This window comes from Microbacterium sp. (assembly GCF_031179285.1).
In the GTDB taxonomy this organism is placed as follows: Bacteria; Actinomycetota; Actinomycetes; order Actinomycetales; family Microbacteriaceae; genus Microbacterium.
Genome location: NZ_JAPSHY010000007.1, coordinates 56340 through 156587 on the forward strand (window position 1 = coordinate 56340; position 100248 = coordinate 156587).

At 68.1% G+C, this 100248-nt stretch carries 96 protein-coding genes, 4 tRNA genes and 1 pseudogene (1 of these 101 cut by a window edge); 25 read left to right on the top strand and 76 right to left on the bottom strand.

Annotated features, from left to right (window positions below):
* The 34 genes and pseudogenes from lgt to aroC all read right to left on the bottom strand — a co-directional run.
* On the bottom strand, positions 1 to 671 hold the 5' portion of the coding sequence (gene lgt / locus RIN18_RS06240; RefSeq protein ID WP_309103091.1) for a prolipoprotein diacylglyceryl transferase. The gene continues 355 nt to the left of window position 1, outside the view; only the first 671 of its 1026 coding nucleotides appear in the window; it begins with the start codon at positions 669 to 671; its stop codon lies off the left edge, out of view.
* 10 nt (positions 672 to 681) lie between these two features.
* Positions 682 to 1485, bottom strand: coding sequence for a tryptophan synthase subunit alpha (gene trpA / locus RIN18_RS06245; protein ID WP_309103092.1), 804 nt, complete (start codon positions 1483 to 1485; stop codon positions 682 to 684).
* Positions 1482 to 2744, bottom strand: coding sequence for a tryptophan synthase subunit beta (gene trpB, locus RIN18_RS06250; protein WP_309103093.1), 1263 nt, complete (start codon positions 2742 to 2744; stop codon positions 1482 to 1484). The genes trpA and trpB overlap by 4 nt, the downstream gene beginning before the upstream one ends.
* Positions 2741 to 3517: an indole-3-glycerol phosphate synthase TrpC gene (gene trpC / locus RIN18_RS06255; RefSeq protein WP_309103094.1), complete on the bottom strand. Its 777-nt coding sequence runs from the start codon at positions 3515 to 3517 to the stop codon at positions 2741 to 2743. Before trpC ends, trpB begins: the two co-directional genes overlap by 4 nt.
* Complete coding sequence (locus RIN18_RS06260; protein WP_309103095.1) at positions 3517 to 3747, bottom strand: HGxxPAAW family protein; 231 nt, start codon at positions 3745 to 3747, stop codon at positions 3517 to 3519. Before RIN18_RS06260 ends, trpC begins: the two co-directional genes overlap by 1 nt.
* A 48-nt stretch (positions 3748 to 3795) precedes the next feature.
* Positions 3796 to 4392: a Trp biosynthesis-associated membrane protein gene (locus RIN18_RS06265; RefSeq protein ID WP_309103096.1), complete on the bottom strand. Its 597-nt coding sequence runs from the start codon at positions 4390 to 4392 to the stop codon at positions 3796 to 3798.
* A complete protein-coding gene (gene hisI, locus RIN18_RS06270) occupies positions 4389 to 4748 on the bottom strand; it encodes a phosphoribosyl-AMP cyclohydrolase (protein WP_309103097.1) in 360 nt (119 codons plus the stop codon). Before hisI ends, RIN18_RS06265 begins: the two co-directional genes overlap by 4 nt.
* On the bottom strand, positions 4745 to 5506 hold the full coding sequence (hisF, locus tag RIN18_RS06275) for an imidazole glycerol phosphate synthase subunit HisF (RefSeq protein ID WP_309103098.1): 762 nt from the start codon (positions 5504 to 5506) through the stop codon (positions 4745 to 4747). Before hisF ends, hisI begins: the two co-directional genes overlap by 4 nt.
* A complete protein-coding gene (gene hisG / locus RIN18_RS06280) occupies positions 5506 to 6345 on the bottom strand; it encodes an ATP phosphoribosyltransferase (RefSeq protein WP_309103099.1) in 840 nt (279 codons plus the stop codon). The genes hisF and hisG overlap by 1 nt, the downstream gene beginning before the upstream one ends.
* A 40-nt stretch (positions 6346 to 6385) precedes the next feature.
* Positions 6386 to 6649 carry a phosphoribosyl-ATP diphosphatase gene (locus RIN18_RS06285; RefSeq protein ID WP_309103100.1) on the bottom strand — a complete coding sequence of 88 codons (264 nt, stop codon included), beginning with the start codon at positions 6647 to 6649 and terminating at the stop codon, positions 6386 to 6388.
* On the bottom strand, positions 6646 to 7326 hold the full coding sequence (rpe, locus tag RIN18_RS06290; RefSeq protein ID WP_309103101.1) for a ribulose-phosphate 3-epimerase: 681 nt from the start codon (positions 7324 to 7326) through the stop codon (positions 6646 to 6648). The genes RIN18_RS06285 and rpe overlap by 4 nt, the downstream gene beginning before the upstream one ends.
* A gap of 4 nt (positions 7327 to 7330) precedes the next feature.
* Entirely contained in the window at positions 7331 to 8719 is a 1389-nt protein-coding gene (locus RIN18_RS06295; protein WP_309103186.1) for a transcription antitermination factor NusB, read from the bottom strand.
* A gap of 77 nt (positions 8720 to 8796) precedes the next feature.
* Positions 8797 to 9717 (bottom strand): methionyl-tRNA formyltransferase, encoded by a 921-nt coding sequence (gene fmt, locus RIN18_RS06300; RefSeq protein ID WP_309103102.1) that lies wholly within the window; start codon positions 9715 to 9717, stop codon positions 8797 to 8799.
* 18 nt (positions 9718 to 9735) lie between these two features.
* Positions 9736 to 11694 (bottom strand): primosomal protein N', encoded by a 1959-nt coding sequence (locus tag RIN18_RS06305; protein WP_309103103.1) that lies wholly within the window; start codon positions 11692 to 11694, stop codon positions 9736 to 9738.
* A 16-nt stretch (positions 11695 to 11710) separates the two neighbouring features.
* Positions 11711 to 12904, bottom strand: coding sequence for a methionine adenosyltransferase (gene metK, locus RIN18_RS06310; protein WP_309103104.1), 1194 nt, complete (start codon positions 12902 to 12904; stop codon positions 11711 to 11713).
* A 91-nt stretch (positions 12905 to 12995) separates the two neighbouring features.
* Positions 12996 to 13253: a DNA-directed RNA polymerase subunit omega gene (gene rpoZ, locus RIN18_RS06315; RefSeq protein ID WP_042536631.1), complete on the bottom strand. Its 258-nt coding sequence runs from the start codon at positions 13251 to 13253 to the stop codon at positions 12996 to 12998.
* Between the two features lie 65 nt (positions 13254 to 13318).
* Positions 13319 to 14227: a guanylate kinase gene (gene gmk, locus RIN18_RS06320; RefSeq protein WP_309103105.1), complete on the bottom strand. Its 909-nt coding sequence runs from the start codon at positions 14225 to 14227 to the stop codon at positions 13319 to 13321.
* On the bottom strand, positions 14220 to 15062 hold the full coding sequence (gene pyrF, locus RIN18_RS06325; protein WP_309103106.1) for an orotidine-5'-phosphate decarboxylase: 843 nt from the start codon (positions 15060 to 15062) through the stop codon (positions 14220 to 14222). The genes gmk and pyrF overlap by 8 nt, the downstream gene beginning before the upstream one ends.
* Complete coding sequence (gene carB / locus RIN18_RS06330) at positions 15059 to 18346, bottom strand: carbamoyl-phosphate synthase large subunit (RefSeq protein WP_309103107.1); 3288 nt, start codon at positions 18344 to 18346, stop codon at positions 15059 to 15061. The genes pyrF and carB overlap by 4 nt, the downstream gene beginning before the upstream one ends.
* A complete protein-coding gene (gene carA / locus RIN18_RS06335) occupies positions 18346 to 19488 on the bottom strand; it encodes a glutamine-hydrolyzing carbamoyl-phosphate synthase small subunit (protein ID WP_309103108.1) in 1143 nt (380 codons plus the stop codon). The genes carB and carA overlap by 1 nt, the downstream gene beginning before the upstream one ends.
* Entirely contained in the window at positions 19485 to 19997 is a 513-nt protein-coding gene (locus RIN18_RS06340; RefSeq protein WP_309103109.1) for a hypothetical protein, read from the bottom strand. Before RIN18_RS06340 ends, carA begins: the two co-directional genes overlap by 4 nt.
* Complete coding sequence (locus RIN18_RS06345) at positions 19994 to 21298, bottom strand: dihydroorotase (RefSeq protein ID WP_309103110.1); 1305 nt, start codon at positions 21296 to 21298, stop codon at positions 19994 to 19996. Before RIN18_RS06345 ends, RIN18_RS06340 begins: the two co-directional genes overlap by 4 nt.
* On the bottom strand, positions 21295 to 22260 hold the full coding sequence (locus RIN18_RS06350; RefSeq protein ID WP_309103111.1) for an aspartate carbamoyltransferase catalytic subunit: 966 nt from the start codon (positions 22258 to 22260) through the stop codon (positions 21295 to 21297). Before RIN18_RS06350 ends, RIN18_RS06345 begins: the two co-directional genes overlap by 4 nt.
* Positions 22257 to 22787, bottom strand: a complete 531-nt coding sequence (pyrR, locus tag RIN18_RS06355) for a bifunctional pyr operon transcriptional regulator/uracil phosphoribosyltransferase PyrR (protein WP_309103112.1) — start codon at positions 22785 to 22787, stop codon at positions 22257 to 22259. Before pyrR ends, RIN18_RS06350 begins: the two co-directional genes overlap by 4 nt.
* 92 nt (positions 22788 to 22879) lie before the next feature.
* Entirely contained in the window at positions 22880 to 24457 is a 1578-nt protein-coding gene (locus RIN18_RS06360) for a Rieske 2Fe-2S domain-containing protein (RefSeq protein ID WP_309103113.1), read from the bottom strand.
* Between the two features lie 60 nt (positions 24458 to 24517).
* On the bottom strand, positions 24518 to 25444 hold the full coding sequence (locus RIN18_RS06365) for a phosphotransferase (protein WP_309103114.1): 927 nt from the start codon (positions 25442 to 25444) through the stop codon (positions 24518 to 24520).
* Between the two features lie 49 nt (positions 25445 to 25493).
* Positions 25494 to 28463 (bottom strand): SNF2-related protein, encoded by a 2970-nt coding sequence (locus RIN18_RS06370; RefSeq protein ID WP_309103115.1) that lies wholly within the window; start codon positions 28461 to 28463, stop codon positions 25494 to 25496.
* A 48-nt stretch (positions 28464 to 28511) separates the two neighbouring features.
* Positions 28512 to 28922 carry a transcription antitermination factor NusB gene (gene nusB / locus RIN18_RS06375; RefSeq protein WP_309103116.1) on the bottom strand — a complete coding sequence of 137 codons (411 nt, stop codon included), beginning with the start codon at positions 28920 to 28922 and terminating at the stop codon, positions 28512 to 28514.
* Between the two features lie 3 nt (positions 28923 to 28925).
* Positions 28926 to 29486 (bottom strand): elongation factor P, encoded by a 561-nt coding sequence (gene efp / locus RIN18_RS06380; RefSeq protein WP_309103117.1) that lies wholly within the window; start codon positions 29484 to 29486, stop codon positions 28926 to 28928.
* 67 nt (positions 29487 to 29553) lie between these two features.
* Entirely contained in the window at positions 29554 to 30015 is a 462-nt protein-coding gene (gene aroQ, locus RIN18_RS06385; RefSeq protein ID WP_309103187.1) for a type II 3-dehydroquinate dehydratase, read from the bottom strand.
* Positions 30016 to 30036: 21 nt separating this feature from the next.
* Positions 30037 to 30495: pseudogene (locus RIN18_RS06390) on the bottom strand (GNAT family N-acetyltransferase); the annotation flags it as partial.
* Positions 30492 to 31580, bottom strand: coding sequence for a 3-dehydroquinate synthase (gene aroB / locus RIN18_RS06395; RefSeq protein ID WP_309103118.1), 1089 nt, complete (start codon positions 31578 to 31580; stop codon positions 30492 to 30494). The pseudogene RIN18_RS06390 and the gene aroB, both read right to left, overlap by 4 nt.
* Positions 31577 to 32092: a shikimate kinase gene (locus RIN18_RS06400; RefSeq protein WP_309103119.1), complete on the bottom strand. Its 516-nt coding sequence runs from the start codon at positions 32090 to 32092 to the stop codon at positions 31577 to 31579. The genes aroB and RIN18_RS06400 overlap by 4 nt, the downstream gene beginning before the upstream one ends.
* On the bottom strand, positions 32079 to 33308 hold the full coding sequence (gene aroC, locus RIN18_RS06405; RefSeq protein ID WP_309103120.1) for a chorismate synthase: 1230 nt from the start codon (positions 33306 to 33308) through the stop codon (positions 32079 to 32081). Before aroC ends, RIN18_RS06400 begins: the two co-directional genes overlap by 14 nt.
* A 186-nt stretch (positions 33309 to 33494) precedes the next feature.
* Here aroC and RIN18_RS06410 point away from each other — a divergent pair, with 186 nt between their 5' ends.
* Positions 33495 to 34304: an SDR family oxidoreductase gene (locus tag RIN18_RS06410; RefSeq protein ID WP_309103121.1), complete on the top strand. Its 810-nt coding sequence runs from the start codon at positions 33495 to 33497 to the stop codon at positions 34302 to 34304.
* 13 nt (positions 34305 to 34317) lie between these two features.
* Here RIN18_RS06410 and RIN18_RS06415 read toward each other — a convergent pair whose 3' ends face one another.
* From RIN18_RS06415 to RIN18_RS06445, 7 genes are all read right to left on the bottom strand, one after another.
* Positions 34318 to 35142, bottom strand: a complete 825-nt coding sequence (locus tag RIN18_RS06415) for a shikimate dehydrogenase (RefSeq protein ID WP_309103122.1) — start codon at positions 35140 to 35142, stop codon at positions 34318 to 34320.
* A gap of 3 nt (positions 35143 to 35145) precedes the next feature.
* Positions 35146 to 36519, bottom strand: coding sequence for an endolytic transglycosylase MltG (gene mltG / locus RIN18_RS06420; protein ID WP_309103123.1), 1374 nt, complete (start codon positions 36517 to 36519; stop codon positions 35146 to 35148).
* Position 36520: 1 nt separating this feature from the next.
* Positions 36521 to 36994 carry a Holliday junction resolvase RuvX gene (ruvX, locus tag RIN18_RS06425; protein ID WP_309103124.1) on the bottom strand — a complete coding sequence of 158 codons (474 nt, stop codon included), beginning with the start codon at positions 36992 to 36994 and terminating at the stop codon, positions 36521 to 36523.
* Positions 36991 to 39651 carry an alanine--tRNA ligase gene (gene alaS, locus RIN18_RS06430; protein WP_309103125.1) on the bottom strand — a complete coding sequence of 887 codons (2661 nt, stop codon included), beginning with the start codon at positions 39649 to 39651 and terminating at the stop codon, positions 36991 to 36993. Before alaS ends, ruvX begins: the two co-directional genes overlap by 4 nt.
* 67 nt (positions 39652 to 39718) lie before the next feature.
* The gene (locus RIN18_RS06435; protein WP_309103126.1) at positions 39719 to 39907 is read right to left on the bottom strand and encodes a hypothetical protein; all 189 of its coding nucleotides are present in this window, start codon (positions 39905 to 39907) and stop codon (positions 39719 to 39721) included.
* Positions 39908 to 40026: 119 nt separating this feature from the next.
* Positions 40027 to 40656, bottom strand: coding sequence for a 30S ribosomal protein S4 (gene rpsD, locus RIN18_RS06440; protein WP_309103127.1), 630 nt, complete (start codon positions 40654 to 40656; stop codon positions 40027 to 40029).
* A gap of 182 nt (positions 40657 to 40838) precedes the next feature.
* The gene (locus RIN18_RS06445; RefSeq protein WP_309103128.1) at positions 40839 to 42206 is read right to left on the bottom strand and encodes a replication-associated recombination protein A; all 1368 of its coding nucleotides are present in this window, start codon (positions 42204 to 42206) and stop codon (positions 40839 to 40841) included.
* A gap of 86 nt (positions 42207 to 42292) precedes the next feature.
* Between RIN18_RS06445 and RIN18_RS06450 the strand changes: the two genes are divergently transcribed.
* A complete protein-coding gene (locus tag RIN18_RS06450) occupies positions 42293 to 42598 on the top strand; it encodes a hypothetical protein (protein ID WP_309103129.1) in 306 nt (101 codons plus the stop codon).
* A 142-nt stretch (positions 42599 to 42740) separates the two neighbouring features.
* Positions 42741 to 43649 carry a formate/nitrite transporter family protein gene (locus tag RIN18_RS06455; RefSeq protein ID WP_309103130.1) on the top strand — a complete coding sequence of 303 codons (909 nt, stop codon included), beginning with the start codon at positions 42741 to 42743 and terminating at the stop codon, positions 43647 to 43649.
* A gap of 101 nt (positions 43650 to 43750) precedes the next feature.
* Here the strand turns inward: RIN18_RS06455 and RIN18_RS06460 are convergent, their stop codons facing one another.
* The 4 genes from RIN18_RS06460 to nirB are packed head-to-tail and all read right to left on the bottom strand — an operon-like array spanning position 43751 to position 49048.
* Entirely contained in the window at positions 43751 to 44884 is a 1134-nt protein-coding gene (locus RIN18_RS06460; protein WP_309103131.1) for a uroporphyrinogen-III synthase, read from the bottom strand.
* Positions 44881 to 46113 (bottom strand): uroporphyrinogen-III C-methyltransferase, encoded by a 1233-nt coding sequence (cobA, locus tag RIN18_RS06465; protein WP_309103132.1) that lies wholly within the window; start codon positions 46111 to 46113, stop codon positions 44881 to 44883. The genes RIN18_RS06460 and cobA overlap by 4 nt, the downstream gene beginning before the upstream one ends.
* Positions 46110 to 46463, bottom strand: a complete 354-nt coding sequence (gene nirD, locus RIN18_RS06470; RefSeq protein ID WP_309103133.1) for a nitrite reductase small subunit NirD — start codon at positions 46461 to 46463, stop codon at positions 46110 to 46112. The genes cobA and nirD overlap by 4 nt, the downstream gene beginning before the upstream one ends.
* Positions 46464 to 46471: 8 nt before the next feature.
* Positions 46472 to 49048 (bottom strand): nitrite reductase large subunit NirB, encoded by a 2577-nt coding sequence (gene nirB, locus RIN18_RS06475; protein ID WP_309103134.1) that lies wholly within the window; start codon positions 49046 to 49048, stop codon positions 46472 to 46474.
* A gap of 213 nt (positions 49049 to 49261) precedes the next feature.
* Here nirB and RIN18_RS06480 point away from each other — a divergent pair, with 213 nt between their 5' ends.
* Positions 49262 to 50626, top strand: a complete 1365-nt coding sequence (locus RIN18_RS06480) for a DUF349 domain-containing protein (RefSeq protein WP_309103135.1) — start codon at positions 49262 to 49264, stop codon at positions 50624 to 50626.
* 64 nt (positions 50627 to 50690) lie between these two features.
* Positions 50691 to 51239, top strand: coding sequence for an SAM-dependent methyltransferase (locus RIN18_RS06485; protein ID WP_309103136.1), 549 nt, complete (start codon positions 50691 to 50693; stop codon positions 51237 to 51239).
* Here RIN18_RS06485 and RIN18_RS06490 read toward each other — a convergent pair.
* The 9 genes from RIN18_RS06490 to RIN18_RS06530 form a co-directional block, all read right to left on the bottom strand.
* Complete coding sequence (locus RIN18_RS06490) at positions 51234 to 53483, bottom strand: bifunctional (p)ppGpp synthetase/guanosine-3',5'-bis(diphosphate) 3'-pyrophosphohydrolase (RefSeq protein ID WP_309103137.1); 2250 nt, start codon at positions 53481 to 53483, stop codon at positions 51234 to 51236. The genes RIN18_RS06485 and RIN18_RS06490 overlap by 6 nt on opposite strands.
* A gap of 70 nt (positions 53484 to 53553) precedes the next feature.
* Positions 53554 to 54543, bottom strand: coding sequence for a protein translocase subunit SecF (gene secF / locus RIN18_RS06495; protein ID WP_309103138.1), 990 nt, complete (start codon positions 54541 to 54543; stop codon positions 53554 to 53556).
* A complete protein-coding gene (gene secD / locus RIN18_RS06500; RefSeq protein ID WP_309103139.1) occupies positions 54543 to 56273 on the bottom strand; it encodes a protein translocase subunit SecD in 1731 nt (576 codons plus the stop codon). Before secD ends, secF begins: the two co-directional genes overlap by 1 nt.
* 55 nt (positions 56274 to 56328) lie before the next feature.
* Positions 56329 to 56766 carry a preprotein translocase subunit YajC gene (gene yajC / locus RIN18_RS06505; RefSeq protein ID WP_309103140.1) on the bottom strand — a complete coding sequence of 146 codons (438 nt, stop codon included), beginning with the start codon at positions 56764 to 56766 and terminating at the stop codon, positions 56329 to 56331.
* Positions 56767 to 56839: 73 nt separating this feature from the next.
* Entirely contained in the window at positions 56840 to 57868 is a 1029-nt protein-coding gene (ruvB, locus tag RIN18_RS06510) for a Holliday junction branch migration DNA helicase RuvB (RefSeq protein WP_309103141.1), read from the bottom strand.
* Positions 57861 to 58481 carry a Holliday junction branch migration protein RuvA gene (gene ruvA / locus RIN18_RS06515; RefSeq protein WP_309103142.1) on the bottom strand — a complete coding sequence of 207 codons (621 nt, stop codon included), beginning with the start codon at positions 58479 to 58481 and terminating at the stop codon, positions 57861 to 57863. Before ruvA ends, ruvB begins: the two co-directional genes overlap by 8 nt.
* 9 nt (positions 58482 to 58490) lie before the next feature.
* The gene (ruvC, locus tag RIN18_RS06520; RefSeq protein WP_309103143.1) at positions 58491 to 59075 is read right to left on the bottom strand and encodes a crossover junction endodeoxyribonuclease RuvC; all 585 of its coding nucleotides are present in this window, start codon (positions 59073 to 59075) and stop codon (positions 58491 to 58493) included.
* Between the two features lie 9 nt (positions 59076 to 59084).
* Positions 59085 to 59888 carry a class I SAM-dependent methyltransferase gene (locus RIN18_RS06525; RefSeq protein WP_309103144.1) on the bottom strand — a complete coding sequence of 268 codons (804 nt, stop codon included), beginning with the start codon at positions 59886 to 59888 and terminating at the stop codon, positions 59085 to 59087.
* A 28-nt stretch (positions 59889 to 59916) separates the two neighbouring features.
* Entirely contained in the window at positions 59917 to 60678 is a 762-nt protein-coding gene (locus RIN18_RS06530; protein ID WP_309103145.1) for a YebC/PmpR family DNA-binding transcriptional regulator, read from the bottom strand.
* 122 nt (positions 60679 to 60800) lie between these two features.
* Between RIN18_RS06530 and RIN18_RS06535 the strand changes: the two genes are divergently transcribed.
* Entirely contained in the window at positions 60801 to 62165 is a 1365-nt protein-coding gene (locus RIN18_RS06535; RefSeq protein ID WP_309103146.1) for an aminotransferase class V-fold PLP-dependent enzyme, read from the top strand.
* A gap of 121 nt (positions 62166 to 62286) precedes the next feature.
* Positions 62287 to 63156 (top strand): phosphotransferase, encoded by an 870-nt coding sequence (locus RIN18_RS06540; RefSeq protein ID WP_309103147.1) that lies wholly within the window; start codon positions 62287 to 62289, stop codon positions 63154 to 63156.
* Here the strand turns inward: RIN18_RS06540 and RIN18_RS06545 are convergent.
* From RIN18_RS06545 to pdxS, 4 genes are all read right to left on the bottom strand, one after another.
* A complete protein-coding gene (locus tag RIN18_RS06545) occupies positions 63153 to 63380 on the bottom strand; it encodes a hypothetical protein (RefSeq protein WP_309103148.1) in 228 nt (75 codons plus the stop codon). The genes RIN18_RS06540 and RIN18_RS06545 overlap by 4 nt on opposite strands.
* A 71-nt stretch (positions 63381 to 63451) precedes the next feature.
* The gene (locus RIN18_RS06550; RefSeq protein WP_309103149.1) at positions 63452 to 64024 is read right to left on the bottom strand and encodes a hypothetical protein; all 573 of its coding nucleotides are present in this window, start codon (positions 64022 to 64024) and stop codon (positions 63452 to 63454) included.
* A 40-nt stretch (positions 64025 to 64064) separates the two neighbouring features.
* Positions 64065 to 64670 (bottom strand): pyridoxal 5'-phosphate synthase glutaminase subunit PdxT, encoded by a 606-nt coding sequence (gene pdxT, locus RIN18_RS06555; RefSeq protein ID WP_309103150.1) that lies wholly within the window; start codon positions 64668 to 64670, stop codon positions 64065 to 64067.
* The gene (gene pdxS / locus RIN18_RS06560; RefSeq protein WP_309103151.1) at positions 64660 to 65562 is read right to left on the bottom strand and encodes a pyridoxal 5'-phosphate synthase lyase subunit PdxS; all 903 of its coding nucleotides are present in this window, start codon (positions 65560 to 65562) and stop codon (positions 64660 to 64662) included. The genes pdxT and pdxS overlap by 11 nt, the downstream gene beginning before the upstream one ends.
* Positions 65563 to 65680: 118 nt before the next feature.
* Between pdxS and RIN18_RS06565 the strand changes: the two genes are divergently transcribed.
* Positions 65681 to 66988, top strand: coding sequence for an aminotransferase class I/II-fold pyridoxal phosphate-dependent enzyme (locus tag RIN18_RS06565; RefSeq protein ID WP_309103188.1), 1308 nt, complete (start codon positions 65681 to 65683; stop codon positions 66986 to 66988).
* A gap of 28 nt (positions 66989 to 67016) precedes the next feature.
* Positions 67017 to 67868, top strand: coding sequence for a pyridoxal kinase PdxY (gene pdxY / locus RIN18_RS06570; protein WP_309103152.1), 852 nt, complete (start codon positions 67017 to 67019; stop codon positions 67866 to 67868).
* A gap of 36 nt (positions 67869 to 67904) precedes the next feature.
* Here the strand turns inward: pdxY and RIN18_RS06575 are convergent, their stop codons facing one another.
* From RIN18_RS06575 to RIN18_RS06590, 4 genes are all read right to left on the bottom strand, one after another.
* Positions 67905 to 68453 carry an HIT domain-containing protein gene (locus RIN18_RS06575; RefSeq protein WP_309103153.1) on the bottom strand — a complete coding sequence of 183 codons (549 nt, stop codon included), beginning with the start codon at positions 68451 to 68453 and terminating at the stop codon, positions 67905 to 67907.
* Positions 68450 to 70375 (bottom strand): threonine--tRNA ligase, encoded by a 1926-nt coding sequence (gene thrS, locus RIN18_RS06580; RefSeq protein ID WP_309103189.1) that lies wholly within the window; start codon positions 70373 to 70375, stop codon positions 68450 to 68452. Before thrS ends, RIN18_RS06575 begins: the two co-directional genes overlap by 4 nt.
* Positions 70376 to 70513: 138 nt before the next feature.
* The gene (locus tag RIN18_RS06585) at positions 70514 to 71596 is read right to left on the bottom strand and encodes an FUSC family protein (protein ID WP_309103154.1); all 1083 of its coding nucleotides are present in this window, start codon (positions 71594 to 71596) and stop codon (positions 70514 to 70516) included.
* 45 nt (positions 71597 to 71641) lie between these two features.
* Entirely contained in the window at positions 71642 to 71806 is a 165-nt protein-coding gene (locus RIN18_RS06590; RefSeq protein ID WP_309103155.1) for a hypothetical protein, read from the bottom strand.
* A 114-nt stretch (positions 71807 to 71920) separates the two neighbouring features.
* Between RIN18_RS06590 and RIN18_RS06595 the strand changes: the two genes are divergently transcribed.
* Positions 71921 to 72337, top strand: a complete 417-nt coding sequence (locus tag RIN18_RS06595) for a hypothetical protein (protein ID WP_309103156.1) — start codon at positions 71921 to 71923, stop codon at positions 72335 to 72337.
* A gap of 37 nt (positions 72338 to 72374) precedes the next feature.
* On the top strand, positions 72375 to 73724 hold the full coding sequence (locus RIN18_RS06600) for a deoxyribodipyrimidine photo-lyase (protein ID WP_309103157.1): 1350 nt from the start codon (positions 72375 to 72377) through the stop codon (positions 73722 to 73724).
* A gap of 46 nt (positions 73725 to 73770) precedes the next feature.
* Here the strand turns inward: RIN18_RS06600 and RIN18_RS06605 are convergent.
* The 3 genes from RIN18_RS06605 to RIN18_RS06615 form a co-directional block, all read right to left on the bottom strand.
* A tRNA-Val gene (locus tag RIN18_RS06605) sits at positions 73771 to 73842 on the bottom strand.
* Between the two features lie 27 nt (positions 73843 to 73869).
* Positions 73870 to 73940: transfer RNA gene (locus RIN18_RS06610), tRNA-Cys, on the bottom strand.
* A gap of 53 nt (positions 73941 to 73993) precedes the next feature.
* Positions 73994 to 74065, bottom strand: a tRNA-Gly gene (locus RIN18_RS06615).
* A gap of 149 nt (positions 74066 to 74214) precedes the next feature.
* Between RIN18_RS06615 and RIN18_RS06620 the strand changes: the two genes are divergently transcribed.
* A tRNA-Val gene (locus RIN18_RS06620) sits at positions 74215 to 74290 on the top strand.
* Here RIN18_RS06620 and RIN18_RS06625 read toward each other — a convergent pair.
* Complete coding sequence (locus RIN18_RS06625; protein WP_309103158.1) at positions 74291 to 74713, bottom strand: DUF3224 domain-containing protein; 423 nt, start codon at positions 74711 to 74713, stop codon at positions 74291 to 74293.
* A gap of 11 nt (positions 74714 to 74724) precedes the next feature.
* Positions 74725 to 75276: an isochorismatase family protein gene (locus RIN18_RS06630; RefSeq protein ID WP_309103159.1), complete on the bottom strand. Its 552-nt coding sequence runs from the start codon at positions 75274 to 75276 to the stop codon at positions 74725 to 74727.
* Positions 75277 to 75384: 108 nt separating this feature from the next.
* On the opposite strand from RIN18_RS06630, the gene RIN18_RS06635 reads away from it, so the two are divergent.
* Genes RIN18_RS06635 through RIN18_RS06645 form a run of 3 tightly spaced genes read left to right on the top strand, consistent with a single transcriptional unit; the run spans position 75385 to position 77363 of the window.
* Positions 75385 to 75810, top strand: coding sequence for a GIY-YIG nuclease family protein (locus RIN18_RS06635; RefSeq protein WP_309103160.1), 426 nt, complete (start codon positions 75385 to 75387; stop codon positions 75808 to 75810).
* Between the two features lie 39 nt (positions 75811 to 75849).
* Positions 75850 to 76716 carry an alpha/beta hydrolase gene (locus RIN18_RS06640; protein WP_309103161.1) on the top strand — a complete coding sequence of 289 codons (867 nt, stop codon included), beginning with the start codon at positions 75850 to 75852 and terminating at the stop codon, positions 76714 to 76716.
* Complete coding sequence (locus RIN18_RS06645) at positions 76713 to 77363, top strand: Pr6Pr family membrane protein (protein ID WP_309103162.1); 651 nt, start codon at positions 76713 to 76715, stop codon at positions 77361 to 77363. The genes RIN18_RS06640 and RIN18_RS06645 overlap by 4 nt, the downstream gene beginning before the upstream one ends.
* Here RIN18_RS06645 and RIN18_RS06650 read toward each other — a convergent pair.
* Entirely contained in the window at positions 77358 to 78815 is a 1458-nt protein-coding gene (locus RIN18_RS06650; RefSeq protein WP_309103163.1) for a phosphotransferase, read from the bottom strand. The genes RIN18_RS06645 and RIN18_RS06650 overlap by 6 nt on opposite strands.
* Positions 78812 to 80578 (bottom strand): maltose alpha-D-glucosyltransferase, encoded by a 1767-nt coding sequence (gene treS / locus RIN18_RS06655; RefSeq protein ID WP_309103164.1) that lies wholly within the window; start codon positions 80576 to 80578, stop codon positions 78812 to 78814. The genes RIN18_RS06650 and treS overlap by 4 nt, the downstream gene beginning before the upstream one ends.
* 239 nt (positions 80579 to 80817) lie before the next feature.
* On the opposite strand from treS, the gene RIN18_RS06660 reads away from it, so the two are divergent.
* Entirely contained in the window at positions 80818 to 81024 is a 207-nt protein-coding gene (locus tag RIN18_RS06660) for a hypothetical protein (RefSeq protein ID WP_309103165.1), read from the top strand.
* A 60-nt stretch (positions 81025 to 81084) separates the two neighbouring features.
* Here RIN18_RS06660 and RIN18_RS06665 read toward each other — a convergent pair whose 3' ends face one another.
* Positions 81085 to 81483: an SPW repeat protein gene (locus RIN18_RS06665; RefSeq protein WP_309103166.1), complete on the bottom strand. Its 399-nt coding sequence runs from the start codon at positions 81481 to 81483 to the stop codon at positions 81085 to 81087.
* Positions 81484 to 81737: 254 nt separating this feature from the next.
* Here RIN18_RS06665 and RIN18_RS06670 point away from each other — a divergent pair, with 254 nt between their 5' ends.
* On the top strand, positions 81738 to 82883 hold the full coding sequence (locus RIN18_RS06670) for a DUF1611 domain-containing protein (RefSeq protein ID WP_309103167.1): 1146 nt from the start codon (positions 81738 to 81740) through the stop codon (positions 82881 to 82883).
* Positions 82884 to 82891: 8 nt separating this feature from the next.
* On the opposite strand, the gene RIN18_RS06675 is transcribed toward RIN18_RS06670, so the two are convergent.
* The 3 genes from RIN18_RS06675 to zapE form a co-directional block, all read right to left on the bottom strand.
* Positions 82892 to 83458 (bottom strand): type II toxin-antitoxin system PemK/MazF family toxin, encoded by a 567-nt coding sequence (locus tag RIN18_RS06675; RefSeq protein WP_309103168.1) that lies wholly within the window; start codon positions 83456 to 83458, stop codon positions 82892 to 82894.
* Positions 83459 to 83478: 20 nt separating this feature from the next.
* Positions 83479 to 84717, bottom strand: a complete 1239-nt coding sequence (locus RIN18_RS06680) for an ammonium transporter (RefSeq protein WP_309103169.1) — start codon at positions 84715 to 84717, stop codon at positions 83479 to 83481.
* A gap of 114 nt (positions 84718 to 84831) precedes the next feature.
* Complete coding sequence (gene zapE / locus RIN18_RS06685; protein WP_309103170.1) at positions 84832 to 85887, bottom strand: cell division protein ZapE; 1056 nt, start codon at positions 85885 to 85887, stop codon at positions 84832 to 84834.
* 128 nt (positions 85888 to 86015) lie between these two features.
* Here zapE and RIN18_RS06690 point away from each other — a divergent pair, with 128 nt between their 5' ends.
* Positions 86016 to 86909, top strand: coding sequence for a sulfurtransferase (locus tag RIN18_RS06690; RefSeq protein ID WP_309103171.1), 894 nt, complete (start codon positions 86016 to 86018; stop codon positions 86907 to 86909).
* A 19-nt stretch (positions 86910 to 86928) separates the two neighbouring features.
* A complete protein-coding gene (locus RIN18_RS06695; protein WP_309103172.1) occupies positions 86929 to 87360 on the top strand; it encodes a SufE family protein in 432 nt (143 codons plus the stop codon).
* On the opposite strand, the gene RIN18_RS06700 is transcribed toward RIN18_RS06695, so the two are convergent.
* Complete coding sequence (locus RIN18_RS06700) at positions 87344 to 88498, bottom strand: alpha/beta fold hydrolase (protein ID WP_309103173.1); 1155 nt, start codon at positions 88496 to 88498, stop codon at positions 87344 to 87346. The two genes, RIN18_RS06695 and RIN18_RS06700, sit on opposite strands and share 17 nt — an antisense overlap.
* Before the next feature lie 25 nt (positions 88499 to 88523).
* Here RIN18_RS06700 and RIN18_RS06705 point away from each other — a divergent pair, with 25 nt between their 5' ends.
* The 6 genes from RIN18_RS06705 to RIN18_RS06730 all read left to right on the top strand — a co-directional run bounded on the left by RIN18_RS06705 (position 88524) and on the right by RIN18_RS06730 (position 95333).
* A complete protein-coding gene (locus RIN18_RS06705; RefSeq protein WP_309103174.1) occupies positions 88524 to 89105 on the top strand; it encodes a DUF3000 domain-containing protein in 582 nt (193 codons plus the stop codon).
* On the top strand, positions 89098 to 90291 hold the full coding sequence (locus RIN18_RS06710; RefSeq protein WP_309103175.1) for a ribonuclease D: 1194 nt from the start codon (positions 89098 to 89100) through the stop codon (positions 90289 to 90291). The genes RIN18_RS06705 and RIN18_RS06710 overlap by 8 nt, the downstream gene beginning before the upstream one ends.
* Positions 90292 to 90364: 73 nt before the next feature.
* Positions 90365 to 91570, top strand: a complete 1206-nt coding sequence (locus tag RIN18_RS06715) for a thiolase family protein (protein WP_309103176.1) — start codon at positions 90365 to 90367, stop codon at positions 91568 to 91570.
* 6 nt (positions 91571 to 91576) lie between these two features.
* Complete coding sequence (locus tag RIN18_RS06720; RefSeq protein WP_309103177.1) at positions 91577 to 93721, top strand: 3-hydroxyacyl-CoA dehydrogenase NAD-binding domain-containing protein; 2145 nt, start codon at positions 91577 to 91579, stop codon at positions 93719 to 93721.
* Between the two features lie 204 nt (positions 93722 to 93925).
* On the top strand, positions 93926 to 94621 hold the full coding sequence (locus tag RIN18_RS06725) for an SPFH domain-containing protein (RefSeq protein ID WP_309103178.1): 696 nt from the start codon (positions 93926 to 93928) through the stop codon (positions 94619 to 94621).
* A 37-nt stretch (positions 94622 to 94658) separates the two neighbouring features.
* Entirely contained in the window at positions 94659 to 95333 is a 675-nt protein-coding gene (locus RIN18_RS06730; protein WP_309103179.1) for a hypothetical protein, read from the top strand.
* A gap of 1 nt (position 95334) precedes the next feature.
* Here the strand turns inward: RIN18_RS06730 and dxs are convergent, their stop codons facing one another.
* Both dxs and acnA read right to left on the bottom strand, forming a co-directional pair.
* Positions 95335 to 97278 (bottom strand): 1-deoxy-D-xylulose-5-phosphate synthase, encoded by a 1944-nt coding sequence (gene dxs / locus RIN18_RS06735; RefSeq protein WP_309103180.1) that lies wholly within the window; start codon positions 97276 to 97278, stop codon positions 95335 to 95337.
* A 166-nt stretch (positions 97279 to 97444) separates the two neighbouring features.
* The gene (acnA, locus tag RIN18_RS06740) at positions 97445 to 100246 is read right to left on the bottom strand and encodes an aconitate hydratase AcnA (RefSeq protein ID WP_375163502.1); all 2802 of its coding nucleotides are present in this window, start codon (positions 100244 to 100246) and stop codon (positions 97445 to 97447) included.
* Positions 100247 to 100248 lie beyond the last annotated feature (2 nt).

Sequence of the window (100248 nt, forward strand, 5' to 3'; positions counted from 1 at the left end):
TGGAAGAACAGCTTGCGGCTCAGCCACAGCAGCAGCACGACGCCGAGGCCGTTCCAGAGCACCTCGTACAGGAATGTGGGGTGGAAGAGCGTGCCCTCGGCGAGCCCCGGCGGGAAGGCCGGGTTGTCGGCCGGGATCTCCAGCCCCCACGGCAGGTCTGTGGGAAGACCGTAGAGCTCCTTGTTGAACCAGTTGCCGAAGCGTCCCATCGCCTGCGCCAGCAACAGACCGGGGGCGAGTGCGTCGGCGAAGGTCCAGAAGCGGATGCCGGTCCAGCGGCATCCGAGATACGCACCGACGGCGCCGCCGATGAGCGCGCCGAAGATGGCGATCCCGCCCTCCCAGATCGCCCACACCGATCCGGGTTCGAACGGATTCCAGGTGTTGTGGCCTTCGCCGAAGTAGTCGCTCGGGTGCGTGAGCACATGGAAGATCCGCGCACCGATGATCGCGAGCGGCACCGCGAGGATCGAGATGTCGATGACGACCCACGGCTCCGCGCCGCGCTTGGTCAGTCGGTGATTCGTCAGGAAGACGGCGGCGATGATGCCGGCGATGATGCACAGCGCGTAGAAGTGGATGCGGATCGGGCCCAGGTCGAGGTAGGCGACCGGCGGACTCGGAATACTGGCGAGCACGCCGTTGACGGTGCTGTGGAGCGCGAGGGACATGAGTGCGATTCTAGTTCTCGGTGTCGGGGCGCGCGGACGTCGTGCCGGCGGCCAGGGTTCTGGTGACCTCGGCGAGGGCGGGCAGGCCCCCGTCGCGGAGGGCGCGGACGAGTGCCGTGCCGACGATCGCGCCGTCGGCGTACTCCCCCACGGCGGCGATCTGATCGGCGGTGGAGATTCCGATGCCGACGCACGCACGCTGTGCGCCGTGCTCCCTGAGCCGGGCGACGAGCGTGCGTGCCGCTCGGTCGAGGGCAGCGCGTTCTCCGGTGATGCCCATGGTCGAGACCGTGTAGACGAATCCGGTCGAGGCGGCCACGATCAGGTCGAGCCGATCGTCGGTGGAGGTGGGAGCCGCCAGGAAGATGCGGTCGAGGCCTGTCCGCGTGCTCGCGGCGATCCAGTCGGATGCCGCCTCCGGAGTGATGTCGGGCGTGATGAGTCCGGCACCGCCCGCGGCGAGCAGGTCATCCGCGTACCGCTCGACGCCGTACTGCAGAACCGGGTTCCAGTACGTCATCACGACGACGGGGACGTCGGTGGCGGCCGTGATCGCACGCAGCGCCGTGAAGAGGTCCTGCGTCCGGTAGCCGGCGGCGAGTGCTGCCCGGGTGGCCTCCTGGATGATGGCGCCGTCCATCACCGGGTCGCTGTAGGGCGGCCCGAGTTCGATGACGTCGACGCCGTTCTCAGCGAGGGTGACAGCGGCCCGGATGCTCGTCTCGAGGTCGGGGAACCCGACCGGAAGATAGCCGACGAACGCGGTACGCCCGGCGTCGTGCGCCTTCTGGATCGCCTGCTCGACTCGGCTCATGAGGCGACCTCGGCTCGCTCGGCCGCCTCTGCGGCTTCGGCCTCCTGTGCCGCTTCCGCCGCCGACTCGTCGTAGAGGTGGAAGTAGCGCGCAGCGGTGTCCATGTCTTTGTCGCCCCGTCCGGAGAGGCAGACCGCGATGACGGCCTCTTCGCCCAGCTCCCGACCGAGGCGGATCGCGCCGGCCAACGCGTGCGCCGACTCGATCGCCGGGATGATGCCCTCGGTGCGGCTGAGCAGGCGAAGCGCCTGCATGGCCTCGTCGTCGGTGGCGGGGATGTACTCGGCCCGACCGATGTCGGACAGCCAGGAGTGCTCGGGGCCGACGCCCGGATAGTCGAGCCCGGCCGAGATCGAGTGGGACTCGACGGTCTGCCCGTCCTCGTCCTGCAGCACGTACGTCCGGGCACCGTGCAGGACGCCGGGTCGGCCGCGCTCGATCGACGCGGCATGCTGCGCGGTGTCGACGCCGTCGCCCGCGGCCTCCACACCGAAGAGCTTCACGCCTTCGTCGTCGAGGAAGGCGTCGAACATGCCGATCGCGTTCGATCCGCCGCCGACGCACGCGACGACCGCATCCGGAAGCCTGCCGACCACGTCGAGCAGCTGCTGCCGCGCCTCCTCGCCGATGATCTTCTGGAAATCACGCACCATCGCCGGGAAGGGGTGAGGGCCTGCTGCCGTGCCGAAGATGTAGTTGGTCGTGGCCACCGAGGCGACCCAGTCGCGGTACGCGTCGTTGATGGCATCCTTCAGGGTGCGCGATCCGGTGATCACCGGCACCACCTCAGCGCCCAGCAGGCGCATACGGGCGACATTGAGCGCCTGGCGCTCGGTATCGACCTCACCCATGTAGATGGTGCATTCGAGACCGAACAAGGCAGCGGCGGTGGCGGTGGCGACGCCGTGTTGGCCCGCCCCGGTCTCGGCGATCACACGGCTCTTCCCGAGGCGTCTGGTCAGCAGCGCCTGACCCAGGACGTTGTTGATCTTGTGGGAACCCGTGTGGTTGAGGTCCTCCCGCTTGACGAAGACGCGCGCGCCGCCGGCGTGCTGGGCGAACCGCTGCACCTCGGTGAGCGGCGAAGGACGACCCGCGTAGGAACTGAGGAGACCGGCGAGCTCGTCGCGGAAAGCGGGATCGGCGATGGCGGCCGTGTACGCCGCGGTGAGCTCGTCGATCGCGGCGATGAGTGATTCGGGCATGTACCGCCCGCCGTACGATCCGAAGAACGGACCGTGCTGATCGCGCAGGCTCATCCCACCTCCAGGAAGCTCTTCAGGGTCGCGACGGGATCGCCGGTGACGAGCGCCTCACCGATGAGGACGACATCGGCCCCGGCGGCCCGGTAGTGCGCGACGTCGTCCGGGGTCAGCACAGCGGATTCCGCGATCTTGACGGCCGAATCGGGGATCCGTTCGGCGAGACGCCCGAAGAGATCCCGGTCGAGCTCGAGGGTCTTCAGATCGCGAGCGTTGACGCCGATGAGCGGCGCGCCCAGGTCGATCGCCTGCTCGAGCTCATCGGCGGAGTGCGTCTCGACGAGCGGAGTCATACCGAGCTGCTGGATGAGCGTGAACAGCTCGCGCAGCACCGATGCGTCGAGCCCTGCGACGATGAGCAGCACGAGATCGGCACCTGCAGCACGCGCCTCGAACACCTGGTAGGGCGTTGCGATGAAGTCCTTGCGGAGCACCGGCACCGAGACGCGCGCGGTGACCGCCTCAAGATCGGCGAGGCTGCCGCCGAATCGGCGTTCTTCGGTGAGCACGCTGATGGCCGAGGCGCCACCGGTCTCGTAGAGGGACGCCTGCAGCGCAGGATCGGGGATGTCGGCCAGGGCTCCGCGCGAGGGGCTCGCGCGCTTGACCTCCGCGATGATCTTCACGCGCTCCGTCGGCGCCAACGCGGCGACGGCATCCTTCGCGGCGGGCCGCGCCAGAGCTGCGCGCTCGATCTCGGCGAGCGGGCGCTCGATGGCTCGCCGCTCGGCGTCTGCGACAGCGCCGGCCGTCAGGTCGGCGAGAACCACTAGTGCGCCTTCGGCGAGTACTTGGGACCCTTCACGCCATAGCCAGCCTTGGCCAGGACCCATCCGACGATCGCACCGATGATGATGATCCCGACGGAGGCCCAGACGAGCACCGGCTGCTCGAAGCAGAACGCGACCGTGCCGGCGGTGAAGCCGACGAGCATGATCACCACGGCAGTCCAGGCCGCAGGCGAGTGTCCGTGGCCGGGATCGGCGATCGGGTTGGTCATGTTCTCCTCCGGGGGACGACGTGCGGGGTCGCGATCAGTCTATCGGTGTCATCGTGTGGGGTCGGTTCCGCGCGACAGGTCGTCCCAGGATTCGACAGCGTCGACGGCGCCGTCACCGCGTTCTCCGGTGGCGATGTCGGCGTCGGTGCGGTAGCGGCGCCCTCCGGCCTTCCACCCACGCCAGGTCAGCAGCACGAGTACAGCCGTCGCGAGCAGCAGCACCCATCCGGCCAGCGCGAGCGCGGGCCAGGCGGTGGGTGTGACGGCTCCGATGACGTCGGTCAGAGCATCGCCCCCGGCCAGTCCGGTCTTGTCGGTGACGGTGGATGACACCGCGCTGACGGGGCGCGCGATGAAGAGCTGCAGGCTCGACCACCCGAGGAGGACGGCCGCTGCCCCCGCGAGCACCGCGAACACCAGGCGCACGATCGGCGCCGCGATCGACAGGGCAGCGCCGAGCGCGAGCACCGCGAGACTGAGCGGGGCGAGCAGCGGCAGAGCGGCGGCCCCCGCTACTGCGATCGCCTCCCCCGCATCAGCTCGGTCGACGACGAGCCAGGTCTGCGTGGAGGAGATGATCCCGACGGCCCCGGCCAGGAGGAACCCGGACACGGCGAGCGAGCGACCGCGGCGCGCGATGCTCATACGTCGCCTGAGCCCGGTACCGCTTCGAGGTCAGTGGTGTCGAAGCAGGTGTGCGTGCCGGTGTGGCAGGCGGGGCCGGTCTGCTCGACCAGGAGCAGGATGGCGTCGCCGTCGCAGTCCAGCCGAGCCTCGCGGACGGTCTGGATGTGGCCGGACGTGTCGCCCTTGCGCCAGTACTCCTGGCGCGAGCGCGACCAGTATGTGGCCCGGCCGGAGGTGAGCGTGCGCCGCAGCGCCTCATCGTCGACCCAGGCGAGCATGAGCACCTCACGGCTGTCCCACTGCTGGACGATCACGGGAGCGAGTCCGTCGCCGTTCCATGCGACCTGAGCGATCCGCGTCTCGAGATCCGTCATCGCACCAGCACTCCCTCTGCCCGCATCGCCTGTTTGACCTCACCGACGGTGAGGGCCCCGGTGTGGAACACGCTCGCCGCGAGCACCGCGTCGGCGCCCGCCTTGATCGCCGGGGCGAAGTCGCCGACCTTTCCCGCACCGCCGGAGGCGATCACCGGCACCGGCGTCGCTTCGCGCATCAGGCGGACGAGCTCGAGATCGAAACCGTCGCGCGTGCCGTCGGCGTCGATCGAGTTCACCAGCAGCTCCCCGGCGCCGCGTTCGGTGGCTTCCCTCGCCCACTCGACGGCATCGAGCGAGGTCTGGGTCCGGCCGCCGTGCGTGGTGACGACGAAGCCGGACGTGGTGCCCTCGGCGCGCTTGACGTCGAGCGAGAGGACCAGCACCTGTGCGCCGAAGCGATCAGCGATCTCCCCGAGGAGGTCAGGACGTGCGATCGCGGCGGAATTCACGCCGACCTTGTCGGCCCCGACCGAGAGCAGCCGTGCCACGTCGTCGACCGTGCGCACTCCCCCGCCGACGGTGAGGGGAACGAAGACCTGCTCAGCCGTGCGCTGCACCACGTCGTACGTCGTGGCTCTGGCATCGACCGTCGCGGTGACGTCGAGGAACGTGATCTCGTCCGCACCCTGGGCGGCATAGTGCCGGGCGAGCTCGACCGGGTCACCCATGTCGCGCAGATTCTCGAAGTTCACTCCCTTGACGACGCGACCGTCAGCCACGTCGAGGCACGGGATGACGCGCCGTGCGAGTGCCATCAGAGCCTCGCGGCGTGGATCGCGGTGACCAGTATCGCGCGAGCGCCGATCGCGTAGAGGGCGTCCATCACCTGATTGACGCCCTTGCTGGGGATCATCACCCGCACGGCCACCCAGGCGGGATCACGCAGCGGTGAGATCGTCGGCGACTCGCGGCCAGGGGCGACGGCGACGGCCTGGTCGACGAGGTCGGCGGGGAGGTCGTAGTCCAGCAGGACGAAGCGCCGGGCGACCATGACTCCGCGCAGACGCCGGAGCAGCGTCTCGGTGCCCTCGGCGTCTCCGGGGCGGCTGATGAGCACGGCCTCGGACTCCAGGATCACCGGTCCGAAGATGTCGAGGCCCGCCTGACGGAGCGTCGTTCCGGTCGAGACCACATCGGCCACGGCATCCGCCACCCCCAGCCGCACGGCGGACTCGACCGCGCCGTCCAGCTGCACGAGCTCGGCGTCGATCCCGCGCTCGCGCAGGAAGGTTCCGACCAGCCCAGGGTAGGCGGACGCGACGCGCACACCGGCAAGGTCCTCGACGGACGTGAAGCGTCCGGGAGGGCCCGCGAAGCGGAACGTCGAGCCGCCGAAGCCGAGGGATTCGATCTCTCGCGCCTGCTGGGGAACGTCACGCAGCAGGTCGCGCCCCGTGATGCCGACGTCCAGAGCGCCCGACGCGACGTACGTGGCGATGTCTCGGGGGCGCAGGAAGAAGAACTCGACGTCGTTCTCGGCGTCGATGAGGTGAAGCGTCTTGGGGTCGCGTCGCCCGGCGTAGCCGGCCTCGGCGAGCATCTCGGCGGCGGTCTCGGACAGAGACCCCTTGTTGGGAACGGCGATGCGCAGCATGGGATGGGCTTTCAGATGGGAGGGGTCGGAACGGGGCGCATCACAGATGTCGGTACACGTCCTGCAGCGTCAGGCCCTTGGCGAGCATCATGACCTGCAGGTGGTACAGCAGCTGTGAGATCTCCTCGCCCGCCGCATCGTTCGACTCGTACTCGGACGCCATCCAGACCTCGGCGGCCTCTTCGACGATCTTCTTGCCGATGGCGTGCACGCCGGCATCGAGCTCGGCGACCGTGCCCGAGCCCTCCGGGCGGGTCTCGGCCTTGGCGCTGAGCTCGGCGAACAGCTCGTCGAAAGTCTTCACGATTCCAGGCTAGCGGCTCGTGCCCGGTCCCTGAGCCGGGTGACGGCGGCCTCGACATCGTCTGCGCCGTACACGGCGGAACCGGCGACGAAGGTGTCGGCACCGGCAGCCGCGGCCTGCTCGATGGTGCTGTCGGAGATGCCGCCGTCGACCTGCAACCACACCGTCGATCCGCGGCGGCGGACCTCATCGGTGAGAGCCCGCAGCTTGGGCATCGTCTCCGACATGAAACCCTGGCCACCGAAACCGGGCTCGACCGTCATCACGAGGATCTGATCGAACTCGTCGAGCACCTCGTAGAGTCCCTCGACCGGCGTGTCGGGCTTCACCGCCACACCGGCGCGAGCGCCGATGTCTCTCAGCCGTCGGGCGAGGGCGATCGGATCCGCCGCGGCCTCGAGGTGGAAAGTGACGCTCGCGGCCCCGATCTCCGCGTAGCCGGGAGCCCACTCGTCGGGATCGGTGATCATCAGGTGCACATCGAGCGGGATGGGGCTGGTCTGCTGGATCCGCTCCACCATCTGCGGTCCGAACGTGAGATTCGGCACGAAGTGGTTGTCCATCACATCGACGTGGACGAAGTCGGCGGTCGCGATGCGCGCGAGATCGCGCTGCATGTTGACGAAGTCGGCGGCGAGGATGCTGGGATTGATGCGGGGTGCGCTGGGAAGATCCACGCGTCTATTCTCCCTGCTCTGGCACGGCACCCGCTGACGTGCGCTGAAGCAGTGCCAGGAACATCGCGTCCGTGCCGTGACGGTGGGGCCACAGCTGCACCGATCCACCGTCCTCGTCGGAGTCGTCGCCCGCAAGATCGATGGCCGACGTGGCGACATCGGCCATCACCGCCCTCGCGTCGAGCCGACGGACATCGGCGCGGCCGCGGAGGACCTCCCGCACGACACCGGATGTCTCGGCGAGATGCGGCGAACAGGTGACATACGCCACGATCCCGCCCGGAGCCAGCGCGTCGATCGCCGCGGCGAGAAGCTCCTCCTGCAGCGGCACGAGCTCGGCGACATCCGCCGGCGTCTTGCGCCAGCGGGCCTCGGGGCGCCTGCGGAGAGCTCCGAGACCCGTGCACGGCGCATCGACCAGGATGCGGTCGTACTGCCCGTTCCTCGATCGCGCCAGCACCCGGCCGTCCTCCTCGTGCACCGGAACGTTCCCCGGTACCGCGCGCAGCGCGTTGCGCACGAGCCGTGCCCTGGTCGGCACCACCTCGTTCGCCTCGAGAACGGCGCCGTGCTGCGCGGCGATCGCGGCGAGCAGGGCGGTCTTGCCGCCGGGGCCCGCACACAGGTCGAGCCAGCGCTCCCCCGCGCGGATCGGCGCAGCCTCCGCGAGAGCGAGTGCCACCAGCTGGGATCCCTCGTCCTGCACGCGGATCCGCCCGCCGGAGCCGGCGACGACACGGTGCGGATCGCCACCGGGAGAACCGAAGGCGGTCGGGGCGTACGGGCGCGCAGGCTCGGACCTCTCGGCGAGGCCGGGCAGGGCGGCGAGCGTCACCTCGGGCGAGGCGTTGTCGGCATCGAGCAGAGCTTCCAGCTCGTCGGCGCGCTCCTCTGCGGCGAGAGCTCGACGCAGCGCACGGATGATCCACACCGGGTGGGCGCTGCGGAGGGCGAGCCGTTCGTCGTCCGACCGTGCCGCCTGCTCGATCCGCTCCTGCCACTCCTCGGGCGTCTCCCGGGTGATCCGGCGCAGTACCGCGTTCGCGAAGCTCGCGGCACCTCGGCTCTGCGCTGCCCCGACGATGGTGACCGACTCGTTCACCGCGGCATGGGGCGCGACGCGGGTGGAGAGCAGCTGATGAACGGCGAGCCGCAGCGCGTCGAGCACCGCAGGATCGATCGCGCTGGTGTCGCGGTCGGCTGCGGCCGAGATGACCGCGTCGTAGGTGCCGAGACGCCGGAGTGTGCCGTAGGTCAATTCGGTCGCGAGCGCCGCGTCCTGCGGCGACAGTCCCGCATCGGCGATCGCCTGCGGAAGCACCAGGTTGGCATAGGCGTCGGACTCGGTGACCGCGCGCAGCACGTCGTACGCGACGCGGCGGGCGGGCTGCACGCCGCGGGCGGTCGGCCGGTCCCGGTTCGCGCCCCCGTCGCGCGACGCGCCCCGGCGTGCCGGCCGCTGCGGGCCGCTCACGAGCCCGCTCGCAGACCCTCGGTGCCCCGGAGACCTCGCCACCAGTCCACCGCGCTCATCGCGGCCTTCCCCGCTGGCTGGACGCGGGTCACGGCGAGCGGCGAGGTGGAGGTGCCGATCAGCAGCTCGCCCTTGGTCTGAGCGATGGCGCCCGGTGCGAGAGCATCGGCGCCCGCAGACGGTGCCGCTTCCAGGATCTTCACCCGCTGGCCGCCGAACGTCGTGTGCGCCCCCGGCTCGGGCGTGACGCCACGGAATCTCGCATAGACGGCGCTCAGCGGCTCCGACCAGTCCAGGCGCCCGTCGTCCAGCGTGAGCTTCGGAGCGAGCGTCACCTCTCCGCTCTGCGCCGAGGCGCGTGCGTCTCCCGAGTCGATCGCCGCGACGACATCCGCGGTCACGGCTGCCCCTTCGACGGCGAGCACATCCAGCGCGACATCGGCGGTGGCGTCGGGCGCGACGGCGACCGTCGTCGTCGCGAACAGATCACCGGCGTCCAGCTCCGGGACGAGCTGGAACACGCTCACGCCGAGTTCGGCGTCGCCGGCGATCAGGGCGCGTTGTACAGGTGCTGCGCCCCGCCACTGCGGAAGCAGAGAGAAGTGCAGATTGATCCACCCGTGGCGGGGCGTAGAGAGCAACGGCTCTCGCACGAGCCCGCCATAGGCGACGATCACGCCGAGGTCCGCGCGGAGCGCCGCGATCCGCGCGGTGGCATCGTCGTCGAGCCGCGAGGCCTTGATCACCGGCAGACCGAGCTCTGCGGCCGCCAGGGCCACCGGAGAAGGGGTCAGCACCCGCTTTCGCCCGAGTGGCGCGTCCGGCCGGGTCACGACCGCGGCCACGTCATGCTCCGACGCGAGGCGGCGAAGGGTCGGAACGGCAGCGGCAGGTGTGCCGGCGAAGACGAGGCGCATGAAGGTTCTCCGGAGGGGTCAGAGCTCTGGGTCGAGGATATCGAGGCGAACCGTGAGAGCGCTCCGTGTGGCACGCCCCCGCCCGCGTCGATGGCGAACGGCTTCGGCGACGACCGCCGCGCGCAGGATCGCGGCGACCCTGGTGCCGGATGCGTAGTCGAACCGGAGCAGCGCCCGCACGCGCGCAGGCGTGTCGTCGGATTCGACCGGAACCGGTCCGAGGACGGCATCCGAGGGCAACGCCAGCTCACGCAGCTCGGTGAGCGCACGAGCCACAGCCTCGGCCGTGCCCTCGATCTGGGCGACGCGCATGGTCGGCGGCATCCGCAACGGCGCCCGGGATTCGAGCTCTCCCCTGGCGTAGCCGGCGTGGTTCCAGGTCGCGAGGGCCTTCGCCACCGGCCCGTTGACGCCGACCAGGTTGATGGGAGCGCCCGGGGCGGCCAGCGCCGCCGCGTTCGACCACCAGCGCAGGCAGGCCTCGCCGACGCGTAGATCGGGCGATTGCAGCATCCGTGCTCCGTCGAGGAGGACGACGGCACGATACCCTCCCTCAGCGAGGGGTTCCGCGCCCCTGGTGGCGACGACGAGAGCGGGGCGCGCGGTGACGCGCTCCACCGGATGGGTGCCGTCGGCGACGATCACGCGCACGCCCGGGAACGCGCGTCCGAGCTCGTCGGCCGTGCGCTCGCTTCCCGATGATGCGAGCCTCAGCTTGGTCGAGGAGCAGAACGGGCACGCCCACGCCCGAGCGGATCGTCCGCACCAGCCGCACACCGGGACGGCGCCACGGTGGCGGGCGCCCAGTGGGCCGCCGCAGTGAGCGCAACGCGCGGGTGCACGGCATTGCGCGCACACCAGTGACGGAGAGAAGCCGGGCCGCGCGACCTGCACCAGCACCGGGCCTTCCGAAGCGGCGGTCCTGGCGGTGAGGAACGCCGAGGATGGCATGCGCTGTGCCTGCGGCTGCTCCATCTCCTGCGGCGTGCTGAGCAGCACGCGCGGCAGCACACGCCGAGCGGCGCGGACGTCTTTCAGCCAGCCGTGCAGCACCAGACGCTCGGTGTCAGAGGTGCGCGTGTGTCCCGCGATCAGCAGTGCCGACCCCTCCTGCTCCTGGCGGAGCAACGCGGCATCTCGCGCGTTGATGTACGGGGCGAGCGGCTCTCCGAGCAGCGGGTCGCCGTCGTCCCAGATGACGACCAGACGTGCTCGGATCGGGGCGTACACGGCCGAGCGATTGCCGACGACGATGCACGGCGCGTCCTCGAGCGTTCGCAGGAAAGCGCGATAGCGGTCAGGGTTGGACTGCCTCGAGTCGTGGCGCACCACGGCTTCGTCCGGCACCAGCCGCGACAGCGCCTCCACGAGCCGGTCGACGTCGCGATGGTCCGGGACGACGAGAACGCTCGAGCCTCCGGTGGCGAGCGTGCGTACCGCCACCGCCGCGATCAGTTCGGCCCAAGCCGGGGCGCCGTCGTCGAGAGCGGGCACGGCCTCGACCGCGGCGCGGCCGCGTTCATCGAGCACTTCCCCCAGGCCCTCGTATCGGGTCACGACCTCCGCCGCACGAGCGACGGCGGTGTCGTGCGGGACCACTGCTGTCGAATCGGCGGTCCAGGCCTTCTCGACGCGCACCTGCCTCTTCGGGATCGCGAGTCGCAGGACGTCCGAGGCGGAACCCGCCGCACGATCGGCGGCGCGGCGGGCGAGCCGGTACAGCCGCTCCGGAAGCACCGGTGTCGCCGAGACGACGCTCTCGACCGCGGACAGCGGTCGATCGGCGTCGTCCTCGGAGTCGATCTCGACGATGTAGCCGTCGATCACCCGATTGGCCGTGCGCAGGGGAACGCGCACCCTGACCCCGAGCGGGACCTCCCCGAACTCGGCGGGCAGGGTGTAGTCGAACAGTCGGTCCAGCTGCGGCAGCGGGGAGTCGAGGAGGACCCGCGCGATGCGCCGGCTCTCCGTCGTCATGCGAACCGGTGCCCCATCAGAGGCCGGCAGCGCGACGCAGCTCTTCGGCTCGGTCGGTGCGCTCCCAGGTGAAGTCGGGGAGCTCGCGGCCGAAGTGCCCGTACGCGGCCGTCTGGGCATAGATCGGTCGCAGGAGGTCGAGCTGCTCGATGATCGCCTGGGGGCGCAGATCGAAGACCTCGTTGATCGCGTTGGTGATGCTCTCGTCGGAGACCTTGCCGGTGCCGAAGGTCTCGACATAGAGTCCCACCGGCCGCGCCACCCCGATGGCGTATGCGACCTGCACCTCGAGACGGTCGGCGAGGCCCGCGGCGACCGCGTTCTTCGCGACCCATCGCGTGGCGTAGGCGCCGGAGCGGTCGACCTTCGACGGATCCTTGCCGCTGAAGGCGCCGCCGCCGTGCCGGGCAGCGCCACCGTAGGTGTCGATGATGATCTTCCGGCCGGTAAGCCCGGCGTCGCCCTTGGGGCCGCCGGTGACGAAGGGGCCCGCGGGGTTGATGTAGTACGTCACCTCGGCGAGGTCCAGGCCCGTGCTCTCGAGGATCGGGTCGATCACATGCTCGCGCATCAGCGCCTTCAGATCGTCCTGCGAGATGTCGGGATTGTGCTGGGTGGAGAGCACGACGGCGTCGACTGTCTTGGGCGTGAACCCGTCGTAGCCGAGGGTGACCTGCGTCTTGCCGTCGGGGCGCAGGAACGGGAGAAGGCCGGACCGGCGGACGTCGGCGAGTCTCTCGGCGATGCGATGCGCCGTCCAGGCCGCCATCGGCATGAGCTGCGGCGTCTCGGACGTGGCGAATCCGAACATGATGCCCTGGTCCCCCGCCCCGAGCGCGTCGAGCGGGTCGATCGATGAGCCGTCGCGGTGCTCCTGCGCACTGTCGACACCGTGTGCGATGTCGCTGGACTGTTCGCCGACCGAGACACTCACGCCACAGGAGTCGCCGTCGAAGCCGGTGTGGCTGGAGGTGTAGCCGATGCCGTTGACGACCTGCCGCACGATCGTGGGGATGTCGACATACGCCTCGGTGCGGATTTCACCGGCCACGTGCACGAGGCCCGTCGTGACCAGGGTCTCGACTGCGACGCGCGACCCCGGGTCCATTGCGATCAGGCCGTCGAGGATGCTGTCCGAGATCTGGTCGCAGATCTTGTCCGGATGCCCCTCGGTGACGGACTCGGACGTGAACAGACGCAGGGCGCTCATCGATGCTCCAGAACCGGGACGGACGGGGGACGGGCGGTCTCGCCCAGTATGAACCGCGCCCCCGACACAGCGGAGGCGCGGCCGTCGGACGTCACTCCGCGTGACGCAGGCGGAGCTTGTCCTCGTTGATCTCGTGGAGTGCGATGGTGAGCGGCTTGTCCTCGACCGAGGAGTCGACCAGCGGGCCCACGTTGTCGAAGAGGTTGCCCTCGTGAAGGTCGGAGTAGTAGTCGTTGATCTGACGAGCGCGCTTGGCGGCGTAGATGACGAGCTCGTACTTCGAGTCGACGCGGTCCAGCAGGTTGTCGATGGGGGGATCGATGATGCCGTTGGTGTGGTGTCCGGCCATGGTGGGACCTCCTGATCAGGCGACGGGATCGTCGCGAAGACGGTGCAATGGGCGCGCGAGACTGCTCAGCGCGCAGAGCCTGAGGACAATTCTACGACCTCGCGCGCCGCATCGGCGACGGTGTCGTTCACGATGCGGTGATCGAACTCGCTCTGAGCGGCGAGTTCGACCTTCGCCGTCCGCAGGCGCCTGGCCCTTTCCTCCTGGTCTTCGGTGCCGCGTCCGACGAGCCGCTGCACCAGTTCGTCCCAGCTCGGTGGCAGCAGGAAGATCAGCGTCGCAGACGGCTCGGCGGCACGCACCTGACGCGCTCCCTGCAGATCGATCTCGAGAAGCACTGTCTTGCCTTCGGCGAGAGCGGCCTCGATCGGCGCCCTTGGGGTGCCGTATCGCGACCTGTTGTGAACGACGGCATGCTCGAGCAGCTCGCCGTCGGCGATGAGCCGATCGAACTCCGCATCGTCGACGAAGTAGTAGTGGACGCCGTCGATCTCCCCCGGCCGCGGCGCACGGGTGGTCGCCGAGACGGAGAGATGGATGTCGGGGTGGTGGTCCCTGATGTGTGCGGCGACGGTCCCCTTGCCGACCGCGGTGGGGCCCGCGAGAACCAGCAGCCGGCTCCGACCTTCCCTGGGCTGAGGCTGCGGGAAACGCCCGTCGAGCCACTGCTGCAGCTGCACGCGCTGGCGGGCGCCGAGCCCGCCGAGCCGCTTGACGGGCGAGATGCGCAGTTCCTCGAGGATGCGGTCGCGCTTGCCGGCGCCGATCGCGGGAAGCGCCAGCAGGAAGTCGGTGATGCGCATCGAGCCGGCGACGGAGTCCGCGTCGGCGATCGCCCGTGCGAGGACGGTCTGCGGCGAGACGACGCGCATCGTCAGGTCGCGCTTCAGGGCGGCTCGCGCTCGTCGGCGCTCGACCGCCTTTCGTGCTGCGGCAGCACGGTCGACCTCCGGGACGACTCTTCCCTCAGCCACGAGGCACCTCCAGGTATTGCGCATTTCTCGCGTCGATCGCAGCCGCGAGCCCGTCCGGGCCGGCGGAGAGGATGCTGCGGCTCTCGCTCGCGATCACGCAGTCGCTCATGGATCCGAAACGACGTCGGAGATCAGCGGGCTCGGCACCCTGCGCTCCGAACCCGGGCGCGAGGATGGGCGCGGCGGGTGTGAACGCGGCGAGCCCGGCGGCGTGCCATGACACCGTCGCTCCGATGACGACGCCGAAACTGCCCCACTCGCCCGCGTCGGCTCCTCTATTGCGCTCGGAGACTTCGGCGACGACCCTACGTGAGACGGACTCGCCGCCGTCGCCCAGTGCGCGTTGAAGCTGCGCGGCCTCCGGGTTGCTGGTGGCCGCCAGCACGAACAGCCCCTTGTGCGCGCGCTCGGCGAGAGCGAAGGCGCCGTCGAGAGCCCCGACCCCCAAATACGGGCTGACCGTCATCGCATCCGCCTCGAGCGGTGAACCGGGGGTGAGCCAGGCCGCGGCGTACGCATCCATGGTCGATCCGATGTCGCCCCGTTTGGCGTCGGCGATCACGATCAGGTCCGACGCACGGGCAGCCACGAGCACGTCCTCCAGAGCCGCGATTCCCGCCGAACCGAAGCGTTCGAAGAACGACACCTGCGGCTTCACGAACCCGATCCGGCCGGCCGCGGCCTCCACGGTGCGCAGGCCGAATTCCCTGGCACCGTCGGCGTCCAGACTCACCCCCCACGCGTCCAGCAGCGCGATATGGGGATCGATGCCGACGCAAAGCGGTCCGCGCTCGCGCAGCGCGTGCCGCACCCGCTCTCCGAAGCGTGCGCTCACATCGCCGCCTCTCGATCGAGGCCGTACTCCTGCAGGCTGCGCACCTCGAAGCCCTCATCGGCCGCATCCATGCCGCTGACCGCTGCACCGAGCACGGCCATGGTGGTGAACAGGGCCTTGTCGGCGGCGACGGCCGCCGCGCGGATCTCGTAGCCGTCGGCGCGCGCGGTGCCGCCGGACGGTGTGTTCACGACGATGTCGATCGCCCCCTCGTTGATGAGGTCGACGACGTTCTTCGCACCGCTCGACTGGGTCTCGCTGTACTTCTCGACCACCGTCACGGCGATGCCGTTGCGAGAGAGGATCTCCGCCGTCCCCTCCGTCGCGACGATCGTGAAGCCGAGCTGCTGCAGCCGATGCGCCGGCAGGATGACGGCTCGCTTGTCGGAGTCCGCGACCGAGATGAACACGGTGCCCGACGTCGGCATGCCCCCGTATGCTGCCGCCTGGCTCTTGGCGAAAGCCGTCGGGAAATCCTTATCGATCCCCATGACCTCGCCGGTCGAGCGCATCTCCGGGCCGAGCACCGAGTCGACGATCTTGCCGTCTTTGGTGCGGAAGCGTTTGAAGGGCAGCACGGCCTCCTTGACGGCGACCGGAGAACCGAGGGGCACGCGCGAACCATCGCGCGCCGGCAGCATCCCCTCGTCCTTCAGCTGCTGGATCGTGGAGCCGACCATGATGCGGCTGGCGGCCTTCGCGAGCGGGATGCCCAGTGCCTTCGACACGAACGGCACCGTGCGGCTCGCGCGGGGGTTCGCCTCGATCACGTACAGCACGCCGGCGCTGATGGCGAACTGCACGTTCAGCAGCCCGCGCACCCCGACGCCCTCGGCGATCGCGAGCGTCGCGGTACGGACCCGGTCGATGTCCGAGCGGCCGAGCGAGATCGGCGGCAGCGTGCAGCTCGAGTCGCCGGAGTGGATGCCGGCCTCTTCGAGGTGCTCCATGACGCCGCCGATGTACAGCTCGGTACCGTCGAAGAGTGCGTCGACGTCGATCTCGATGGCGTCATCGAGGAAGCGGTCCACCAGCAGCGGCTTGCCCGGCTCGATGACGACTTCGCCGGCAGTGCGGACGAAGTAATCCCGCAGGCTCTCGGAATCGTAGACGATCTCCATGCCGCGCCCGCCGAGCACGAAGCTCGGCCGCACCAGCACCGGATAGCCGATGTCCTCGGCGACCGCGACGGCACCGTCGACGTCGGTGGCGGTCCCGTGCCGGGGAGCGATCAGTCCGGCCGCGTCGAGGATGCCGCTGAACAGCGCCCGCTCTTCGGCGAGGTCGATCGCCTCGGGGCTCGTGCCGAGCACCGTGTACCCGGCCGCTTCGATGCCCTTCGCGAGCCCCAGCGGCGTCTGCCCGCCGAGCTGGCACACCACGCCGAGGATGGTGCCGCTCGCGGCCTCCGCGTCCAGCACCTCCAGCACGTCTTCGAGGGTGAGCGGTTCGAAGTACAGCCGGTCAGAGGTGTCGTAGTCCGTCGAGACCGTCTCCGGGTTGCAGTTCACCATGACCGTCTCGTACCCGGCATCCGACAGCGCGAAGGAGGCGTGCACGCAGGAGTAGTCGAACTCGACGCCTTGGCCGATGCGGTTCGGGCCGGAGCCGATGATCACGACCTTCGTACGGTCCGACGGCTCGACCTCGGTCTCGAAGTCGTAGCTCGAGTAGTGATACGGGGTGAGGGCGGGGAACTCCCCCGCGCACGTGTCGACCGTCTTGTACACGGGGCGGATGCCGAGCCCGAGCCGCACGCTTCGGACCTCGGACTCGGTGGTACCGCGGAGCTCTGCCAGCTGCGCGTCGGAGAAGCCGTGCTCCTTGGCATAGCGAAGCGTCGCGGCATCGAGCTCCGCGGCCGTGCGCACGACCTCGGCCACCTCGTTGAGGAGCACGATCTGGTCGAGGAACCACGGGTCGATCGCGGTGGCCTCGAAGGCCTGCTCGAGCGTCGCCCCCTTGCGCAGCGCCTGCTGGACCACGACGATGCGGCCGTCGGTCGGCGTCTTCGAGATCTCGAGGAGCTCGTCGACGCTGCGCTCCTCCGGACCCCAGTGGAAGCTCGATCCGCGCTTCTCCAGGGAGCGGAGAGCCTTCTGCAGCGCTGTCGTGTAGTTGCGGCCGATGGCCATCGCCTCGCCGACCGACTTCATGGTGGTCGTCAGCGTCGTGTCGGCGGCCGGGAACTTCTCGAAAGCGAAGCGGGGCACCTTGACCACGACGTAGTCGAGCGTGGGCTCGAAGCTCGCCGGCGTGACACCGGTGATGTCGTTCGGGATCTCGTCGAGGCGGTAACCGAGGGCGAGCTTGGCGGCGAGCTTGGCGATCGGGAATCCGGTCGCCTTCGACGCGAGCGCACTGGAACGGGAGACGCGTGGATTCATCTCGATCACGATGACGCGACCGTTCTCGGGGTTGACGGCGAATTGGATGTTGCACCCGCCGGTGTCGACGCCGACGGCTCGGATGATGTCGATTCCGATGTCGCGGAGCTTCTGATACTCCCGATCGGTCAGGGTCAGCGCCGGGGCGACCGTGATCGAGTCGCCGGTGTGCACGCCGACGGGGTCGACGTTCTCGATGGAGCAGACGACGACGGTGTTGTCGGCCGTGTCGCGCATCAGCTCGAGTTCATACTCCTTCCAGCCGAGGATCGATTCCTCCAGAAGCACTTCGCTGGTGGGTGAGTCATGAAGGCCGGCGCCGGCCATGCGGCGCAGGTCCGCCTCGTCGTACGCGAATCCGGATCCGAGTCCGCCCATCGTGAAGGAGGGCCGCACCACGAGCGGGTAGCCGAGCTCGTCCGCCGCGGCGAGGACCTCGTCCATCGTGTGCGCGATGCGGGAGTCGGCGACATCCGCTCCGGCGTCGAGCACGAGTTGCTTGAAGATCTGCCGGTCCTCGCCCTTGTTGATCGCCTCGAAGCTCGCGCCGATCAGCTCCACGTCGTACTTCTCGAGGATGCCGTGGTTGTGCAGATCGATCGCCGCGTTCAGCGCCGTCTGACCACCGAGCGTCGGCAGGATCGCATCCGGACGCTCCTTCGCGATGATCGTCTCGATCACCTGCCAGGTGATGGGCTCGACGTACGTCGCATCGGCGAACTCCGGGTCGGTCATGATGGTCGCCGGGTTGGAGTTGACCAGGATGACGCGCACACCCTCCTGGCGAAGCACCCGGCACGCCTGGGTGCCCGAATAGTCGAACTCCACGGCCTGTCCGATGACGATCGGGCCGGAACCGATGACGAGGACGGATTTGATGTCGTCGCGCTTGGGCATTACTTGGCTTCCTTGTTCTCGCGAGCCATCGCGGCGAATCGGTCGAAGAGATAGTTGGCGTCGTGCGGGCCCGCCGCAGCCTCGGGGTGGTACTGCACCGAGAAGGCGGGGATGTCGAGGGCGCGAAGCCCTTCGACCACGTCGTCGTTGAGTCCGACATGACTGACCTCGACCTTGCCGTAGCCGTTCGGGCTGTCGAAGGGGCCCTCGAGCGGCGCCTCGACGGCGAAGCCATGGTTGTGCGAGGTGATCTCCACCCTGCCCGTCGTCTTGTCGAGCACCGGCTGGTTGATGCCCCGGTGACCGAACGGCAGCTTGTATGTGCCGAGCCCGAGAGCGCGCCCGAGCAGCTGGTTGCCGAAACAGATGCCGAAGAACGGCAGGCGGTCGTCGAGGACGGCCCGAAGCAGCTCCACATGGGTGTCCGACGCCGCCGGGTCGCCGGGCCCGTTCGAGTAGAACACCGCCACCGGATCGATCGCGCGGATGTCGTCGATCGTCACATCCTGCGGCAGCACGTGCACATCGAAACCGCGGGCGGCGAGGTTGTTGATCGTCGCCTGCTTGACACCGAGGTCGAGGACGGCGAGGTTGCCGATGCGGTCACCGATCGCCGGGGTGATCGTCGCCTCATGCACCGAGACTTCGGCGGAGAGGTTCCTGCCGGACATCTGGGGCGCCTCCTGCACGATGCGCAGCTGCTCCTGCGGTTCCAGGGTCGCCGCGGCACCGGAGAAGATCCCGCCGCGCATCGAACCGGCGGAGCGGATGTGACGGGTGATCGAGCGCGTGTCGATACCGCTGATGCCGACGATCCCGTCCTGGACGAGAGCGTCGTCGAGGGAGGTGTCGGCACGCCAGTTGGAAACGACGCGCGAGGGGTCGCGGACGATGTAGCCCGCCACCCAGATGCGTCGGGACTCGGGGTCCTCGTCGTTCATGCCGGTGTTGCCGATGTGGGGCGCCGTCTGCAGCACGATCTGGCCGGCGTAGGAGGGATCGGTGAGGGTTTCCTGATAACCGGACATGCCCGTGGCGAAGACGACCTCGCCGAGCGTCGTGCCCAGCGCACCATAGGCGCGGCCGGTGTGGCGGGTGCCGTCTTCGAGGACGAGGACGGCTGATTCGGGCAGAGAGGTCATTGCGTTGCTCCTGTGTCGGGCGCAGCCGGGACGAGCCGCTGCAGTTCGGAGATCAGGGTCTGCGGGTCGCCGTCGGCGACACGGAGGTACGAGTCGACGGTGGTCTCGCCGTCGACGCTCCAGGCGATACGGACGAGGCCGCCGGGCTCGACGACCCGATCGATCGTGACGGTGGCCCTGTCGATCTCACGGAGTTTCGCCGAGGCGAGGAATACGGTCGGCGCACCGTCGAGGCAGAGCGCGACACCGCGGTCGGTGACGGCGAGTTCTCCCCGTGCCCGGTACGCCAGCGGCGAGATCGCGAGCCGCTCGAGCGGCTTCTCGTGCTGGGTCGTCGACACGTAGAGGACCTCATGCCTGCTGGCGACTTCGGCATGCTCCGGGACGCCGAGCGGCGCCGAGAGTCCGGAATCACGACGCAGTCGGCGTCGCCAGGCGAACAGCATGGCCAGGAGCACCAGCAGAGCGATCGCGATGAGGATCGCGACGGCGAGGTCGCGAAGGCTCATGCGTTCAGCTCCTCGACGACGGCTCCGGCAGCCACGGTGACGACGCCGCCGTGCACGGTGTACTCGACGCTGCCCGGCAGTCGCCTTCCCAGGTACGGGGAGTTCACGCTGCGACCGTGCAGATCCGACTCGTCGAAGACGCCCTCGACGGACGGGTCGTACAGCGTGATGTGCGCGGGGCTTCCCACCTCGAGCGGCGCACCGTGACCGTTCAGCCGGCCGATCCTGGCGGGCGCCGAACTCATCACGCGCGCGATGTCGGCCCAGCTGAGCAGCCCGGACTGCACCATCGAGTGGTGCACCACTCGCAGCGCGCTCTCCAGGCCCACCATGCCGTTGGCCGCCGCCTGCCATTCGCAAGCTTTGTTCTCGCTGGGGTGCGGTGCGTGGTCCGTCGCCACGATGTCGATCGTGCCGTCGGCGAGGCCCTGCCTGACCGCGAGCACATCCTCCTCGCTGCGAAGGGGCGGGTTGACCTTGAATCGAGCGTCATAGCCCCGGACCAGCTCGTCGGTGAGGAGCAGGTGGTGCGGCGTGACCTCCGCCGTCACCGCGATGCCACGCTTCTTGGCCCATCGGATGATGTCGACGGAGCCCGCCGTGGAGAGGTGGCAGACGTGCAGCCGGGATCCCACGTGCTCGGCGAGCAGCACGTCGCGGGCGATGATCGACTCCTCGGCGACGGCCGGCCAGCCCGCCAGTCCCAGCTCGGCCGAGACGGTGCCCTCGTTCATCTGGGCGCCCTCGGTCAGGCGCGGGTCCTGCGCGTGCTGCGCGATCACGCCGTCGAACGACTTCACGTACTCGAGCGCGCGACGCATGATGAGCGGATCGAAGACACAGAAACCGTCGTCGCTGAAGACGCGCACCTTCGCTCTCGAGGTCGCCATCGCCCCGAGTTCGGCGAGCCGTTCACCCTTCTGGCCGAGCGTGACCGCGCCGATCGGCTGCACCGTGGCGTAGCCTGCGGCCTCGCCGAGAGCCAGCTCCTGCTCCACGACGCCGGCGGTGTCTGCGACGGGCGAGGTGTTGGGCATCGCGAAGACCGCGGTGAAGCCGCCTGCGGCGGCTGCCCTGGTTCCGGTGAGGATCGTCTCCGATGCCTCGTAGCCGGGCTCGCGCAGGTGCGTGTGCAGGTCGACGAGGCCGGGAAGCGCGACGAGGCCGTCGGCGTCGACGATGCGCGCGCCTGCTCGGCTGACACCTGCCCCGATCTCGGAGATGACTCCGTTCTCGACGATGATGTCGGCGCCCTCCGCGCCGAGCAGCCGTGCACCGGTGATGACGAGGGTCTCGCTCACAGGTCTCCCCCTCGTTCGTCGTCTCGTTCCCCTGCCAGCAGCAGGTAGAGCACCGCCATGCGGACGGACACCCCGTTCGTCACCTGTTCCAGCACCGTCGAGCGGGGCGAATCAGCGGCTTCGGAGGAGATCTCCAGTCCTCGGTTCATCGGACCGGGGTGCATCACAATGCTACCTTCCGGCAGACGCGCGACACGAAGTGCGTCGAGCCCCCATCTGCGCGAATACTCCCGCTCAGTGGGGAAATACGCCGCGTTCATCCGCTCGAGTTGGATGCGCAGCATCATCACGGCATCCGGTGCTTCCGAGAGGGCCTCATCGAGGTCAAAGAGCACGCGCGCCGGCCACAACGAGACGTTCTGCGGCACGAGTGTGGGCGGTGCGACGAGTGTCACCTCGGCTCCGAGCGTCGCCAGCAGCCATACGTTCGACCGGGCGACCCTGGAGTGCAGCACATCTCCGACAATGACCACGCGGATTCCCTCGAGGTCACGGCCGCGGCTTGCGGCTCCGAAACGGCGCTTGCGGATCGTGAAGGCGTCAAGCAACGCCTGCGTGGGGTGCTCGTGCGTGCCGTCGCCCGCATTGACGACTCCCGCCGAGATCCAGCCACTGGTGGCGAGGGTCTGCGGGGCGCCCGATGCCGGATGCCGGATCACGACCGCGTCGGCGCCGATGGCCTCGAGTGTCTGGGCGGTGTCCTTGAGGCTCTCGCCCTTCGACACGCTCGAGCCTTTCGCGGCGAAATTGATCACGTCGGCGGAGAGACGCTTGGCCGCAGCCTCGAACGAGATGCGAGTGCGCGTCGAATCCTCGAAGAAGAGGTTCACGACGGTCTTGCCCCGAAGGGTCGGCAGCTTCTTGACTTCGCGCGACTGCGTGTCGGCCATGTCCTCCGCGATGTCGAGGATCCGAAGCGCCGTGGCCCTGTCGAGAGTGCGGGTGTCCAGGAGGTGTCTCATACGCCGATCGTCACCTCATCGGCCCCGTCGATCTCATGCAGTCGCACGTTGACGCGTTCGGTGCGGGCGGAGGGGATGTTCTTGCCGATGAAGTCGGGCCGGATCGGCAGTTCTCGGTGTCCGCGGTCGACGAGGATGGCGAGGCGGACGACGGCGGGCCGTCCGATCGACTGGATCGCGTCGAGGGCGGCGCGGATGCTGCGACCGGAGAAGAGCACATCGTCGACGAGCACGACGGTCTTCCCATCGATCCCGCCCGCCGGGATGTCCGTCGGATGAGGAGATCGGGTCGGGTGCTTGGACAAGTCGTCGCGGAAGAGCGTGATGTCGAGCGATCCCACCGGGGTGTCGGTCTGGGCGATGCCGCCGATCAGGGCCGCAAGGCGATGCGCGAGTGTCACGCCGCGGGTCGGGATGCCCAGCAGGACGAGGTTCTCCGCACCGCGGTTGGATTCGAGGATCTCATGCGCGATGCGGGTGAGTGCCCGCGCGATATCGGCTTCCTGCAATACGGTTCGCGTACTCATCAGCCACTCCCTTCTCCGCCTCACAGGACGGTGTTAAAGGTTGCTTGCGGTGTCGAGTCTACCGGGTCGGCGAGACTGATTCGGTGCCGCGCTCAGCTCGCCGGACGCAGCGCCTCGTCGGTGAGCTCGTCTGCCTTCTTCGATCGGATGGGGTGGCCGCTGGTCGACAGGCAGCGCCCGGTCTTCAGGTCCCACTTCCAGTCATGCATGCTGCAGGTGAGCACACCGTCCTCGTCGACCTTGCCGGTCTTGGTGAGGTCAGCGCGCAGGTGCGGGCAGCGACGCTGAACGACCCAGTCGCCGATCTCGGCATCCTCGGTCTGGTCCGTCTGCTCCTGATACCAGTTCTCCACGTACTCGATGCGATCGACCGAGAGGCACTTGAAGAACGTGTAGATGAACTCGTTGAACTTGCCCTTGCGCCCGGCCGAGAACTGCAGTGAGAGGAAGATCGAGTTGGACCAGTCGATCTCGTGATCCCGGATGTTGGTGGAGACCAGGTCGGCGGGGATCGAATACCAGAACTCCACATCCTCGCCGTCGAACCGCCGCACCTTCGCACGGGGGAAGTCGACGACGATGTCCAGCTCTCCGATCGTCATGCGCACCGGTCCGCCGACGCCGAGACGGATGGTCCTCGACTTCTTCAGCAGCGGTTCCCACCACTGCTGGAGAGCCTCGAGCATCTCGTCGGCCGGCATGATCGCGGCGCGGGATGCCTCTTCGTCGCGCAGCTCCTGCTGACGCGACGCCCGCTGCTCCTCGAGGTAGTCCCACTTCTCATCGAACATGCGGGCGATCTCGGCATCCGTGTACAGCGACTGCTGCGTGGTCACCTCGCCCTGATCGATCGTCACCACCGTCCCCGGCACGAACAGCTGACCGTCGTACTGCGGGGCGAGTTCCTTCAGGTGCTCGAGGAACTGCTTCTGATCCGTGAAGATCGAGTCGTCCTGCCTGCCGAGCCCGTTGTAGTCGAACAGATCATCGCGCAGGAACATCGGCGGACCCGCCATCGGGAACACGTGCGGGGCGTCGACCTTCTCGATGTAGTACATCGCACGCTTGTTCTGCGCCTCGCGCTTGAGCCGCGCGAAATTCTGCTTGGCGTCCAGCGGCAGGTCGTACACCATGGGCCACCAGATCGCACCGGAGACCTGCGTGAAGTACGCGTCCGGCTTGCCGAAGCCCAACAGCTTCTCGAGATCGAGCGGGTGCGAGTCGTTCTGGTTGAGCACGGAACCGGTGCCGTCGTCGACGCTCAGGGAGGAATCGCCGATGGGGCCGTCACTGGGGGCGCGAAGCGGCGTGATCATGATCTTCAGTTCGCCGCGCTGGATCACCTCGCCAGCGGGTGCGTAGGTGATGTTGTGATAGCCGAGAGCGCGGATGTCCTGCTCGAGGTCGTCGATCGGATATTCGGGAAGCAGGACCTCGATGTCCTTGCGGATGTACCGCTGGAGCAGCTTCGGATCGAAGTGGTCGCGATGGCGGTGCGAGATGTACAGGAAGTCGGCGTCGCGCCCGAGCCGCTCCCAGTCCAGGCCGCGGTTGTCCGGGAACGGGAACCAGGAACCGAAGAAGGACGGTCCGAGCACGGGGTCGCAGATGATGTTCCCGCCGACTGTCTCGATGAACATCCCGGCGTGGCCGAGTCCCGTGATCCGCATTGCTCTCCTTCAGGTGTGAACCGCTCGATTCTACCCGGGGCTGTCTGGGCGCACCCGGTGTCAGGGATTCGGGAATGCCTGCAGCCCCTGCCAGAGCACCAGAATCTCCAGCCACACCTGTTCCGAGGCGCTGAGCGGGGAAACCGCGTGATACGCCTGCCACAGGAGGCGCTGGGTCGCCGGCTCTGTCGGCCCCCAGTTCGTGAACCGCGTCGCGAGATAGACGCACGCCTGCGCGAGGTCGTTGACGCGATGATCCATCGTCACGTCGTCGAAATCGAGGATGCCGACGACCGTCGATTCCCGCGTGAGGATGTTGGCCGCTCGATAGTCGCGGTGAACGAGTTGCGGGCCACCTTCCAGCGGGGGTGCGTCCTCCACGAGGCGTTCGAGTCGAGAGAAGGCGGCATTCCCGGCTCGGTGTCGCTGGGAGCTCAACCACCCCTCGATGCGGGTTCTGACCGACCGTGGGCTGCCCTCTCGAAGGGCCGGGTCCACGTCGCTGATCCGCAGGGCCCGGTGCAGGTCGGCCAGGCACGCGCCCGCTGCCCGAACGGCATCCCGGTCCGTCACGTCGAGCCAGCTGCCCGGAAGTTCCGGGAGGACGGCGATCGACAGCCGCCCCGCCGGCCCCTCCAGCTCGACACGGACATGCCCCGCTGTCGAGGCGGCCGGGGCCGCCACCGGGAGGTCGTGCGCCGCCAGGTCTCGCAGCAGGCGGGTCGACGCATCCAGCCGCGGGAACCTGTCGCGGTCCCGCGACCACTTCACGACATAGTCGCGATCATCGCTCGCGACCCACGCGATGGCGTTCTGGTCGCTGATCACCAGGCGCGGACAGTCGCGCACCGTGATTCCCCACTCCTCTGCCAGCACATCCGTCAACCAGTCGGCGACGGCATCCTGATCGCCGAATCCGAACCGTTGACGCAGTGCTTCACCGGGTTCGTCGGTCTCCCACAACATCGACAGTCCACTCGGCAGCATCGCGAAAGTGTACCCGTCCCGTGCTGCGGCGCACCGAACGACCCGGCGCTCAGTCGTCGAAGAGCCCGCGGATGTCCTCGGCGGTGAGGATCTGTGAGAACAGCGCCTCGTCGTCCATCACGCTGGTGAACAGGCGAGACTTGCGACGCTGCAGATCCAGCACCTTCTCTTCGATGGTCCCCGTCGAGATCAGCCGGTAGACGAAGACCTGAGCGGTCTGCCCGATGCGATGTGTCCTATCGACGGCCTGTGCCTCGGCGGCCGGATTCCACCACGGATCCAGAAGGAAGACGTAGTCCGCCTCGGTCAGCGTGAGGCCGAATCCGCCCGCCTTGAGGCTGATGAGGAACACGGGCTGCTCACCGTCTCGGAACCCGTCGACGACCTTCTGCCGCTGCCGGGTGGACCCGTCGAGGGAGGCGAACGGGATTCCGGCCGCCTCCAGTCGCTCTGCGGCCATGGCGAGGTACGACGTGAACTGGCTGAAGACGAGCGCGCGGTGGCCCTCGGCCTGCAGTTCCACCACCCGCTCCAGCAGAACGTCGAGCTTGCGAGAGCCGATCCGCGCGTCTGCGGCATCGATCAACGCCGGCGCGAGACTGAGCATGCGCAGCATCGTCAGCGAGCGGAACACGATGAACCGGTTGCGATCGAGGTCCTCCAGCAACCCGAGCACCTTCTGGCGCTCACGCTGCAGCACGACGTCGTACAGTGCGCGGTGAGACGGGCTCAGTTCCACTTCCAGCAGCTGTTCCTGCTTCGCGGGGAGGTCTGAGGCCACCAGTTCTTTGGTACGGCGGAGCATCAGTGGGCGAATCCGACGGCGCAGGCGCTCGAGTCTGCGCCGCCGGTACTCTCCGCCCTCGGCGTTTTCCGGCACCTTTCCCTGCTCGATGGGCTGGATGTAGTCCTCGCGGAACTTCCGCGCCGAGGGGAACAGACCAGGGGCCGCGAGCTTCAGCAGCGCCCAGAGTTCGCTGAGACTGTTCTCCATCGGCGTCCCCGTGACGGCGAAGGTCACGTCGGCTCGGAACGCGGCGATGGCGCGATGGAGTTTCGTCGCGTGATTCTTGACGAACTGAGCCTCGTCGAGGATGAGACCGGCCCATTCGACGGCGCGGAACTCCTCCTCGTCGAGTCTGGCGAGGGTGTACGAGGTCACGACGACGTCGGCACCGCGGGCGACATCCGACAGCGGCTCGTCACGCTTTCCCGCCGTCTGCTCCAGCACGCGTACCTGCAGCGACGGCGTGAAGCGTGAGGATTCGGTGTGCCAGCTCGCGAGCACCGAGGTGGGCGCGAGCACCAGGAAAGGACGCCCCTCGCCCTCGTTCTTCGCGTGCAGGATGAGCGTCAGCAGCTGCAGCGTCTTGCCGAGCCCCATGTCATCCGCCAGGATGCCACCGAGCCGGTGCCGCCAGAGAAAGGCGAGCCACTCGAATCCGGCCCGCTGATACGGGCGAAGCTCGGCGCGCAGACCGTCGGGTATCGGTACCGCGGGTACGCCGGTCGCAGCGCGCAGTCCCTCGGACGTCTTCCGCCAGCTGACCGCCGGCACAGCCTCGTGGGCGAGATCCTCGAAGTCTTCCCAGAGCGCGTGCTGATAGCGGTTGATGCGGGGTCCCGTCTCCCACTCCGCGAGCTCACCCGCCTCCTCGATCAGTTCGCGCAGCCGGTCGAGCGCCGGGTGAGTCAGCGAGAGGTAGCTGCCGTCGACGAGGAGGAGCTTGCGTCGGCCCTTGCTCATCGCCGTGAACAATGGCTGGAACGGGATCGTCCTGCCGTCGATCTTCACCAGCACGCCGAGGTCGAACCAGTCCGGGTCTGTCGTCTCGAGCGTGGACACCGTGATCTCCGGTTCACCCGACAGCTCGCGGTAAGTCTTGCGCCGCCCGGAGACCGACACCGACGCACCGGTCGCCTCGAGTGCCGGGACGCCGTGGGTGACGAACTCCGCGGCCTCCACGTCGTGGAACGCCCCGGATGTCTGCAGGGGCCCGCCGGTCTTCTCACGCCACACTGCTTCGAGCGCACGCCGCTGCTCCTGTTCGGCTGCGTCGTCGCGCACCGCATCGCCCGAAGCATCGAACGGAACCCTGCCGAAACCTCGATACTCCCATTCGAAGGCGTACTTGACAGTGTCGCCCCGATGGAACGACAGGATCAGCACCGCGCGCGGCGGGGGAAGATCAGGAAGCACGACGCCGCCAGCGGTACGGACGGACATGCGACGCGCGAGGAGCGGATACGCGTCGCGCAGGAAAGCACGCTCGTCCTCGGGCGGAACGTGCAGCGGACCCTGAACGTTCAACAGGGCGTGCACGGGTTCACTCAGGGAGACCTCTGCGAGCGTGACCGCGATCCGGGCGCCGGCGATCGACACCGCGTACACGCCGCTGCGGCCGATGGTGCGCACGCCGGCGGGTTCGACGAGGCGTCCGTCGACGGTGACCTCAGGAGCGACGATCAGACCCCCGTCGCTCCCTCGTGCGACCCGCGCTGTGATCGCGCAGTCGGCCGCGAGCGAGACACTGCTGCCCTTCTGATTGGCGACGAGGGGGATGCCGATCGCCTCGCCGGCACGCAGGTGGGCCCACAGCAGGCCGGAGTCGATGTGGTCGACCAGCAGCCAGTCCCCTGCCGTGCCGGAGAGGAGGGTGTCGCGTGCGATGCTGAGCAGATCCGCGAACCAGCGGGTGCTCTCGCGACCGAATTCGGACGTGGGACGACGTACCGAATCCCATGAGACGCTCCCGTGGACCCATGCGCCCGTCGCGTCGCTGCGCATGAGCGGGCGGATGCCGAGATGCCACTCCCCCTCGTTCCGCGCCACATCACGGGCGGTGGCGGCACGCATCGGCCTCGGTCCCCACGGGTTCGCCGCCCGCGCTTCGCGGTGGCGGAGTTCCACACCGAGGGCGAGCCGGGAACCGCGTCCCGCCGCCGCGGTGGAGATGAGCGTGCGCCACGCCGGCGCCGGGTCGCCGGGCGACGCGGGTGTCGAAGCGGGGATCGACATGGCGTCATCCTCTCGCGAGCCGCCGACACCGAGCGGTCGGCTGCCTGGTCAGACGGAACGGGCGACGCGGGCGAGCACGCCGTGCACGAACGCACCGGAGTCGTCCGTGGAGAACTCCTTCGCGAGCTCGACGGCCTCATCGATCGCGACGGCCGTCGGGATCTCGTCGTTGTAGAGGATCTCCCAGGCGGCGATGCGCAGCAGCGCACGATCGACGGCCGGCATCCGCTCGAGCTTCCAGTCGCGGCTGTGGGTCGTGATCTGCTCGTCGATCTCGTCGCGGTGGTCGATGATGCCGTCGACGATCTCGCGCGCATACAGCCAGGAAGCTTCACGCGCCGGTTCGCTGGCGGCGCGCTTGGCTTCGGCGGCGAGCGTCACGGCGACGTCGTCACCGCGCACGTCGGCGGAGAACAGGATGTCGAGAGCGCGCTTGCGCGCCTTGGTGCGGGCACTCACGCCTTACTTCTCGCGACCGAGGTATTCGCCCGTACGGGTGTCGACCTTGACCTTGGTGCCGGTCTCGAGGAACAGCGGAACCTGGATCTCATAGCCGGTCTCGAGCGTCGCGGGCTTCGTGCCTGCGGACGAGCGGTCTCCCTGGAGGCCCGGCTCGGTGTAGGTCACTTCGAGGGTGACCGACGCCGGCAGGTCGATGTAGAGCGGGTTGCCGTGGTTCAGGGCGATGGTGACCTGCTGGTTCTCGAGCAGGAAGTTCTTCGCGTCGCCGACGGTGGCGGCGCCGACGGTGAGCTGGTCGTAGTCCGTGGCATCCATGAAGACGAAGCTGTCACCGTCGGTGTAGAGGTAGGTGAAGTCGCGACGGTCGACGTTCTCGATCTCGATCTTGGCGCCCGCGTTGTAGGTGCGGTCGACGACCTTGCCAGACACGACGTTCTTGAGCTTGGTCCGCACGAACGCGCCACCCTTGCCCGGCTTGACGTGCTGGAACTCGATGACGCTCCAGAGCTGACCGTCGATCGAGAGGACGACGCCGTTCTTGATGTCTGCAGTAGATGCCATGCGCTGAGAGTTCCGTTCGTCTGAGATCGTTGCGGCCGACACGCTCAGGATGGGCCGACAGTCGATTCTACGGGATGAGCGCGATCAGCCGTCGCACGGCCCTCGCATAGCCGGCGACGCCCTCACCGATCACGCGCACCGCGGCAACGTCGTGCAGATAGGAGTGATGGCGGAACTCCTCGCGCGCGTGGACGTCGGAGATGTGCACTTCGGCGAAGGGCAGCGTGACACCGGTGAGCGCGTCGCGCAGCACCACGGAGGTATGGGTGAGGCCACCCGGGTTGATCACGATTCCGGCGCAGTCGTCGCGGGCGGCGTGGATCGCGTCGATGAGCACGCCCTCATGATTGCTCTGCACCGCGCGCACCTCGTATCCGAGCACGGCGGCGGTATCCGCCACCGTATCCTCCACGTCCCGAAGGGTGGCGGTGCCGTAGATCTCGGGCTCGCGCGTGCCCAGCAGGTTGAGGTTCGGGCCGTTGACCAGCAGCAGGCGCCGCGTCGTGCCCGCTGCGAGCGGCCGGCTCATCACGTACTCCGTGCCGTTGACGTGCTCGGTGATCTCGCCGGTGCGGGTGAAGCCGCAGCGCTCGTAGGCTGCCACAGCGCGGCCGTTGTCGACGTGCACCTCGAGCACGAGCTCGGTCCACCCTCGTCCTCGCGCCCACTGCGCCGCGGCCTCCAGAAGCGCCTCGATCGTGTGGCTGCCGCGATGCTCCGGCGTGACGAAGACGCCGACGACGAGCCCGGTGTCGCTGCGCTCGCTGTGGCGGAGAACGGTGACGGTGCCTGCCCAGTCGCCGCCGTCGGACACGGCGATGAACTGTGCGGCGTCGTCGCCCTCCGCGCTGTTGCGCGCGCGATCCTGCCAGAACGAATCAGGCTGAGCCGAGGCGTTGGGCAGCGTGTCGAGGAAGGCAAGATTCGCGATCGGGTCAGCCAGTGCGCGCAGCCGGAGTGCCTTGACCTCGCGCCACTCGTCCGGGCGGATGCGTCGTACCGTCATCATGCTCCGACCTCCTGGTATGCGGCGAACATCAGCGACTCGTCAGGCGCCTGAAGCACGGTCGGCTTGGCGATGTCGTCGAGCAGGATGAACCGCAGCATCCCACCGCGACTCTTCTTGTCACGCTGCATGGTGGCCAGCAGCTGCGGCCAGGCCCCCGCACGGTACGAGGTCGGCAGGCCGAGCGATTCCAGCACGGACCGGTGCCGGTTGGCACCGTCATCGGACAGGCGCCCGGCGAGTCGCGACAGCTCGGCGGCGAACAGCATCCCCACCGAGATCGCGGCCCCGTGGCGCCACCGGTACCGTTCGGCGTGTTCGATGGCGTGCCCGAGGGTGTGGCCGTAATTGAGGATCTCGCGCAGGCCCGCCTCACGGAAATCGTCAGAGACCACGCGAGCCTTCATGTCCACGGCGAGTTCCACGGCGCGGCGGAACTCGTCGGTGGTGGGGTCGACGGCGCGGGCAGGGTCGGCTTCGATGATGTCGAGGATCTCGGGCGCCCAGATGAAGCCGGCCTTGACGACCTCTGCGAACCCGGCGGTCGCCTCGTTCTCGCTGAGTGTCTTGAGCTCATCGAGATCACCCACGACGGCTCGCGGAGCCCAGAACGCTCCGACGAGGTTCTTCCCCTCGGCGGTGTTCACGCCCGTCTTTCCCCCGATCGAGGCGTCCACGAGTCCGAGCACGGTGGTCGGCACCTGAACCAGCTGGACGCCGCGGAGCCATGTCGCCGCGACGAAACCCGCGAGGTCCGTGACCGCTCCCCCGCCGTATCCGATGACGGCGTCGGTGCGGGTGAAGTCCGCCTGCCCCATGACCTGCCAGCAGAATGCCGCGACCTCGATGCGCTTTCCCTGTTCGGCATCGGGGATCTCAGCGAGCAGCACCTCCCGCCGGCCGTTGGCGGTGTCGGCGAGGAGGCGGTCGCGCAGCTCCGCCGCACGCGCGGCGAGGGTGGGCGGATGCACCACGAGGACTTTGCGCACACCGGGATCGAGCGCCGCGGACACGCGATCCAGGATGCCGCGTCCGATGGTGATGCCATAGGGGTCGTTCCCGGTGACACTGATGGTCGTCGTACTCATCTCAGCTCTCTTCTCCATGCCACGATCTCGTCTGCGATACGCTGCATCGGGCGCCGTGAGGTGTCGAAGGTCACCGTGGCGACCTCCTCATACCAGTCGCGCCGCTCAGCGAAGATCCTCTTCCAACGCTCGAGCGGGTCATCGCCCGCCAGCAGCGGCCTCTTCGAGCCGCGGATCCGATCCGCGACCGCCTCCTCGGACACCGCGAGGTACACGACCGGGTACGCCTGCAGCAGGGCTCGCGTTCCGGCATCCGTCACGGCGCCGCCCCCCAGCGAGATCACTCCCCCCGCCTCCAGTGCCTCCGCGACGGCGGCGCGCTCCAAATCGCGGAAGTACGCTTCGCCCTGAACGGCGAAGACCTCGGAGATCTGCCCGTGCTCGGCGGTGATCCTCTTGTCGGTGTCGATCAACGCGACGCCGAGGCGGCGAGCCACACGCCGACCGATGCTGGTCTTGCCCGCGGCCATGGGGCCCACGAGCACCAGCGTGGTCTCGTCAGTCTCCGACATCGGACGCGATGAGCGCGGCCTCGGACGCCGGAGCGGTGCGCAGCTCGTCCGGGATGCCGGCGAGGTAGCCCTCGAGGTTCCGGCGGGTCTCACGGATGCTGTCGCCGCCGAACTTCTCGAGCACAGCGCGCGCGAGTTCGATGGCCACCATCGCCTCGGCGACGACACCGGCGGCGGGAACCGCGCACACGTCGGAGCGCTGATGGTGCGCGGTCGCCTCCTCACCGGTGGTGACGTCGATGGTGCGCAGCGAGTGCGGCACGGTGGCGATCGGCTTCATGCCGGCGCGGACCCGCAGCACGGTGCCCGTCGACATGCCGCCCTCGGTGCCTCCGGCGCGGTCTGAGCCGCGGGTGATGCCGTCGGCGGTCGCGAAGAGTTCATCATGCGCGGCCGAACCGCGCCGGCGGGTGGTCTCGAAGCCGTCTCCGATCTCGACCCCCTTGATCGCCTGGATGCTCATGAGGGCCTGGGCCAGGCGTGCGTCGAGTCGGCGGTCCCAGTGCACGTGCGAACCGAGGCCGGGCGGGAGCCCGTATGCGAGGACCTCGACGATGCCGCCGAGCGTGTCGCCGTCCTTCTTGGCGTCGTCGACCTCTGCGACCATGAGCGCGGACGTGGACGCATCGAAGCACCGCAGCGGATCGGCGTCGAGGGCGTCGACGTCGTCCGGCGTGGGCAGTGCGCTCCCCTCTGGCACCCGGACGGGTCCGATGGAGAGCGTGTGGCTGACGAGACGGATGCCGAGTTCGCCGAGGAACGAACGAGCCACAGCACCGAGTGCGACCCGGGCCGCGGTCTCCCGCGCGCTCGCCCGCTCGAGGATGGGGCGGGCCTCGTCGAAGTCGTACTTCTGCATGCCGACGAGGTCGGCATGACCGGGACGCGGACGCGTGAGAGGCGCTCCGCGACCGCGGGACTTGTCGGTGAGCTCGACGGGTTCGGGGTTCATGACCTCGATCCACTTCGGCCACTCGGTGTTCCCGATGCGCAGGGCGATCGGGCTTCCGAGGGTCTTGCCATGGCGCACGCCGCCGGAGATCGTGAGCTCGTCCTGCTCGAACTTCATCCGGGACCCGCGGCCGTATCCGAGCTTGCGACGCTCCAGGTCGGCCTGGATCGCCTCGGACGACACCGGAACGCCGGAGGGAAGACCCTCCATGACGGCAATGAGTTCTGGACCGTGCGATTCGCCGGCCGTGAGCACGCGGAGCATTGCTCTAGTCTCCCACGCCATTCGACTGCGGCCCGCCCGCGTTTCGACGCATCAGCCTGTCGCCGTCGTCCCCGTGGTGTGCACACCGCCCCTCTGGGCTATTGCAACTGCCCGATTGCATCTCGCGGAGATCTGTGGTTCGGTAGTGCAATCAATCATTTGCAGATCACCCCGATCGGAGAACCCATGACTTCCTTGCTGCTCGAGAACAAGAACGCCGTGATCTACGGAGGTGGTGGGGCGATCGGCGGGGCGGTTGCGCGCGCATTCGCCCGGGAGGGAGCGGTGGTCTTCCTCGCGGGACGCACCGGGTCGAAGCTGGACGCCGTCGCGCGGACGATCCGTGACGCCGGAGGAACCGTCGAGACCGCGGAGGTGGACGTCCTCGACCAGCAGGCGGTCGAAGACCACGCGGATGCCGTCGCTGCCCGATCCGGCAGGATCGACATCGCCCTCAACGCGGTGAGCATCATGCACACCCAGGGGACGGTCCTGGCCGACCTGTCACTCGAGGAGTTCCTTCGCCCGATCGACGGCTTCCTGCGGACGCTGTTCATCACGAGCAAGGCGGTGGCGCGGCACATGGGCGGAGAGCACCCGGGCGTCATCCTCACGCTGTCCGAGCCCGGCTCGAAGCTGGCCATCGACGGCATCCTCGGACACGGGGTGAGCGCCGCGGGCAAAGAGACTTTCACGCGACTGCTCGCCGCGGAACTGGCTCCTCGCAACGTGCGCGTCGTCGGCATCCGCCCGCATGCCGTCGTCGACGCGCCTTCCGCCGGCTCCTACACCGGCGAACTCTTCCAGGCGCCGGCTGACGCCTCGGGTCGATCGGTCGAGGGCTTCCTGAGGACGGAGATGGCGCAGGGCACCATGCTCAAGCGGCTGCCCACCCTCGCTCAGGTGGCCGAGACGGCCGTGTTCCTGGCCTCAGATCATGCTGCGGCGATGACCGCGACGATCGTCGACCTCTCCGCAGGCGCAATCGCGCACTGAGGGCACGGCATCCTCAGCGCGCCGCGTCGAGCGCTTCCCGCATCGCCGAGACGACCTCGGCCTCGTCGGGCAGGACTCCGTTCGGATCGCCCTGCAGGAAGATGCGGATCTGTCTCACGGCCTGGTGCAGCAGCATCCCGAGCCCGGAGACGACCACCCCGTCGCCCCACCCCGCCGAAAGCGTCGAGGGCCATGGGGCATAGGCGGCGTCGAACAGCGCGCCACCCGCGGAGGCCAGTGTCGACACGGTCTCTTCTGGCAGCGCGGTGCCGCCGGGAAGCGTAGCGAGGGTCAGGTCGACGGCATCCGCCTCCCGTTCGAAACCGGCGATGTCGACCCGAACACCGAGCCGTGCACCGAGGTCGACGAGTCCGGATGCACGGTCGGGTCGTCGGGCGCGCACGTCGGCCCGTCGCGCGCCGATCTCCGCCGCCGCGACGAGCGACGATGCCGCCGTCGCTCCCGCCCCGAGAATGCGGACAGAGGCGACGTCGCTGACGCCGTGCTCCGCAAGGGCATCGATGATGCCGCCGACATCCGTGTTGAATCCCGCAGGCTCTCCGCCGAGGAGCAGCGTGTTGGCGGCCCCGGTCATCTCGGCATGCCGGTCGCGGACCGCAGCGGCGCGGAACGCCGCCTCCTTGAGCGGCATCGTCAGCGAGAGCCCGCGCCACGAGGAGTCGATGGATGCCAGGGCAACGATGAAGCCGTCCGCGGATACCTGCCTTCTGGTGTACTCCCAGTCGAGACCGAGCACCCGATAGGCGGCGGCGTGCAGCGCTGGAGACTTCGAATGCGCGATCGGGTCGCCCCAGACGGCGAGTCGTCTGCGACTCACGCGTCAGCAGCCCGCGTCAGGGTTGGCCTTGCACCAGGTGCGCCACTTCTCGATGCCCTGCTGGTGCTCCTCGTAAGTCTCGGAGAACTGCGTCTCTCCGGTGTGCAGGTCGATCGTGACGAAGTAGAGCCACGGGCCTTCCTCCGGGTGCATCGCCGCCGCGATGGCGGCGTCATTGGGGCTGGCGATCGGGGTGACCGGAAGCCCCTCGTGGACATAGGTGTTCCAGGGGTTCGGATCCGCGAGTGCCTCGGCGGAGCTCGAGACGACGCCCTCGTGCAGCGAGCCGTAGCCGTACTGCGCCGTCGAATCCATCTGCAGCTTCATGTCGATGTCGAGCCGGTTCTGGATGACACGGGAGACCTTGCCGAAATCAGCGGTCCGCGCCTCGCGCTGGATGATCGAGGCGATGGTCAGCACGCGCTGCGCGTCGGCCTCGGGCACGCCGGCGGTGGCGAGCGACTCCCTGGTGCGCTCCACCATGCGGGCGATCACGTCGGTGGCGGTGACCCCGGGATCGAAGGTGTAGATCGCCGGGAAGAGCCACCCCTCGAGACTCTGGGCCGAGACTCCGTAGGCAGCGGGGTCAGCGACCGCGGCCTCGAAGTCCTCGACCGGAAGCCCGAGTGTGTCGGCCATGCTCTGCAGCGACGCCGCGATCGTGCCGCCCTCGGCCATCCCGACGGTGTTCTCCAGCTTGTTGCCTTCATCTCGCAGCGCAGCCAGCGCTGCCTCTGCCGTCATCTTCTTCTGAAGCTTGTACACGCCGGGATAGAACGTGACGGCGACCGCCTCATCGATGAGGTAGTCGTAGAAGACGTCCTCCGTCTTGGTCACTCCGGCCTCGTGCAGCGCCGTCGACACCGGCCGGCCGGTGTCGCCCTCGCGGATCGTGACCAGAGCCTCTCCGGTGGCGATACCGGGCTCCCAGTCCTTCGGCTCGCCCCAGCCGAGAGTCTCACTGATCTTGTCGCCGTAGGTGTTCCATGCCCAGACTCCCCCGGCGGCCAGACCACCGACGATCGCCAGGACGACGACGAGCGCGACCAGGCAGCCGCGGCGGCGCTTCTTCTTCGGCGGGCGCAGATCGGAGTCGTCATGATCGGCCTGGAACAGGTCCTCCAGCCGCCCGCTCGGTGACTCTGCGATCGGCGCGCTCGTCGACGGCACCTCGGCGGCCGCGACGGACTGGTCGGCGTCGGCATCCGGCTGCGGTGTACCCGCCGCCTGCCGTGCCGCCCGGCGCGACCCTGGCGACGGGGCGCTGTTGTTGTCGACCGTCGGCAGCTGCTGCGTCGGCGCAGGAAGGTTCTCGAACAGGTCACCCAGACGTGCGTCCGGATCGCGCCGAGGGGAAGCACTGTCGCGTTCGGGCATCTCAGACGGTCTCCTCGTCGAACGGGATGGCCGCACCGGGCGGGTTTCCGGTGCTCTTCTCCGTGTCGATCGCCTGCTGCAGAAGCACCACGGCGGCGACCTGATCCACAATGCTACGAGAACTTCGCTGCGTTCTCCCCGAAGATCGGAGGGCGGCGTGTGCGCTGACAGTGCTCAACCGTTCGTCGACGAGCCGGACAGGGATCTGCGCGTGCGCCTGCAGCTGGGCCGCGAAAGCGCGTGCGTCGGTCGTCGACGGCGTGTCGGCGCCCTGCATGTTCACCGGCAGGCCGACGACGAACTCGATGGGCTCGTACTCGCGCGCGAGGTCCGCGAGCCGCTCGATCGAGGTGTCCGAACGCGGCACGGTCTCGACGGGCACGGCGAGCATCCCGTCCGGATCGCAGCGGGCGACGCCGATCCGAGCCCTACCGACGTCGATGCCGAGCCGGACGCCCCGCCGGAATCCGCTCACGCGCCGCGAAGCTCCTGAGTGACGGCGTCGAGCGCTGCGGGCAGCGCCGACGCGTCGGCTCCGCCTCCCTGCGCGACGTCGTCGCGGCCGCCGCCACCTCCGCCGAGCACCCCGGCGGCTCGCTTCGCGAGCGCTCCCGCCTTGGCTCCTGCGGCACGGGCAGCCTCGTTCGTGGCGACCACGACGACCGGCCGTCCGCCGATGATCCCGCCGAGGGCGACGACCGCGGCATCCGATCCCAGGCGCTCACGAACACCGAGAGCGAGCCCGCGGATGTCGTCCGCCGAGGCGATCTCTCCGAGCGAGAGCGCGGCGACGCGATGCGCGCCGACGCGCACGGCCGCGTCGGCGATCGCCGGCACGTGGCCTGCGCGTTCCTTCGCCTCGAACTGGGCGATGCGCTTCTCTGCCGCTTTGAGATTCGCGGTCAGATCGGCGATACGGCTCGCCAGCTGGTCGCGCGGCGTCTTCAACGCGGTCGTCAGCTGCGAGACGATCGCGCGCTCCGCGGCGAGCTCTCGGAACGCATCCTGACCGACCAGGGCCTCGATGCGGCGGTTCGATGCGCCGACCGACGACTCTCCGACGAGGCTGACCAGGCCGATCTCCGAACTCGAATCCACATGCGTTCCGGCACAGAGTTCACGCGACCACGGACCGCCGATGTCGACCATCCGCACCACGTCGCCGTACTTCTCGCCGAACAGCGCCATGGCGCCGGCCTCCTTGGCCTCGTCGAGCGAGACGATGCGCGTGGTGACCTCGAGGGCGTCCTGCACGGCCCGATTGGTGATCTCCTCGATCTCCGATCGGGTCTCGGCCGACAGCGCCTGCGACCACGTGAAGTCGAATCGCATGTAGCCGGCGCGGTTCAGCGACCCCGCCTGCGTCGCGGACGGACCGAGCGTGTCACGGAGCGCGGCATGCACGAGGTGCGTCGCGGAGTGCGCCTGACGCGCCGCACGGCGGTTGGCAGCATCCACGACCGTCGTCGCCGGGTCGTCGACCGAGACGCTGCCCTGCGTCACCTCGACCGTGTGGCTGATGAGCCCCGCCACCGGACGCTGCACGTCGAGCACGTCGAGCACGAAGCCGGCGCCGACGATCGTGCCCTTGTCGGCGACCTGTCCGCCGGATTCCGCGTAGAGGGTGGTCTCAGCGAGCACGACCTCGGCGATCTGACCCTCGGCGGCTGTCTTCACCGGCTGGCCGTCGACGAGGATCCCGAGGATGCGCGACTCGACCTCGAGTTCGGAGTAGCCGTCGAACCCGGTCTCGCCCAGCGAGCGCAGCTCGCGGTAGACCGACATGTCCGCGAGCTGGCGCTTGCGGTTGCGTGCGTCCTCCTTGGCCCGGGTGCGCTGTTCCTGCATCAATGAGTCGAAGGCCGCCCGATCGACGTCGAGCCCGGCTTCCTCCGCCACCTCGAGGGTGAGGTCGATCGGGAATCCGTAGGTGTCGTGAAGGAGGAAGGCCTCCGATCCGCTGAGGGTCGCACCGCCGCCCTTCTTCGTCTCGTCGAGCGCCAGGTCGAGGATCGTCGACCCCTGCGCCAGCGTGCGGCGGAACGTCTCCTCCTCCGCGAACGCGGAGGCGGACAGCGTCGACCAGTCCTTCTCGAGCACCGGGTACGCCGTCTTCATGGCATCGCGAGACGCGGCGAACAGCTCGGGGAACACCGGTTCGTCCACTCCGAGCAGTCGCATCGAACGAACGGTGCGGCGCATGAGGCGTCGCAGGATGTAACCGCGGCCCTCGTTCGACGGGCGGACGCCGTCGGACAGCAGCATGAGCGACGAGCGGACGTGGTCGGCGATCACCCGGAAACGGACGTCGTCTTCGTGCACCGCGCCGTAGCGGCGACCGGAGAGTTCGACGGCGCGATCGAGCACCGGGCGTACCTGATCGCTCTCGTACATGTTCTCGACGCCCTGCTTGAGGAACGCCACGCGCTCGAGTCCCATCCCGGTGTCGATGTTCTTCTGCGGAAGCTCCCCGACGATGTCGAACTCGGTCTTGCCGCGGATGTTCTCGATGAAGTCCTGCATGAACACGAGATTCCAGATCTCGAGGAAGCGGGAGTCGTCGGCTGCGGGTCCACCGTCTCTGCCATAGGCCGGGCCCCGGTCGAAGAAGATTTCCGAATCGGGACCGCCGGGTCCGGGCTGGCCCGTGTTCCAGTAGTTGTCGGCGCGACCCAGACGCTGAATGCGCTCGGGCTTCAGCCCGATGATGTCGCGCCAGATCGCCTCGGCCTCATCGTCGGTCTCGTACACCGTGACCCAGAGGTCCTTCTCATCGAACGCGAGGCCTCCGTCTGCCTCGGATGATGTCAGCAGCTCCCACGCGTAGCGGATCGCGCCCTCTTTGAAGTAGTCGCCGAACGACCAGTTCCCGAGCATCTGGAAGAACGTTCCGTGGCGGGCTGTCTTGCCCACCTCTTCGATGTCGTTGGTGCGGATGCACTTCTGCAGATCTGCGATCCGCGGGTGCGGCGCCGGCACCACCCCGGTGAGATACGGGATCATCGGCACCATGCCCGCCACCGTGAACAGCAGCGTCGGGTCGTCGCTCACGAGCGAGGAGGAAGGGACGATGACGTGGTCGTTCTTCTCGAAGAAGTCGAGATAGCGCTGCGCGATCTCCGCAGTTTTCATAGTGGTGCCGGGTGTCCTTGCGTGTGAAGTGTGAGAGTTCGCGCGTGCGCGTCGCGGGGCGAGGGGGTCAGTCGTCGCCCGGCTCGGTGAGCCGCGCCTGCTGCTCCCGGTAGGAGTCGCCGATGATCGCGGTGAAACCGTTGATCCTGGCATCGACCTCGGCGAGGATGTCGTGGCCGCGGGGATCCTTGTTCATGAAATGGGCGGCGACGAAACCACCGATCACGCCGATCAGGAACCACAGCACGTTCTTCATGTCGAAATCCTCGCCCTCTGCCCGCGGAGACGCGGTGTGTCCATCGTAGGCCGAAACGACAAGAGGCGTCGGGAACCCCCGACGCCTCTTGTATGACAGGTTCGAACCCGCCGGAATGCTCAGCGAGCCGCGTAGTACTCGACGACGAGCTGCACTTCGCAGGTCACGGGGACCTCGGCGCGCTTCGGGCGACGCACGAGACGCGCCTCAAGCTTGTCGAGCTCGACCTCGAGGTAACCCGGAACGGGGGGAAGCACCTCGGCGTGACCGCCGGCTGCGGCCACCTGGAAGGGCTCGGTGCCCTCGCTCTTGGGCTTGACGTGGATGAGCTGACCCGGCTTCACGCGGAAGGACGGGCGGTCGACGAGCTGGCCGTCGACCATGATGTGGCGGTGCACGACGAGCTGGCGCGCCTGCGCGGTGGTGCGGGCGAAGCCCGAACGCACGACGAGGGCGTCGAGGCGCATCTCGAGCAGCTCGACCAGGTTCTCACCGGTCAGGCCGTCGCGACGGCGTGCCTCATTGAACGTGTTGCGCATCTGCTTCTCGCGGATGCCGTACTGCTCGCGCAGACGCTGCTTCTCACGCAGACGCACAGCGTAGTCGCTGTCCGTCTTGCGCTTCGTGCGGCCGTGCTCTCCGGGAGCGTACGGGCGCTTCTCGAGGTAGCGGGCGGCCTTCGGGGTGAGCGGGATGCCGAGGGCGCGGGACAGGCGGACCTTGCGGCGGTCCTGGGACTTCGTGGTCACGAAGTGTTCCTTCCGATGACGTGGACGTGTCTTTCACGACTCACGGACGTATCTCCCCCGCCGGCCCTTCCGTGTGCACGCCGGGGCACGAAGGAAGGTGAGTGAGAGCGAGGGGATGCCCGAAAACTGTGTTTCGAGCCGGTCAAGTCTAACAGATCAGCGGAACGGCGGTCCGTACGCGATCAGCGGTCCTCGAGGATGCGTCGGATCTTCTCGAGCCGTGCGGCGATGTCGCGCTCGGCGCCCAGCTGCTTGGGCTCGTAGTATCGCCGGCCGTCGAGCTCGTCGGGAAGGTACTGCTGCGGCACGACGCCGTACTCGCTGTCGTGCGAATAGACGTATCCCTTGCCGTGCCCGAGGCGCTTGGCCCCTGAATAGTGCGCATCGCGCAGATGCAGCGGCACTCGGCCGAACCCTCCGGAGCGGATATCGGCGATCGCGGCGTCGATGCCCGTGTACGCCGCGTTCGACTTCGCCGTCGTCGCGAGGTAGACCGTCGCCTCAGCCAGCGGAATCCGACCCTCCGGCATGCCGATGAACGCCACGGCATCGGCGGCGGCCACGGCGATGACGAGACCCTGCGGGTCTGCGAGCCCGACGTCCTCGGACGCCGAGATGACAAGACGACGGGCGATGAAACGAGGGTCTTCGCCGGCCTCGATCATCCGCGCGAGGTAGTGCAGCGCGGCATCCGGGTCGGAGCCGCGGATCGACTTGATGAACGCGCTGATGACGTCATAGTGCTCATCCCCCTGCCTGTCGTACCGCAGCAGGGCGCGATCGACCGCCTGCGCGACGTCGTCTGCGCTGATCTCGGGCGGCGAGACGGGATGATCGTCATCGTCATCGTCATCGTCATTCTCGTCGGTGACGTGCGAGAGCGCGACAGCCGCGCCCGCTTCGAGACCGGTGAGGGCTCGCCTGGCATCTCCCGAGGCGAGCCGGATCAAGGCCCCCCGGGCTTCCGCGGACAGCGTCACCGCACCGTTGAGCCCTCGGGGATCGGTGACCGCGCGGTCGACGAGCACTCCGATGTCGTCGTCCGTGAGCGCGTGCAGGGTCAGCAGCAGCGAGCGGGACAGCAGCGGCGAGATCACCGAGAACGACGGATTCTCCGTCGTCGCGGCGATGAGGATGACCCAGCCGTTCTCCACGCCCGGAAGCAGGGCATCCTGCTGCGCCTTGGTGAACCGATGGATCTCATCGAGGAAGAGGATCGTCGTCTGGCCGTACAGGTCGCGCTGGGTGATCGCCTCCTGCATCACCTCGCGGACGTCCTTCACACCGGCGGTGATGGCGGAGAGCTCGACGAAGCGGCGTCCGGACGACCGCGCGATCGCCTGCGCGAGCGTGGTCTTGCCGGTGCCGGGAGGACCCCAGAGAATGATCGACACCGCACCGGGAGAGGCCGCATCGGGATCGGCGAGAGCGACGATCGGAGAGCCCGACCGCAGGAGGTGCTGCTGGCCGGCGACCTCGGCGAGCGAGATCGGTCGCATCCGCACGGCGAGCGGGGTCTGCCCGGAGAGCAGAGCGGCGGCGGAGGTCATCCTCCCAGGCTAATGCGCGCCTCCGACGTCGACGGCGGTAGGCTCGCATGCGGCGCCCACGGGTGGGCCCGGAGGAGGAGAACGGCATGGCCGGACGTGGTCCGAGAGGTGACCAGCGAGCACGCACCGAAGCGGAACGCGCGCGGGTGTATGCCGCACGACGCGCGTGGCACGAAGGACTGGGGCGTCGCCGCGTGCGCGACAACACGGTCGCGGGCGTCGCAGGAGCGCTGATCCTCGCCGCCGTCATCGCCAGCCAGGTCGTGCACGCGCAGGTCACCGCACCCGAACCCGAGCCCACGCCGAGCATTTCGCCGACGCCGGTCGAGACGCCCGTCGAGACCCCGGCACCGATCCCCTCCGACACGCCCGCCGAGACACCCGCTCCGTAACGCGACTCCCGCTCACGCGCCACTCGGGCCGATGTGAGCGAAACGCTTCACGCCTGTAACGCGGAAGGCCCCCGCAGGAAACGACGCTGAGCCACGCTGGTCGCAGCCGAGCTCAATGCTCCTTTTCCCGTGGAGGTCGCCCGTGTCCTACGTCAAGCCCGCCGAACTCGTCACCCGCATGGTCGACGCCGGTGCCTACAAACTCCAGATGTCCACCCGCGACACGCTCATCCGTTCGTTCATGGGCGCTGCCCTTCTCACGATCGCCGCGGCCTTCGCGGTGACGGTGTCCACGAACACCGGCCAGCCGCTGCTCGGGGCGTTGCTGTTCCCGGTCGGCTTCGTCATGCTGTATCTGCTCGGGTACGACCTGCTCACCGGCGTCTTCACGTTGACCCCGCTCGCTCTTCTCGACAGGCGTCCGGGCGCGACTTTAGGGAGCATGTTCCGGAACTGGGGTCTGGTCTTCGTCGGCAACTTCGGCGGCGCGTTCATGGTCGCCATCCTCATGGCCGTGTACTTCACCTACGGCTTCGCCACCGAGCCGAGTGCCGTCGGGCACGCGATCGGAGAAATCGGTCATGGGCGCACCGTCGGATACGCCGATCACGGTGCCGCCGGCATGCTCACGCTGTTCATCCGTGGTGTGCTGTGCAACTGGATGGTCTCGACCGGCGTCGTCCTGGCGATGATCTCGGACAACGTTCTCGGCAAGATCGTCGCCATGTGGTTGCCGATCATGCTGTTCTTCTACATGGGCTTCGAGCATTCGATCGTCAACATGTTCCTGTTCCCGTCGGGGCTGCTCCTCGGCGCCGACTTCACGATCATGGACTACCTCATCTGGAACGAGATCCCCACCGTGTTCGGCAATCTCGTCGGAGGACTCCTTTTCGTCGGCCTCCCGCTCTACCTGACGCACGGGCGCACCTCGACGCGCAAGGTCCGCGCACCCCGCGCCGGCCGCATCTCCGCGGCTCGCGGGCAGGTCGGCGCGCCGAAGCAACCGGTACTCGCAGATCGCGTGGCTGAGCCCGCGAACGCCGGCTGATCCTGCCGACGTCGGTGCCCGGTGAGCGTCGCGCTCACCGGGCTCCGTTGTGCGCACGGCGCGGAGAAGGCCGCCACGGACAGCCCAGGGGCGCCGCGGATTCAGTCGGTCGTCTCGTCAACAGCGAGGCGATAGCCGCGCTTGACGACCGTGCGAACGAGGTCGAGGTCGCCCAGCGCCTCACGGAGCCGCGCGACAGCGACCTCGACGGCGTGCGGATTGCGCTCCGTGCCCGGCAGCACCCTCCCGAGCTCGGAGCGCGAGAGCACGTTGCCCCCGGCCGAGAAGAGGGCCTCCAGGAGTCCGACCGCCGTTCGCGACAGTGGGATCAGAGAGCCATCGGCGACGACACCACCGCTTCGCACCTCGATCCGTCCCGCGGCCGTGTGCAGGGCGGGAGCGTGGCCGCCGCCGAAGTGGGCGATCACACAGCGCGCGAGGGACCCGAGTCGGCCGCGGTCCGCCACCGTCGTGCGCATGCCGGCCTCGAGCAGTGGCGCTGCGGTGATCGGTCCGACGGCCGCGAGAAGGAGCCGGCCCTGGGACGCGCGACGCGAGATGCCCTCGGACGCTCCGGCATCCGCCGCGACCTGCAGCCACGACGAGGCGCCGGGCGCGGAGGTGAAGAGCACCGCATCCGCCTCACCCGAAGCCGCCTGGAGCGCCGAGCGCCGTACCACCTCCGGATCAGGTGGCGGTCCCCATCGATAGACCGTGATGCTCACGACCTCGGCGCCGTCCGCGGCGAGCAGTTCGTCCAGTCCGTCGGCGCCGGCACCGTGATGTTGGACGGCGATCCGCTTGCCCGCGATTCGCGAAGCCCGCAGATACTCGCCCACCTCCGCGGATGTCTCGGACTCGGCCACCCAGTCGGCGGTGAATCCGGCCTGCTGAATGGCGCCGTGCGCTTTCGGACCCCGCGCGACGAACTGCGCGCCGGCGAACGCGGCGGTCAGCTGCTCATCGAGGCCGTGTTCGTGCGCGGCATCCATCCAGCCGCGGAAGCCCACCCCCGTGGTGACGACGACGATGTCGGGCGGCGACACGATGAGCCGCTCGGTGCGCCGGAGCAGCTCCGCGTCATCGGCGTTCGGAACGATCGTCATGGCGGGCGCTCGATGCACCTGCGCCCCACGACGTTCCAGCGCCGTCGCGAGGTCGCTCGCCCGCCGGTCCGCCGCGATGATGACCGTGCACCCGGCGAGGGCTGCATCCAGCACGCGGGATCCGGTCACGCGGTGCTCTCCACCGTCGCGGAGACGGGAAGGAGAAGGTCTGCTCTGGCCACGTCGCCGAACACTATCACGGCGGGATTCTCGACCCGCTCCGCCTGCGCGACCGTCACGATGTCCGAAAGCCGGGCGCGGATGGTGCGCTGGTGCGGGCTGTGTCCGTTCTCGACGATCGCGACAGGGCTCTCCGTCGGTACGCCGTGCGCCAGGGCCGCATCCACGAGCCGCGGCAGAGCGGCGACTCCCATGAGGACGACGGTGGTGACGGCATCGTCGAGCATCGCGGCGAGGGTGGCTGGGGCGATGCCGCCCTGTCCGTTGACGACGTGCACGGCGGATGCCGTACCGCGGTGCGTCACCGGGATACCGGCGGACTGCGGCACCGAGATGGCGCTGCTCACACCGGGGGTGACCATGACGGGCACTCCGGCCGCGACGCAGGCGAGCACCTCCTCTCCCCCACGACCGAACACGAAGGGATCTCCGCCTTTGAGGCGCACCACACGCTTGCCGGCACGGGCGTGTTCGACGAGGAGCGCGTTGATCTCCTCCTGCGGGACAGGATGATCCCCCGGGCGCTTTCCGACGTCGATCACGAGCACATCGGAGCCGAGTTCGCCTCTCACCTCCGCCGCCGGCCCCAGGCGATCGGCGACCACGACGTCGGCCTCGGCGAGGAGTCGTCGTGCACGCACCGTCATCAGGTCTGCCGGCCCCGGTCCGCCGCCGATCAGATCGACGCGGCCCACGAGCCCCGGGCGACGTCGCCGGAGAGGCAGCCGACCGGATGAGAGCATCGCCGCCACCGCGTCGCGCACGTCCATCGAGCGGCGAGGATCCACGCCCACCACGCCGGTGACACCGACGACCACGTCGCCGGCAGAGGTCTGGGCTGTGAGGCGCGCCGACCCCATCGCGCCGTCCGAGGCGTTGATGCAGAGCCTGCGCTGGCGCTCGCACTGAGCCACCACCGCCCTGTCGACCCTGCGGTCTCCGGTCGCCGTGTGCACGAGCCACGCCGTTCTCACATCGCCTCGCCGGAACGGCCGCTTCGTCCACGGCACCGCGTTCTCCACCATGATGGCTCGCGTCTCCGGTGCGAGCTCAGGGGCCACCACCCGCACCAACGCGCCGTCGTCGAGGAATCGTCGCAGGCGCCGCGCCGTCACGAGCCCTCCGCCGACCATGAGCACCTCACGTCCGCGCAGGGACACGCCGAGCATCGTCGTCATGATCTCCCCTGCGCCGTGTCGAGGTGAACGACACCGTCCGCGATCAGCACGGGCCAGACCCGCAGAGCGGCGTCCTGCTTGCCCTGAGTGTCCAGGCAGACGCCGGTACGCAGATCGAACACCTGCTTGTGCAGTGGAGATGCGATCGTCGGAGCATCCCCCCTCGTTCCCACGATGCCACGGGAGATCACATTCGCGCCGCTGTACGGATCAAGGTTGGAGACCGCGTGCACCGCACCGTCGCGGGTGAGGAACAGCGCCACCTGCTCTTGACCGATGAGCGCAGCCCTGCCGCGTTCAGTCTCGAGCTCCTCCAACCGGCATACTCGCGTCATCGTCTGGTGCGTCATCACGATCGTCACCGCCTCACCTCCAGAGTTGTGCCCGCGATCAGCACGCCGGCCTGCCGCTCCTCGGGAGTGGCCGGCCTCACCTGCCCGCGCTCGGCGACGTAGGCGAGCGAGGGATCGGGGGTGTCCTCGGCATTGACGAACGACCGGAACCGGGCGAGCTTCGCCGGGTCACGCAGCGTCGCCGCCCACTCATCCTCGTAACGGTCCACATGCGCGGCCATGGCCGCGTCCAGATCGTCGCAGATCCCCAGGCTGTCGTCGAAGATCACCGCACGCAGGCCATCGAGCCCGCCCTCGAGCTCCTCACACCAGGGTGCGGTGCGCTGGAGCCGGTCGGCGGTGCGGATGTAATACATGAAGAACCGGTCGATCGCCCGGATCAGTGCGTCGTCGTCGAGGTCGGAGGCGAGCAGTTGGGCGTGGCGGGGGGAGAATCCGCCGTTGCCGCCGACGTACATGTTCCAGCCGGTCTCCGTGGCGATCACGCCGACGTCCTTCGAGCGCGCCTCCGCGCATTCGCGTGCGCATCCGGAGACACCTACTTTCAGTTTGTGCGGCGCACGCAGTCCTCGGTAGCGCAGCTCGAGTCGCACCGCCATCCCGACCGAATCCAGCACGCCGAATCGGCACCAGGTCGACCCGACGCAGGACTTCACCGTGCGCAGGGACTTGCCGTAGGCGTGTCCTGACTCGAAGCCCGCTTCCACCAGCCGGCTCCAGATGGCCGGCAACTGCTCGATACGAGCTCCGAACATGTCGATCCGCTGCCCGCCGGTGATCTTGGTGTACAGCGCGAAATCCTTCGCGATCTGTCCGATCACCAGCAGGCCGTCCGGCGTCACCTCACCGCCCGGCATCCGCGGCACGACTGAGTACGTGCCGTCCTTCTGCATGTTCGCCATCACGTGGTCGTTGGTGTCCTGGAGCGTCGCGTTCTCGCCGTCCAGCACGTGCGCGCCGACCAGAACAGCGAGGATGCTGGCGATGGCCGGCTTGCAGATGTCGCAACCGCGCCCGCGGCCGAACCGCTCCACGATCGTGCTGAAGGTGGTGAGCTGGGAGACCCGGATCGCGTCGAACAGCTGGCGGCGGGACATGTCGAAGTGTTCGCACAGCGCGTTCGACACCGACTGCCCGAGCTTCGTGAGCTCCTGCCCCACGAGCTTCTTCACCATGAGGACGCACGAGCCGCAGGTCGCTCCCGCCTTGGTGCAGGCCTTCACGGCGCCCGCATCGGCGCAACCTTCCTCGTGCACCGCCCGACGGATCCGCCCCGCTGTCACACTCGAGCAGGAGCAGACGACCGCCTCGTCCGGCAGCTCGCCGCCCGGGGCCTCGACGCCGCCCTGCGGCAGCAGATAGGCGGCGGGGTCGGCTCCGAGGCGGGCGCCGACGAGCGGCCGGAGGGCACCATAGGCCGCGGCGTCGCCGACCAGGATGCCGCCGAGCAGCGTCTGCGCGTCGTCGGAGAGCACGAGCTTCTTGTAGACGCCGGCGACGGGGTCGGCGTAGACGACGTCGAGCGCATTCGGGGTGGTGGCCAGCGCGTCACCGAAACTCGCGACGTCGACGCCGGAGAGCTTGAGCTTCGCGGATTCGTCGTAACCGGGGAAGGTGGCGTCCCCGCCGAGCAGCCGGGTCGCGGCGACCTCCGCCATCGCGTATCCGGGAGCCACGAGTCCGACGCAGCGCCCCTCGAAGTTCGCGACCTCGCCGATGGCGAGGATGTGCTCGTCCGAAGTCGAGCACTCGGCGTCGATGACCACTCCGCCTCGCGGGTGCACCTCGAGTTCGGCGTTGCGCGCCAGCTCGTCCCGCGGACGCACGCCGACGGTGAAGACGACGACGTCGGCTCGGTGGAACGAGCCGTCTTGGAATTCGAGTGCGGTGACCGCCCCGGACTCATCCGGGTCGAGGCGCGTGGTGCGGGCCTCGGTGCGCACGGCGATCCCCCGTCCTTCCAGCAGTCGGCGTAGCATTCCGCCCCCGGCGACGTCCAGCTGGGCGGACATCAGGCGGTCCGAGTACTGCACCACCGTGCATTCCACGTCCATCCCCTGCAGGGCGCCCGCGGCCTCGAGCCCCAGCAGGCCTCCGCCGATCACGGCTCCGCGCAGGGGGCGGCCGAGCATCCGTGAGCGCGCCTGCACGAAGTCCAGCAGTGCCTGCACGTCATCTAGGGTCCGATAGACGAAGCATCCGGGCAGGTCGGCGCCGTCGACAGCCACCCTGGCGGCGTAGGAGCCGGTCGCGAGGACGAGCGTGTCATAGCGCAGTGACCGCCGGGCCCTCGTCGTCACGCTCCGCGCCGCCCTGTCGATCCGGAGCACCCGGTCGTCGGGGATGAGGCGGACTCGCGCGTCATCGAACACGGCGCGATCCAGCACCAGCTCATCCGCGGTCGCGCCGGAGAAGAACGATGACAGCCCGACCCGGTCGTAGGGGTGGCGCCCCTCATCACCGATGACCGTCACCCTCATCGATTCGCCCGTGCGGGTGAGCAGGCTCTCGACGAAGCGATGCGCCACCATGCCCGCCCCGACCACGAGGATCTCCCGCTGCGTGCTCTCGATGTCGCTCATCGTGCTCCTGTCGGCCGGCGTACATGCTGTGCTGGCGACGATAGAAGCGCGGTGTTTCCCACAGCCGATACTGCGTGTTTCGCCCGTCGAACGATCTGCTCACAATCCGGTAACCATGGTGTGAGGGCAGGCCTCTACCCCGGACGGGTCACGTACTAGGCTGAACCTCGTCCTTTCCGCCTCCCGCGGGCTGACCGCGCAAGGAGAATCACTGTGTCTGCCAACGAGCCTTCGAAGCCGACTCCCCCCATCCCCGCTCCGCCCGCAGCACCGCTGCCGCGGAAGATCCCCAACCCGGCCGCGGTGGCGCCGGCCGCGCCGGCCGCACCTGTGAAGGGCGCTCAGGCCGCCAATGCCGCCGAGTGGGGCCGGGTCGCCGACGACGGAACCGTCGAGGTGCGAGAGGGTGACTCGTGGCGGGTCGTCGGCCAGTATCCGGACGGCACCCCTGACGAGGCTCTTGCCTATTTCGTGCGCAAGTTCGACGACATCGCCTTCAAGGTCCAAGCGCTCGAGCAGCGCCACGCGGCGGGCGGCGCATCGGCCGGTGACCTGGCCAAGCAGGCAGCTCATCTCATGAAGGAGGCGACGGATGCCGCCGCCGTCGGCGATCTCGCTTCCCTCCGCGCGCGGTTGGACGCTCTGACGTCGTCCCTGTCGGAGGCGACTGCACGGGAGGCGCAGCAGGCGAAGGAACTCGTCGAGCAGGCGATTGCGGAGCGCACCGCGCTCGTCGAGCGCGCCGAGGCCATTGCCGCGCGTGACCTCTCCAAGGTCCAGTGGAAGCAGGTCACCGCTGAACTCGCGGAGCTGTTCGACGCCTGGCAGGCGCAGCAGCAGAACGGCCCGCGCCTGTCCAAAGGGATCTCCCAGCAGTTGTGGAAGCGATTCCGTGACGCCCGCGCCGTCGTCGACAAGCACCGTCGCGCGTTCTACGCCGAGCTCGACGACACGCACAAGTCCGCACGCGATGCCAAAGCCCGCCTCGTGGAGCGCGCCGAGGCCCTCGCCCCTCGCGGTGTCGACGGCATCCCCGCATACCGCACTCTGCTCGACGAGTGGAAGGCGGCCGGCCGCGCCGGACGCAAGGCCGATGACGCGCTCTGGCTGAAGTTCAAGGCGGCCGGCGATGCACTGTATGCCGCCCGCGCCGAGCAGGCCGCCGCCGAAGAGGCCGACTCCGCGCCGAAGATCGAGGCGCGCGAGGCTCTGCTCGACGAGGCAAAGGCCGTCGCGGACGAGCCGAACATCAAGCGCGCTCGTGCTCTGCTCACCCGGATCCAGCGGCAGTGGGACGAGCTCGGACGCATCTTCCCCCGCGAGAAGGAGCGCGCACTCGACGACCGGCTGCGGGCCATCGAGCAGGCGCTGAAGGCTCGCGAGGACGTCGACTGGAAGAAGAACAACCCCGAGACCAAGGCCCGCGCCAACGACATGAGCTCGCAGCTGCTCGAAGCCATCGAGAAGCTGGAGGCGGAGCTCGCCGCGGCCGAGAAGGCCGGCGACAGGAAGGCCGCCAAGGAGGCGGCCGACGCCCTCGAGGCTCGTCGGGCCTGGCTCAGCGCCCTCGGCGGCTGAGCCCTTTATCCACAGATCCTCTCGCCGGATCCGAGCGCGGGGTGCGGCACGCCACACTGGCGTGATGCACCCCGCGTTGTTCTATCTTCCCGGTGAGCGTCTCAGCCAGCCGGAGCTGAGTGCCGCGAGGATCGACGGTCACGTCGTCGAGATCGGTGAGGGCTATATCCCGGCCGACCTCGTGGAGAGTCCCCAGGCGCGAGCCGCCGGGCTCGCAGCGCTGATCATTCCGGGCCTCGCTGCATCAGGCCCGTCCGCTGCCTGGGTCCATGGTGCGGGCGACCGTCCGCCGCTGCGCCACCATGCGCACCGAGCGGTTCCTCACCGCGTGCGTGCGCCGCAGAGCGCCCGGCTCGCATTCCACGACACCGCGCTGGAAGATCACGAGATGCTTTGGATCGGCGGGATCGCCGTCGCGACGCCACTGCGCACCATGATCGATCTGCTGCTCGGCATCCATCGGGACGCGACGCTGGCCGTGTGGGCCGAAGCCCTCCTCGAAGTCTTGCCGCCGCTGCTCGACGAGGCGGGTGTCGCGCTGCAGTCGATGCATCGCGTGCCGGGAAGCCGGGCGGCGCGCGCCGAGGTGGATCGCCTGAAGCGGCGGTTATGACGACGTGACGCGATACACGTCGTAGACGGCGTCGATACGGCGCACCGCGTTGAGCACGCGGTCGAGGTGGACGGCGTCGCCCATCTCGAACACGAAACGGCTGAGTGCGAGCCGGTCGTCGGTCGTCGAGACCGTGGCCGAGAGGATGTTCACGTGGTGCTCGCTGAGCACGCGGGTGACGTCGGAGAGCAGTCCGGACCGATCGAGGGCCTCGACTTGGATCTGAACCCGGAAGACGCTCTTGGTCGTCGGCGCCCAGGACACGTCGACGAAGCGGTCCTGCTCCGCGCCGAGAGCCTTCACGTTGACGCAGTCGGCGCGGTGCACCGAGACTCCGCTGCCGCGGGTGACGAATCCGACGATGGGGTCTCCGGGCACCGGCGTGCAGCATTTTGCGAGCTTCACCAGGATGTCAGCCGCGCCGCGCACGAGGATTCCCGAGTCGCCGGCGCGCGGCTCGCGCGTCGGGATGTTGCCTGGCAGTTCGATCGCACCGGTCGTGGTGTCGTTCGCAGCGACCAGCGCCGTGACCTTCTCGAGCACCGACTGCGTCGAAACGTGCCCCTCGCCGACGGCTGCGTACAAGGCTGAGACATCTTCATACCGCAGCTGCTGCGCGACCTCGGCGAACGAGTCCTGGCTCATCAGGCGCTGCAGGGGCAGGTTCTGCCGGCGCATCGCCCTGGCGATGGACTCCTTGCCCTGCTCGATCGCCTCTTCGCGGCGCTCCTTGGTGAACCATCCGCGGATCTTGTTTCGCGCGCGGGTGCTGCGGACGAACCCGAGCCAATCCTGACTGGGCCCTGCATCGGGATTCTTCGACGTGAAGACCTCGACCACGTCGCCGCTTTTCAGCTCGGACTCGAGCGGAACGAGTCGTCCGTTGACCTTGGCCCCCATGGTGCGGTGACCGATCTCGGTGTGCACGGCGTAGGCGAAGTCCACCGGGGTGGCACCGGCGGGCAGACCGATGACGCGGCCCTTGGGCGTGAAGACGTAGACCTCCTTCGCGCCGATCTCGAACCGGAGCGAATCGAGGAACTCGCCCGGGTCGGCCGTCTCCGCCTGCCAGTCCGAGATGTGCGCGAGCCACGCCATGTCGGCGTCCGAGGCGCGGACTTCCGTCTTGCCGCCGTTCATCCGCTCTTTGTACATCCAGTGCGCGGCGACTCCGTATTCCGCCTGCTGGTGCATCTCGTGCGTGCGGATCTGGATCTCGACCGTGCGGCCGCCGGGGCCGATCACTGTCGTATGGAGCGACTGATACAGGTTGAACTTCGGCGTGGCGATGTAGTCCTTGAAGCGGCCGGGCAGAGGAGTCCAGCGCGCATGGATCGCACCGAGGACCGCGTAGCAGTCGCGGACCGAGCCCACCAGGACGCGGATGCCGATGAGGTCGTAGATGTCATCGAACTCGCGCCCGCGGATGACCATCTTCTGATACACCGAGTACAGCTGCTTCGGCCGCCCGACGACCTTGCCGCGGATGCGCAGGTCGCGAAGGTCCTCATCGATCTCCTCGACGACCTGCTGCAGATACTTCTCCCGCTGCGGCGTGCGCTGCGCGATGAGACTGTGAATCTCGTTGTAGATCTTAGGATGCAGGACTGCGAAGGAGAGGTCTTCGAGCTCGGACTTCACGGCCTGGATGCCGAGCCGGTTGGCCAGCGGCGCGTAGATCTCGAGCGTTTCCTTGGCCTTCTTGGAGGCCTTCTCGGGAGGTACGAAACCCCAGGTGCGGGCGTTGTGCAGCCGGTCGGCGAGCTTGATCAGCAGCACGCGGATGTCCTTCGACATGGCCACGATCATCTTGCGGACGGTCTCGGCCTGCGCACTCTCGCCGTACTTCACCTTGTCGAGCTTGGTGACCCCGTCGACCAGCATCGCGACCTCGTCGCCGAACTCCGCGGTCAGATCGGTCAGCGCATACCCGGTGTCCTCGACGGTGTCGTGCAGCAGCGCTGCCGCGATCGCCCTCGGCCCGAGGCCGAGTTCGGCGAGGATCTGAGCGACGGCGAGCGGGTGGGTGATGTACGGCTCGCCGCTCTGGCGCAACTGCCCCGCGTGCTTGTCCTTCGCGACCGCGTACGCCCGCTCGATGACGGAGAAGTCGCCCTTCGGGTGGTTCGCCCTCACCGTTCTGATCAGATTGTCCAGATCGTTGACGCGCGAGGCGCGCGAGAAGATGCGGGGCACGAGGCGACGCAGGCTCGAGCCTTGCGCCTGCGGATTAGCCTCCGCCATCCATTCACCTCCGGGTCAGAACATCCTACGCGCGCGTGCGAGGTGTCAGCCCCGCATCAGACGGGCCGGTCTACGCGTCGACGGTCGCGCGGGCGCGCGCCTCGCGGATCCGCGCGTCGCGCTCCGCGATCTGCGGTTCCCTCTCGCGGAACAGCGAGTACAGCGGCGCCGCGACGAACAGCGTCGAGTAGGTCGCCACGAGGATGCCGACGAAGATCGAGAGCGAGATGTCGGTCAGCGTCTCCGCACCGAGCCAGAACGCGCCGATGAAGAGGATCGCGCCGACAGGAAGAGCCGCGACGACAGAGGTGTTGATGGAGCGGATGAGGGTCTGGTTGACCGCGAGGTTGACGGATTCCCCGAAAGTGCGCGAACTGTTCTCGCCGTCCTCCGTGGTGTTCTCGCGGATCTTGTCGAAGACGACGGTGGTGTCGTACAGCGAGTACGCGAGGATCGTGAGGAAGCCGATCACAGCGGCGGGCGAGATCTCGAATCCGGCGAGTGCGTACACCCCGACCGTGATCACGAGCACATCGAGCAGGCCGAGGATCGCGGCGGCCGACATCTTCCACGTCCGGAAGTAGATCGCGAGGATGAGGAAGGTCAGTGCGAGGAAGATCGCGAGCCCCCAGAGCGACTGCCGCGTCACGTTCTCGCCCCAGGCGGGTCCGATGAACGACGACGCGACGCCGTCGGGATCCACCTCGTACGCCTCGGCGAGGGCATCGGCGACCTGCTGGGTCTCCTCGGCGCTCATCTGGTCGGTCTGGACGCGGATGTCCCGGTCGCTGACGACGACGACCTTCGTGTTGGCACCGGGCACCACCGATCGCACGGCATCGGTGGCACGACCCTGATCCGTCGTGGAAGGCGCCTGAACGGTGAACTGAGAGCCGCCGGTGAACTCGATCGAGAACTGGATGGGGCGCAGCAGCGGCACGAGGGCCGAGGCGACGACCAGCGCGATCGCGATGATGAACCACAGCCGGCGGCGGCCCACGAACGGGAAGGAGGTCTTACCCGTGTAGAGGTTGTTGCCGAACTCATTCATGGAAGCCATCAGGCGTCTCCCTCACTTGCGGAGTTCGTCGTTCGATCGCCCGCGAGGGCTTCTGCGCGTTTGCGTTCCGCGATGGTCTGTCGTCGCTCGGCCTCGCCGCGCGAGCGGGCGATCTTCGCGGAGCGACCGACGGTGGTCGGTGCCACCTCGCGATACTGCGTGCGGGTGCGGTACACCGCACCGAGCGACTCAGGGTCGAGCCCGGACAGCGGGTGCCCTCCCCCGAAGAATCGCGTGCGGGCGAGCAGCTGCATGACCGGGTGCGTGAAGATGACGAAGATGAACACGTCGATGAGCGTCGTGAGACCGAGCGTGAACGCGAAGCCCTTCACCGTGGCATCCGCGAGGACGTAGAGCACGACGGCGGCGAGGACGTTGATCGACTTGGAGATGTAGATGGTGCGCTTCGCACGGCCCCAGCCGTCCTCCACGGCGGTCGTGATCGACTTGCCGTCGCGGAGCTCGTCTCGGATGCGCTCGAAGTACACGATGAACGAGTCGGCCGTGAACCCGATGGAGACGATCAACCCCGCGACACCGGCGAGCGAGAGCCGGAATCCCAGGCGCCACGCGAGGATGCACACGATGACGTAGGTCAGCACCGCCATCACGATGATCGAGGCGATGATCACCGTCCCGAGGGCCCGGTAGCTGATGAGCGAGTAGATCGCGACGAGCGCGAGCCCGATGAGACCTGCGATGAGACCGATCTGCAGCTGCTGCGTTCCGAGGGTCGCCGAGATGGTGTCGGAGCTCTCCACGACGAAGCTCAGCGGCAGCGCGCCGTACTTCAGCTGATCGGCGAGGGTCTTGGAGCTCTCCTGGGTGAAGTCGCCGGAGATGCTCGGGCGGCCGTCGAGGATGAGACCGTTCATCCTCGGCGCGGAGATGACCTTGCCGTCCAGCACGAACGCGAACTGGTCGCGCGGCGTCAGCCCCTCGAGTCGGTTCTGGTTCAGGCGCTGGCTGACCTCGCCGAACACGTCGGTGCCCTTGCCGTTGAGCGTGAGCTGAACCGTCCACGTGCCGGACTGCGGATCGCGGCCGCTGACTGCGTCGTTGATGACGGTGCCGTCGAGTTCCTGCGGACCGAGGAGGAACTTCGCCGTCCCGAGGTCGTCACAGGTGATCAGCGGCTCGTCGGCCGGTGCATTCGCGGCATCCTCGGCGGGGTTGCTGCAGTCGTAGGCGAGGAATTCGGCGTTGAGCTTCGGGGTGATCCACGCCAGATCGCTCGCATCGGTGGGCTCGGCTGTCGGAGCTGCCTCCAAGGAGGGGTCCGGTGCCGGGTACGGCGTGTTGTTGCCGTCCTCGCCGACGAACTCGTTCGTCGGCGCGTTCGTCGCGAGCACGGCGCGGAACTCCAGCTGCGCACTGGCCTGAATGCGCTCGCGCGTCTCGTCATCCACCGCACCCGGTACCTGGACGACGATGTTCCGGCCGCCCTCGGTGGTGATGTCGGCCTCGGCGACGCCGGAGGCGTCGACGCGCTGCCGGATGATGGCCGCCGCCTGGTCGAGCTGCTCCTGCGTGGGAGCGGAGCCGTCCTCCGTGACCGCGCCGAGGATGATCTGCGTGCCGCCCTGAAGATCGAGCGCCAGTTCCGGCGTCCACGAGCTCTTCTGGAACCCGTACACGCCGAGGGCGTTGACGCCGAAGAGGGCTGCCGTCACCAGGAGCAGGCCGAGAAGGACCCGCCAGGCGTGACGGACCGGAGAGGATGAAGCCACGTGAGTTCAGCTTTCTGAGTTGCCGGAGTGCCGCGAGCGGCGGATCGCCGAGGACTTACTTGGTGTCGTCGGAATCGCGATCGAGACGCGCGCGCGTCTCTTCCGTCGTCTCCATGCCCGAGGTCGCCTGCGCGCCCGACGCGGGCGCGGTGTTCGGGGTCGTGTCATCTGCGGGCAGCGCTGCGTCGTCGGCGACGGCATCCTCGACGATGACGTCCTTGGGCTCCACGATGCGCAGGATCGCCTGGCTGTGCACCTCGATGATCGTGCCCGGGGCGATCTCGACGAGAGCGGGTGCGTCGAGATCCTCGGCGTCGTACGCGACGATGGTGCCGAAGATGCCGCCCTGCAGGAGCACCTTCACACCCGGAAGGGTCTTGGACGCCTTCTCCTCCTGCTCTGCCTTCATCTGCTTCGTGCGCTTGCGCGTGTTGAAGATCATGAAGACCAGGAGGACCGCAAGGAGGCCGAAGAGGAGGAATTCCATTGGCATGGGTAAGCGCCTTTCTCAGGTGCACGCGCCAGCCTTTGGGCGCACAAGGGGATCAGGGAGAAGTCTTCAGCGATTATAGGTCATCGAGGCGCAGTGCCCCGTCCGGGTGGGGCACGCCGAGGTGCGTGTACGCCTCCGGCATCGCGATCCGCCCTCGAGGCGTCCGGCCGAGATAGCCGATGCGGACGAGGTATGGCTCGACCACGCTCTCCACGGTCTCTGCCTCTTCACCGACAGCGACCGCAAGGGTGCTCAGACCCACCGGACCGCCGCGGAACCGCCGCACGAGCGCCTCGAGCACGGCGCGATCGAGCCGGTCAAGACCGATCGAGTCGACGTCGTAGAGCTCCAGAGCTGCGCGCACGTCGCCGATCGAGGCGGCTGATCCCGCGCCGTGCACCAGCGCGTAGTCGCGCACGCGCCTGAGCAACCTGTTGGCGATGCGCGGGGTGCCGCGGGATCGGCGGGCGATCTCGGCGAGCGAATCCGCGGGAAGATCCACACCGAGCACTCCGGCGGACCGCCCGATCACCTGTTCGAGCTCCGCCTCCTCATAGAACTCCAGGTGACCGGTGAAGCCGAAGCGGTCGCGGAGCGGATTGGGCAGGAGCCCTGAGCGGGTGGTCGCTCCCACCAGGGTGAACGGTGCGAGATCCAGTGGGATGCTGGTGGCACCGGCGCCCTTCCCGACCATGATGTCGATGCGGAAGTCCTCCATCGCGAGGTACAGCATCTCCTCGGCGGATCGGGCCATGCGGTGGATCTCGTCGATGAAGAGCACCTCGCCGGGGACGAGGCTCGACAACAGTGCGGCGAGATCGCCCGCATGCTGGATCGCGGGCCCGCTGGACAGTCGCAACGGGCGCTGACTCTCGTGCGCCACGATCATGGCCAGCGTCGTCTTGCCGAGTCCCGGCGGGCCCGCGAGGAGGATGTGATCGGCGGGCCGGCTTTGGATGCGGGCAGCGTCCAGAAGCAGCTGCAGCTGACCGCGGACCTTCTGCTGACCGACGAACTCGCCGAGACTCGTGGGTCGAAGTGCCCCTTCGATCGCGAGCTCGATGTCGTCGACCGGTTCCGCCGTTTCGCGACCCTCAACCACGCGGCTGACCCCCCTGCGCCGGTCCGAGCAGCGCGAGCGTGCGTCGCAGCAGCAACGCGACCGAAGCCTGCTCGGCCACGGTCGCCTCCGCCGCCGTCTGCGCGGCAGCCTCGGCCGCGACCTTCTCCGACCAGCCCAGTCCGACGAGCGCGGCGGCCACTTGGCTCACGATGTCCTTCTCGGTGCCGGCTGCGGTCTTGGGCGCGAGACCGATGGGCCGGACCTTGCCGGCAAGCTGCAGCACGATGAGCTTCGCCGTCTTCGGCCCGATGCCCGATACGCGCCGGAACGGGGCGTCGTCCTCGCCGGTCACAGCCTCGGCGATCTGGTCGACGGTGAGATGCGCGAGCACACCGAGAGCCGACTTCGGTCCGACACCGGTGACACTGATGAGCAGCCCGAACACCTCGAGCTCGCTGCGCTCGGCGAATCCGTAGAGCGACAGCGCATCCTCGCGGACGATGAGGCTGGTGTGCAGCAGCAGCCTCTCACCCACGGTTGCCGTGTGAGCGACGTCGGGGGGAACGGCGACGGCGAACCCCACGCCGCCGACATCGAGGACGACCTGATCAGGCGTCGTGTGCAGGACGACGCCGTGCAGGGAGGAGATCATCTGCCCAGCCTATGGCGCGGATCGTATGTATGTTCGAGCGACACGCTCGGCGTCCGCCCAGGCGCGCTGGGCGGGGGTGAGTGCGCCTGCAGCGGAGGCGTCGCCACTCCCCCGCCGCCAGGCATGGCAGAGCGCGATCGCCAGAGCGTCGGCGGCATCCGCCGGCTGCGGCGGAGCGTCGAGGCGAAGAATCCGGGCGATCATCGACTGCACCTGTCGCTTGTCGGCGGAACCGTACCCGGTCACGGCGGCTTTGACCTCGCTCGGCGTGTGCGTCGCGGCTGGGAGGCCGGCTTCTGCGGCGAGCAGCAGCGCGACGCCGCTGGCCTGCGCCGTGCCCATCACGGTGTGGCTGTTCTGCTGCGCGAACACCCGTTCCACCGCGATCGCGTCGGGCCGGTGTGCGGCGATGACCTCACGGATGCCGGCGGCGACGACGGCGAGCCGTTCGCCGATGGGCGCGTCCGGCGAGGAGCGGATCACGCCGACGTGCACGAGCGTGCCGCGGCGGTCGCGGCCGACGTCGACGACGCCGACCCCGCATCGCGTGAGGCCGGGATCGATGCCGAGCACGCGCAACGAGGAGGTGGTCACCTCGCCAGGCTAAGCGCTCGAAGCGGTGCCTCGGCGCAGACTCGCCTCGACGCTGGCGGGTTCCGCGTCGCCCGAAGCGACGGGCTTCAGCACGATCAGCCAGGAGGTGTAGTGCTCGATCACGCGACCTCCGAGGTCGCGCACCGCGCCCGCTGCCTGATCGACCTCTGCCGTGCTCCAGTCGCTGAATGTGCTGAAGAGGGCCCGCACCTGCCCCGCATCGAGCTCGACCGACCATCGGTATGCCGACGAGTGCTCGACCTCGAAGCGGCCGCCTGCCGTCAGCCGGGCGGCCGTCACCGTCGCGTCCTCGGCATCCGCACCGCGCCGGAGTGGAGACTGACGATCGCGCACGATCCGTGCGATGCGCTCGCGGAACGGCGTGACCACCGTCGCGTCGCCGAAGACGTTGCGCCAGACCAGGAAGCGCCCGGTGGGTCTCAGCACCCGCGCGATCTTCGGCAGAACGATGTCGAGATCCATCCAGTGGATCGACGTGGCGGCGACGGCGAGGTCGAACGAGGCTCGGTCGAGTTCGAGGTCCTCGGCGCGGCCGACGATCACCTCCGCAGCCGGACACGCCTCCGCCAGCAGGGCGGCGAGCCGGGCACCGGGCTCGACCGCCGTGACGTGCAGGCCCGCGGCGAGCATCGGACCGGTCGCCTGCCCTGTGCCCGCTCCGATGTCGAGCGCACGGTTCCCGCGGCGAAGGAGCCCGCGGTCCCGCAGCGTCGCCCAGAGCTCAGGCGGGTACGGGGGTCTGGAGCTCACGTAGTCGTCCGCGTGGGCCTCGAAGTGCATCGGATCGGGCATCGCCGCGGACTCTCGGCTCAGCGACGACTCAGGACTCGTCGTTCTCGAGTTCGGCCTGCACCTCAGCTGTGAGATCGAAGTTGCTGAAGACGCTCTGCACGTCGTCGCTGTCTTCGAGTGCGTCGATGAGGCGGAAGATCTTGCGGGCGGTGTCCGCGTCGACTTCGACCTTCAGGTTCGGCACGAACTCGACATCGGCGGATTCGTACTCGATGCCCGCCTCCTGCAGGGCGGTTCGCACAGCGACCAGATCGGAGGCCTCGGTGATGACAGCGAAGCCGTCACCATGCGGCTCGACCTCTTCGGCACCGGCCTCGAGGACGGCCATCATGATGTCATCCTCCGTGGTGCCCTCCGAACCGACCACGATGACGCCCTTGCGGGTGAAGTTGTAGGCGACGCTGCCGGGGTCGGCGAGGTTGCCTCCGTTGCGGCTCAGGGCGGTGCGGACCTCGGCGGCCGCCCGGTTCTTGTTGTCCGTCAGGCACTCGATCATGAGAGCGACGCCGTTGGGACCGTAGCCCTCATACATGATCGAGGTGTACTCGACGGACTCGCCGCCGATGCCTGCCCCGCGCTTGATCGCGCGGTCGATGTTGTCCTTGGGAACCGAGGTCTTCTTCGCCTTGAGCACCGCGTCGAAGAGCGTCGGGTTGCCCTGCAGGTCGGCACCGCCGAGCTTCGCGGCGACCTCGATGTTCTTGATGAGCTTGGCCCACGACTTCGCACGGCGAGAGTCGATGATCGCCTTCTTGTGCTTCGTCGTCGCCCACTTGGAATGCCCGGACATAATTCTCCGCTCGTCGTCTCCGCCCGGGCCGTGCCCAGGGCGTCGTCCAGTCTAACAACCGGCCGGCGCGGCTCACCGGGAAGGGCTTGTCCGGGTCCCGGCCCGGTGGGAGACTTGCGCACATGGACGAACGAGAGCGTGCTCTCGACGCCGCGCACCGCAGCGCGAACGAGTTCCTGGTCACGCTCGCTGACAGGCCGGTCTGGCCTCGCGCGAGCCTGGAGGAGATGCTCGACGCGTTCGGGGGCGAACTTCCGGAGCACGGGACCGATCCCGCGGCCGTGATCGCAGAGATCTCCGAGCGCGCCGACCCGGGCCTGGTCGCCATCCCCGGTGGAAGGTTCTTCGGTTTCGTGATCGGCGCCACCCATCCGGCGGCTCTCGCCGCCGACTGGCTCGTGTCGGCGTGGGATCAGAACGCCGGCTCCTCGAAGCTGACTCCTGCGACGGTCGCCATGGAACGAGTCGCCGGACAGTGGATGCTCGAGGTGCTCGGGCTCCCGTCTTCCGCGAGCGTCGGCTTCGTGACCGGCGGGCAGCTCGCCAACTTCACGTGCCTCTCCACCGCGCGCAATGCCGTCCTGATGCGGGCAGGGTGGGATCTCGCCGAGCGCGGGCTCCGTGCCGCCCCGCCGTTGCGATTCGTCGTCGGCGCAGACCGCCACGGCTCCATCGACCGGGCCGCGCGCTTCCTCGGCATCGGGCGCGCAGAGATGATCGTCGTCGACTCGGACGACCAGGGACGCATGCGGGCGGAGGCGCTGGAGCGCGCTCTGCACGAGAGCGCCGGGCCGCTGATCGTCTGCCTGCAGGCGGGCGAGGTGCATACCGGCGCGTTCGACGACTTCTCGACGCTCATCCCGATCGCCCGGCAGCACGATGCATGGGTTCACATCGACGGGGCCTTCGGACTCTGGGCTGCCGCCTCTCCCTCGCTGCGGCATCTCACGAACGGCATCGACCAGGCGGACTCGTGGGCGACCGACGCGCACAAGACCCTCAACGTCCCCTACGACTGCGGCATGGCGATCGTCCGGGTTCCTGCCGACTCGATCGCCGCGTTCCGCACCGGCGGCGACTACCTGATCTACTCCGGGCTCGACCCGTGGGACGTCACGCCCGAACTCTCGCGGCGTGCCCGCGGCGTCCCCGCGTGGGCCGCGATGCGAAGCCTCGGCAGAACGGGGATCATCGCGCTTCTCGACCGGCTGCACCAGAATGCGGTGGCGATGGCGGCGGGGCTTCGGAGCGTCGACGGCATCGAGGTGCTCAACGACGTCGACTACACGCAGGTGATGTTCAGGCTCGACACCGATGACGCCACCCGGGCCCTCGGAGAGGCCATCCTCGCTGACGGCACCGCTGCGGTGACCGGTGCCCAGTGGCGTGGTCTCGCGACGCTCCGCTGCTCGATGTCCTCCTGGGCGACGACGAGCGACGACATCGACCGCACCGTGGCGGCGATCCGTCGACTCGCCGCCGTCTGAACGCCCGGAACTGCTCTGCTACTTTCGTGTCGGAGACACTCCGTCTCAGGTGGAGGGGAATGAGGACGCGGTGCACGGGGCTGATCGACGCCGACCTGCGTGGCAAACGCTGCCCGCCGCGATGCGCGCGACAGTCATCGACCATATCGGCGGTGCTTACGAATCGGACTCTCCGTCGCACCGTGGATTCGGTGCCGGCTACGCCGGGGTCGTGCAGACGACCGAAGGGCGCGCATTCGTGAAAGCGGTGTCCGCCGACGGCCACGCAGACTCGCTCGGATTCCTGCGGCAGGAGATGAGCGTGCTGAGCGCGATTCCCGCGACGTTATTTCCCACTCTCCGACTGTGCGTCGACAGCGAGGACGGCGCGGCGCTCGTCCTCGATCCGATCGACGGCGAGCACCCCGGCTCCCCGTGGACCGTCGGTCAGCTCGATGCGATTGCCGCAGCCATGGCCGAGCTCGCCGCCGCGGCCGCGCCCATCTCCTTACCGGATGCGAGCGAAGCAGTAGTGCCGCGTTACACGCGATGGCAGGACATCGCGCGTGATGAGGCCATGCTGCACGGACTGCCGCTCGCCATCCGCGCACGCCTCCCGGCGCTCCTCGAGATCGAGCGCGAGTTGGCTGCGACCATCGCCGGCGATTCGGTCATGCACAACGATCTTCGCGCCGACAACATCCTGCTCCACGACGGCACTGCTCACCTGCTTGACTGGCCGCACGCCCTGCGAGCGGCGCCGTGGGCCGACCTGCCCGTACTGTTGCCCAGCATCGAATCCGGCGGAGGCCCGCGATGCGAGGCAGCATGGCAGATTTTCCGAAGACATGGCGCACCGTCGCCCGAAGCACTGCTGCCGATCGCGGTCGGGTTCGCGTCGTTCCTCTGGCACGGGCAGTCGCTGCCGGAGATCCCCGAGATTCCCGGTCTGCGCCGATTTCAGCGGGATCAAGCCCGCGCGGCGTTGCGCTGGATCTCGACGATGCTCTAGTCGTTCTCGCCGACGGAACCCGACCGGCGCCGAGCCGCGTCGATGTACGCGGTCGCGGGCAGCGCGAGCGGCGCGTCCATGTCGGCATCCGGCATCCAGCTGTCCCACCCCTCGTCGAGCGGCCACGACGCGGATTCGATGAAATCGCGACCGGCGGCATCCGCCAGCGCGCGCACGGCTTCGGCCTCAGCCGGAGAGAATCTCCCCTGCTCGACCGCCGCCACCAGCTCGTCCGCGTCCTTGAGCCAGACGTCTTCCGACCCGGGGTGCTCGGCGTCGATCCACAGATCCAGGATCAGGTCGCCGGTCGTGATGCCGCGTGCGCCGTCTCCTGCAGCCCGCCGCCGATGAGGAACTCGAGATTCACGTACGCGCCGTCCGGGCTGTCGTCGTCGCGGCGGAAGAACCACACCGACCACGGCTTCCCCGACGGCGCGACACGCAGCACGCCGGGACCGGTCCACGTGGCTTCCCGCATGACCCATGGAACCCGGAACCGCGATTCCAGCGGCACGTCACGCGTTCGACGTCCGTCTGCCGGAGCCGCCTCCAGCCTCTGCGATCCCGACGGGATCCACACCACGAGGCCGCGGGCGTCATCACGCACGACCCGCGCCACCTCGACATGGCGTCGGTACTGCCAGAGGATGACCTCGCCGGGAATGAACCGCGGGGCGCCGGGCGTATCCGACGGCACCTCGCCTGCGAGGCCGGGACCGACAGCCGGACGCGCATCGACGGTCGCGATCGCCGCATCGAGAGGGATCTCGGAGGTCGCGAGGCGACTCCACCCCTCACCGCGTCGGCCGATGAGCTCGACGACGCCGCCGCTCGAGCTGACATCGGTGGTTCCGATCGGCACACGCATGCCGCAACGCTACCAAGCCGGACCGATCGGCCCCGTCGCCTCACTGCCGACGCGAGACCCGCGACAGGAAGAGCTCGTGGAATCGGGTTTCGCCGGTGATCTCCGGGTGAAAGCTCAGTCCGAGCAGGTCTCCCTGCTCCACCGCGACGACACGGCCGTCATCGAGCGCTGCGAGCACGGATGCCGCTTCGCCGACGCTCTCGATCACCGGTCCTCGGATGAAGGCGGCGTGCACCGGCTCCGCGCCCAGGACCGGCACGTCGAGTCGAGCCTCGAACGACTCCACCTGACGGCCGAAAGCGTTGCGCCGCACGGTCACATCGAGCCCGCCGAACGACTCCTGGCCGTCGATCGCGTCGACGAGCCGATCGGCCAGCATGATGAGTCCCGCACACGTGCCCAGCACCGGCATCCCGTCCTGGATGGCGGCTCGGATCGGCTCCTGCATCCCGAAGATCCGAGAGAGCTTGTCGATGACGCTGGATTCTCCGCCCGGGATCACCAGACCGTCGACGGCGGCGAGCTCCTCGGGCCTGCGCACCAGACGGACGTCCGCGCCGAGGCCGGTGAGCACGGCGGCATGCTCGCGCACGTCACCCTGCAACGCGAGCACGCCGACTCGCGGCGCGGAGCTGCTACCAGCCACGCTCTGCGAGGCGGTGCGGCGCCGGAAGGTCGGAGACGTTGATGCCGACCATCGCCTCGCCGAGACCGCGCGAAACCTCGGCGATGACCTTGGCGTCGTCGTAGAAGGTGGTCGCCTTGACGATCGCCTTGGCACGCTCCGCCGGGTTCCCCGACTTGAAGATCCCGGAACCGACGAAGACGCCGTCCGCTCCGAGCTGCATCATCATCGCGGCATCCGCGGGGGTGGCGACGCCGCCGGCGACGAAGAGGACGACCGGAAGCGTCCCGGTCTCGGCGATCTCTGCGACGAGGTCGTAGGGGGCCTGCAGTTCCTTGGCGGCGACGAAGAGCTCATCCTTCCGCAGCGCGGTGAGAGCCGCGATCTCGCCACGGATCTTGCGGATGTGCTTCATCGCCTCGGAGACGTCACCGGTGCCGGCTTCACCCTTGGAGCGGATCATCGCGGCGCCCTCGTTGATACGGCGGAGGGCCTCACCGAGATTGGTGGCCCCGCACACGAACGGCACCGTGAAACCGAACTTGTCGATGTGGTTGACGTAGTCGGCGGGCGAGAGCACCTCGGACTCGTCGATGTAGTCGACGCCGAGCTCCTGAAGCACCTGTGCCTCGACGAAGTGACCGATGCGCGCCTTGGCCATCACCGGAATCGACACCGCATCGATGATGCTGTCGATCATGTCGGGGTCGCTCATGCGGGATACGCCCCCCTGGGCGCGGATGTCGGCGGGGACCCGTTCCAGCGCCATCACGGCGACGGCGCCGGCATCCTCGGCGATCTTCGCCTGCTCCGCGGTGACGACGTCCATGATGACGCCACCCTTGAGCATCTCGGCGAGGCCGCGCTTGACGCGCGAGGATCCGGTGGTCAGGTTCTGGTCGGTGGCGGTCATCGCAGTCCTCTCGGTGTGATCTCTCGCTCGAATCGGTGGTGATTCAATGAAAGTTTTGATCTATGACAAACGCTAGCACTCTTCCGGGCGATCTAGACTCAGCATGACGAGGGGTGACATGGACGACGAGATCACAGGGACGACGGCTGCCGACATCGCGGCGAGCGTTCGATCGCTCTTGGAGCGCGGATTGCTCAGCCACGGAAGCGTGCTTCCCCCCGTGCGGGAACTCGCGCAGACCCTCGGCGTCAACCGAAACACCGCTGTCGCGGCCTACCGGCAGCTCGCTCAGGCAGGACTCGTCGTTTCCCGCGGGCGTGCCGGCACCATCGTCGCCGGCGGTGACTCCGTCGCGCAAGAGGGGTACGCCGCTGACACCGTGCTGCGCGACATCGGAACCGGCAACCCGGACCCCCGGCTCATCCCCGACCCGACCCCGGCGCTGGCGACGGTCACCGGGCGGCCCGTGCTCTACGGCGAGCCCGTCATCGACAGTGCACTCGACGACTGGGCGCGCGCGTGGGTCTCATCCGACCTCCACGGAGCCGACTTCCGCATCACCATCACCAGTGGCGCGGTGGATGCCGTGGAGCGCCTGCTCGCGCAGGCGCTGATGCGCGATGACGCGGTCGCGCTGGAGGATCCCTGCTTCCTCGCCAGCATCCACACGGTGCGACTCGGCGGCTATCGAGCCGCACCCGTGGCCGTCGACGCCGAGGGGATGACGGTCGACGGCCTGCGCGCGGCCCTCGACGCCGGTGTGCGCGCGATCATCTGCACGCCGCGGGCGCAGAACCCGACCGGAGCGAGTCTCAGCGCTCGCCGAGCAGCCGTGCTGCGCACAGTCCTCGCCGAGCATCCCTACGTGCTGATCATCGAGGACGACCACTTCTCGATGCTCTCGCAGCGGCCGTACGAAACGCTGATCGGGGCGGGTCATCGACGTTTCGCCCTCGTGCGGTCGGTGTCGAAGTTCCTGGGACCCGACATGTGCCTCGCGGTCGCCGCGACCGACCCGGAGACCGCCGATCGCCTGGCGATGCGCCTGAGCCCCGGCACGACCTGGGTGAGTCACCTGCTGCAGCGTCTCACACTCGCCCAGCTCACCGACGACGAGGTCGCCGCCCGGATAACGTCTGCCGGGCGCCACTACGCAGAGCGCAACGAGGCTTTCGCCGAGAGACTGCGGGCGCACGGGATCGGCGTCGTCCCCGGCGACGGCCTGAGTCTCTGGGTCGAACTCCCCCGGCCGGCGCGCGTCGTCTCCGAGCGGCTGATGCGACGGGGGTGGCTGGTGCGCACGGGCGACGACTTCGTGCTCGACGAGCGCGCCATGCCCTCCCGCCACCTGCGCCTCACGGTTCACGACCTGCCGGACGCCGACGCTGACACGCTCGTGGACGACCTCGCGGCGGCGATCCGCTGACCGCATCGCGAAGTGAGAAGATCGAAGGATGAAGATCCTCTCGATCCAGTCGGCCGTCGCCTATGGCCACGTCGGAAACTCGGCCGCCGTGTTCCCGCTGCAGCGAATCGGCGTCGAGGTGCTGCCGGTGTACACCGTGAACTTCTCGAACCACACCGGTTACGGTGCCTGGCGCGGACCCTTGATCGCCCCCGACGACGTCCGTGAGGTCATCACCGGCATCGAGGAGCGGGGCGTCTTCGGCCAGGTAGATGCCGTGCTGTCCGGCTACCAGGGCGGTGAGGGCATCGGCGACGTGATCATCGACGCCGTCGCACGGGTCAAGACCGCCAACCCCGCCGCGGTGTACGCCTGCGACCCCGTCATGGGCAACGCGAAGTCCGGGTGCTTCGTCGCGCCGGCGATCCCGGTGCTGCTGAGAGAGCGCGTGGTGCCGGTCGCCGACATCATCACCCCGAACCAGTTCGAGCTCGGCTTCCTCACCGAGACCGAGCCCGACACGCTCGAGTCGACGCTGGAGTCCGTCGACCTCGCGAGGGCGATGGGACCGCGCACCGTGCTGGTCACCAGCGTCGAGCGCCCCGACCGCGAGGAGGGCACGATCGAGATGATGGCCGTCGACGATCAGGGTGCGTGGATCGTGCAGACGCCGCACCTTCCGATGAAGGCGAACGGATCCGGCGATGTCACGGCGGCGCTGTTCACCGCGCACTACGTCGAGACCGGCAGTGCGCAGACGGCTCTGGAGCGCACGGCGTCCAGCGTCTTCGATCTGCTGAAGGCGACGCTCGACTCGGGCGAGCGCGAACTGCAGCTCGTCGAGTCGCAGGAGTACTACGCGAACCCGCGGATGCAGTTCACCGCCCGTCAGGTGCGCTGACGCTCGCAGGCGCCTGCCCCGCGAGCGCGGCACCCCTCACACGGGCCAGGCGTCAGCCACTGCTTCCCGCACTTCGCCCAGAAGCTGCGGCAGCGCCTTCGTCTTGGCGATGATCGGGAAGAAGTTGGCGTCCGTCGCCCATCGCGGCACGATGTGCTGGTGAAGGTGCTCGGCCACACCCGCACCCGCGACCACACCCTGGTTCATGCCCAGGTTGAAGCCGTCGCAGTGGGAGACCTCGCGCAGCACGCGCATCGCGGTCTGGGTGAGCGCGCCGATCTCGGCGACCTCCTCGGGTGTCGCCTGATCGTAGGTCGCGATGTGGCGGTAGGGGCACACGAGCAGGTGCCCGGAGTTGTACGGGAAGAGGTTCAGCAGCACGAACGCCGTCGTGCCGCGCGCCACGATCAGTCGCTCGGCATCCGGATACCTCGGTGCTTCGCAGAAGGGGCATTCCTCCCGCAGCGGCTCCGGGCCCGCCTTGATGTAGGCCATCCGGTGGGGCGTCCACAGCCGCTGGAACTCATCCGGTACACCGACCAGGTGCCCGGCATCCTCCAGCGGGTGCTGCGGTGCGTCCGTCACCCCAGGTCCCCTGCCGTCTGCACGAGAATGTGCTCGTCGATCGCGGAACGGATGCGGGCGACGGCGTCGGAGATCGGCACGCCGTTCTCCTGCGAGCCGTCTCGGTAGCGGAACGAGACAGTGCCGGCGGCTCGATCCTGCTCCCCCGCGATCAGCAGCAGTGGGACCTTGCCGGTGGTGTGGGTACGGATCTTCTTCTGCATCCGGTCGTCAGAGGTGTCGAGTTCGGCACGCACCCCGGCGTCGCGCAGCGTGCGGATCACCTCGCCGAGGTAGTCGGCGAATTCGTCCGCCACCGGGATGCCGACGACCTGCAACGGCGACAGCCACACCGGGAAGTCACCGGCATAGTGCTCCAGCAGGATGGCGAAGAACCGCTCGATCGAGCCGAACAGCGCGCGGTGGATCATGATCGGGCGCTTCTTCTGCCCGTCCCTGTCCATGAACTCCAGGTCGAAGCGCTCGGGCAGGTTCGGGTCGACCTGCACCGTCGAGAGCTGCCAGACGCGGCCGATCGCGTCACGCGTCTTGAGGTCGATCTTGGGGCCGTAGAACGCGGCCTCTCCCGGCACCTCTGTCAGCTTGAGACCCGACGCGAGCGCGACCCGGCGCAACGCATCCGTGGACGATTCCCAGAACTCGTCGGACCCGATCCACTTCGACTTCTCGTCGTCCTTCATCGACAGCTCGAGCTCGAACTCGGTCAGGCCGAAGTCGCGCAGCATCGAGAGGATGAAATCGAGGACCTTGGCGACTTCCTCCTCCAACTGATCGGGGGTCACGAACAGGTGGGAGTCGTCCTGAGTGAAGCCCCGAACGCGGGTGAGACCGTGCAGGGCGCCGGAGAGCTCGTTCCGGTACACGGTGCCGTTCTCGGCGAAGCGGAGCGGAAGGTCGCGGTAGCTGCGTGCGCGCTCCTTGTAGATCAGGATATGCATCGGGCAGTTCATGGGCTTCAGGTAGTAGTCCTGGCCCTGCTTGGTGATCTCGCCGCTCTCGTCGCGCTCCTCGTCCATCACGATCGGAGGGAACATGCCCTCCTTGTACGTGACGAGGTGGTTCGAGGTGAGGAAGAGGTCCTCCTTCGAGATGTGCGGCGTGTACACGTAGGTGTAGCCGCCCTCAATGTGGCGCTTGCGTGCGTGCTGCTCCATCTCACCGCGGATCATGCCGCCGCGGGGGTGCCAGACGGAGAGGCCGGATCCGATCTCCTCGGGGAATGAGAACAGGTCGAGTTCCTTGCCGAGCCGGCGGTGGTCGCGCTTGGCGGCTTCCTCGAGACGGTGCTGGTAGGCGCGCAGTTCGTCCTTCGTCGGCCAGGCGGTGCCGTAGATGCGCTGCAGCTGCGGGTTCTTCTCGCTTCCGCGCCAGTAGGCGGCGGCGATGCGGGTGAGGTCCCACCCGTTACCGATCATCCGCGTGCTGGGCAGGTGCGGTCCGCGGCAGAGGTCCTTCCAGACCACGTCGCCGTCGCGCGTGGTGTTGTCGTAGATGGTGAGCTCGCCCTCGCCGACCTCGACCGACGCGCCCTCTGCCGCCTCCTTGCCGCCCTTCAGCCCGATGAGCTCGAGCTTGAACGGCTCGTTCGCGAGCTCGGCCCGTGCCTCCTCGTCGGTGACCACGCGGCGCACGAAGCGCTGCCCTTCGCGCACGATGCGCTGCATCTCCTTCGTGATCGCCTTGAGGTCTTCCGGGGTGAACGGCTCATCGACGCCGAAGTCGTAGTAGAACCCGTCGGTGATGGGCGGACCGATCCCAAGATTCGCCTGCGGGTTGATGCGCTGCACCGCCTGGGCGAGCACATGCGCCGTCGAGTGGCGGAGGATGCTGAGCCCGTCAGGGCTGTCGATCGTGACGGGCTCGACGTCGTCGGCGTCTGTCACTGTGGTCGCGAGGTCCTTGAGCGTGCCGTTGACGCGCATGGCGACGACGGATCGGTCAGAGAACAGGGCGAAGCCGTCTTTCGGCTGAGCATCTTCAGGCACAGAGGATCTCCATCTCGGGGTCGCCTCCAGGTTACTCGCCCTCGCCTGCCGGCTCGGTCGCGCTGACGCTCCGGATCAGTCCGCCGGGGCGTCGACGAACTCCCTGGAAGCGTCGACGATCCGGCACACGCAGACGGCAGCAGCGTACGCGAAGGCGCGAGTGTACGCCGGCGCGTCGGCGGGCGAGGCCAACCGCCCCAGTTCCGCGACGGCAGCATCGAGGGCATCGCCCGCGGTCTGCAGCCGATTCTCTGCGGTCGAGTCGTTCGGCGGGGCCGCGACGAGATCGGCGCTCGCCCGCACCGCGTCCGACAGCACCCGCCAGGTCTCCAGATCCGAACCGCGACTCTCCGCGCCCGCCTGCGCGAGGATCTCGGCGAGTTCGATCGTCGCCCGCGTGGTGCGCTCCAGCGCTCGAAGTCGAAGCGCATTGAGCCGGCGGTCAGCTGCGCGCCCCCGACTGCGCGGGTTGCCGCGGCTGCTCTCCTCTGCCACATTGACCTCGTCGGCGGCATCGGCCAGCAGGTCGGCCAGCTCGCGAGCGGAACCACTGATGCGCTCGCTGTCGATCTCCCTGTCGTCAAGTGCGTCCGCGACATCGCGCAGCACGTCGCGAGCGGCATCCCGGAGCGACGTGAGCTGCTCCGACGCCCGCCGGAGGTAGAGCGGCGGCACGATCAGGAGGTTCGTGAAGACCCCGATGACGACCCCGAACCCCATCGTCAGCAGATACGACAACGAGAACTGCTCCGCGTCGAGGCCGCCGATGAGCAGGACGAACAGCGCCGCGACGGCGACCAGGTCGCGACCGGCCCCCAGAGCCGTCACTCCCCCGATGACGATCCCGACGCCGATCACCAGAGCGATCGCCACGACGCCAGGGGCGCCGGCGAAGACCAGTCCAAGTCCGCCGAGTCCCAGAGCGATCCCGATGCCGAGGCCGAGGAGCGACTGCGCACCGGCGCGCGCGGAACCCGCGACGGTCGGGTACATGCTCACCAGCACGCCGAGCGGCGCGTAATAGGAATACGCGCTGTCCGCGAAGGGAACGTACGGGGCAAGCAACCAGGCGACGGATGCCGCGACGGCGGCCTTCACAGCGAGGATCAGGCGTTCACCGCGGATGGCGTCGCTACGCCATGTCGCGAAACCGCGCATCACGCCCCCTGCCCGCGGCGTCGCCCCTCGGCGCGGGAGACGCGCTCAGGGAAGATCCTCGAGGTCGATCCGATCACCTGGCTCGTCGTCGTCTGCCGTCGCCAGTGGGGACCTCGCCTCGCGCAACGGATCATCGCTCTGCGGGCGCGGCGCTGTCCCGTGCGAGTTGAGCGGCTGGTCCTCGTCCGGTGTCGTGGATGAATCTGACATCGTCGTCCTCTCGAAGGCGTCGAGGCCACACTTCCTCATCATCACGAGACTGCCAGGGGCCTTGACATCGCGAGGAGGACCGACCCGCCGGCACCGGGCATGTACCGTGAACGGATGATCAGAGCTGTCGCACGGTGGACCCTCGCGATCGCACTCGGGGCGATGGGCATCGCCCACTTCGTTGCCACCCGCGGCTTTCGCATCGTGGTGCCCGACTGGGCGACGCGCCTGACCCGGCTCGACAAGGATGCGATCGTGATCGCCTCCGGAGTTGTCGAGCTCGCGCTGGCGGCCGGTCTGCTGGCACTGCCCCGAGAGCGACGCCGGATCGGATGCGCGACGGCGGCGTTCTTCGTCGCGGTGTTCCCGGGAAACGTCCACCAGTGGCGGACGGGACGGTCTGCGCCGGGGCTCGACACCGACACGAAGCGGCTGGGACGACTCTTCCTTCAGCCCGTCTTCGTGCTCTGGGCGCTGTGGTCCACCGGCAGCCGCGCGCCTCGCCCGCGCTCGCGCCGCGCGATCCGGTGACGCTGCTCGAGGACAGCGATCCGAGCACAATGGTCCGATGGATTCCCCCTCGATCGTGTGGTTCCGCGATGACCTCCGGCTCGCCGACAACCCCGCGCTGCAGGCCGCGATCGATCGAGGCGAACCGGTCGTCGCTCTGTATGTGCTCGATGAGGAGTCCGCGGGCATCCGGCCCCTCGGCGGTGCCGCGCGCTGGTGGTTGCATCACTCTCTCGCGTCCCTCCGGGAGCGTCTGCGCGAGCGCGGTGCGACGCTCGTGCTGCGCCGCGGACCGGCTGAGCGTGTCGTGCGGCAGACCGTCGACGAGGCCGGAGCCACTGCCGTCTTCTGGAACCGCCGGTATGGCGGCGCAGAGCGCGCTGTCGACGCGAACCTGAAGTCATCGCTGCGGGCTGACGGGGTGAGCGTCGCATCCTTCGCCGGATCGCTGCTCCACGAGCCGTGGACGCTCGCGACCGGCGCGGGTACGCACTACTCGGTGTTCACGCCGTTCTGGCGGGCATGCCTCTCGCTGCCGACGCCCCGTGCGCCCCTGCCGGAGCCGGGTGAGATCGACGGATTCCGAAGCAACGCGGTATCGGACTCCCTCGATGACTGGCACCTGCTGCCGACCGACCCCGACTGGACCGGTGGTCTTCGAGACGCGTGGGACCCCGGAGAACCGGCAGCACGCGGCCGCCTGCAGGAGTTCCTCGGGCGCGACCTCGCCGCCTACGACCGCGCGCGCGACGAGCCGGCCGCCGGCGCGACGTCGCTGCTGTCTCCACGGCTGCGATGGGGCGAGCTGAGCCCGTTCACCGTCTGGCACGAGTCGGCGGCCGTCGACGGTGCGGGCGGCTTCCTGTCGGAGCTCGGCTGGCGCGAGTTCGCGTGGCACACGCTGTACCACTTTCCCGAGCTCGCGACGAAGAATCTCCACCCGGAATTCGACTCCTTTCCCTGGCCCCCTTTGCAGAAGTCGCATCTTCGTGCCTGGCAGCAGGGCCGGACCGGCATCCCGCTCGTCGACGCCGGGATGCGGGAGCTCTGGCACACCGGTCACATGCACAATCGCATTCGGATGGTGACGGCATCGTTCCTCGTCAAGAACCTGCTCATCGACTGGCGCCGCGGTGAGGAGTGGTTCTGGGACACGCTCGTCGACGCCGACGGCGCGAACAACGCATTCAACTGGCAGTGGGTCGCCGGCTCCGGTGCTGACGCCGCACCGTACTTCCGGATCTTCAACCCGCTGTTGCAAGCGAAGAAGTTCGACGCCCAGGGTCTTTATGTCAGGCAGTGGGCTGAGGACTCCCCCAATGAGCCGATCGTCGACCTCGGCGAGACGCGAAAGGCGGCCCTCGCAGCGTACGACGTGGTCAAGCGATCTGCCGGAGGAAGCGAATGATCCCGCTGGATACGAAAAACCCCCGGTGAGCCGGGGGTTTCGTCTGTGCGCGATACTGGGATCGAACCAGTGACCTCTTCCGTGTCAGGGAAGCGCGCTACCGCTGCGCCAATCGCGCCCGTATGGGCTATTCACTTGTATGGCGAGGTGGCGACGGGATTCGAACCCGTGTAAACGGCTTTGCAGGCCGGTGCCTAGCCGCTCGGCCACGCCACCGTGTGGATTGACCCCACGTGCTTCGAGCCTCGATGAGAAACTCACTGCACTCGAGCGGATGACGAGATTCGAACTCGCGACCCTCACCTTGGCAAGGTGATGCGCTACCACTGCGCTACATCCGCATTCGTTCCCGGTTCACCCGGGCACTCATGAAACATTAGCTGAAAATCGACGCTCGGCCAAACTCAAACCGAATCTCGCGCGTGTCTCCTGAGGTGGTCAGCGTCACGCCTCCTGGTCGGGTAATATCGAGGGCGACCCTACGGGTCATGGGCGATTGGCGCAGTTGGTAGCGCGCTTCCTTCACACGGAAGAGGTCATCGGTTCGAGTCCGGTATCGCCCACCATCACCGCGATTTCTCGGCCGGAATGTCGTACTCGAAGACGATCTCATGTCCGCCGTCCGCACCGACCGCGATCCGTCCGACCCCGGTGATGCCGTGAAGCCCGGCCGTGCCGCTCTCCGGAACGACGGTGAAGTGCTCCTGGTACCGGTCGCTGCCTCGGGTCGCCGCGGAGTGGATGTAGTTGAAGGTTCCCGCGACGCCGTTCAGCGATCCTTCGAACGACTCCAGTGCCACGTAGCTTCCGAAGCCCCGATCCTGGTCGAATGCCGAGACGAACACCGTACTCGATCGTCCGGTGACACCTCCGGTGTATTGCTTCTGCATGATCGCGATGCCTGTGGGCAACGCGGTGGCGATGGTGGTGTCCGATTCGATGGTCGACGGCTGGAAGGCCGTGACGGTGAAGGTTCCCGATGCCTGCATGCCATCACCCTTCAAAACGTCATCTCGACCGTCGAGACGACCTTGCCGGTTCTGCCCGGCGCCGCCTGGAACGACCAGTACAGGTTGGTGTGGGCGATCACCTCAGCCGGTGACGGTGCACCCCAGGTGCTGAGGTCATCGGTCGTGTGAGCGTCGGAGACCAGCGTGACGTCATACCCCCGGGTGAAGCCGCCGTGAAGGGTGGACCGCACGCACGCATCGGTCTGCGCGCCCGTGACGATGAGGTGCCCGGCGTTCGCGTCGGCGAGCACCTGCTCGAGTTCGGTCGCTTCGAAGGAATCGCCGTACTCCTTGCGGACGATGACCTCGTCGGGAGCAGGATCCAGCTCGGGGACGATCTGCCAGGCGTCGCTCCCCAACGGCAGCTCACCGGACGAATGCTGCACCCACACCACCGGAACGGATTCTCGGCGCGCTCGACCGACCAGCGATGCGACATTGGCCAGGACGGCGTCGCGCTCATGGGCGGCGGCCAGGACGCCGTTCTGCGCGTCGATGACGAGAAGTGCACTCCGTGGGCGTTCGGCGGCGAGTGTCATCATGGGCTCCATCGTGTCGATCGGCGGTGATGTCGCCCAGGCTACGCCCAGCCTCCGACATCGGGCATCAGAACCGCAACGGGCGTCCGAGACCCGGCGTAGAGTCTCGCTGTGCCGACGACAGAAATGCTCCCCGGGCCCTGCAACCTCTGCGCAGGCAGGCACGGCGCTCGGATTGACGGATGCTGGGTGTGCTCGTCGTGCGGCTGGCGATACGGAGACGTGCCCGACTACGACCTTCCGATCCCACGGATCGAGGTCGTGTACTACATCCGCTATGACCGTCGAGTGAAGATCGGTACGAGCGCACGGCCCCGCCGTCGGCTGGCGAGCATCCACCATCAGGAGCTCCTCGCCTTCGAAAGAGGAGGCCGGCAGCTCGAGCAGCAGCGGCACCGCGAGTTCGCCGCCACGCGCGAGGGCGGCGAGTGGTTCACCCTCGATGACGAGATCGGCGCCCACGTCGCCGCGCTGCGGGCGGTCGGCGACCCATGGCAGCTCTACGCGCGCTGGCTGAGCGAATCGTTGCGCGCATGAAGGATTCCCGGCGGAACCCGTAGCTGACATCATCGGAGGATGTTCGAGGGTTTCACCACCGAGGAGATCGACACCGGGAACGCGAGGATCTTCGTCCGCCATTGCTGGGGTGACGGCCCCCCGATCATGTTGCTGCACGGACATCCCCGGACGTCGGCGACTTGGCACCGCGTAGCTCCGATGCTGCGAGACGGCGGATTCAGCGTCATCTGCCCCGATCTGCGCGGTTACGGCCGGTCGATCGGCCCGGATCCGGCGGGCGATCACTCCGCGCACTCCAAGCGCGCCGTCGCGGCCGACATGCTCGCGGTGGCGCATCGCCTGGGACACGAGACGTTCTCGCTCGCCGGGCACGATCGCGGCAGCTATGTGGCTCTGCGCCTGGCACTCGATCACCCCGAGGTCGTGCAGCGGCTGGCTCTCATGGACTGCGTGCCCATCAGCGAGCACCTCCGTGACATCACCCCCGAGTTCGCGACCGCGTGGTGGCACTGGTTCTTCTTCGCCCAGCCCGAGATACCCGAGCGGGTCATCAACGCCGACCCTGTGGCCTGGTACCGGCCGAAGGCCGATCCGGCGACGATGGGCCACGAGAACCATGCCGAGCTGATGAACGCCGTCCACAACCCGTCGGTGGTGCGCGCGATGCTCGAGGACTACCGGGCCGGACTCACGATCGACCGCGCGGACGAAGAGGCGGATATGGCGGCGGGACGGCGCCTCGGCATGCGCACCCTGATCCTGTGGTCATCGCGCGACGACCTCGAGCAGCTGCACGGCGATCCGCTCGCGATCTGGCGCCGGTGGACCGAGAACGTCTCCGGCTTCCGCATCGAGAGCAGACACCACATGGCGGAGGAGGCGCCCGAAGAGGTCGCCGCAGCGCTCTCCGCCTTCTTCGCATGACCGCTCCGGGTCAGCCCACGCCTCGGTGGGTGGGGATCGCTCGTGCCGCGGTCGGCGCATCGGTCATCGCCATCCTTGCGCACGCGTACATGATCGCCATCCCGGAGGACGGAGCGAATCCGTTCGACTATTTCGGGTACTTCACCAATTTGACAAGTCTGCTGTGCGGTGTGCTGCTGCTCGTCATCGGCATCCGGCAGTTCGCCTCGCGCAGCATTCCTGTCTGGCTCGTCTACATCCGGGCGATCGGCGTGGCGAGCATGCTCGTCGTCGCGCTGATCTACAACGTGCTCGTCCCAGGCACCGGCTCTGCACCGCCATGGGTGAGCGTCGCGTTGCACCTGGTCTTCCCTTCCCTCATCGCACTCGACTGGGCACTGAATCCTGATCGGCCGACGCTGCCGTGGCGACGCCTGTGGATCGTGCTCCCCTATCCGGCGACCTGGCTCGTCGTCGTCCTCGCCAGGGGCGTCACCGACGGCTGGGTGCCCTACGGCTTCCTGCTGCCCGAACGGGGTATGCCCGCGTTGCTGGCGCATGTCGTGGGGCTGATCTGCACGCTCCTGATATCGGGCGTACTCGTGTGGGCAGCGAGCCGGATCCGCCTCCCGACACGGCGACGCGTCGGGAGGCGGCCGCGGTCATGACCCGAGGCGGGCGATCGCGGCGAGCGGGATCGCCACCCACGCCGGCCGATTCCGCTTCTCGTACACGGCCTCGTACACCGCCTTGTCCGCTTCGTACGCATCGAGCAGCACACGCCGCTCCGCGGTGCCGAGCGGCGTGTCTGCGGATGAGTCGTCGCTCACCTCACGCGAGGCGAGGGCCGCCGAGTAAGCCGCCAGGAAATGCTCCCTTGCCCGCTGCGACCACTCCCTCGCGCGTTCGGCCCGCCGCTGCAGCTCGTCTTCCGGCTCACCGGGCGAGCCGGCGCCATGCGCCGACATCTCCACCACTCCTGGTGCGTAATCGAAGGAGCGAAGCATTCCGGCGACATCCCGCCATGGGGAGTCCGGCAGCGCGCGCTCGGCGAAATCGCGCCCCGGTTCTCCCTCGAAGTCCACGATGCGCCAGCCGTGCGAGGTGCGCAGCGCCTGACCGAGATGCAGGTCGCCGTGCACCCGCTGCACGTCCAGTCCTTCCAGCGCCGCGACGGCATCATAGGCAGCGCGGATCCGACCGGTGAACGGCTCGATCTCCGGCACGCTGTGAAGTGCCTGATCGAGCCGAGCGGCCATGGCCTGCGCCAGCGCGGCGGTGGTCTCGGCTCCGCAGCGTTCGGCGGGGAATCGCTCGCGCAGACTCGCATGCACCTCCGCGAGGGCCTCACCGAGTCGTGCTGCCTCTCCTGCGAAGTCGCCGCCGGAATCCGCGATGGTCTGGTCGAGATCCGCGAGAACGGTTCGCACACTGGAGACCGCGAGTTCGAACCCGTCCGCGGCCGTCCGGAAGAACTCCTGCATCATCGCGAGCTGGAAGAGCTCTCCCTCGACCTCTGCCTCGATCCATCCGTACAGCTCGGCGATGTGCTCGGAGCCGCCGCGGGTCAGTTCGTGGTTGATCTCGATGTCGGGGTTCACCCCCGCATTCACCTTCCTGAAGATCTTCATGATCGCGGAGTCGTCGAACCGCAGCGAAGAGTTCGACTGCTCCCCCGTCAGCGGAGAGGAGCGGACATCCGGGTCCAGTGCGCGGCCGCCCGACACCCGGCGGAATCGGAGTCCGCCGCGCTCCGACGTGCCGTCCTGCTCTGCGGCGATGAACCCGTCGAGCCAGAGTGCCATGGCGTCACGATCATGAATCGCGTCATACAGGTGGAGGACGCCGCCGTCGACATCGGCTTCGCCGACGTAGGCGTGGCCGATCCGGTCCTGGATCTCGCGGTAGGCGGCCAGCGGCACCTGATACAGCTCACGGCCGCCCTCGTCGTCGGAGTACTCGACCGTCACGAGATGGACCGTCGCGCGAGGCCCGCCCTCGCCGTCGGAGAGTTCCGCCAGCGTTCGCACGTGCGAGACATGGAACGGCCGGCCCTTCCCGCCGAACCAGCGGGTCCGCACCAGGTAGCCCTCCAGAAGGGCATGATCGATGGCGCTCACAGCATCCCCACCTCCTCCGATTCCTCCACCGGCCCGTGCAGCTGGAACCAGTAGAACCCATGGCCTCCGAGTGTGAGGAGGTAGGGCAGCTCTCCGATTCTCGGGAACGGCACGCCGCCCAGCAGCTCCACCGGGACCATCCCCTCGAAACGACGCAGATCCAGTTCCACCGGCTGCGGGAATTGGGAGAGGTTGTTGACGCACATGATGATGTCGACGGTGCCGTCCTCGTTCGTGTGCTCGCGTGAATAGGACAGCACCGAGGGATTGCTGCCGCCCAGATCATTGAAGCTGCCCAGCCCGAAAGCGGGATGGTTCTTTCGGGCGTGGATCATGTCCTTCGTCCAGTGCAGCAGCGACGAGCGGTCCTCCTGCTGCGCTTCGACATTGACGGCGAGATATCCGTACACGGGATCCTGGACCACCGGCAGGTTGAGCTTGCCCGGGTTGGCCGTGGAGAAACCCGCGTTCCGGTCGGACGTCCACTGCATGGGCGTGCGCACGCCGTCGCGGTCTCCCAGCCAGATGTTGTCTCCCATGCCGATCTCGTCGCCGTAGTACAGCACCGGCGAGCCCGGCAGCGAGAGCAGGAGCGCAGTGAACAGCTCGATCCTGTCGACGTCATTCTCCAGCAGCGGTGCCAGGCGACGACGGATGCCGATGTTGGCTTTCATCCGCGGGTCCTGTGCATATTCGTTCCACATGTAGTCGCGGTCTTCGTCCGTCACCATCTCGAGGGTCAGCTCGTCGTGGTTGCGCAGGAAGATGCCCCACTGGCATCCCGCGGGAATCGAGGGCGTCTCGGCGAGGATCTCGCTGATCGGAAACCGCGATTCGCGCCGTACCGCCATGAAGATCCGCGGCATGACCGGGAAGTGGAAGCACATGTGGCACTCATCGCCTCCCACGTCTGGGTCCCCGAAGTAGTCCACGACATCGGCCGGCCACTGGTTGGCCTCGGCGAGCAGCACACGACCCGGGTAGTTCTCGTCGACGAACCGGCGCACCTTCTTGAGGAACTCGTGCGTCTCCGGGAGATTCTCGCCATTGGTCCCCGGCCGCTCGTACAGGTACGGCACGGCGTCGAGGCGGAAGCCGTCGAGTCCCATTTCCAGCCAGAACCGCATCGCGTCGATCATGGCGTCGTGGACTTTGGGGTTGTCGAAGTTGAGGTCCGGCTGGTGGGAGAAGAAGCGATGCCAGAAGTACTGCCGGCGCACCGGGTCCCACGTCCAGTTGCTGGGCTCTGTGTCGACGAAGATGATGCGCGCGTCCTCGTAGAGCTGGTCGGTGTCGCTCCACACGTAGAAGTCGCCGTACGGACCGTCCGGATCCGAACGGCTCGCCTGGAACCACGGATGCTCGTCGCTCGTGTGGTTCATGACGAAGTCGACGATGACACGGATGTCGCGCTCGTGGGCGGCGTCGAGGAACTCCTGGAAGTCGGCGGTCGTGCCGAGACCGGGTTGCACTCCGGTGTAGTCGGACACGTCGTAACCGCCGTCACGCAGCGGAGACGGAAAGAACGGTGGCACCCACAGACAGTCGATGCCGAGCCACTGCAGGTAGTCGAGCTTGTCGATCAGACCGCGGAAGTCACCGGTGCCGTCTCCGTCCCCGTCTTTGAACGAGCGCACGAGCACCTCGTAGAACACCGCTGTCTTGAACCACTCCGGCTCGGGGCTTCCGGGGGTGTCCGGGAATGGTTCCTGCGTCAGGATCGGTATGGACGCGGTGTACGGTGCGGGCTCGGGTGCAGTCATGCGCTCTCCTCACGGTCACGACCATTCCTTTCATGGGGCAGCCGATGCGGAAAGAGACTTGACTTGCGTCGTCCGCGTCCGATCGCATCCGATCCCGTCGGCTGCGACGCGTTTCGAACTGATAGCACTCGCCTCGGCGATCCGCCACCGCCTTGGCGAGCCACCGCGGGGTGCGGCACCGTGGTGGGAGTGATGGGCAGTGGTCGGCACGGACGACCCCGATCGAACGGAGAGATGTCATGAGCGACAGCCACGAGCAGCCGACGTCATCGGAACCCGGCAGCCGAGAGGAGGATCGGTTGGCCGGGAACGGAAGCGGCGACCCGAACAGTGACCGCGGGTTCCTCAACGACCTCCCCCCGGCTCAGGACAAACGGCTGGAGGACAGCGAAGTCGACGTGACAGATGTCGCCGACGATGAGGAAGACGCGCTCACGACGGAGTGACCCTGCCCGAACGCGCAAAGGGCGCCTCTCCTCGTGCAGGAGAGGCGCCCTTGTCGGGTGTCAGGCGCGGACAGCGCGTCCGCGGACCGCAGCCGGCTGCGGCTGCGGCTGCGGCTGGGAGAACAGCACGACCACGACCACGGCTGCGCCGACGACCACGTGCGGAAGCCACACGTTCAGCGCTTCTCCTGCGAATCCGAAGATCCACGGCGAGAGCGCGAGGAAGACACTGGCGGCGATGTCGAACATGAGATGCACGGGCATCGGGATGAACCCGAAGGGACCCCACTCGTAGTTGGTGAACAGGCTGTAGACGATGAGTCCGATGCCGAGGACGACGGGGATGACGACTGCCGCTCCGCCGACTGCTGCGAAGCCGAAGACCCACGGCGCGGCGATGAGGGCGATGCCGACGACGTAGTCGAGGATGCCGTGGACCTTGGTGGGGATGAAACGCATGATTCCTCCTGGGGGATGCCGCCGCGGATGCGGCTCACCCAGGGTTCGGCGCGCACCGCATATCGGATTGGATCACTGTCGGATCGGATCACGGTCAACGCTGCCTCACGCGGCTCACAGCTCTCGTCCGCGGCCGCCTGGTACCGTGGGGTGTCGGCATCTCGCCGATCATCAGGGAAGACTTCTCGTCGACCGACAGCTTCACGGCCCTTGCGCTTCTTGTCGCCTCCTCTGTGCGACCGTTGAGGAACCCGATGAACGCCTTCACCCCTGTCCACGCTGTCGTGTCTGGCGACGCCGCCGTCCTCCCCGTCGGCGCGACCGCCGTCGTCTACTGCGAGGGCCAGTTCGGCGAGCAGGACGGCAAGACCGCCAACGGCCTGGTCCGCCACTCCGAGAAGTACGACATCCTCAGTGTCATCGACAGCACGCGTGCGGGCACGGATGCCGGGATGTTCCTCGACGGCGCACCCAACGGCATCCCTGTTCTCGCGAATCTCGCGCAGGCCATCGTCCACGCCGACCGCGTGCCCGACTACCTGATCTGCGGCGTCGCTCCGGCCGATGGGCTCCTCTCGCCGGCACAGCGCATCGTGCTCCTGGACGGCATCGCCCGTGGCATGCACATCATCAACGGCCTCCACGAGTTCCTCGGTGACGATGCGGAGTTCGCCGCCGCGGCCCTGCTGGCGGGCGTGACCATCACCGACGTCCGCCGACCGCGCAGCATGCAGGACCTGCACCTGTTCTCCGGCCGCATCTTCGACGTGACCTGCCCGCGCATCGCGGTGCTCGGCACCGACGGTGCGATCGGCAAGCGCACGACCTCGACGCTACTGGTGCGCGCTCTGAACGAGCGAGGCGTCCGCGCCGTGCTCGTCGGCACCGGGCAGACGACCATCATCCAGGGCGGCAAGTACGGGATCGCACTCGACGCACTCGTCCCGCAGTACTGCTCGGGCGAGGTCGAGAATCAGGTGGTCGCCGCATTCGAGGGCGAGAACCCCGACGTCATCGTGGTCGAGGGGCAGGGTGCCCTCAGCCATCCCGCATACCTCACCTCTGCCCACATCCTCCGCGGCAGCCGCCCGGCAGGCGTGATCGTCCAGCATGCGCCGAGGCGTCGCACGCTCGGGGATTTCCCGATGGTGTCGATGCCGACTCTCGCCAGCGAGGTCGCTCTGATTGAAGCGTTCGCCGATACGAGGGTCATCGGCATCACCGTGAACCACGAGGGCATGGCCGCCGATGAGATCGGGGGCGCGATCGACGACATCGAGATCGAGTTCGGCCTGCCGGCGACCGATCCGCTCACTCGCCCGCTCGACGACCTCGTCGAGATGGTGCTGCTCGCCTTCCCGCAGTTCGGGGCTCGGCTGAGCGGCGGCGTTGCGCGCTGAGCGGGGCGCTACCCGGCGGTTCCCCATCCGTATCGGCCGCTGAGCGCGCGCGCCACCGGGGCGAATCGGCTGCGCTCCAGCACCGCCGCCTCGCGCCGGAGCCCGGTTTCGTGGACGCTGTAGAGCTGCTCGATGTCGACCCACGATTCGCGCCCCTGTGAATCCCAGGGGCCGGAGCCGATGCTGACGTAGTCGCGATCCCCGTCATGGGAACGGCTGGTCATGCGGACCGCGAACACCCGGTGTTCCGACTGGCGAGCGATGATCAGCACCGGTCGATCCTTGCCGCGCCCGTCGTTCTCGTCGTAGGGCACCCAGGTCCACACGATCTCGCCGGCGTCGGGTGCCCCGTCGCGGTCGGGGGCGTAGTCGATGCGCAGATCATGGATGCCGTCGGGATCGACGCGCACGGTGGCGGTCTCGCCCGCTCCCCCGGAGTTCTCCGCCGTCGCGGGCACCCGCAGACGCGCCTCCGGGCGTCTCGGACGGATCGGTGTCCGGGACGCCCGGTCGGATCCCAGCGCCTTGGCCAGGATCTCGGTCAGGGTGGCCAGGATGTTCTTCGAGGAACTCACCCGGCCACCCTAACCGCAGCTCACGCCTCGGCGAGTGCGTAGCCTTCTTCGCCGTGCACGACCAGGTCGACACCGGCGATCTCGTCCTCGTTCGTCACGCGGAAGCCAATGGTCTTCTCGATGGCGAAACCGATGAGGAAGGAGACGATGAAGGAATACAGCAGCACGCCTCCCGCAGCGATCGCCTGCACGGCCAGCAGCCGCAGGTCACCACCGGTGAACAGTCCCTGCTCGGTGGCGACGAAGCCCAGGTAGAGGGTTCCGAGCAGTCCGCCGACCAGGTGGATCCCCACCACGTCGAGCGAGTCGTCGAAGCCGAGGCGGAACTTCAGCTCGACCGCGAGCGCGCATGCGATGCCCGACAGCGCCCCCAGCAGCAGCGCCCAACCGGGAGTCAGGTTGGCGCAGGCCGGGGTGATGGCGACAAGACCTGCCACTGCACCGGATGCCGCACCGACCGACGTCGCCTTGCCGTCCTTGATGCGCTCGATGAAGATCCAGCCGAGGATCGCCGCTGCCGTCGCTCCCAGCGTGTTGATGCCGATCAGGCCGACCCTGCCCATGTCCTCCGAGAGCCACTCCGCTCCCGCGTTGAACCCGAACCAGCCGAACCACAGAAGAGCGGCGCCGAGCAGCGTCAGTGGCACGTTGTGGGGCTTCAGGATGCCCTTCTGGAAGCCGATGCGCTTGCCGAGCACCAGGGCGAGGGCGAGGGCTGCGGCTCCGGCGTTGATGTGCACGGCTGTACCGCCGGCGTAGTCGATGACGGCGATGCCGCTCTCCTCACCGAAGAGAGTCGTGCCGAGGTTCATGATCCATCCGCCACCCCACACCCACGCGGCGACGGGGAAGTATCCGACCGTGGCGAAGACACCGGCGAAGATGAGCCAGGGGCCGAACCTCGCCCGGTCTGCGATGGCGCCCGAGATCAGGGCGACGGTGATGATCGCGAAGGTCGCGCCGTACGCGACCCCGATGAGCGCGACGTTCGATCCCTCGCCACTGGCGAGGCTGTTCAGCCCGAGGTCCGCAAAGGGGTTCCCGGAGAACTGACCGGGGTTCTCGACGGCGCTCATGGAGAAGCCGAAGAGCACCCAGAGGACCGCCACGAGCCCGATCGAGCCGAAGCTCATCATCATCATGCTGACGACGCTCTTGGCCTTGACCAGACCGCCGTAGAAGAACGCCACGCCTGGCGTCATCAGCAGGACGAGGGCGGTCGCGGTGATCGCCCACGAGATGTTGCCGGGAGAATCCATGTCAAACCTCACATTCGGGTAACTGAGACCCTCAGTGTGGCCACGCTCGATTTCGGGTTCGGACGGCGTGTGTTTCCGGGGCGTTACGCCCGGGGCCGCGGTGTGAACTTCGTGTTACGCGGCGCTGACTTCCTGCGCAGAATGCGTCAGCGCGTTCAGCCGCGATATGGCGCGCAGATACTTCTTGCGGTATCCACCGCCGAGCATCTCCGCGGCGAACACCTGATCCAGGCTTGATCCGGTGGCGACGATCGGAATCTGCTCGTCATACACGCGATCCACGAACGCCACGAAGCGGAGTGCTTCGGATTGATCCGTGAGCTCGCGCACGTCACGGAGCCCGACCATCCGCAGGTCTTCGATGATGCGGAGGTAGCGCGACGGGTGCACGCGGGCGAGGTGGCGGATGACGTCATCGAAGGCGTCGTCGGACACGGTGGCGGACGCCGCTGCCGAATCGATCGCTCGCCGGTATGCGTCGTCGTCGACGACCACGGCGTGCCCGTCCAGAGCTCGCTGGCGGAAGTCGACGCCGTCGATGCGCAGCGTCTGGAAGCTGTCGGACATCGCATGGATCTCACGGAGGAAGTCCTGCGCGGCGAACCGCCCCTCACCGAGGGCGTTGGGCGGCGTGTTCGACGTCGCGGCGAGTCGCGTGCCCGTCGGCACGAGTTCACCCAGCAGCCTCGTCATCACCATCGTGTCGCCGGGGTCGTCGAGCTCGAACTCGTCGATGCACAGCAGGTCGGCGCCCTTGAGCAGGTCGACGGTGTTCTTGTATCCGAGCGCTCCCACCAGAGCGGTGTACTCGATGAACGATCCGAAGTACTTGCGTCGCGCAGGCATCGCGTGATAGATCGAGGCGAGAAGATGGGTCTTGCCGACACCGAAGCCGCCGTCGAGGTACACCCCGGGTTTCACCTCGGGCTCTTTCTTCGCCCGGCTGAAGAACCCACCGCGCTTGGACGGCGCACCGCGACCGGAGAAGCGCAGCAGCGTCGCCTTGGCCTCCTCCTGCGAAGGGTATGCGGGATCTGCCCGGTAGCTGTCGAACGTCGCCTCATCGAACTGCGGCGGCGGCACCAGACTCGCCAGCATCTCGGGGCCGGAGACCGCGGGCTGTCGTTCGGTCAGGTGGACGATGCCCGGACGGCTCGTGGGATCTGTCATTCGTTTCCTGTGTCGAAGTCTTACGAATCGGGTGCGGGACCCACGGCGGGGATCTATCGTCGAAGGGGCGGCTCCAACATTACGCCGTCCTCACCCGCACATCTCTCGCCCACCCCTGAGGAGACCCCGTGGCCATCGAGCTGGATTCATCGTCACCGAAGTTCGCCGAGTATGCAGAACCGGGTCGACTGGTCACCACCGAGTGGCTTGCCGAACGACTGGGCACACCGGGACTCGTGGTCGTCGAATCCGACGAGGATGTGCTCCTGTACGAGACGGGGCACATCCCGGGGGCGGTCAAGATCGACTGGCACACCGAGCTCAATGACCCCGTGGTGCGCGACTACGTCGACGGCGAAGGGTTCGCGGCGCTTCTCAGCCGCAAGGGGATCTCACGCGATGACACCGTCGTGATCTACGGCGACAAGAACAACTGGTGGGCGGCGTACGCCCTCTGGGTCTTCTCGCTCTTCGGCCATGAGGATGTTCGACTGCTGGACGGCGGGCGCGACCGATGGATCGCGGAGGGCCGCGAGACGACGCGCGAGACGCCGTCACCTGTGCCCACCGACTACCCCGTGGTCGAGCGGGATGACTCCGCCATCCGGGCATACAAGGAAGATGTGCTCGCACACCTCGGCAAGCCCCTGATCGACGTGCGGTCGCCGGAGGAGTACAGCGGTGAGCGGACGACCGCACCCGCGTACCCCGACGAGGGGGCGTTGCGCGCAGGTCACATCCCGACCGCTCAGAGCGTGCCGTGGAGCAAGGCCGTCGCCGAGGACGGCGGCTTCCGGCCGCGCGCCGAGCTCGAGGCGATCTACCGCGATGGCGCCGGGCTGAAGGACGGCGACGACGTGGTGGCGTATTGCCGCATCGGAGAGCGCTCCAGCCACACCTGGTTCGTGCTGAAGCACCTGCTCGGCTTCGAGAACGTCCGCAATTACGACGGCTCGTGGACGGAGTGGGGAAGCGCCGTGCGCGTCCCCATCGTGACCGGCAGCGAGCCCGGCTCGATCTGAGCGTGGGAGAATGTCAGGGATGAGCACGACCGACGTCCCTGACACCCTCGCCGAGATCCGCGACGCGTTCCTGGAGACCCCCGAGGCCGACCGTCTGCTGCTCCTGCTGGAGTTCGCCGACGAGCTTCCTCCTGTCTCGGACGAGGTGGCCAGCCATCCGGAGATGTGCGAGCGCGTGGCTGAGTGCCAGTCACCCGTCTACATCTACGTCGAGGTCGTGGACGACATCGTGACGATGCATGCGACGGCGCCGGCCGAAGCGCCGACGACTCGCGGATTCGCCAGCATCCTCGCCCAGGGGCTCACCGGTCTCACATCCGACGAGGTGCTCGCCATTCCCGACGACTATCCGCAGTCGATCGGTCTGACGAAGGCGGTCTCGCCCCTGCGGATCGGGGGCATGACCGGCATGCTCATGCGCGCGAAGAAGCAGGTCAGTCAGAAGCGCTGAAGCCGTGGGCGCTCACCCAGTCGGTGATCGCCGTCGACCAGCTCACCTGGTCGTAGTTCCACAGCTTCGTGTGCCGGGCGACCGCGAAGTGCGGCATGGTCACGAGATCCGGGCGCGCCTCCTGCAGCGCGTGGGACGCGTCGGCCGGCACGAAGCCGTCGTCGTCGCTGTGCAGGATGAGGATGGGCATGGTGAGTTCATCCGCGCGGGCCACCATGTCGAGCCGGTCGAACGGGATCGCGCTCTCGGCGCCGCTCAATCGAGCGGTGAACGGAACCGACAATGCTCCCATGGCAAGGTCGGGAAGCGGAGCATGCATGCCCGCCTCCCTCGCCTGGAAGCGCAGCACGGTGCGCCAGTCCACCACCGGAGACTCGAGGATGAGACCGGCGATACGGTCGCGCTTACCGCTGTTCACCGCCGCCTGGAGCGCCACTGCTCCCCCCATGGACCATCCCATCAGCAGCACGCGCTCCGCTCCGTGGCGCAGTGCATAGGCGATGGCCGCGTCCACGTCACGCCATTCCGCGGCGCCGAGTGCGTACGAGCCGCCACGGCTCCGCGGAGCCTCGCCGTCGTTGCGATACGAGACGATGAGATTCGGCATCCCGAGACCGTGCAGCACCGGCACCGCCCGCAGGCATTCGGCACGCGTCGTACCTCGCCCATGCACCTGGATCACCCAGGTCGTCGACGTCGCGGGGAACAGCCATGCGGGGCACGGGCCGGCCGGCGATCCGATGAGCACGCTCTCCCACGGCAGGTGCAGTTCACTCGGAGAGGCGTAGTACCAGCCGCTGAATCCCGCGTCCCTGTCGATGCGCGCCCCCGCCTCGATCTGGGTGAGCAGCTTTCGCCGCACCGTCGTCGCGTCCGTGCTGAGGACGGCTCCGAGCTTCACGTACCCGTACGTTCCGGTGGTGAAGAGACCGTAGCGCCCGGGCAGCTCGGTGTCGGCCGTGCGTCCGAGCTCGATCGTCTGCGCACCGGTGTCGACGGCGAGGATGGTCGCGTCCGGTGCGCGCCGGGTCGGGGTGACGACCCGTCGGGCGACGCCGAACACCATGAACGCCAGCGCTGCCCCGAGCGCGAACAGAGTGGGGACAAGGAGCGCAACGGCGTGCCTGAGACTCTTCATCGCTTCCTGACTCTAGCCTGTCGCTGTGACCGCACATCCCGATGCCGGAGCGCTTTTCGAAGGTGCGACTGCTGAACTGCGTGAGACCGCCTTCCGTGCGGACATCGCCGTGCGCGAGATCCCCACCCCTCAAGGACTCGCGCCGTTCGCGATCGCGCTCGCAGCGGACGTGCGGCCCGGTAGCGACGGCGAGTCGATCTACGGCACCGGTCGCTTCGTGCTGCTGTACGACCCGGACGAGCCCGGCGCCTGGGGAGGCTCGTGGCGGATCGTGACATTCGCCCAGGCGCCACTGGAGACCGAGATCGGCACCGACCCGCTGTTGGCGGATGTGACCTGGTCCTGGCTCGTCGATGCGCTCGAATCTCGCAACGCCGTCTACCACTCGGCATCCGGGACTTCCACCAAGACGCTCTCGAAGGGCTTCGGGGGGCTCGCCGTCGAGGGCGACGGCGCCCAGATAGAATTGCGGGCGTCCTGGACGCCGGAAGGCCCGTTCCGACCGCACGTCGAAGCATGGGCCGAGTTGGTCGGGATGCTGGCCGGGCTTCCGCCCGGTTCCGAGGACATCGCCGTGATCGGCGCGCGAAAGGCTGCACGTGACTGAATACTCCGTGATCTCGGACGTCGAGGAGTTCCGAGCGGCGTGTGCGGTACTCGCCGCCGGCACCGGTCCGGTCGCGGTCGACGTGGAGCGCGCTTCCGGTTTCCGTTACTCGCAGCGCGCCTACCTGGTGCAGGTGTTCCGCCGAGACGCCGGCGTCTTCCTCTTCGACCCACCGCCGCTCGGCGACTTCGCTCCGCTTCAGCAGGCGATCGGCGACGAGGAATGGGTGTTCCACGCCGCCAGCCAGGATCTGCCGTCGCTGCGCGAGCTCGACCTCCTGCCCTCACGGATCTTCGACACGGAACTCGCCGCGCGACTGCTCGGCCACGATCGTGTCGGCCTCGCCGCCGTCGTGGAGCAGACTCTCGGCATCACCCTGAAGAAGGAGCACTCCGCAGCCGACTGGTCCACCCGTCCGCTGCCGCCGGCCTGGCTCGATTATGCCGCTCTCGACGTGCTGCACCTCGTCGACGTGCGCGACGTCCTCGCCGCGGAGCTGGAGGAGCAGCACAAGACGCAGTTCGCCGCTGAAGAGTTCACGGCGACCCTCGCTCGTCTGCCGAAGCCGCCGCGGGAGGATCCGTGGCGCCGTCTGAGTGGGCTTCACCAGGTGCGCGGAGCGCGCAATCTGGCCGTCGCACGCGAGTTGTGGCGCGCCAGAGAGGCGTACGCTCAGGAGCAGGACGTCTCCCCCGGGCGTCTCGTCCCTGACCGTTCGCTCGTCGCCGCGGTGATGGCGAATCCGCAGAGCAAGCAGGCACTGGCCGCCCTGAAGGACTTCCAGGGACGCGCCAGCCGCAGTCAGCTCGATCGCTGGTGGCAGGCGATCGCGGCAGGGCGCGAGAGCACCGAGCTTCCCCGTGAGCGGGTTCCCAGCGATGCGCTTCCCCCGCCCCGGGCGTGGGCTGACCGCAACCCCGAGGCGGACGCACGGCTCAAGGCCGCCCGTCCCGTCGTGGAGGGCGTCGCCGAAGAACTCGGGATGCCGACCGAGAACCTGCTGACCCCGGAGTTCCTCCGCCGCGTGGCATGGGAACCGCGCGGCGGCACGGCGGAAGAGATCGCGCACGCGCTCGCCGAACTCGGCGCCCGCCCGTGGCAGATTGAACACACTGCACAGAAGATCGCGGATGCCTTTGTAGAGGCCGCTCAAGTGCCCGACAGCGCCGACACGCCCGCTTCGTAGGTTCGACCCAACCGATTCTTCCCGGATTTCCGCTCTCCATAGACTGAGGCCACCGCACAAACTTGGAGGCAGAGTGGCCGAGATCTCGGACGTCTTCTTCGTCGATGGAGTGCGCACCCCCTTCGGGCGCGCCGGCGAAAAAGGCATGTACTGGAACACCCGCGCAGATGACCTCGCCGTGAAGGCGACCATCGGCCTGATGGAGCGCAACCCGGCCGTTCCGGCCGACCGCATCGACGATGTGGCGATCGCCGCGACCTCACAGACCGGCGATCAGGGCCTCACGCTCGGCCGTTCGGTGGCGATTCTCGCCGGGCTGCCGCAGACCGTTCCCGGGCTCGCCGTCGAGCGGATGTGCGCCGGGGCGATGACGAGCGTCACCACGATGGGCGCATCGATCGGCGTCGGGATGTACGACCTCGCCTTGGCCGGTGGCGTCGAACACATGGGCCACCACCCCATCGGCGGCAACGCCGACCCCAACCCACGCTTCGTGGCCGAGAAGATGGTCGATCCCGGCGCGTTGAACATGGGCGTGACCGCTGAGCGGATCTTCGACCGGTTCCCGCACCTGACGAAGGAGCGCTCCGACCGCTACGGCATGCTCAGCCAGCACAAGGTGCAGGCGGCCTATGACGCGGGCAAGATCCAGCCGGACCTCGTCTCTGTCGCCATCAAGGACGCCGAGGGCGCCTGGGGGCTGGCCACCGAGGACGAGGGTCGCCGCCCGCAGACGACGATGGAGGATCTGGCTGCTCTCAAGACCCCGTTCCGTCCGCATGGCCGCGTGACCGCCGGGACCTCCTCACCGCTCACCGACGGCGCGACGATGTCACTGCTCGCCGGCGGCGGTGCAGTGAAGGAACTGGGTCTCGCCCCGAAGATGCGGATGGTGTCGTTCGCGTTCGCCGGCGTGCAGCCGGAGATCATGGGCATCGGACCGATCCCGTCGACCGAGAAGGCCTTGAAGAAGGCTGGTCTGCAGATCTCCGATATCGGACTGTTCGAGCTCAACGAGGCGTTCGCCATCCAGGTGATCTCCCTCCTCGATCATTTCGGTATCGCCGACGACGACCCCCGGGTCAACCAGTGGGGCGGGGCGATCGCAGTGGGTCACCCGCTCGCCGCCTCCGGCGTCCGGCTCATGATTCAGCTTGCGGCGCAGTTCGCCGAGCGTCCCGACGTGCGCTACGGCCTCACCGCGATGTGCGTCGGCCTCGGTCAGGGTGGCTCCGTCATCTGGGAGAACCCTCACTACGACGGCAAGAAGAGGAAGTAACGCGCCATGACCAACTACGACGCGATCGATTTCTCCCCCATCCAGGCACTCACCGAGGGCGAGGTCGTCACGCACTCGACGGTCCGCGACATCCGCCTCGCCTCGGGCAAGGTGCTCGCCCTCATCACTCTCGACAACGGGCGCGACCACACCAGGCCGAACACGCTCGGACCTGCCACTCTCACCGAACTCGATGAGACGCTCGAGGCCCTGCGTGCCCGAGCTGCCGCCGGCAAGATCCAGGCGGTGGGGATCACGGGCAAGCAGTACATCCTCGCCGCCGGCGCCGACCTTTCCGATATCGGCAAGGTGGGCTCGCGCGACAATGCTCGTCTCATCGCCCAGCTCGGGCACAAGGTGCTCGGCAAGCTCAGCGAGCTCGGCGTTCCGTCGTTCGCTTTCGTCAACGGCCTGGCCCTCGGCGGCGGGCTCGAGATCGCTCTGAACTCCACCTATCGCACCGTCGACGCCTCCGCCGCGGCGATCGCGCTGCCCGAGGTCTTCCTCGGGATCATCCCCGGCTGGGGCGGGGCCTACCTGCTGCCGAATCTCATCGGCATCGAGAACGCCCTCGAGGTCGTCATCTCCAACCCACTGAAACAGAACCGCATGCTCAAGCCGCAGCAGGCGTTCGAGTACGGCATCTTCGACGCCATCTTCCCGCCGGCGAACTATCTCGAGAATTCGCTCGCGTGGGCGGATGCGGTGCTGGGTGGCAAGAAGGTCGATCGCCGGAATGAGCCGGGCAAGATCGAGCGGCTCACGAAGTGGCCGATCGCTGTCAAGATGGCCCGCGGGATGCTCGAGTCGAAGATCGGAACGGTGCCGCGGTCGCCGTACATCGCCCTGGACCTGCTCGACAAGGCCAAGAGCGGCACGAAGGCCGAGGGCTTCGCCCGCGAAGACGAGGCTCTCGCCGACCTCGTCGCGGGCGACCAGTTCGCCGCATCCATGTACGCCTTCGATCTCGTTCAGAAGCGGGCGAAGCGCCCGGTCGGGGCGCCGCCGAAAGAGGTGGCCAAGAAGGTCACCAAGGTCGGCATCATCGGCGCCGGTCTCATGGCGAGCCAGTTCGCGCTGCTGTTCGTGCGCAAGCTGCAGGTCCCCGTGCTGATCACCGACCTCGACCAGGCACGCGTCGACAAGGGCGTCGCCTACATCCACGAGGAGATCGGCAAGCTCGAGTCCAAGGGTCGCCTCGACGGCGACTCTGCGAACAAGCTTCGCTCTCTCGTGACCGGCACGACCGACAAGAACCTCTATGCCGACTGCGACTTCGTCATCGAGGCCGTCTTCGAGGAGGTGGGGGTCAAGCAGCAGGTGTTCGGCGAGATCGAGAAGATCGTCGCGGAGGATGCGATCCTCGCGACCAACACCTCATCGCTCTCGGTGGTGGAGATCGGCGAGAAGCTCGCACACCCGGAGCGCCTCGTCGGCTTCCACTTCTTCAATCCGGTCGCGGTGATGCCGCTGATCGAGATCGTGAGGACGCGCGGCACCTCGGAGGCTGCGCTCGCGACGGCCTTCGTCGTCGCGAAGAACCTGGGCAAGAACGCGGTGCTCACCGCTGATGCTCCCGGCTTCGTCGTGAACCGCCTGCTCGCCAAGGTCATGGGCGAGGCGGCGCGCGCGGTGTACGAGGGCACGCCTGTCGTCGATGTCGAGAAGGCCTTCGCGCCTCTCGGCCTGCCGATGGGACCGTTCCAGCTGATCGACCTCGTGGGATGGAAGGTCGCAGCGCACGTGCAGGACACGATGGTGCAGGCATTCCCGGATCGCTTCTACGCGAACGAGAACTTCCACGCCCTCGCCGAGCTGGATGCCGTCGTCGAGAAGGACAAGGGCGGCCGGGTGACCGGGTGGACGAAGCAGGCGGAGAGACTGCTGAAGCCCGCTGTCGGCTCGTCCCCGGCCACGGCAGACACCATCCTGACCCGCGTCCAGGACGGACTGGCGAAGGAGATCAGGATCATGCTGGACGAAGGAGTCGTGCCGGAGGTCGAGGACATCGACCTCTGTCTGATCCTGGGCGCCGGGTGGCCGTTCATCGACGGTGGAGCGTCACCGTACCTCGACCGCGAAGGCGCGTCGGAGCGAGTGTTCGGAGGCTCCTTCCACACCCCGCAGATCCGCGGCATCGACCACCGCTGATCGTCTGCAGAAGGCGGGACCGTCCCGGGGCGGTCCCGCCTTCTGCCGTCGGGAGGACCTGGCCACGAGTCCTCCGACGTTTCGGAACTCCCGCGTTTCCGCCTCGGGGCACGCCGGGTAACGCGGAACGAACAGCTCATGAACTCCCCCGCGTGGCGCCGTCAGACTCCGACCTGGCGGACGAAGACGCGGCACAGTGGAGTCATGGACATGATCTTGTCGATGATGAGCGGTAAAGGGATGTCAGGGCTGTTCCGGACCGGCACCGCGATCCTGACGATACTGCTCGTGGTTCCGGCGCTGCTGAAGATCTTCATCGTCACGGTCGACGAGGGGTGGGCTGCGATCCGCACCCGCAACGGCAAGCCGATCATCCGCAACCGCCCGCAGCGCCGGCCGGCGAACCGCCGCGGCGCGGTCGGCGAGGTGGTCGTGCTCGACCCGGGGTCTCACGGTGCGTTCCCCCTCTTCTACTGGTACCGGCTCATCGACGTCCGATGCCGCGCCACTGACCTTCCGGCCCGCGAGATGAGCGGGGCGACGGGAATGCAGTTCCGAGTTCACGCATCCTTCGAGTGGCGCCCCATCCCCACCGGCCGCGACCTGCGAGTCTTCGAGCTCGACGTCGTCAACGTCAACGAGCGTGCGTCGAACATCGTGGGTGCCGCTCTGCGAGACGTCATCCGCGGGATCGACGGCGTCGAGCTTCCTCACAACGACGAGATCAACACACGGGTGATCGCCGCCAGTGCGGAGGAGGTCCGCCGTGCCTGCGGCGTCGAACTCGTCCGCGTGATGGTCACCGGAGACGCGCTGACCGACGGATACCTGATGTCCACTGCGCTCCGTGAGAGCGACCGCGGCGCTCAGGCCGTCGCCTCGCTGCATGCTCTGAACTGAATCGAAGCCGCCGCCGGTCGCGTGTAACGTTCTCACCATGGTCGGACATGACGACAGCGTGCCGGACGGAGCGTCGGTCACGCAGCGCCACCCGTTCTCGCCGCGGACTGCGCAAGAGCCGATGGCCTTCACGCGCGACGAGCTGGGGCGCGGGGGCTGGTATGCCTGGGTCGTCTTCATGACCCTGATGCTCGCTGGGCTCAACGTCCTCATCTTCGTCGCCTCCGCCCCCTCCGCTCTCTCCACGCCGTCGTTCTCCGGTGTGCTCCTCACCTCCGTGATGATGGTCACGATCTACGCCGGGATCATCGGAGGCGCGGTCTCGCTCCTGGTCATGGCGCTCGGGTTGCCGCTTGCCCGGCTGCTGGGTCGGGCCCTCCGATCCGAGCCCGCTCTCAGCATCCACCTGGCCGTTTACGTCACGCTCGGCCTGGTCTTCGGCGCCGCGACCGTCGGGATCGCGTCCGCGCTGACCGGCATCCCGATCATGCAGAACACGTTCGGCGCCGTGCTGGGCGTCGCGGCAGCGCTGGCCGTGCCCGCAGGCTGGTCACTCACCGTCCGCCGCGCGCTCCGCGACGATCGCGGCATCACCCCGACCCGGCGGGGCAGGCATCACGAGAAACGCCGACACGGCCTTCCCAGGGGTGCGGACGCCGACGCGGCGTTCGAGGACGCCGTCCTGACCGAAGGCCAGGAACCGATCCGCTGAGTCAGCGCCGCTCGTGCACCGGCAGGTCGATCGCGCCGGTTTCGCCGGCGTTCCGGGCAACCGGGATACGAGTGCCGAGCACCTGGGAGACGACGTCCTGCGCGATCTTCGAGGCGGTGAGACCGGCATCCGCGAGGATCTGGTCTCGGGATGCATGGTCGATGAACTCATCCGGCAACCCCAGCTCGTCCACCGCGGTGTCGATGCCGGACTCTCGAAGCACCTGCCGGACCCGTGTGCCGATGCCGCCGACGCGGATGCCGTCCTCCATCGTGATCACCAGGCGGTGGCGCGCCGCGAGTGCCACGACCGACGGCTGCACCGGGATCGCCCAGCGCGGGTCGACGACCGTCGCGCCGATCCCCTGGGCGCGAAGCCGCTCTGCGACATCCGTCGCGAGCGCGGCGAACGGCCCGATCCCGACGAGGAGCACATCCTCAGTGTCGCCTCGAGCGAGGACGTCCACGCCGTCGTGAAGGCGTTCGAGGGCGGGGAGTTCGGGCGCGATCTCGCCCTTCGGGAAACGGATCACCGTCGGCGCGTCGTCGACGGCGACGGCTTCGTTCAACGCCTCTTGCAACCGCACTCCGTCGCGCGGAGCAGCGATCCGGATGTGCGGCACGATCTGCAGCATCGCGAGATCCCACATGCCGTGGTGGCTGGGACCATCGGGGCCGGTGACGCCGGCACGATCGAGGACGAAGGTCACCCCGGCGCGGTGCAGGGCCACATCCATCAGCACCTGATCGAAGGCGCGGCCCATGAAGGTCGCGTACACCGCGACGACCGGGTGGAGGCCGCCGAATGCGAGTCCGGCGGCTGACGCGACGGCATGCTGCTCGGCGATGCCGACGTCATAGACCCGGTCGGGGAAGCGCTCGGCGAACGGCGCGAGCCCGGTCGGGCGCAGCATCGCCGCCGTCATCGCGATGACTCTCGGGTCCCGCCCGCCGATGTCCACGAGCGCTTCCGAGAAGACATCGGTCCAGCCCTGGCCCGCGCTGCCGGTGAGAGTCTCCCCCGTTGCCGGATCGATGCGTCCGACGGCATGGAACTGATCGGCTTCGTCGTCGCGAGCCGGCTGATATCCGCGGCCCTTCTCCGTGATGGCGTGGACGATCACCGGCGCTCCGTAGGACTTGGCAAGCTCCAGCGTCTCGAGCAGCGCTTCCATGTCATGGCCGTCGACGGGACCGAGGTACTTGATGTCGAGGTTCGAGTACAGCGCCTCGTTGTTCGTGAAGCGCGAGAGGAAGCCATGCGTGCCACCACGCACACCGCGGAAGACCGCGCGTCCGACCGGCCCGAAGGAGCGGAAGAGACGGTCGGATCGATGATGGAGACTCTTGTACGCCGCGGCGGTGCGCACCCGGTTGAGGTAGCGCGACATCCCGCCGATGGTCGGCGCGTAGGAGCGTCCGTTGTCGTTCACGACGATGACGAGGTTGCGGTCGTTGTCGTCGGAGATGTTGTTGAGCGCTTCCCACGTCATTCCACCGGTGAGAGCACCGTCGCCGACGATCGCCACGACGTGACGGTCGGCACGGCCGGTCGCGGTCATCGCGCGCGACACTCCATCGGCCCAGCTCAGTGAGCTTGAGGCATGCGAGGATTCGACGACGTCGTGCGGGCTCTCGCTGCGCTGCGGGTAGCCTGCGAGACCGCCCCGCACGCGAAGCCCCGAGAAGTCCTGTCGCCCGGTGAGCAGTTTGTGCACGTACGACTGGTGGCCGGTGTCGAAGATGAACGGATCGTCCGGCGACGAGAACACCCGGTGCAGCGCGATCGTCAGCTCGACGACACCCAGGTTCGGGCCGAGGTGGCCTCCGGTCTGAGAGACGTTGTGAACGAGGAATTCCCGGATCTCACCGGCGAGCTCCACGAGCTGGTCGGTGGACAGTGCGTCCAGGTCACGGGGTCCTGAGATGCTCGGAAGAATGGGCATCTGCACCTCCTCACAGGCTTCGCCGATGCGCCCGAATCGGACGCGGACGTCGTGTCGATCCTACCGCTCCCACCCGTGAAACCTCGGAGAGTGCGCCGGGGGCGAGACCGCGCCGGTACGCGAATGGGGCCCGGGGTTCACACCACCGGGCCCCACTCCGTTGCGACTAGACGAGGGAACGCAGCACGTACTGCAGGATGCCGCCGTTGCGGTAGTAGTCGGCCTCGCCGGGGGTGTCGATGCGCACGACCGCATCGAACTCCACGGTCTGCTTGCCCTCGGGCGAGTTCTCGCTCGGGGCCGCCGTCACATGCACCGTCTTCGGGGTCACTCCGTTGTTGAGTTCCTCGAGTCCCGTGATCGAGACGATCTCGGTGCCGTCGAGGCCGAGCGACTCCCAGCTCTCCCCCGCCGGGAACTGCAGCGGCACGACGCCCATGCCGATGAGGTTGGAGCGGTGGATGCGCTCGAAGCTCTCGGTGATGACGGCCTTGACACCGAGGAGGCTGGTGCCCTTCGCCGCCCAGTCACGGGACGACCCGGAGCCGTACTCCTTGCCGCCGAAGATGACCAGTGGGATGCCCTCGGCCTGATAGTTCTGGCTGGCGTCATAGATGAACGACTGCGGCGCTCCCGGCTGCGTGAAGTCGCGGGTGAACCCACCTTCGACCTCGGCGCCGTCGTTGACGGCACGGACCAGCTGGTTCTTCAGGCGGATGTTCGCGAAGGTGCCGCGGATCATCACCTCGTGGTTGCCTCGACGCGAACCGTAGGAGTTGAAGTCCTTCTGGCGGACGCCGTGCTCTTCGAGGTACTTCGCCGCCGGCGTGCCGGATTTGATGTTGCCGGCCGGGCTGATGTGGTCGGTCGTGACGGAGTCGCCCAGCGTCGCGAGCACGCGCGCGCCGGTGATGTCTGCGACGGGCGTCAGCTCCATCGTCATGCCTTCGAAGTACGGAGGACGACGCACGTAGGTCGACTGGTCATCCCACTCGAAGACCGGTCCCGTCGGCGTGGGCAGGCTCGTCCAGCGCTCGTCGCCGTCGAAGACGGTGGCGTACTGCTTGATGAACTGCTCGCGCGAGATCGACGAGTCGATGATCTCCTGCACCTCGTCGGTCGCCGGCCAGATGTCCCGGAGGAACACGTCGTTGCCGTCGGCGTCCTGGCCGAGCGCATCGGTCTCGAAGTCGAAGTGCATGGACCCTGCGAGCGCGTAAGCGACCACCAGCGGCGGTGACGCCAGATAGTTCATCTTCACGTCGGGGCTGATGCGGCCCTCGAAGTTCCGGTTGCCCGAGAGCACGGCCGTGACGGCGAGGTCGTTCTCGTTGATCGCGGCCGAGACCTCCTCGATCAAGGGTCCCGAGTTGCCGATGCAGATCGTGCAGCCGTAGCCGACCGTGTAGAAGCCGAGGCCCTCGAGATCTTTGTCGAGACCGGACTTCTCGTAGTAGTCGGTGACGACCTTCGAGCCGGGGCCGAGCGTGGTCTTCACCCACGGCTTCTGCTTCAGCCCGCGCTCACGTGCCTTGCGGGCGAGCAGCCCGGCGGCGATCATGACCGACGGGTTGGAGGTGTTGGTGCACGAGGTGATCGCGGCGAGTGTGACCGCTCCGTTGTCGAGGAAGTACCTCTGGCCGTCAGGGGTCGACACCTCGACCGGGTTCGACGCCGGGTGCGGGCCGCCGCTGAAGAGCAGCATGGACTCGGCGTGCTCGGTCTCGTGCTGGTGAGAGACGCCTTCCGCGGCGACATGCTCGTGCTCGACACCGGGCGCAGTGCCGGGATCGGATGCCGGGAACGTCCCCTCGACCTCGACGGTCTCCTCGCCGACCTGGGCGTAGTTCAGGATGTCCTTCTCGAACTGCGCCTTGGACTCCGAGAGCAGGATGCGGTCCTGCGGTCGCTTGGGACCTGCGATCGACGGAACGACGGTGCCGAGGTCGAGCTCCATGTACTCGCTGAACACCGGCTCGACGGCCGGATCGTGCCAGAGGCTCTGCTCCTTGGCGTACGCCTCGACGAGGGCGACGGCCTGCTCGTCGCGTCCGGTGAGCCGCAGATACTCGGTGGTGACGTCGTCGATCGGGAAGATCGCCGCCGTCGAGCCGAACTCGGGGCTCATGTTGCCGATGGTGGCGCGGTTCGCGAGCGGCACCGATGCCACGCCCGCACCGTAGAACTCCACGAACTTGCCGACGACGCCGTGCTTGCGCAGCATGTCGGTGATCGTGAGCACGACGTCGGTCGCGGTGACGCCCGCCGGGATCTCGCCGGTCAGCTTGAAGCCGACGACGCGCGGGATGAGCATCGAGACGGGCTGGCCGAGCATGGCCGCCTCCGCCTCGATGCCGCCGACGCCCCAGCCCAGCACGCCCAGGCCGTTGACCATCGTGGTGTGAGAGTCGGTGCCGACACAGGTGTCGGGGTAGGCCTGGAGGACGCCGCCGTTGGTGCGGTCGTAGATGACCTTGGCGAGGTGTTCGATGTTGACCTGGTGGACGATGCCGGTACCGGGAGGGACGACCTTGAAGTCGTTGAACGCGGTCTGGCCCCAGCGCAGGAACTGGTAGCGCTCACCGTTGCGCTCGTATTCGATCTCGACGTTGCGCTCGAGGGCGTTGTCGCTGCCGAACAGATCCGCGATGACCGAGTGGTCGATGACCATCTCGGCCGGAGAGAGCGGGTTGATCTTGTTCGGGTCTCCGCCGAGAGCGGTGACCGCCTCGCGCATGGTGGCGAGGTCGACGATGCAGGGGACCCCGGTGAAGTCCTGCATGACCACGCGCGCCGGCGAGAACTGGATCTCTGTGCTGGGCTCGGCCGCGGCATCCCACGATCCGAGCGCTTCGATCTGCGCCTTCGTGACGTTCGCACCGTCCTCGGTGCGAAGCAGGTTCTCCAGGAGCACCTTGAGACTGAAGGGGAGCTTGTCGAAACCGGGCACCGTGTCGATGCGGAAGATCT

Coding starts and splice junctions, on each gene's coding strand:
- trpA (WP_309103092.1), bottom strand. CDS start 1,485: ATGAGCCGAGTCGAGCAGGCGATCCAGAAGGCGCACGACGCCGGGCGT.
- trpB (WP_309103093.1), bottom strand. CDS start 2,744: ATGAGCCTGCGCGATCAGCACGGTCCGTTCTTCGGATCGTACGGCGGG.
- RIN18_RS06260 (WP_309103095.1), bottom strand. CDS start 3,747: ATGACCAACCCGATCGCCGATCCCGGCCACGGACACTCGCCTGCGGCC.
- RIN18_RS06265 (WP_309103096.1), bottom strand. CDS start 4,392: ATGAGCATCGCGCGCCGCGGTCGCTCGCTCGCCGTGTCCGGGTTCCTC.
- hisI (WP_309103097.1), bottom strand. CDS start 4,748: ATGACGGATCTCGAGACGCGGATCGCTCAGGTCGCATGGAACGGCGAC.
- hisF (WP_309103098.1), bottom strand. CDS start 5,506: ATGGCACTCGCACGGCGCGTCATCCCGTGCCTCGACGTGGCTGACGGT.
- hisG (WP_309103099.1), bottom strand. CDS start 6,345: ATGCTGCGCATCGCCGTTCCCAACAAGGGGTCTCTGTCCGAGACCGCC.
- fmt (WP_309103102.1), bottom strand. CDS start 9,717: ATGCGCCTCGTCTTCGCCGGCACACCTGCCGCTGCCGTTCCGACCCTT.
- RIN18_RS06305 (WP_309103103.1), bottom strand. CDS start 11,694: ATGACGACGGAGAGCCGGCGCATCGCGCGGGTCCTCCTCGACTCCCCG.
- metK (WP_309103104.1), bottom strand. CDS start 12,904: ATGAGCGCCCTGCGTCTGTTCACGTCCGAGTCCGTCACCGAGGGGCAT.
- rpoZ (WP_042536631.1), bottom strand. CDS start 13,253: ATGGCCGGACACCACACCAACGGCATCATCGATCCCCCCATCGACAAC.
- carB (WP_309103107.1), bottom strand. CDS start 18,346: ATGCCCAAGCGCGACGACATCAAATCCGTCCTCGTCATCGGTTCCGGC.
- carA (WP_309103108.1), bottom strand. CDS start 19,488: ATGACCTCTCTGCCCGAATCAGCCGTCCTCGTCCTCGAAGACGGCACC.
- RIN18_RS06340 (WP_309103109.1), bottom strand. CDS start 19,997: ATGAGCCTTCGCGACCTCGCCGTCGCGATCCTCATCGCGATCGCTCTG.
- RIN18_RS06350 (WP_309103111.1), bottom strand. CDS start 22,260: ATGAGACACCTCCTGGACACCCGCACTCTCGACAGGGCCACGGCGCTT.
- pyrR (WP_309103112.1), bottom strand. CDS start 22,787: ATGAGTACGCGAACCGTATTGCAGGAAGCCGATATCGCGCGGGCACTC.
- RIN18_RS06360 (WP_309103113.1), bottom strand. CDS start 24,457: ATGCGGATCACGGGACTCGGCCACGCCGGGATGTTCATCGAGACAGTC.
- RIN18_RS06365 (WP_309103114.1), bottom strand. CDS start 25,444: ATGCTGCCGAGTGGACTGTCGATGTTGTGGGAGACCGACGAACCCGGT.
- RIN18_RS06370 (WP_309103115.1), bottom strand. CDS start 28,463: ATGTCGATCCCCGCTTCGACACCCGCGTCGCCCGGCGACCCGGCGCCG.
- efp (WP_309103117.1), bottom strand. CDS start 29,486: ATGGCATCTACTGCAGACATCAAGAACGGCGTCGTCCTCTCGATCGAC.
- aroQ (WP_309103187.1), bottom strand. CDS start 30,015: ATGAGCCGGCCGCTCGCAGCGGGCACGACGCGGCGCCTGCTGCTGGTC.
- aroB (WP_309103118.1), bottom strand. CDS start 31,580: ATGAGTACGACGACCATCAGTGTCACCGGGAACGACCCCTATGGCATC.
- RIN18_RS06400 (WP_309103119.1), bottom strand. CDS start 32,092: ATGTCGGAGACTGACGAGACCACGCTGGTGCTCGTGGGCCCCATGGCC.
- aroC (WP_309103120.1), bottom strand. CDS start 33,308: ATGCTCCGCGTGCTCACGGCCGGCGAATCGCACGGTCCAGAACTCATT.
- RIN18_RS06410 (WP_309103121.1), top strand. CDS start 33,495: ATGACTTCCTTGCTGCTCGAGAACAAGAACGCCGTGATCTACGGAGGT.
- mltG (WP_309103123.1), bottom strand. CDS start 36,519: ATGCCCGAACGCGACAGTGCTTCCCCTCGGCGCGATCCGGACGCACGT.
- alaS (WP_309103125.1), bottom strand. CDS start 39,651: ATGAAAACTGCGGAGATCGCGCAGCGCTATCTCGACTTCTTCGAGAAG.
- RIN18_RS06435 (WP_309103126.1), bottom strand. CDS start 39,907: ATGAAGAACGTGCTGTGGTTCCTGATCGGCGTGATCGGTGGTTTCGTC.
- RIN18_RS06445 (WP_309103128.1), bottom strand. CDS start 42,206: ATGACCTCCGCCGCCGCTCTGCTCTCCGGGCAGACCCCGCTCGCCGTG.
- RIN18_RS06450 (WP_309103129.1), top strand. CDS start 42,293: ATGGCCGGACGTGGTCCGAGAGGTGACCAGCGAGCACGCACCGAAGCG.
- cobA (WP_309103132.1), bottom strand. CDS start 46,113: ATGACGACGATGCTCGGCGTGTCCCTGCGCGGACGTGAGGTGCTCATG.
- nirD (WP_309103133.1), bottom strand. CDS start 46,463: ATGACGCACCAGACGATGACGCGAGTATGCCGGTTGGAGGAGCTCGAG.
- nirB (WP_309103134.1), bottom strand. CDS start 49,048: ATGAGCGACATCGAGAGCACGCAGCGGGAGATCCTCGTGGTCGGGGCG.
- RIN18_RS06485 (WP_309103136.1), top strand. CDS start 50,691: ATGCACCCCGCGTTGTTCTATCTTCCCGGTGAGCGTCTCAGCCAGCCG.
- RIN18_RS06490 (WP_309103137.1), bottom strand. CDS start 53,483: ATGGCGGAGGCTAATCCGCAGGCGCAAGGCTCGAGCCTGCGTCGCCTC.
- secF (WP_309103138.1), bottom strand. CDS start 54,543: ATGGCTTCCATGAATGAGTTCGGCAACAACCTCTACACGGGTAAGACC.
- yajC (WP_309103140.1), bottom strand. CDS start 56,766: ATGCCAATGGAATTCCTCCTCTTCGGCCTCCTTGCGGTCCTCCTGGTC.
- ruvA (WP_309103142.1), bottom strand. CDS start 58,481: ATGATCTCCTCCCTGCACGGCGTCGTCCTGCACACGACGCCTGATCAG.
- RIN18_RS06525 (WP_309103144.1), bottom strand. CDS start 59,888: ATGCCCGATCCGATGCACTTCGAGGCCCACGCGGACGACTACGTGAGC.
- RIN18_RS06530 (WP_309103145.1), bottom strand. CDS start 60,678: ATGTCCGGGCATTCCAAGTGGGCGACGACGAAGCACAAGAAGGCGATC.
- RIN18_RS06535 (WP_309103146.1), top strand. CDS start 60,801: ATGGACGAACGAGAGCGTGCTCTCGACGCCGCGCACCGCAGCGCGAAC.
- RIN18_RS06540 (WP_309103147.1), top strand. CDS start 62,287: ATGCGCGCGACAGTCATCGACCATATCGGCGGTGCTTACGAATCGGAC.
- RIN18_RS06550 (WP_309103149.1), bottom strand. CDS start 64,024: ATGCGTGTGCCGATCGGAACCACCGATGTCAGCTCGAGCGGCGGCGTC.
- pdxS (WP_309103151.1), bottom strand. CDS start 65,562: ATGACCGCCACCGACCAGAACCTGACCACCGGATCCTCGCGCGTCAAG.
- RIN18_RS06565 (WP_309103188.1), top strand. CDS start 65,681: ATGGACGACGAGATCACAGGGACGACGGCTGCCGACATCGCGGCGAGC.
- pdxY (WP_309103152.1), top strand. CDS start 67,017: ATGAAGATCCTCTCGATCCAGTCGGCCGTCGCCTATGGCCACGTCGGA.
- thrS (WP_309103189.1), bottom strand. CDS start 70,375: ATGCGCGTCAACGGCACGCTCAAGGACCTCGCGACCACAGTGACAGAC.
- RIN18_RS06585 (WP_309103154.1), bottom strand. CDS start 71,596: ATGCGCGGTTTCGCGACATGGCGTAGCGACGCCATCCGCGGTGAACGC.
- RIN18_RS06590 (WP_309103155.1), bottom strand. CDS start 71,806: ATGTCAGATTCATCCACGACACCGGACGAGGACCAGCCGCTCAACTCG.
- RIN18_RS06595 (WP_309103156.1), top strand. CDS start 71,921: ATGATCAGAGCTGTCGCACGGTGGACCCTCGCGATCGCACTCGGGGCG.
- RIN18_RS06600 (WP_309103157.1), top strand. CDS start 72,375: ATGGATTCCCCCTCGATCGTGTGGTTCCGCGATGACCTCCGGCTCGCC.
- RIN18_RS06625 (WP_309103158.1), bottom strand. CDS start 74,713: ATGCAGGCATCGGGAACCTTCACCGTCACGGCCTTCCAGCCGTCGACC.
- RIN18_RS06630 (WP_309103159.1), bottom strand. CDS start 75,276: ATGATGACACTCGCCGCCGAACGCCCACGGAGTGCACTTCTCGTCATC.
- RIN18_RS06640 (WP_309103161.1), top strand. CDS start 75,850: ATGTTCGAGGGTTTCACCACCGAGGAGATCGACACCGGGAACGCGAGG.
- RIN18_RS06645 (WP_309103162.1), top strand. CDS start 76,713: ATGACCGCTCCGGGTCAGCCCACGCCTCGGTGGGTGGGGATCGCTCGT.
- treS (WP_309103164.1), bottom strand. CDS start 80,578: ATGACTGCACCCGAGCCCGCACCGTACACCGCGTCCATACCGATCCTG.
- RIN18_RS06660 (WP_309103165.1), top strand. CDS start 80,818: ATGAGCGACAGCCACGAGCAGCCGACGTCATCGGAACCCGGCAGCCGA.
- RIN18_RS06665 (WP_309103166.1), bottom strand. CDS start 81,483: ATGCGTTTCATCCCCACCAAGGTCCACGGCATCCTCGACTACGTCGTC.
- RIN18_RS06670 (WP_309103167.1), top strand. CDS start 81,738: ATGAACGCCTTCACCCCTGTCCACGCTGTCGTGTCTGGCGACGCCGCC.
- RIN18_RS06680 (WP_309103169.1), bottom strand. CDS start 84,717: ATGGATTCTCCCGGCAACATCTCGTGGGCGATCACCGCGACCGCCCTC.
- zapE (WP_309103170.1), bottom strand. CDS start 85,887: ATGACAGATCCCACGAGCCGTCCGGGCATCGTCCACCTGACCGAACGA.
- RIN18_RS06695 (WP_309103172.1), top strand. CDS start 86,929: ATGAGCACGACCGACGTCCCTGACACCCTCGCCGAGATCCGCGACGCG.
- RIN18_RS06700 (WP_309103173.1), bottom strand. CDS start 88,498: ATGAAGAGTCTCAGGCACGCCGTTGCGCTCCTTGTCCCCACTCTGTTC.
- RIN18_RS06720 (WP_309103177.1), top strand. CDS start 91,577: ATGACCAACTACGACGCGATCGATTTCTCCCCCATCCAGGCACTCACC.
- RIN18_RS06725 (WP_309103178.1), top strand. CDS start 93,926: ATGGACATGATCTTGTCGATGATGAGCGGTAAAGGGATGTCAGGGCTG.
- RIN18_RS06730 (WP_309103179.1), top strand. CDS start 94,659: ATGGTCGGACATGACGACAGCGTGCCGGACGGAGCGTCGGTCACGCAG.
- dxs (WP_309103180.1), bottom strand. CDS start 97,278: ATGCCCATTCTTCCGAGCATCTCAGGACCCCGTGACCTGGACGCACTG.